General features: G+C 71.6%; 83 protein-coding genes and 1 tRNA gene (2 of these 84 cut by a window edge). 60 read left to right on the top strand and 24 right to left on the bottom strand.

From position 1 onward, the window contains the following. Positions 1–1,734, bottom strand: the 5' portion of a protein-coding gene (locus C3V41_RS07435; protein WP_106109745.1) for a tetratricopeptide repeat protein. The gene continues 1,206 nt to the left of window position 1, outside the view; only the first 1,734 of its 2,940 coding nucleotides appear in the window; its start codon is at positions 1,732–1,734; its stop codon lies off the left edge, out of view. Between the two features lie 406 nt (positions 1,735–2,140). On the opposite strand from C3V41_RS07435, the gene C3V41_RS07430 reads away from it, so the two are divergent. Beyond that, complete coding sequence (locus C3V41_RS07430) at positions 2,141–4,615, top strand: type IV secretory system conjugative DNA transfer family protein (protein ID WP_106109744.1); 2,475 nt, start codon at positions 2,141–2,143, stop codon at positions 4,613–4,615. 320 nt (positions 4,616–4,935) lie between these two features. Here the strand turns inward: C3V41_RS07430 and C3V41_RS07425 are convergent, their stop codons facing one another. The 3 genes from C3V41_RS07425 to C3V41_RS07415 all read right to left on the bottom strand — a co-directional run bounded on the left by C3V41_RS07425 (position 4,936) and on the right by C3V41_RS07415 (position 9,577). Next, on the bottom strand, positions 4,936–6,795 hold the full coding sequence (locus C3V41_RS07425) for an AAA family ATPase (RefSeq protein WP_129591515.1): 1,860 nt from the start codon (positions 6,793–6,795) through the stop codon (positions 4,936–4,938). A 33-nt stretch (positions 6,796–6,828) separates the two neighbouring features. Further along, positions 6,829–8,394 (bottom strand): hypothetical protein, encoded by a 1,566-nt coding sequence (locus C3V41_RS07420; protein WP_106109742.1) that lies wholly within the window; start codon positions 8,392–8,394, stop codon positions 6,829–6,831. Positions 8,395–8,734: 340 nt separating this feature from the next. Next, on the bottom strand, positions 8,735–9,577 hold the full coding sequence (locus tag C3V41_RS07415) for an NYN domain-containing protein (RefSeq protein WP_106109741.1): 843 nt from the start codon (positions 9,575–9,577) through the stop codon (positions 8,735–8,737). 287 nt (positions 9,578–9,864) lie between these two features. Between C3V41_RS07415 and C3V41_RS07410 the strand changes: the two genes are divergently transcribed. The 4 genes from C3V41_RS07410 to C3V41_RS07395 all read left to right on the top strand — a co-directional run bounded on the left by C3V41_RS07410 (position 9,865) and on the right by C3V41_RS07395 (position 15,818). Continuing rightward, entirely contained in the window at positions 9,865–10,674 is an 810-nt protein-coding gene (locus tag C3V41_RS07410) for a hypothetical protein (RefSeq protein ID WP_106109740.1), read from the top strand. Positions 10,675–10,703: 29 nt separating this feature from the next. Then, entirely contained in the window at positions 10,704–12,392 is a 1,689-nt protein-coding gene (locus tag C3V41_RS07405; RefSeq protein ID WP_106109739.1) for a ThiF family adenylyltransferase, read from the top strand. Then, positions 12,376–12,873, top strand: coding sequence for a hypothetical protein (locus tag C3V41_RS07400; RefSeq protein WP_106109738.1), 498 nt, complete (start codon positions 12,376–12,378; stop codon positions 12,871–12,873). Before C3V41_RS07405 ends, C3V41_RS07400 begins: the two co-directional genes overlap by 17 nt. 443 nt (positions 12,874–13,316) lie before the next feature. Then, entirely contained in the window at positions 13,317–15,818 is a 2,502-nt protein-coding gene (locus tag C3V41_RS07395) for a type IV secretory system conjugative DNA transfer family protein (protein ID WP_106109737.1), read from the top strand. 119 nt (positions 15,819–15,937) lie between these two features. Here C3V41_RS07395 and C3V41_RS07390 read toward each other — a convergent pair whose 3' ends face one another. The 4 genes from C3V41_RS07390 to C3V41_RS07375 all read right to left on the bottom strand — a co-directional run bounded on the left by C3V41_RS07390 (position 15,938) and on the right by C3V41_RS07375 (position 20,706). Next, positions 15,938–16,792, bottom strand: coding sequence for a lysoplasmalogenase family protein (locus C3V41_RS07390; protein WP_165271599.1), 855 nt, complete (start codon positions 16,790–16,792; stop codon positions 15,938–15,940). 995 nt (positions 16,793–17,787) lie between these two features. Next, positions 17,788–18,078, bottom strand: a complete 291-nt coding sequence (locus tag C3V41_RS07385; RefSeq protein ID WP_106109735.1) for a DUF4235 domain-containing protein — start codon at positions 18,076–18,078, stop codon at positions 17,788–17,790. Between the two features lie 272 nt (positions 18,079–18,350). After that, positions 18,351–19,409: a YdcF family protein gene (locus C3V41_RS07380; RefSeq protein WP_106109734.1), complete on the bottom strand. Its 1,059-nt coding sequence runs from the start codon at positions 19,407–19,409 to the stop codon at positions 18,351–18,353. Positions 19,410–19,647: 238 nt separating this feature from the next. After that, a complete protein-coding gene (locus tag C3V41_RS07375) occupies positions 19,648–20,706 on the bottom strand; it encodes a YdcF family protein (RefSeq protein ID WP_106109733.1) in 1,059 nt (352 codons plus the stop codon). Between the two features lie 440 nt (positions 20,707–21,146). Here C3V41_RS07375 and C3V41_RS07370 point away from each other — a divergent pair, with 440 nt between their 5' ends. Both C3V41_RS07370 and C3V41_RS07365 read left to right on the top strand, forming a co-directional pair. Then, complete coding sequence (locus C3V41_RS07370) at positions 21,147–21,659, top strand: PH domain-containing protein (protein WP_106109732.1); 513 nt, start codon at positions 21,147–21,149, stop codon at positions 21,657–21,659. 195 nt (positions 21,660–21,854) lie between these two features. Next, positions 21,855–22,571: a GNAT family N-acetyltransferase gene (locus C3V41_RS07365; protein ID WP_106109731.1), complete on the top strand. Its 717-nt coding sequence runs from the start codon at positions 21,855–21,857 to the stop codon at positions 22,569–22,571. Between the two features lie 218 nt (positions 22,572–22,789). On the opposite strand, the gene C3V41_RS07360 is transcribed toward C3V41_RS07365, so the two are convergent. Beyond that, complete coding sequence (locus tag C3V41_RS07360) at positions 22,790–23,134, bottom strand: hypothetical protein (RefSeq protein ID WP_106109730.1); 345 nt, start codon at positions 23,132–23,134, stop codon at positions 22,790–22,792. A gap of 380 nt (positions 23,135–23,514) precedes the next feature. Between C3V41_RS07360 and C3V41_RS07355 the strand changes: the two genes are divergently transcribed. Continuing rightward, positions 23,515–24,417 (top strand): peptidyl-tRNA hydrolase, encoded by a 903-nt coding sequence (locus tag C3V41_RS07355; RefSeq protein WP_106110732.1) that lies wholly within the window; start codon positions 23,515–23,517, stop codon positions 24,415–24,417. A 58-nt stretch (positions 24,418–24,475) separates the two neighbouring features. Here C3V41_RS07355 and C3V41_RS07350 read toward each other — a convergent pair whose 3' ends face one another. Beyond that, a complete protein-coding gene (locus C3V41_RS07350; RefSeq protein WP_254423733.1) occupies positions 24,476–24,991 on the bottom strand; it encodes a GtrA family protein in 516 nt (171 codons plus the stop codon). A 559-nt stretch (positions 24,992–25,550) separates the two neighbouring features. Here C3V41_RS07350 and C3V41_RS07345 point away from each other — a divergent pair. Beyond that, on the top strand, positions 25,551–27,083 hold the full coding sequence (locus C3V41_RS07345; protein ID WP_106109728.1) for a M18 family aminopeptidase: 1,533 nt from the start codon (positions 25,551–25,553) through the stop codon (positions 27,081–27,083). 363 nt (positions 27,084–27,446) lie between these two features. Here C3V41_RS07345 and C3V41_RS07340 read toward each other — a convergent pair whose 3' ends face one another. Beyond that, a complete protein-coding gene (locus C3V41_RS07340; protein WP_106109727.1) occupies positions 27,447–28,541 on the bottom strand; it encodes an oxidoreductase in 1,095 nt (364 codons plus the stop codon). A gap of 233 nt (positions 28,542–28,774) precedes the next feature. On the opposite strand from C3V41_RS07340, the gene C3V41_RS07335 reads away from it, so the two are divergent. Next, a complete protein-coding gene (locus tag C3V41_RS07335; RefSeq protein ID WP_106109726.1) occupies positions 28,775–29,779 on the top strand; it encodes a patatin-like phospholipase family protein in 1,005 nt (334 codons plus the stop codon). Positions 29,780–30,612: 833 nt separating this feature from the next. Here the strand turns inward: C3V41_RS07335 and C3V41_RS07325 are convergent. Continuing rightward, complete coding sequence (locus C3V41_RS07325) at positions 30,613–31,308, bottom strand: NUDIX domain-containing protein (RefSeq protein WP_254423516.1); 696 nt, start codon at positions 31,306–31,308, stop codon at positions 30,613–30,615. Positions 31,309–31,710: 402 nt separating this feature from the next. On the opposite strand from C3V41_RS07325, the gene C3V41_RS07320 reads away from it, so the two are divergent. The 20 genes from C3V41_RS07320 to C3V41_RS07230 all read left to right on the top strand — a co-directional run bounded on the left by C3V41_RS07320 (position 31,711) and on the right by C3V41_RS07230 (position 57,638). Continuing rightward, on the top strand, positions 31,711–32,271 hold the full coding sequence (locus tag C3V41_RS07320; protein WP_106109723.1) for a biotin transporter BioY: 561 nt from the start codon (positions 31,711–31,713) through the stop codon (positions 32,269–32,271). A 578-nt stretch (positions 32,272–32,849) separates the two neighbouring features. After that, complete coding sequence (locus tag C3V41_RS07315; protein WP_106109722.1) at positions 32,850–34,040, top strand: MsnO8 family LLM class oxidoreductase; 1,191 nt, start codon at positions 32,850–32,852, stop codon at positions 34,038–34,040. Between the two features lie 468 nt (positions 34,041–34,508). Then, the gene (locus C3V41_RS07310) at positions 34,509–36,113 is read left to right on the top strand and encodes a peptide ABC transporter substrate-binding protein (RefSeq protein ID WP_106109721.1); all 1,605 of its coding nucleotides are present in this window, start codon (positions 34,509–34,511) and stop codon (positions 36,111–36,113) included. Positions 36,114–36,182: 69 nt separating this feature from the next. Further along, positions 36,183–37,109 (top strand): ABC transporter permease, encoded by a 927-nt coding sequence (locus C3V41_RS07305; RefSeq protein WP_106109720.1) that lies wholly within the window; start codon positions 36,183–36,185, stop codon positions 37,107–37,109. Further along, on the top strand, positions 37,102–38,076 hold the full coding sequence (locus tag C3V41_RS07300; RefSeq protein ID WP_106109719.1) for an ABC transporter permease: 975 nt from the start codon (positions 37,102–37,104) through the stop codon (positions 38,074–38,076). Before C3V41_RS07305 ends, C3V41_RS07300 begins: the two co-directional genes overlap by 8 nt. After that, positions 38,073–39,794, top strand: a complete 1,722-nt coding sequence (locus C3V41_RS07295) for a dipeptide ABC transporter ATP-binding protein (protein ID WP_106109718.1) — start codon at positions 38,073–38,075, stop codon at positions 39,792–39,794. The genes C3V41_RS07300 and C3V41_RS07295 overlap by 4 nt, the downstream gene beginning before the upstream one ends. 329 nt (positions 39,795–40,123) lie before the next feature. Beyond that, the gene (locus C3V41_RS07290; protein ID WP_106109717.1) at positions 40,124–41,083 is read left to right on the top strand and encodes an ABC transporter permease; all 960 of its coding nucleotides are present in this window, start codon (positions 40,124–40,126) and stop codon (positions 41,081–41,083) included. A 3-nt stretch (positions 41,084–41,086) separates the two neighbouring features. Further along, positions 41,087–42,094 carry an ABC transporter permease gene (locus tag C3V41_RS07285; protein ID WP_106109716.1) on the top strand — a complete coding sequence of 336 codons (1,008 nt, stop codon included), beginning with the start codon at positions 41,087–41,089 and terminating at the stop codon, positions 42,092–42,094. Further along, a complete protein-coding gene (locus C3V41_RS07280) occupies positions 42,091–44,262 on the top strand; it encodes an ABC transporter ATP-binding protein (protein WP_106109715.1) in 2,172 nt (723 codons plus the stop codon). The genes C3V41_RS07285 and C3V41_RS07280 overlap by 4 nt, the downstream gene beginning before the upstream one ends. 221 nt (positions 44,263–44,483) lie before the next feature. Then, positions 44,484–44,618, top strand: a complete 135-nt coding sequence (locus C3V41_RS14200) for a hypothetical protein (RefSeq protein ID WP_299049618.1) — start codon at positions 44,484–44,486, stop codon at positions 44,616–44,618. Between the two features lie 215 nt (positions 44,619–44,833). Further along, a complete protein-coding gene (locus C3V41_RS07275; protein ID WP_106109714.1) occupies positions 44,834–46,507 on the top strand; it encodes an ABC transporter family substrate-binding protein in 1,674 nt (557 codons plus the stop codon). A 176-nt stretch (positions 46,508–46,683) separates the two neighbouring features. Then, positions 46,684–47,304, top strand: coding sequence for a hypothetical protein (locus C3V41_RS07270; protein ID WP_106109713.1), 621 nt, complete (start codon positions 46,684–46,686; stop codon positions 47,302–47,304). Positions 47,305–47,588: 284 nt separating this feature from the next. Further along, the gene (gene typA / locus C3V41_RS07265) at positions 47,589–49,511 is read left to right on the top strand and encodes a translational GTPase TypA (protein WP_106109712.1); all 1,923 of its coding nucleotides are present in this window, start codon (positions 47,589–47,591) and stop codon (positions 49,509–49,511) included. Positions 49,512–49,800: 289 nt separating this feature from the next. Further along, complete coding sequence (locus C3V41_RS07260; protein ID WP_129591514.1) at positions 49,801–52,245, top strand: VanW family protein; 2,445 nt, start codon at positions 49,801–49,803, stop codon at positions 52,243–52,245. Between the two features lie 410 nt (positions 52,246–52,655). Then, positions 52,656–53,006: a ferredoxin gene (fdxA, locus tag C3V41_RS07255; protein ID WP_106109710.1), complete on the top strand. Its 351-nt coding sequence runs from the start codon at positions 52,656–52,658 to the stop codon at positions 53,004–53,006. Between the two features lie 129 nt (positions 53,007–53,135). Then, positions 53,136–54,350, top strand: coding sequence for a succinyldiaminopimelate transaminase (dapC, locus tag C3V41_RS07250; protein WP_106110731.1), 1,215 nt, complete (start codon positions 53,136–53,138; stop codon positions 54,348–54,350). Positions 54,351–54,417: 67 nt separating this feature from the next. Further along, entirely contained in the window at positions 54,418–54,669 is a 252-nt protein-coding gene (locus C3V41_RS07245; RefSeq protein WP_106110730.1) for a type II toxin-antitoxin system Phd/YefM family antitoxin, read from the top strand. Further along, positions 54,670–54,924 (top strand): Txe/YoeB family addiction module toxin, encoded by a 255-nt coding sequence (locus C3V41_RS07240; protein ID WP_106109709.1) that lies wholly within the window; start codon positions 54,670–54,672, stop codon positions 54,922–54,924. 177 nt (positions 54,925–55,101) lie between these two features. Beyond that, positions 55,102–56,703, top strand: a complete 1,602-nt coding sequence (locus C3V41_RS07235) for a citrate synthase (RefSeq protein ID WP_254423515.1) — start codon at positions 55,102–55,104, stop codon at positions 56,701–56,703. 98 nt (positions 56,704–56,801) lie between these two features. Then, the gene (locus C3V41_RS07230; RefSeq protein WP_106109708.1) at positions 56,802–57,638 is read left to right on the top strand and encodes a class I SAM-dependent methyltransferase; all 837 of its coding nucleotides are present in this window, start codon (positions 56,802–56,804) and stop codon (positions 57,636–57,638) included. A gap of 35 nt (positions 57,639–57,673) precedes the next feature. Here the strand turns inward: C3V41_RS07230 and dapD are convergent, their stop codons facing one another. Continuing rightward, on the bottom strand, positions 57,674–58,657 hold the full coding sequence (dapD, locus tag C3V41_RS07225; RefSeq protein WP_106109707.1) for a 2,3,4,5-tetrahydropyridine-2,6-dicarboxylate N-succinyltransferase: 984 nt from the start codon (positions 58,655–58,657) through the stop codon (positions 57,674–57,676). Between the two features lie 104 nt (positions 58,658–58,761). Here dapD and C3V41_RS07220 point away from each other — a divergent pair, with 104 nt between their 5' ends. Beyond that, a complete protein-coding gene (locus C3V41_RS07220) occupies positions 58,762–59,574 on the top strand; it encodes a histidine phosphatase family protein (protein WP_106109706.1) in 813 nt (270 codons plus the stop codon). Further along, on the top strand, positions 59,571–60,362 hold the full coding sequence (locus tag C3V41_RS07215; RefSeq protein ID WP_254423514.1) for a hypothetical protein: 792 nt from the start codon (positions 59,571–59,573) through the stop codon (positions 60,360–60,362). The genes C3V41_RS07220 and C3V41_RS07215 overlap by 4 nt, the downstream gene beginning before the upstream one ends. A gap of 488 nt (positions 60,363–60,850) precedes the next feature. On the opposite strand, the gene C3V41_RS07210 is transcribed toward C3V41_RS07215, so the two are convergent. Then, positions 60,851–61,267, bottom strand: coding sequence for a PLD nuclease N-terminal domain-containing protein (locus tag C3V41_RS07210; protein ID WP_106109705.1), 417 nt, complete (start codon positions 61,265–61,267; stop codon positions 60,851–60,853). 364 nt (positions 61,268–61,631) lie between these two features. Here C3V41_RS07210 and C3V41_RS07205 point away from each other — a divergent pair, with 364 nt between their 5' ends. Beyond that, on the top strand, positions 61,632–62,960 hold the full coding sequence (locus C3V41_RS07205; protein WP_254423513.1) for an AMP-binding enzyme: 1,329 nt from the start codon (positions 61,632–61,634) through the stop codon (positions 62,958–62,960). A 702-nt stretch (positions 62,961–63,662) separates the two neighbouring features. Beyond that, the gene (locus tag C3V41_RS07200; protein WP_106109703.1) at positions 63,663–64,598 is read left to right on the top strand and encodes a 1,4-dihydroxy-2-naphthoate polyprenyltransferase; all 936 of its coding nucleotides are present in this window, start codon (positions 63,663–63,665) and stop codon (positions 64,596–64,598) included. Between the two features lie 536 nt (positions 64,599–65,134). Here C3V41_RS07200 and C3V41_RS07195 read toward each other — a convergent pair. Together C3V41_RS07195 and C3V41_RS07190 are read right to left on the bottom strand one after the other, a co-directional pair. Beyond that, entirely contained in the window at positions 65,135–65,710 is a 576-nt protein-coding gene (locus tag C3V41_RS07195; protein WP_106109702.1) for a YagU family protein, read from the bottom strand. A 319-nt stretch (positions 65,711–66,029) separates the two neighbouring features. Continuing rightward, positions 66,030–67,154, bottom strand: coding sequence for a 1,4-dihydroxy-2-naphthoyl-CoA synthase (locus C3V41_RS07190; RefSeq protein WP_106109701.1), 1,125 nt, complete (start codon positions 67,152–67,154; stop codon positions 66,030–66,032). A 177-nt stretch (positions 67,155–67,331) separates the two neighbouring features. On the opposite strand from C3V41_RS07190, the gene C3V41_RS07185 reads away from it, so the two are divergent. The 5 genes from C3V41_RS07185 to C3V41_RS07165 all read left to right on the top strand — a co-directional run bounded on the left by C3V41_RS07185 (position 67,332) and on the right by C3V41_RS07165 (position 76,721). Then, positions 67,332–68,642, top strand: a complete 1,311-nt coding sequence (locus C3V41_RS07185; RefSeq protein WP_106109700.1) for an arginine deiminase — start codon at positions 67,332–67,334, stop codon at positions 68,640–68,642. 1,528 nt (positions 68,643–70,170) lie between these two features. Next, the gene (argF, locus tag C3V41_RS07180; RefSeq protein WP_106109699.1) at positions 70,171–71,199 is read left to right on the top strand and encodes an ornithine carbamoyltransferase; all 1,029 of its coding nucleotides are present in this window, start codon (positions 70,171–70,173) and stop codon (positions 71,197–71,199) included. A 175-nt stretch (positions 71,200–71,374) separates the two neighbouring features. Continuing rightward, the gene (locus C3V41_RS07175) at positions 71,375–72,613 is read left to right on the top strand and encodes an o-succinylbenzoate synthase (protein WP_368033230.1); all 1,239 of its coding nucleotides are present in this window, start codon (positions 71,375–71,377) and stop codon (positions 72,611–72,613) included. After that, entirely contained in the window at positions 72,610–75,024 is a 2,415-nt protein-coding gene (locus C3V41_RS07170) for a thiamine pyrophosphate-binding protein (RefSeq protein ID WP_254423512.1), read from the top strand. The genes C3V41_RS07175 and C3V41_RS07170 overlap by 4 nt, the downstream gene beginning before the upstream one ends. A gap of 68 nt (positions 75,025–75,092) precedes the next feature. After that, complete coding sequence (locus C3V41_RS07165) at positions 75,093–76,721, top strand: S1C family serine protease (RefSeq protein WP_106109698.1); 1,629 nt, start codon at positions 75,093–75,095, stop codon at positions 76,719–76,721. 201 nt (positions 76,722–76,922) lie between these two features. Here C3V41_RS07165 and C3V41_RS07160 read toward each other — a convergent pair whose 3' ends face one another. Further along, a complete protein-coding gene (locus C3V41_RS07160; RefSeq protein ID WP_106109697.1) occupies positions 76,923–78,401 on the bottom strand; it encodes an isochorismate synthase in 1,479 nt (492 codons plus the stop codon). Between the two features lie 12 nt (positions 78,402–78,413). Next, positions 78,414–79,109 carry a demethylmenaquinone methyltransferase gene (locus C3V41_RS07155; RefSeq protein ID WP_106109696.1) on the bottom strand — a complete coding sequence of 232 codons (696 nt, stop codon included), beginning with the start codon at positions 79,107–79,109 and terminating at the stop codon, positions 78,414–78,416. 356 nt (positions 79,110–79,465) lie between these two features. Between C3V41_RS07155 and C3V41_RS07150 the strand changes: the two genes are divergently transcribed. After that, entirely contained in the window at positions 79,466–80,719 is a 1,254-nt protein-coding gene (locus C3V41_RS07150; RefSeq protein WP_106109695.1) for a phosphotransferase, read from the top strand. Positions 80,720–81,036: 317 nt separating this feature from the next. Here C3V41_RS07150 and C3V41_RS07145 read toward each other — a convergent pair whose 3' ends face one another. After that, on the bottom strand, positions 81,037–82,251 hold the full coding sequence (locus tag C3V41_RS07145; RefSeq protein WP_106109694.1) for a pyridoxal phosphate-dependent aminotransferase: 1,215 nt from the start codon (positions 82,249–82,251) through the stop codon (positions 81,037–81,039). Between the two features lie 319 nt (positions 82,252–82,570). Here C3V41_RS07145 and C3V41_RS07140 point away from each other — a divergent pair. The 5 genes from C3V41_RS07140 (at position 82,571) to rplA (ending at position 85,241) form a co-directional block, all read left to right on the top strand. After that, positions 82,571–82,643, top strand: a tRNA-Trp gene (locus C3V41_RS07140). 96 nt (positions 82,644–82,739) lie between these two features. Continuing rightward, the gene (gene secE, locus C3V41_RS07135; protein ID WP_106109693.1) at positions 82,740–82,967 is read left to right on the top strand and encodes a preprotein translocase subunit SecE; all 228 of its coding nucleotides are present in this window, start codon (positions 82,740–82,742) and stop codon (positions 82,965–82,967) included. A 56-nt stretch (positions 82,968–83,023) separates the two neighbouring features. Continuing rightward, positions 83,024–83,782, top strand: a complete 759-nt coding sequence (nusG, locus tag C3V41_RS07130; protein WP_399503428.1) for a transcription termination/antitermination protein NusG — start codon at positions 83,024–83,026, stop codon at positions 83,780–83,782. Between the two features lie 220 nt (positions 83,783–84,002). Then, complete coding sequence (gene rplK / locus C3V41_RS07125) at positions 84,003–84,434, top strand: 50S ribosomal protein L11 (RefSeq protein WP_106109692.1); 432 nt, start codon at positions 84,003–84,005, stop codon at positions 84,432–84,434. A 117-nt stretch (positions 84,435–84,551) separates the two neighbouring features. After that, positions 84,552–85,241 (top strand): 50S ribosomal protein L1, encoded by a 690-nt coding sequence (gene rplA, locus C3V41_RS07120; RefSeq protein ID WP_106109691.1) that lies wholly within the window; start codon positions 84,552–84,554, stop codon positions 85,239–85,241. A gap of 229 nt (positions 85,242–85,470) precedes the next feature. Here rplA and C3V41_RS07115 read toward each other — a convergent pair whose 3' ends face one another. Next, on the bottom strand, positions 85,471–86,229 hold the full coding sequence (locus C3V41_RS07115) for a prepilin peptidase (protein WP_106109690.1): 759 nt from the start codon (positions 86,227–86,229) through the stop codon (positions 85,471–85,473). Positions 86,230–86,490: 261 nt separating this feature from the next. On the opposite strand from C3V41_RS07115, the gene rplJ reads away from it, so the two are divergent. The 8 genes from rplJ to C3V41_RS07075 all read left to right on the top strand — a co-directional run bounded on the left by rplJ (position 86,491) and on the right by C3V41_RS07075 (position 102,411). Beyond that, a complete protein-coding gene (gene rplJ, locus C3V41_RS07110) occupies positions 86,491–87,012 on the top strand; it encodes a 50S ribosomal protein L10 (protein ID WP_106109689.1) in 522 nt (173 codons plus the stop codon). A gap of 63 nt (positions 87,013–87,075) precedes the next feature. After that, entirely contained in the window at positions 87,076–87,459 is a 384-nt protein-coding gene (rplL, locus tag C3V41_RS07105; protein WP_106109688.1) for a 50S ribosomal protein L7/L12, read from the top strand. 615 nt (positions 87,460–88,074) lie between these two features. Then, positions 88,075–91,596 carry a DNA-directed RNA polymerase subunit beta gene (gene rpoB / locus C3V41_RS07100; RefSeq protein ID WP_106109687.1) on the top strand — a complete coding sequence of 1,174 codons (3,522 nt, stop codon included), beginning with the start codon at positions 88,075–88,077 and terminating at the stop codon, positions 91,594–91,596. 96 nt (positions 91,597–91,692) lie between these two features. Next, complete coding sequence (rpoC, locus tag C3V41_RS07095; RefSeq protein WP_106109686.1) at positions 91,693–95,712, top strand: DNA-directed RNA polymerase subunit beta'; 4,020 nt, start codon at positions 91,693–91,695, stop codon at positions 95,710–95,712. Between the two features lie 420 nt (positions 95,713–96,132). Next, a complete protein-coding gene (locus C3V41_RS14195) occupies positions 96,133–99,561 on the top strand; it encodes an FtsK/SpoIIIE domain-containing protein (RefSeq protein WP_106109685.1) in 3,429 nt (1,142 codons plus the stop codon). Next, positions 99,558–100,115: a hypothetical protein gene (locus C3V41_RS13410; RefSeq protein WP_217350919.1), complete on the top strand. Its 558-nt coding sequence runs from the start codon at positions 99,558–99,560 to the stop codon at positions 100,113–100,115. Before C3V41_RS14195 ends, C3V41_RS13410 begins: the two co-directional genes overlap by 4 nt. A gap of 25 nt (positions 100,116–100,140) precedes the next feature. Beyond that, a complete protein-coding gene (locus C3V41_RS07080) occupies positions 100,141–100,620 on the top strand; it encodes a hypothetical protein (protein ID WP_217350918.1) in 480 nt (159 codons plus the stop codon). A 42-nt stretch (positions 100,621–100,662) separates the two neighbouring features. Then, on the top strand, positions 100,663–102,411 hold the full coding sequence (locus C3V41_RS07075; protein ID WP_106109684.1) for a hypothetical protein: 1,749 nt from the start codon (positions 100,663–100,665) through the stop codon (positions 102,409–102,411). Between the two features lie 16 nt (positions 102,412–102,427). Here C3V41_RS07075 and C3V41_RS12835 read toward each other — a convergent pair whose 3' ends face one another. Continuing rightward, positions 102,428–102,907 carry a hypothetical protein gene (locus tag C3V41_RS12835; protein WP_129591512.1) on the bottom strand — a complete coding sequence of 160 codons (480 nt, stop codon included), beginning with the start codon at positions 102,905–102,907 and terminating at the stop codon, positions 102,428–102,430. Positions 102,908–103,772: 865 nt separating this feature from the next. On the opposite strand from C3V41_RS12835, the gene C3V41_RS07060 reads away from it, so the two are divergent. From C3V41_RS07060 to C3V41_RS07045, 4 genes are all read left to right on the top strand, one after another. Beyond that, the gene (locus tag C3V41_RS07060; protein ID WP_106109681.1) at positions 103,773–103,967 is read left to right on the top strand and encodes a hypothetical protein; all 195 of its coding nucleotides are present in this window, start codon (positions 103,773–103,775) and stop codon (positions 103,965–103,967) included. Further along, positions 103,964–104,563, top strand: a complete 600-nt coding sequence (locus C3V41_RS07055) for a hypothetical protein (RefSeq protein WP_106109680.1) — start codon at positions 103,964–103,966, stop codon at positions 104,561–104,563. The genes C3V41_RS07060 and C3V41_RS07055 overlap by 4 nt, the downstream gene beginning before the upstream one ends. A gap of 12 nt (positions 104,564–104,575) precedes the next feature. Next, complete coding sequence (locus C3V41_RS07050) at positions 104,576–106,132, top strand: AAA family ATPase (protein ID WP_106109679.1); 1,557 nt, start codon at positions 104,576–104,578, stop codon at positions 106,130–106,132. Between the two features lie 546 nt (positions 106,133–106,678). After that, a complete protein-coding gene (locus tag C3V41_RS07045; protein WP_165271598.1) occupies positions 106,679–107,590 on the top strand; it encodes an LppP/LprE family lipoprotein in 912 nt (303 codons plus the stop codon). A gap of 149 nt (positions 107,591–107,739) precedes the next feature. Here C3V41_RS07045 and C3V41_RS07040 read toward each other — a convergent pair whose 3' ends face one another. The 3 genes from C3V41_RS07040 to C3V41_RS07030 are packed head-to-tail and all read right to left on the bottom strand — an operon-like array spanning position 107,740 to position 109,240. After that, positions 107,740–108,642, bottom strand: a complete 903-nt coding sequence (locus tag C3V41_RS07040; protein ID WP_106109677.1) for a hypothetical protein — start codon at positions 108,640–108,642, stop codon at positions 107,740–107,742. Between the two features lie 3 nt (positions 108,643–108,645). Then, positions 108,646–108,972: a hypothetical protein gene (locus tag C3V41_RS13110; RefSeq protein ID WP_106109676.1), complete on the bottom strand. Its 327-nt coding sequence runs from the start codon at positions 108,970–108,972 to the stop codon at positions 108,646–108,648. 7 nt (positions 108,973–108,979) lie between these two features. Further along, positions 108,980–109,240, bottom strand: coding sequence for a hypothetical protein (locus C3V41_RS07030; RefSeq protein ID WP_106109675.1), 261 nt, complete (start codon positions 109,238–109,240; stop codon positions 108,980–108,982). A gap of 437 nt (positions 109,241–109,677) precedes the next feature. Between C3V41_RS07030 and C3V41_RS07025 the strand changes: the two genes are divergently transcribed. The 3 genes in view from C3V41_RS07025 to C3V41_RS14190 are tightly spaced (each overlapping or abutting the next) and all read left to right on the top strand, a layout consistent with a single transcriptional unit that may run on beyond the window. After that, the gene (locus C3V41_RS07025) at positions 109,678–110,364 is read left to right on the top strand and encodes a response regulator transcription factor (protein ID WP_106109674.1); all 687 of its coding nucleotides are present in this window, start codon (positions 109,678–109,680) and stop codon (positions 110,362–110,364) included. Beyond that, a complete protein-coding gene (locus tag C3V41_RS13105; protein ID WP_165271597.1) occupies positions 110,361–112,862 on the top strand; it encodes an ATP-binding protein in 2,502 nt (833 codons plus the stop codon). The genes C3V41_RS07025 and C3V41_RS13105 overlap by 4 nt, the downstream gene beginning before the upstream one ends. Further along, positions 112,859–115,343, top strand: partial view of an ATP-binding protein gene (locus C3V41_RS14190; RefSeq protein ID WP_165271596.1) — the 5' portion only. 464 nt of this gene lie beyond the right edge of the window; 2,485 of the gene's 2,949 nt are visible here — the first part of the coding sequence; it begins with the start codon at positions 112,859–112,861; the stop codon falls past the right edge of the window. Before C3V41_RS13105 ends, C3V41_RS14190 begins: the two co-directional genes overlap by 4 nt.

The following is a 115,343-nucleotide window of genomic DNA, read 5'->3' as shown; positions in this document are numbered from 1 at the left end:
CAGGGCGTCCCGGTAGGAGGTGAGGGCCTCCTCGTACCTGCCCACCTCGTCCAGGGTGATGCCGGTGTTGACCAGGCAGTCGGCCTGGTCCTTCTGGGCGCCGTCAACCTGCTGGTAGAGGCCCAGGGCGTCCTGGTAGGCGGTGAGGGCCTCCTCGTACCGGTCCGTCTTGCGCAGGGCGGTGCCGATGCTGTTCAGGCAGTTGGCCTGCTGGCGCTGGGTGCCTGGCAGGGCGCGGTAGGTGTCCAGGGCGTCCCGGTAGGAGGTGAGGGCCTCCTCGTACCGACCCGTCTCGTGCAGGGCGTTACCGGTGTTGAACAGGCAGTTGGCCTGCTGGCGCTGGGTGCCTGGCAGGGCGCGGTAGGTGTCCAGGGCGTCCCGGTGGGCGGCCAGGGCCTCCTCGTACCGCTCTACCTCGCGCAGGGCGTTACCGGTGTTGAACAGGCAGTCGGCCTGCTGGCGCTGGGTGCCTGGCAGGGCGCGGTAGGTGTCCAGGGCGTCCCGGTAGACGGTCAGGGCCTCCTCGTACCTGCCCACCTCGTCCAGGGTGATGCCGGTGTTGAGCAGGCAGTCGGCCTGGTCCTTCTGGGCGCCGTCAACCTGCTGGTAGAGGCCCAGGGCGTCCCGGTAGAAGGAGAGGGCCTCCTCGTACCGCTCTACCTCGCGCAGGGCGTTACCGGTGTTGAACAGGCAGTTGGCCTGCTGGAGCTGGGTGCCTGGCAGGGCGCGGTAGGTGTCCAGGGCGTCCCGGTAGGAGGTGAGGGCCTCCTCGTACCGACCCATCTCGACCAGGGTGGCGCCGGTGTTGACCAGGCAGTCGGCCTGGTCCTTCTGGGCGCCGTCAACCTGCTGGTAGAGGCCCAGGGCGTCCCGGTAGAAGGAGAGGGCCTCCTCGTACCGCTCTACCTCGCGCAGGGCGTTACCGGTGTTGAACAGGCAGTTGGCCTGCTGGCGCTGGGTGCCTGGCAGGGCGCGGTAGGTGTCCAGGGCGTCCCGGTAGGAGGTGAGGGCCTCCTCGTACCGACCCGTCTCGTGCAGGGCGTTACCGGTGTTGAACAGGCAGTTGGCCTGCTGGCGCTCGGTGTCTGGCAGGGTGCGGTAGAGGTCCAGGGCGTCCCGGTGGGAGGTGAGGGCCTCCTCGTACCTGCCCACCCTGCGCAGGGTGTTGCCGGTGTTGTTCAGGCAGGTGGCCTGCTGGCGCTCGGTGTCTGGCAGGGTGCGATAGACGGCCAGGGCCTGCTGGAAGGCGGTCAGGGCCTCCTCGTACCTGCCCACCCTGCGTAAGGTGTTGCCGGTGTTAAACAGGCAGCTGGCTTGTTCCTTCTGGGTGCCCGGCAGGGTGTGGAAGAAGTCTGCGGCCTGCTGGTAGGTGGTCAGGGCTTCCTCGTACCTGCCCACCTCGTCTAGGGTGTTGCCGGTATTGAACAGGCAGGCGGCCTGCTGGAGCTCGGTGCCTGGCAGATCATTCCAGAGTTCCAAGGCCATCTCATAAATGGTTAAGGAATCCTGGTATCGTTTTGTGCTGCTCAAAATCGAGCCGATGAGAGCCAGGCAGGTGGCTTGCATATGCTTGGCGCCCTTAATCTGCCGATAGAGTTCCAACGCCTTCATAAAGGCTGCGATCGCCTCTGGCAGCTGCCTGGCTTTAAATAACTGCCATCCCATGTCAAAGGCCTCCTCGGCCTTCCTCAGGATCTCCTCCGGGGAGAGGTCCTCGTCGTCTGGGTCCGCCATGGCTGCCTCCTGTCCGTCGCGGGCAGACGTATTGCACCACACACCGGGGTGTTGACGGGTCTGACACCCCGGATCTGAGCCGTCGTGCCGCCCCCGTCAGTCCCCTTTGAGGGTCGGGCGCCGTAGGGCCCAGGACCCAGGCAAGGCTCAGCAGGCCCCGCCCAGGCCAGACCACTACAACCCCTCGCGGCGCACGACGGCCGCTCCCGCGCCGCCACATCCCCTGCACCTGGTGCGGAGCTCACCCGCCAGCTCCCCGCCGCGGTCCTCCAGGAGCTCGGCCCTGGGGCCTGCGCAGCCTCCTGATCTGCATCCTCTCCGAGCCTGGGGTCGCCCGCGAATAACAACCGCGCTCCTTGGGTAACGCGGCGCGCACCGCGCCCGCAGTCGCACAAGGAGAACCACCATGAGCGTCGTCAACAACCGACCCGAGACCCGCTGGCACGCCCCCTCAGCCCCTGAGCGTACCAGCCTCGTCCTCAGCCGGGCCCTGCGCAACACCGACCCCGGCCTGGCGGGCCGAATCCTCACCGACCGCCTCCTGGGCGTCGTCGCCAGCCAGGGGCCCGACGCCCGCGTCACCCTGACCCTAGGCACCGAACGAGACAGCGAGGTCCGGGTCAGCGTGGACGCCGTCGGGGTCACCCCCACCTTCCCCCAGGACCTCGCCTGGTGCTCCGAGGGCGTCCACGAGTGGGAGGAGGTCGTCCCGGGCGCGGGGCGGCCCGCCCCCAGGGTCCTGCGTGAGGTCGTCGCCGCCGTCACCCGGCAGTCGCCCCGCCTCACGCCGGAGCCCGTGGTGCCCGGCGCGCCGGACGACACCGGCGCGCGCACCCTCACCCGACTCCTGCCCGGCGCCGACCAGGACGCCTTCCGACGCCCCCTGGGCACCTGGCCCAATACCGTGATGACGAACTCGGCGCTTACCATGACCCGCGTCCTGCGCAGCGCCGGCGCGACCCTGCGCGTCCACCTCGCCCCGGCCGGCTCCGCCGAGACCTGGATGCTTCAGGAGACCGTCCTGGCCACCGAGGGGCGGGCGAGCACCGAGACCGTGATGGGCTACGTCGGCGTCCCCGTGCGCATGCGCCTCCTGCTGGGCACCGACCTCGATGAGGAGATCCCCGCGCGCGTCGTCGTCGCCCTCGAGGACTGGGCCAGCGACCTCGAGGTCGTCCCCCTGGGCGCCGACGAGGACGCTAAGGAGGTGTGGGCGGGCGCCAGCCGCACCCTGCAGGGCCGGGCCGTCCCGCGCGGCATGGCCCGCGGCCTGGTCCGCATCCCCGTGCCCGGCGAGCGCACCGGCGTCATCGGCATCCGCTGCGCCATGCCGACGACCCCTGAGGTCCCCCTTACCGACGCCGTCCCCACCGAGGGACTGCGCCTGGGCACCGCCCTTGACTCCACCGGCGGACGCACCGAGGTGCGCATCGGCCTGGAGCAGCTGTGCCAGCACGTCCACGTGCTCGGGGCCTCCGGCGCCGGCAAGTCCACCCTCCAGGCCGGCGTCGTCGCCTGGGCCGTCGAGCACGGTCTGGGGGTGACTGTCATCGACCCCCACGGCACCCTGGTGAGCCGCTGCGTGGACGAGCTGCCCGACGGGGCCGCCGCCCGCACCCACCTGGTGCGCACCGCCGACCTGGAGCGGCCCACCCCTCTCAACCCCTTCGCGGGGCGGGACTTCGAGACCATGGTCGGGGAGGTCATTGAGATCCTCTACGCCGTCTTCGATCCCAAGCACACCGGTATTATCGGCCCTCGCTTCGAGCGGATCTTCCACCAGGCCATGGGGGCCGCCAGTGCCCTGTTTGGGGACCGTGCCACCATCAGCCTGGTACCGGAGCTGCTGGCGGACAGGGAGCGCATCACCGACGTCGCCTGCGCGGTCCACCACATCAACCCGCGCCTGGCGCGCGAGCTCGAGAGCGAGCTGGCTGGCAACCACTCCAGCGAGTTCGCCGATATGCTCGCCTGGGTCAACTCCAAGTTCGACCGCGTCCTGCGCTCGTCCGCCATGAGGGCCGTCTTCGGCTCCGGCCGCGAGGCGATCGACGTCCAGGGCGTCATGGACCGCGGCGAGGTGCTTCTCATTGACCTGGCCGCGCCCCGCATCGGCCAGGACCAGGCCGCCTTCATCGGCATGATCTGGGTCATGGAGCACGCCCTGGCCATGGCCTCCCGCGCGCAGCGCCACCGTCCCCACCTCCTCGTTATCGACGAGGCGCAGCTCTTCCAGGTCGGGGGCCTGCCCGAGCTCCTGGCCGAGGGCCGCAAGTTCGGCATCGGCGTCCTGCTGGCCCACCAGCACATGGGCCAGCTGTCGGCGGAGCTCGCCAGCTCCCTGGAGGCCAACGCCTCCACCGTCATGGGGATGCGCTCCTCCATCCAGGACGCCCCGCGCGTCGCGGCGCGCATCGGCACCTGGAGCGGCGGCTCCCTCAGTCGCCTGCCCAATATGCACGCCGCCACCACCCTGGCCACCCCCGCCGGGCAGACGCAGGCCTTCACCCTCGTCGTGGACCACAACGAGCGCGCCGACGCCCTGCGCCGCGAGCGCCCCGGGGCGGTCGAGCGCAACCGCCAGATCACCCGGTCCCGCGTCCTGCGGCGGTGCCAGGAGCTGGGCAGCCTCAAGGCCCTGACCAGCGACGACGTCGAGGCCGCCATCCGTCAGTGCGAGGCCCTCGACCTCGCCCGCCTCACTGCTCTCCCCCACCTGGAGCCCTGCGAGCATGACGGTGGGGCTTCGCGGCCCCAGGACGGTCCCCAGGACGACGACTTCGGCTCCCTCCTGGAGGAGTGTCTCACCTCCCTGGGCATGGGGGAGCCGGTTTCCGGCTCGGCTGACGTCGACACCCTCCTGTCTGGCTCAGAGGACTGAGGCCGGGCCCCTCCTGGGCTTCTCGGCGAGGTGAGGCTGGCTCGGAGGTGTGGGGTTGGCTCGGTGGGCTGAGGCCTGCTGGGTGGCCCCGGCCCGACGTCGCGCCCTTCCTCTTGGGTGGACGCGCTGTACTGCGGATGGGCGTGCTGTCCTGGGGATGGACGCGCTTAAGGCCATATGAACGCCATCCTAAACGGCGTTCATATACCTGAAGGCGCGTTCATCTACGAAGGAAGGCGTTCATCCACGGGGAAAGGCGTTCACCGGCGTAGGGTGTGCCCGCAGCCGGAGGATACTCACCTATGTAGGGAGGCGTCTGTCTATAGAGGAGTGTGTTCGTCTGCGGTGGGTGTCTTGTCCTGGTTCAAGGCGTCTTTTGGTGTGGTTCTGGTGAGTGTGATGTGTCCGTGGTCGTCCACGTGGGTGCGGTAGGTTCCCGCGTCCTGGTCCAGCAGCGGGGCGGCCAGTGCCCGCTCCACCTCCCGGTGGAGGCGGCGGGCGCCGTCGGGACGGGCCAGGGCCTGGGTGAGCAGGATCTCGCGGGCCTGGTGGGTGACCTCCACCGTGTAGCCGCTGCGTGCGCACACCCGAGCGAGGGTGACCAGGACCTGGTCCAGGACCCGGCTCATGCGGTCCCGGTCCAGGGGCTCCATGAGGACGACGGCGTCGAGGCGGCCCAGGACCTCGGGGGCCAGTAGCTGCCTGACCTGCCTGCGGGCCACGGCGCGGGGGTCCTCGCCGGGTCCCAGGCCCGGGGCCTGGCGGGTCAGGGCCCGGGCCCCGGTGTTGGCGGTCAGGACGACGTCCAGGCCGCTGGCGTCCACGGTCCGGCCCGAGTAGTCGGTGACGGTCCCGTTGCCCAGGAGCTCCAGGAGCAGGTTGTCGCGTATGAGGGGGGAGGCCTTGTCGATCTCGTCCAGGAGGAGGACCGCGTGGGGGCTGGCGGCGATCCGGGAGGTCAGCCACCCCTCCCGCCTGTCCGAGCCGACGTAGCCGGGCGGGGCGCCCAGGAGGGTCGAGCCCAGGTGCTCGGAGGTCAGCATGGCCGTGTCCACCCGGATCAGGGCCTCGCCGGCCTCCTGGCGGGCGGCCGCCAGGTGGTCGGCCAGGGTGGTGGCCAGGAGCGTCTTGCCCGTCCCGGTCCCCCCGGTCAGCAGGACCGCGGAGCGGGGGCGCCGGTCGGTCAGGCGCAGCCCGCGGTGGCCCAGGGCGACCTGCCGGGCCAGGGCGTGGCAGGCCTCGTCCTGGCCCAGGACCCGGCTGCGCAGCGCCCGCTCCAGGGCGCGGACGTCCCACCGGCGGGCCTGCCGGTCCTCGTCCGGGCGGGCGGGGCCGGGGGGCAGGGCGTGGTCCTCCCCGCGCAGCGCCGCGTCGCAGGCCCACAGGTCCAGGAGGCGTCGGCCGTGCTCGGGCTGGGCGGGCTCGCCCGCCCCGGGTACCGCCCGGGCCGCGGCCGCGACCGTCCCCGGCGGGATCCGGACCCGGTGGAAGGCCTCGAGCCGTGGGGCCAGGCCGGCCAGCTCCCGACGCAGCTCGGCCGTGCCCGGGGCGGGCCGGGAGTCGATGACCGTGGCGCCGCCGGGGACCAGGGCGCGGCGCTCCAGGCCGTCGGCCTGGTCCCACTGGCTGCCCGGGACCACCCAGGCCAGGGACATGGACAGGCGGCGGGCGGTGTGCCGTGCCAGCAGGAACGCCTCGGCCCCCATGGGGTCGACGGGGTCGGTGGCCACCAGGACACGACGCCCCGGGACCACCACCCCACCAGCCACACCACCGGGTGCGCCGACAGGGACGCCGCCACCCGGCCGCGGCGCCTCGCACCCAGCCATCCCACCCCCGGCCCCGCCCCCGGGCGCGCCGACCGGCACGCCGTACAGCGCGGCCCTGACCGCCGCGCAGGCCCCGCCGTCCTCCTCGTCCACGCCGCCGCGCAGCGCGCAGAGCTCACGGGCCCCGCAGCAGGTCACGACCCCGGCAGGGCCCCCGGGCACGGGCAGACCGCGCAGCGCGGCGGTCAGGGCCTCCCCGGCCCGCCCGACGTCGTCGTCCTCAGTGACGAGGACCACGTGCTGGGGCTCGAGCGCGAGCAGGTGGCACAGGGCCCGGCGGGCCCAGGCCGGCACCGGGCGCGGGACCACCACGGCCCCACACCCGGCAGGAAAAGACAGTTGCGTGTGCATACCCCCCATGACGGACGCCAGGAGGAGCACGGCTCACACCCCGGCCGGCGCCTTCCTGCTCGCCCGGCCCTTGAGCGTGTCGTAGAGCCAGCGCTCGATCTCGGTGCGGAGCTCCGGCCTGACACCGCGCAGGAACCTGGCCTCGGCGTCGGGCCTGTGCATGTCGGTGCGCAGCAGGTCCTCCACAGACGCGTAGAGGCTACGGGGCAGGGCCTCGAGAAGGCCCTTGAGCGTGTCCGTACGGTGTCCCGGGCCGGGGGTGACCCCCAGGAAGTCCAGGATCTCCGTCAGGAGGCGGTACCTGAGGTCCGAGTAGAGCTCGCGCTCCCAGATCCGGGCGATGTCCCGGACCTCCTTGACGAGCTCGGCCTTGGCCCTGGCGCGCTGGAGCGTGTCAAGGTCGATGCGCTCACCGCCGAGCCCCAGCGGGCTCTGGCCGAGGTGGTCGGTGAAGTAGTCGGTGACGGCGTCCCACAGGACCTCGGTGCGCCCGCCGCCCACGGTGAGGTAGCGGGTCGTGAACAGGTCCCTGATACCGGTACCGAGCAGGTTCATGACCTCGGTCTCCATCCTCTCGGCGATATCGACCTGGTCCTCCAGCAGCTCCTCGAACGAGTCGGAGTCGGGGCCGTCCGACAGCGCGGCGTTGAGGGAGAGCGCCGTAGCGACCCGTGAGGCGTCGGCGGGCCTGGTGACATTGCGCTCCCACCACGTGCGGTCGCGCCCCTTGAGGCCGGACAGCTTCTTCTTGACGGTCCTCACCACGCCCAGGACGAGGACGCGGGCCTCCCGCGGGCCCGTGTGGTGGCGCTGGGTCTCCCGGTCAATGACGTAGTCCATGGGGATGTCGTCCTCGAGCGGCTTGTTGAAGCGGATGCCGAAGAGGATGTCCACGAGCACGGCCTCGTGCCGCTCGTCGAGGCCAATGCGCTTGCTGAGCTCTGCGACGGACTCCTTCGGGCGCGACAGCCCGCCGTCCTGGGAGGCCTTGGCGCGCATGTAGTCCTCGGCGACGTTCTTGACGCGGGCGCGGATCTGGGGCGCGATCAGGGGCCTGGGACCCAGCTTGCGGGCCTCGCGGGCCATGACGGCCAGCACACCCTTGAAGGGCTTCTCCTCCTGCGTGGTGCCGCGGACGATATCCAGGACCAACTGGGCGCAGCCCTCGCAGTTGGGGTCGGGGTCGATGACCGCCCTGAGCGTCACGTCCCGCCCGGCGCCCCCGGTGGCGGAGGCGGTCTCACCGGCGTCGTCCACGGCGTCGAGGTCGGGGTCGTACGTGGAGGCGCTGGTGGAGACGGGCGGCGTCACCGCCTTCACGACGAACGGGTTGCGGCCCCAGCAGGAGCCGCCGGGGTGGAGGGCGTCGCGCATCCGGCGGACGGTGCTGCAGCCCCAGGACAGGTGGAGGATCTTGGAGGTGACGATGTCGATCTCGTCGGTCGTCACGGTCAGCGGCTCCGTGCCCCGGTAGGAGGGCACCGGGTTGTCGGGGTCGCCCGCAATGAGCCACTGGCCGGTGAACGGGTCGGGGAGGATGCGCTGGGCGCTGTGGATCTCCTCGACGGTGTAAGGCCGCTTGGTGGTGTTGGTAGTCATAATGATGTTCTTTCTGTTGTGAATGTGTGGTGAGATGCGGTTGTTGCCTGGATGAGGACGACGAGGGCCCGGAGGAGCGGTGCTCCTCCGGGCCCTTGAGGCAGGTGGTGAGTGCGTCTTCTGGGCGAGCGCGGCTGTGGAGTCCTCTCGCCAGAGGCAGATGCATACGAGGACGGGCTCAGGTGGGGCGCGGGTAAGGCGCGCGTACCCTGGGCGGGGTACGGGTGCCGGACTCGGCCTTGCCGTGGTTGCGCGCGACGACCTGGTGCAGCCCGCCCGGGGCGCGCGCACGCCCCGGGCGGGGCGCGGGTGCCGGCGCCGCTTTCGCTGGTCCTGGGCCTCAGGCGGCCCGCCGCACGCGCTGGTTGCGGTGGCGGGCGGCGGCCGTACGACGTCGGGCCGCGGCAGGCAGGTGGTCGCGTCGGCAGTGATGACGGCGTGCCTTCCCGTGGCGCTCCCACCCGTCAGCCACCGGCTCACCCACCGGCTCCGGCTGGGGCGTGTGACCGCCGAGGTCCCCCGCCGACCGGCCGCGTGCAGGCGGCTGGGGGAGGGCCTCGGGCATGTCGCCGAGGTTGAGACGGGTGTGCAGGGAGCAGGCCCGCCACAGGTCCCGGGAGACGCCGCCGCGCCCGGTGACCTGCCAGACGGTCATGCCCAGCCTCGCGGCCTGGCGGGCCAGCGGCACGAAGGCGTGGTCGCCCGAGCCGATCACGAGGTTGTCGAAGCGCCGGGCCAGACGGTTGACGTCGATCTGGTCCAGGACCGCGTTCTCCCCGCCGTCGGGGCCCGAGCGCAGGGCGGGGTGCAGGCTCACGGCTGCCAGGACCGGCAGGTTCTGGGCGGCGAAGTGGTGGGACATGCCGCTGTAGACGACGTCCATGGCCCCGATCGGCATGACGTCGAGCAGGATGTTGAGGGTGCGGGCCAGGTCCTGCGGCGTGGTGGTGCCGCCCCCGCTGAGGTTCTCCAGGTCCAGGACGAAGACGGTGCGCCCCCGGCGTCGCACGCCCCGGCCGCTGACGGGGGCGGTGCGCTCGGCGGCGGTGCGGTTGTCACGACGGGTGCGTGAGACGCCCCCGGCCACGGGGACCTCGGGGGCGAGGGCGGGGACGAGGGTCAGCCTGGGGGCTGGGGTCGGGCAGGTCGGGCGGATCTGGAAGGCAACGGCGTCGGCGCTCATGACGGGTCCTCTCGGGTCGGCCCCGCGCAGGCCGGGCGCGCGGGGGTACACCCCTGAAGCGCGGTTGTTATTGCCGTCTCCGGGCCCACCCGGCGACGCCCTGGGCCTGCCCAAGGCCCGCCCAGCGACCGAGTCCCGCCGCCCGGCGGCTCCCGGAGCCCGCCCCGGGCCCGCTTGGTACCCCACATGTGACGTATAACTCATTTTGGGTGATCCACCGAGGCGACACCGTCCGTCACAGGCATTAAGCGCCGGGGCGGCGTCGTACGTAACCGAAGGAGCCCGTCATGGGAAACCTGACCACATCCGCCGACACCACTGTCATTGACTTCGTCCCCACGATCGGACCCGACGGGCGGGCGGTCTGGACGGCCCCTGAGGAGGCGGGGCCGGGCGACGTCGCCCTGGCTGACGGCGTCCTGCAGCCGCTCGCCCACGCCGACGACGCAGGTGGCCTCGTGGCCGCGCCCTGGGGCAGCACGCTCCCCACCGAGCGCATGGCGGGGGGCCGGGGCCCGGTGGACAAGGGGACCGGCGCGGCCAGCTGGGAGGAGGTCGCCAGGCTCATGCGTTCCCTTGAGAACGGTGACAGGAGCGGCGACGTCGTCATGGGACCCGGTGGCACGCTGACCGTGACGGGCCCTGGCGCCAGCTCCGCGGCCCCGTTCTCGGTCCTGCCCACCGAGCGCATGGCGGCCCCCGCACCCACCATCTCCATGGACGACGTCGCGCAGATCCGCCGTATCGACCCCTACAACGTCGAGGGGTGGACCCCGGTGCACACCCCCGTGCTCGACGGCTGGCGTTTCAGCCTCCAGGTGGCCCCGATGGGCTTCCGCTTCGTCTTCCTCGTCTTCCGCTCCCCGAACGACGGGGGGTTCTGGCGGATCTGGGTGCTGCGCCCCAACGCGGACGAACAGTTCGGCCACAAGCCCCACATGATCGAGACCTACGTCAACGGGGAGCGTGTTCCCGTCATCTGCGGCGCGGGCGGCCGGGCCCACCCCACCCTGACGGAGGCCCGGGCCAACGCCGGCAAGTGGGCGCTCTACACCCAGCGCCGTATGTGGGGCCAGGACGTCCTCCTGTCCGCCTGAGCAGGAACAACCAACCAGAAGGGAATGTCATGCCGCACGTCACCAGCCTCCTGGGACGCAGGTTCCGGGCACGCCGCACGGCGTCCCGCTCCACGACCAGGGATCCCGGCGAGGTCGTCCTCCGGTTCTCTCCCGACCTCGTGGAGCGCGTCCAGGAGCACATCGCGTCCTTTGAGCCCGAGCGAGGGGGCGCCCTCCTTGCCGACCACGGCGTCGTCCGTGAGCTCATTGAGGACCACGCTGGTCGGTACTCGCCCGTCAGCTGGGACATCTCCCCTGAGCTCACCGAGCTGGTGGGCAGGGCGGAGAGGGCGGGGCTGGGCGTCCTGGCCGGTACGGTCCACTCCCACCCCGACGGCCTCCCCGACCCCTCGGCGACGGACGTGTGCACCACCACCCACGCCCTCGAGCAGAACCCTCATCTCGACTCGCTGCTCATCTGCGTGGTCACGCGCGGGGTGCCCCGTGACACCGACCTGCCGATCGGCCAGCGGCACCGGATGAGCATCCACGTCCTGAGCCGGACGGCCGACGGGGCGCCCGTCCTGGAGCGCGGGCGCGGCGAGGTCCTCGTCGACGGCGCCGCTGACGACGGCCAGGGGCAGGGGGCGCGGCCCGGGCAGGACGACGGCTTCCTGCCTCCTGAGGGCGACGACGCGCTCTCCCGGGTCCGTGGCCTCGTCGGCTCCCTGCAGGACAGGGGCGTCGTCGTCGCCGGCTGCGGATCCGTCGGCAGCCGGGTCGCCGAGGACCTGGTGCGGTCGGGCGTGGGCCGGGTGGTCCTCATTGACCCCGACGAGGTCAGCGAGGCCAACATGGCCCGCAGCGTCTACACCCGTGCCGACATCGGCGTGCCGAAGGTCTGGGCGCTGGCGAGGCGCCTGCGTGACATCAGCCCGCATACGGCCGTCACCTGCCTCATGGGCCCGCTCCGGGAGCACAGCGGGACCGCCCTGGCCGCCGCACCGGATCTTCTCGTCCTGGCCACCGACGACATGGTCGAGCAGGGTGACCTCGCCGCCCGCGCCTATACGCGCGGCGTCCCCCAGGTCAGCTGCGCCCTGTACCGCAAGGCGGCGGCTGGTGAGGTGTGCGTCGTCATGCCGGTGCTGGGCACGCCCTGCTGGGGCTGCGCCGTCGGCGCCAACCAGCTGTCCGCCAGCGAGCGCCCGGCCACGAACTACGGCGTCGACACCCGTCTCGTGGCTGAGTCCGGGCTCGGTGCGTCGGTCAACCTGGTCGCCTCGGTCGCCTCCCAGGCCGCCCTCGCGGTCCTGGCCGGGCCGGGGAGCGTCCACGGGCGCGAGCTCGTGCACCTGCTCACCCAGGGCCGCACCTTCGGGATCGTGACGACCGTGCCTCACTGGCCCGTCCTGGACCGGGTGCTCCCGGGCGCACCGCACCAGTCGCACCCGCGGAGCCTGTGGCCGGTCGTCCGGCGGGGTGGGTCCTGCCCCGTCTGCGGGCCCGGGGCGCGCCGGTCCGTCCCTGAGGACGCGGACACCGTCTCCGGGCCCGGTGAAGACCTGGAGACGGCCGCCGTGATGGGTACCGCTACTGTGACGGGTACCGCCAGCGGGGCGGCGGGCGGCAGCGTCCTTGAGGCGATCGCGCACGAGCTGATCGAGGGGGCTGAGTGCCCTGACACGAGCTGGCGTGACCTGGAGCAGACGCCCGGGCCTGAGGCCGGGGGCCGGGCGGATGAGCTCGTTCACTGACGACGTCAGGCGGCGGCTGGGTGAGGACGCCGCCCCCTCCTACGGCGCCCTGGTCCAAGGCGGCCAGCACGCCCGGGAGAGTGCGGCCAGCACGTTCCGGATGGGGCGTGATGAGCGGATCCTTCTGTACGGGCTCATGGTCGTGTGCGTGGTCCTGGCTGTGGCCAACCCGCTGCTGGTCGACGGGTGCTCCGGCCAGGGCGGGCTGGTCGGGGCCGCGCGCACCCTGCTCACCTTCCCGTCCGCCTGGTCCCAGTCCGTGGTGATGGGGCTGAGCAGCGTCTGCATCGCCGGCATCGCCCTGACGGCCCGGGGCCTGTCCCGGGTGAGCGCGGACCAGCGGACGGCTCTGACGGCGGCACGCTGGGGCGGGATCGTGGCAGGCGCGCCGACGGCGCTGGTGCTGGCGGTCATGGCGGTGCTCGTAGCCCTCACGGTGACGTTCCTGGTGTGGGTGCTCATAGCTGTTCTCGACGAGTGAGGGGACACGCCCTGGGCAGGAGGCCAGCTCGGTGCAGGGTGCGGGGTGCGGGCGCAGTTGCTGCCCGTGCCCGGCACCGAGCTCGTCGCACCTGCCCGGGGCCGCACCCAGCTGCTCACCCGTGGACGTGGCGCTCCCGCGCTCGTCCTGCGCCTGCCCGGGGCCGCGCAGGACGCCCCGGGCACGGCGCTCGTGCGAGCTGGCAGCCCGGGGGCGGTCGGGCCAGCAGCCCGGACCTCCTCGGCCAGGGCATGTGTCCCAGGTGGCAGGAACTGGGCTGAGAACGGGGAGCTCATGGTGCGCCTGCCGCCCTGTGTCCCAGGTGGCAGGAACTGGGCTGGTGGCCTGCGGCGTGTCCTGGTCTCTGTCCTCCTAGGATGCACGGCGTGCGGCGGGGTGCCTCCTTCTCAGTCTTCTCAGTCGCACCTCCGGAAAGGCCTGGTATGACCACCGACTCCTGTCCTGCCCCCGACCCGGATCCTGACTCCGGGCCTGCCGCCTCAGGCCCCGGACCGGAGGTCCCGCCTCCCGCCCCCGGGGCGCCGTCTCCCGCCCCCGGGGCCCTCCCGTCCGGGCCGGTGGCCACGCAGGCCCTCGACCCGCGCCCGGCCCCGTCCGGGCCCCTGCCTGAACGCCTCTTCCGCCTGGACCACCTCCTGCGCCAGGCCGACGCCCCCGCCGCCGCGCAGCTCTTCACCAACCGCCTGCTCAACGTCCTGGCCAAGCAGCCCCTGGGCTCGCGCCTGACGCTGACCATGGAGGCCGAGCGCAATGGGCAGGTGAACGTCACCCTGGCTGCCTGGGGCGTGGGCGAGCCCTTTGGCGGGGATCTCGTGTGGTGCGGTGAGCACACCCACGTGTGGGAGGAGGTCGACCCGGTGGTGGACCGCCCCCGTCCTGCCGTCCTGCGTGAGGCTGTTCCCGCCGTCAGGGAGCAGCCGCTCTTCCTGAGCCTGACCCGGGCCGACCTCACCCCCGAGGGGCACGCCCTCGTCCTGACCGACACCTCGGAGGTGCCCGGGACCGGGGGCCTCCGCCCCCGCGCCCTGGGGACCTGGCCCAACCCCCTCGCCTGCTCCGGCATGGACCTGCTGCGCACCCTGCGCAGCACCGGGGGAGTGCTGCGCATCCACCTGGCCCCCGCGACCGCCGTCGAGCGCCTCATGCTCCAGGACCAGGTCCTGACCACGGAGGGGCGGGCCTCGGTGGAGGCCATGATGGGTTACATGGGGACCCCGGTACGCATGAGGATGCTCCTGGGAGTGGACGAGGGCGAGGACGTGCCCGCCCGCCTGGAGGTCGCCGTGGACGGCCTGGCCAGCGACATGCTCTACCGCCCCCTGGGTGACGAGGAGGAGCCCGACGCCGTGTGGGGCGGGGGCGAGGACGCCCTCCAGGGCCACGCGGTCCCCCAGGGCATGGCCCGCGGCCTGGTCAAGGTCCCTGCCGCCGGGATCCGCTCCGACGTCGTCGGGGTCCCCTGCCTCCTGCCCACCATCCCCGACGTCCCGGTGGCCCAGGAGCTCCCGGCCACGGGCCTGCGCCTGGGGACCGCCCCCGACGCCTCCGGCCGCCCGGTCACGGTGCGCCTGGGCGTCACCCAGGCCTGCCAGCACGTCCAGGTCCTGGGGGCCAGCGGGGCGGGCAAGTCCACGCTGGCGGCGGGGCTGATCGCCTCGGCCCTGGAGGCCCGGATCGGGGTGACGCTCATCGACCCCCACGGCACCCTGGTCAGCCGGGTGGCCACTGAGCTGACGCCCGGCAGCGCCCACCGGGTCCACGTGGTGCGTACCGCCGACCTGGAGCACCCCACCCCCCTGAACCCCTTTGCCGGGCGCGACTGTGAGGACATGGTGGGGGAGGTCCTGGAGATCCTGTACGCGATCTTCGACCCTAGGCACGAGGGGATTATCGGGCCGCGCTTTGAGCGGCTGTTCCGCCAGACCATGGCGGCGCTGCGGATCCTGCTGGAGGACCGCGCCACCCTGACCCTGGTGCCCCAGGTCCTGGCCAGCCGGCAGCGGCTCAAGGACGTGGCCGACGCCGTCGCCACCCGGGACGAGGAGCTCGCCCGGGAGCTGCGTAGTGAGCTGGTCGACAACAGGTCCTCGGACTTCTCCGACATCCTGGCCTGGGTCTCCTCCAAGTTCGACAGGCTGGTGCGCTCCTCGGCCATGCGGGCCGTGTTCGGCTCCGGGTACCGGGCCATTGACGTGGCCCAGGTGGTGGAGCGCGGTGAGGTCCTGCTCATTGACCTCGCCGCCCCTCGGATCGGCGCCGACCAGGCCGCCTTCACCGGCATGGTCTGGCTCATGGAGCACGCCCTGGCCATGGGAGCCCGCGGGTCCTGGGAGCGGCCCCACCTCGTCGTGGTCGACGAGGCCCACCTCTTCCAGGCCGGGGGGCTGTCCGAGCTCCTGGCGGAGGGGCGCAAGTTCGGCGTCGGCGTGGTCATCGCCCACCAGCACATGGGCCAGCTCAGTGCCTCCCTGGGCGGTGCCGTGGAGGCCAACGCCTCCACGGTGGTGGGGCTGCGCTCCTCCATCCGGGACGCACCCCGGGTGGAGGAGCGGATCGGCACGTGGAGCGGCGGGTCGCTCAGCCGCCTGCCGAACATGCGGGCGGCCACCACCCTGGCCACCCCTAAGGGGCAGACGCAGGCCTTCACCCTGACCATTGACCACAATGAACGCGCTGAGCGCCAGAGGATGCGGCACCCGGACTGGGCGGAGCGGGCGACGGCGGTCACCGAGGCCCGGCGACGTCTGACCAGCAGCTCCCAGGGCGGTCTCAGCCCGCTGGGGTCGGCGGACGTCGACCGGGCGGTGCGGCGGCTGTGCGGCGCCCTGGGCCAGGACGGTCCCGGGCCTGCGGCCTCCACCGGCCGGTCCTTCCTGGACGAGCTCCTCAAGTCGCACCAGACAGTCTCTGAGGAGGACGAGTGAGGACGAGGGGCCCTGTGAGTTCCACGTGAAACCGGGGCGGTCCGGGCGCCCTGGCACCCGGGGGCGGGCGGCGGGCCGGGTGGTTGCCGGCCTGCGGTCCGGGCGCCCTGGCCGGGGACTTACCGATGCTGTCCGCCTCGGCGGGCGTCGTGCTCGACGGCGGCCAGGAGGAGGGCCTGGGCCAGCAGGTAGGTGCTCATGACCAGCCACTCCCCCTTGGGCAGGCGCCGTCCTCCCAGGGCCTGGACGGCAATGAGGGAGTCGGAGAGCGTAAAGAGCGACCCGCCGGCCGCACCCAGGGGCCCGGTGCCCGTGGCGGCCAGGGCCTGGGTGGCCAGTGAGACCGCGTAGAGGGCCCCGACCGGGGCCAAGGCCCCCGAGCCCGGCAGGACCCGCCTGCCTACCGCGACGCCAGCGCCCACCACTCCCAACAGGGGCAGGGGCCAGGCGGGGGAGGTCGGCCGCAGCGCGTTACGGTCTCGGGCAGGGGTCATGGCCGCCGTCCAGCACCACTGAGCGGGCAGGAAGGAGACCACGAGGACCGGCAGGGCCGCCTGACGCGGCACCAGGGCCGGGAGCGTGTCACCCAGCCAGGACCAGGCCAGGGCGCCGTACACCGTGCCCGCCCGGGCTCCCCGCACCTGCCGGTCCGGCCACGTGGCCCAGGTCCCGCCCATGAGCGGCAGGGCCAGGGACTGGGTGAGCCGGACGACCACGTCACGCCGGTGCCTCACCGCAGTACCCTCGGTGGGCTCCCACCAGCAGGCCGCCAGGTGGATGCCCGCGTCCAGGGCTGCCAGGAGCGCCAGCACCCGGCTGGGGTGGGGGCGGGCTGGCCGGGACGGGGGAGCTGGCGGCTGGTTGGAGGCGGGCGCCGGGAAGTCGGAGGCGGCTGGCGGCGACTGACGGGAGGCGCCTGGTGGGAGGCTGGAGGCGGGCGCCGGGGGAGAGGGGCGCTGCCGGGACCGCAGCATTCGTGTGAGGGAGCCGCGGGCAGGGAGCAGCCTGGCCAGGGGCCTGAACCGTGACGAACTGGTAGTTTCGGGCGTTGTTCCAGTGCTTTCCACTAACTGGGATTGTTCTGGACCGCGTCTCGTGTGTGCGGGCCCCTCATTGGGCCGGGACATACGGGGGGTCGGGTCCTGCGACGTGCGAACCATGGTGTCCTCCTGAGCGGATTCTACCGGCTGGCCCGCGGCAGGACCGGGGGTTTGCGCAACCGACACCGTCCGGGGCCGGTCGTCTTCGTCTGGACCTGTGTTTTATGCGATGCCCTGGATGGTTTCCCGAGTACTTGCTGGCCTGTTCGGCGTGCGTGTCGCAATCTGAGGATCAGAACCGATCCCACCCCGCTCTCGCCTCTGTACACCCAATGTCCACGCAGGTCAGGGGCCCGGACCTCGGAACACCTGAGGGTGCCCTCCGCTCTGATCCTCAGATTGCGACAGAACCGGGCGCCAGTCCCACCGGGGTCGTGAATAGACCTCCGTCCTGGAGGCGGAGGCGCCTGTTTGTGCGGGTGCGGCGTCGGCCGGTGTCCTGGATTCTGCGAGCTGGTCGTCAGGCGCCGAATCCAGGTCCTGCCAGCGACCCGCATCGCCAGCTACTGACCCGCCTGCCCTGTGGACGTAGGCCACCGCGTGCGGGGCGGCTCTGGGGCGAGCCAGCCAGCGGGGGCAGGGCCTCGTAGGCCGCTGCGTACAGGGCGGGCGGGCCCTAATCCGGTATCGCGGCCCTGGTGGTCCCGTAGGCCGCTGCGTGCAGGGGCGGGTACGGAGACCTGGAGGCTGGTGCGCGTGCCGGACCGTAGGCCACCGCGTGCGTCGGGCGGGCAGCCGGGCGTTGTCCGGCCTGGGGTGGCGGGACCGTAGGCCGCTGCGTGCGTCGGCGGGCACTCGCTGGCAGGGGTGAGCGGGGAACCGCGGACGCAGGCCACCGCGTGCGTCGGGCGGGCGGCGCCGGCCTGCGCTCAGGCCTTAATGGCGGGACGCAGGGGGTTGTTGCCGGAGCGGCCGTAGACGCCTGCGGCCTTGCGCAGGGACAGCTCGCGCACCACGGCTGCCGTGGCACCGGAGACGATGGCGAACAGCACTACCTGTGCCAGGGGGGTGTCCAGGAGATCCTCCTGCTTGGGGGCGGGTGAGCCGGTGACGGCCCGCCAGGTGGTCGCCACGACCTTCTCGGCCACCATGCCCGCGGCCAGGGTGGTCAGGGCGGCGGTGACCCGCCAGGTGAAGCTGGGGGAGGAAGAACGGGACATGAAGGGCTCCTCTGGGGTAGGGCGGACTTGTACGTGGACGGGCTCGCCCGGGTCGGTAGCCGGACCTGGGCTGTGCCTGGGGCCGTGCCGGGCGCCGGGTGGTCCCAGGTTGGGCGCCACCTGGGACCGGGCTGGCCGGTGGCTGGTCCCAGGCCGGGCGCCTGCTGGTCCCGGGCCGGGCAGCGGATCGGGCGTCAGGCGGCGTCGCCTACGATCATGCCTCATGTTCACGCCGATGGCCGGGTGCCACACGCGCCCGGCGGTACGCGGCGTCAGCTCAGGGTCACCAGGATCACGGCGTAGGCGACGGCGCCCGCGACCGTCAGCGACACCCCCGCCCACCGCTCGACGACAAAGGCCAGGAGCTCGCGCGAGCAGTTCCCCACGAGCTGGTACCAGTAGCTGGGTGCCCCCGTCACCTGCCAGCGCAGCCCCAGCCGGCTGGCCAGCATCCCGGTGCGCGCCACGTGGAAGGCGCTGGTCATAATCAGGACCCGCGCCTCGGCCATCCCCCGCTCCTCCAGCAGGTCGCGGGTGAACAGGAGGTTCTGCGTGGTGCTGCGGGACCGGTCCTCGGCCACGACCTGGCCCGGCGGCACGCCCTGGACCAGGGCGTACGCCGACATGACGTCGGCCTCGGCCACCGGGCTGCCTACCGTCCCACCGGACAGGACCAGCAGGGGGGTGCCGGGGCGCTCGCGGTCGGCCCGCTCCCAGGCGCGCAGCCCGGCGTCCACGCGCGCCGCCAGCAGGCGGGTCATCTGGCCCCGGACCAGCCGGGCCCCCAGGACCAGGACCACCTCCGGGCCCAGGTCGTCCTCCCCCCACTGCCCGCTGTCCTGCAGGAGCCCCTGGGCGACCCATGTTATGAACGTCACGCTACCGGCCGCCGCCAGGGCGATTATCAAGGTCGCCACCGCGGGCAGGACGACGCCGTCGCCCTGCCACAGGAAGGTGGAGGCCACCAGGGTCGCGGTACCGACCCAGCCCAGGACGATGGCGGCCAGGTTGACCGGCCTGCGCCCGCCCTGCATCCCGACCACGCTGGTCACGCTCATGAGTGTGACAGGCAGTATCCACGACAGCAGCCACACGGTCCCCGGCTGAGGCAGGAAGAGGGTGGTGACGGGACCGGTAGGGAGTCCCAGCCACCGGGCCACCACCACCGCCGTGTCCAGGAGCACCACGAGGGAGGCTGTCGCCAGGACGCCGCAGCGTAGCCGACGTCGGTCCCTCCCCAGGGACCAGGTCAGGGCCCCGAGTATGGTGGCCAGGACGACGACGCGGAACAGGAGCACCCCGCTCGCTACTAGGTAGGTATTGTCAACCATGCCGTTTCGTCCCCCTCGCTCCCGTCTTTTCCTCAACTATGCGTGCGACAGCATACAAAGTGGGGCGATGTCCAGGGGCGCTGGCGCGCGGTACCGGCCCCGGGCGCCCTCAGCGTAGGGGTGTGTCTGCGCTGTTGGCTACCGGTCCCGCCCACCGCCCACGGTTCCGCCTGCCGGTCCCGCCTACGGCTCCGCCTGCCGGTTCCGCTCACGGCCTCGTCCCTGGTTCCGCCCGCCCTCAGCGCAGGGATATGTACCCGGCGACCACCAGGGCCGTGTAGGCCGCCGCCCCCGTCGCCGTCAGCCCGGCCCACACCAGCGCCGCCGTCCTGCGGTAGGTCAGGACCGCGACGTACTCGCGCAGCCAGGCGTTGACCGAGAAGTACCAGGCCGTGCGCGCCCAGGCCACCGCCCACGTGGTCCCCATGTCCGAGGCCAGGACGGCGGTGCGCACCGCGTGGAAGGAGCTCGTCACGAGCAGGACCCGCGCCTGCGGCATGCCCTGCCGTGCCAGCAGCTCACGGCTGAGGGCGATGTTCTCCTGGGTCGTGGCGGAGCGGCCCTCCACCAGGATGCGCTCACGTGCCACCCCCTGGGTCACGGCGTAGTCCGCCATCGCCTGCGCCTCGCTGACCGGCTCGTCCGGTCCCTGGCCCCCGCTCATCACCAGCAGCGGCACCCCCGGACGCAGGCGGTCCTCGTCGCGCCACGCCCGGATCCCGCGGCGCACCCGTGAGGCCAGCAGCGGCGGCACCTTGCCGTCAATGAGCCCGGAGCCGTGGACCACGACGGCGTCGGGGTGCGGTACCGCGCGCCGTCCTCCCCAGATCCGCTGCACCGCCGTCTGGGCCAGGAGGATGACCAGGAAGACCCCCAGGTAGAGGCACAGGCAGAACAGGAGCATGGCGGCCAGGAGCCCCCACGGGTTGGCTGTGGCTACGAGCGCGACCGCCACCACAGGCGCCGCGACGAGTCCCAGCCCGGCCAGGAGGCTGAGCACGTTCCCCAGGCGGATCCCCTCCCGGCGCAGGAGCACCACCCCGTTGAGCACGAGGAGGAAGGGCATGAGCCCCGTGAACACAATCAGGGCCGCACTCCCCAGTGTGACCGGGACGTCCAGCCCCGGTACCAGGTCGGCGAGGCGGGACACCAGGCGTATGCTCCACAGGGCCACCAGCAGGGCCAGGAAGCCGTTGCGCAGCTGACGGTTGTCCCGGTGCAGGCACACCCCTAGCAGGAAGCACCACAGTGCCAGGCCCCCGGTGTCTGTCAGGAGCCGTGTCACGTCCGTGCTCATGGCGACCTCCTCCGTATCCTCTCTGGCGCCTGCCTGTGCCGCCTGTCCCCCGGGGGTCGTGCTACGGACGCGGACGGCCCTCGACGGCCGAGAGCCCGGGCCCAGCCCAGGTGATCGTGCCGTAGACGCGGACGGCCCGTGTGGTCAGCGTGGCCAGCATGGTGTTGCTCACCTGGCCGGTCGGCCAGGAGGGCCGGGCAGGCAGGACCAGGGGCCCTTGGTGTCGCCTGCGCCTGGCCGGGGCCAGCCTAGCCTGCTGCCGGTGGGTGGGTCTCGGGTGCTGGGTGCGCCGCGCCTGCTGCCGGTGGGGGGTTGGCCTGGGGCTTAGGTGCTGGGTGCGGGTGCCGGGGTGCTGGGTGCGCCGCGCCCGTCGTCGGGGCGGTGGCGGGGCCGGGGACGAAATCTGTTGAAGACGGTTGAGGTCGTGGCACCATGTACCTATGGCCCTGTCAAAGAAGCTGCTCAGTCGCGACGAGGTCGTGGTACGGCACATGCACACCCATATGAAGATCCTCCTGTGGAGGATCGTCCTCGAGGCCGTGCTGGTCGTGCTCGGCGTCGTCGGCTCGGTACTGGCCCCCAGCTCCTGGAGGCCCTGGGGCCTGGTCGGCATCTGGGCCGTGGTGCTGGTCCTGAGCGTGCCGCTGCTCATCGTGCCGTGGCTGCAGTGGTACTCGCACACCTACACGGTGACCACCAAGCGTGTTATCACCCGCGCCGGCGTCTTCAAGCGCGTGGGACACGACCTGCCGCTGACCCGGATCTCTGACATCCAGCTGGACAAGGACTTTACCGACCGCTTCTTCAGCTGCGGCACGCTGGCGCTGCAGACCTCGGCCGACGACCCGCTCCTCCTGCACGACGTCCCCCAGGTGGAGATGGTGCAGGTGGAGATCTCCAACCTGCTCTTCAACGACGTCCAGGGAGCGATTGACGCCGACCCCCGCAGCTGACCAGGGCTCTGCAGTTGACCGGGGCTCTGCAGTTGACCGGGCCCGCGCCCCTGCTGCCCCGCGCTGCCCCGCCCCGTCTTTCGCGAGAACGGTACTTATTCGTCGTGAGAACGGTACTTGTTCGTCGTGAGAACGGGGGTGTGTGGCGGCGCACGGGCCAGCGGCGTGCCAGGCCTCGTGTGGGACCCTGGGGCGGTGAACGACTTCGCCCCCCTCGAGCCAGACCCCGCCGTCCGTTCCCTTCTCCTTGGCGAGGACGACCTGGTCATCCGTCCCGCCCTGCCCGGTGACCGGGCACGGGTGGCCCAGCTCCTGGCCCTGCGCGGGCACACCGCCGAGGAGGCCCTGGACCAGGCCGCCCGCACCATCGGGAACGTCCCGGTCCTGCTGCTCGCCCTGGCAGGGGAGACTCCGCAGGTCAGGGACGCGCACCCGGTCCTTGAGCCGCCGGGCCGCCGCCAGGAGCCCTCGCAGGTCAGGGGCGCGCAGCCGACGTCGCCTCCTCAGGACGAGGCCCCGGACGTCATGACGCCGGGGGATGTGGCCCTCCCGCCGCCCGGGGACGAGACGCTCGTCCCGGTGGCGCTCGCGGGCGCCTTCCAGCTCCCCGCCACCGCCCTGGAGGTCTGCGGGAAGGAGGAGACAGATGCCCCTGTGTGGGTGGTCTCGGGCCTCGTGGTGGATCCGGATGCCCGACGTCAGGGCGTGGGACGGCGGCTCCTGGCGGCGGTGCTGGGTACCGTGGAGGTCCTGGAGCCCGGTGCGCCGGTCTACTCCGTCGTCAGTGCCACCGACCATGCCTCGATTGCCCTCCATATGGTGCTGGGGTTCACGCAGGTCGCCCGGGGCCCGGAGCTGGCAGGGATCACCTTCGAGGGCGGTATGGGCGTCCTCCTGCGTTACCCCGCGTAGCCCAGGGCTGCTCCCGGGCTGGCCCCTGGCTACGCCCTTCCCGGTTCTGAGCGACGACGCGCTCGCGGGCAGCTGGCCCAGCTCACCGAGGTGCGTCCCTTTCCGCCCTCAGGGGGTCGGCGGGCGGACGTGCGCGCCCTGGGCGCCGCCCAGGCGTTCCTTCTCCTCAGGGGGTCAGCACCCTCTGGACCCTCTGGGGGCGGTGGCACTAACCCGTCTCAGGCCTGGGCCGAGGTGCCCAGGGCGGCGGCCTCCCGCTTACGCTTCTTCTGCTTGTGCCCGACCACCAGGCCGGTGACCTCGGTCGCGAGGCTCAGGGCGACGCAGCCCAGGCCTGCCAGGTGGAGGGGGACAGCCGAATTGTGCTCCCAGTGCCAGTAGGCCCGGAAGTCCGCCTCGTTCAGAGGACACTCCTGGCCGTCCTTCTCAATGGAGAACCCCGAGGTGGGGCCCTTCTCCACGCAGGTGACCTGGGGCGGGTCGCCTATGTGCCTGACCATTATGAGGCCGACTCCGGCCAGGAGGAGAACAAGGGCAATGAGGTGCAGGTACTTGGGTTTCATGGTAGCCCTTCAGGGATTGAGGCGGTGTTTTGAGTGCGAGCATTCTCGTTGAGGATATAACAATATTGAGGCGGACGCCAGTCTTGAGCTGAGTGTCTTCTCATCGCGCGTAGGGTCCCACCATGACCTCCTCCGAGCCCGCCACCTCCGTTCAGGTCCGCTCCGTCCCTGCTCCGGACGCCCTTGCCGCGGACACGCCTGCGCCAGACGCCCCCGCCGTGGGTCAGCGCCCGGACCTCGCACCAGCGGCTGCCACCGGGTCACCCGCACCCGCCCCTCCGGCTCCTGCGGCCCCCGCACCCGGCTCCCAGCCGACCGACCCGGACCCGGCGCCGGGCGTTGTGGACCCCGCCACCGTCGACCCGACGGTCCCCTGGGGCATGCAGATCGCGGTGCGCTACGACAAGGTCCACCCACCGCGCCGGGTTGACGTGGCCGAGGCCGTCGGGCGCGCCGTCGTCGCCCTCCTGGCCTCCCCGCAGGCCGCCCCCGGTGGCTCGTGGCATGCCGCCGTGAGCCACTGGCGCGACCGGCGCATCCGCAAGCTCGTGCGACGTGCCCGCGGCAGGCGCTGGGAGGAGGTGCAGCGTCTGGCGGGTGTCACCGTGGTCCAGGACGGTCCGCACGGCTGGGGGCAGGCGGCCGCCCGTGCGATCGTCCCCGGCCCGGTCCGCCCGCTGCCGCCCGAGATCGCCAAAACGCAGGTGGAGGGCACGCACTTCCCTCACGGCCAGGAGCTCCCGCCTGCCCCGGCCGCCGTGAGGGCCGTCGTCGAGCAGGCGCTCGCGCAGGAGCGGGCCGACGTCGTCGGACGCCTTCACGGCCCGGGGACGCAGCCCCCGGGTGCTCCAGGAGTCCGCCCCCGTGGCGACGCCCGTGGCTCGTCATACTCGCCGCCTACGATGCCCCCACCAGACCGCCCCCGTGGCGTCGCCCGCGGTGACGCCGACTCGCAGGAGGACATTGTTTCCCGCTACATCACTCTGGGGGCGGAGTCGGCGAGCACGGACGCGCTCGTCACCGTCGAGGTCACGCCTCTGCACGAGATGACCTCCGGAAAGCTGTGCGCCCAGGTCGCCCACGCCGCCCAACTGGCCTGGCAGAGCCCCGACCTGCCGGACCGTCTGCGCCGGGCCTGGGCTCGCGACGGCTACCGTCTGCGCGTGACCTTCCCCGACCGGGCCTCCTGGGAGGCGGCCTCGGGCAGGCGCCCCGTGTCGGTGGTGGACGCGGGCTTTACCGAGCTTGACGGCCCGACGGAGACCACGCGCGCCCTGTGGTGAGCCCGGCGGTGCGGAGGTGGACTCGGACTAGGCCCGGGCCCGGACCGGTCCGCTGGTCTCAGCAGGTGGCGGGCTGGGACGCGGGCTCCGACGCGCCCTTGAAGACCCACAGGCGCATGAGGACGTAGAGGTAGATCCCCTCGCAGCAGGCCGAGACGACCCGGGCGAGCTCGGCGTTGACTCCCGCCAGGTGCAGGACGCTGGACAGGCCCAGGATAAAGATGACGTACTGGCTGACCAGCCCGACCGCGTAGCGTGAGCCCTGGAGCGCCAGGTGCCCCGAGACCTGGAAGTTCAGCCAGCGGTTGAGCAGGAGGGAGTAGACCCCCGCTACCGCGTAGCCCATGGTCACCGACACCTGGTACACCCAGTGGAGGTGGTTGTAGAAGACCGACAGGCAGACGATGTCGAGCACGAAGGCGCTGCCGTTAATGAGGACGTAGCCGACGAAGGTCAGGGGCACCCGGGGGCGCAGCGGCGCGGGGACGAGGCGGTGGAGGACGGTCATGAGTCCCAGGAAGGCTTCCGGGGCCCGGCTGCGGCTGCGCGAGGCGTCGGGGGTGTTATCAGGCATCAGGATCTTCGTAGGTGGGGAGGCGGGCTTGACCAGGCAGATCATGGTCTGGCTCATCTGATCTCCTCTCTGAGGCAGGTGCCGTGGCTCCCGTACGTGGCCGGGCTGTGTCTGAACACAGAGTCTTATAGATTGAGGTCCGAACGACAACCTTCCCGGGGAGGAGATCGATCTAGTCCTCAGGGAGGAGGGCAGGGCCCTGGGTGCGGCGGGGAGCGGAGCGCCCCTGTCCTGGTCATTGAGTCCTGGTCATTGAGTCCTGGTCATTGAGTCCTGGGTGCGGCGGGGTTCTGGGGCCTGTGGGGTCCTGGGTCTGGTGGGGAGCGGAGGCCTCCCAGGATCAGGTGAGCGCACCTGTCTTATGCGGGACGTACCTTAGTTGCCGGAGACGTACCTTGTCTGACAGGGACGTACCTTAGTCGCTGGAGACGTACCTTAGAAGTCGTCTAAGGTACGTCCCCGACGACTAAGGTACGTCCTCAATAACTAAGGTACGTCCCGCACGGCTAAGGTACGTTCCTGACGGTAGGCGCAACTGGTCGTGTGGAAGACTGCACCCATGTCTGAGACCACCCTCGCCCCCGCCCTGACGGTGCCAGCCCTGACCAGCCCGGACACCTACACCGACTCCCTGGCGGCCTTCGTGACCGCCTCCCCCTCCTCCTACCACGCCGCCGCCGAGGTCGCCGCCCGCCTGGAGGCCGTCGGCCTGACCGCCGTCAGCGAGACCAGGCCCTGGGGGCCGGGGCTGCCCCGTCGCGGCTACGTCGTGCGCGACGGCGCCGTCGCCGCCTGGATCCTGCCGGAGGCCCCCACCCAGGCCGCTGCCGCCCAGGGCACCTCCGCCACTCCGGCTGGCACACCGCCTACCCAGGGCGTCCCTGCTGGCAGCGCGCCCGCCGACGGTACTGTACCCGCCGGTGCTGCGCCCACCAGCAGCGCGCCTACACAGGCCCCGGGTGCCAGCGCCACCGACGTCGCCTTCCGCATTGTCGGCGCCCACACCGACTCCCCGGCCCTCAAGCTCAAGCCGCGGGCGGCGCTCAACCGCGCCGGCTGGCAGCTGGTCAACGCCGAGGTCTACGGCGGCCCCCTGGAGAACTCCTTCCTGGACCGTGAGCTCGGCCTGGCCGGGCGCCTGACCACGCGCGACGGTGCTACCCACCTGGTGCGTACCGGCCCCCTCGCCCGCGTGGCCCAGGTTGCCCCGCACCTGGACCACTCCGTCCACGACGCCCTGCGCCTGGACCGGCAGGCCCACCTGCTGCCCCTGTGGTCCCTGGCCCAGGACGAGGGTGCCGAGCTCGGCCCTGACGCGGTCGAGCGGTACCTGTGCGAGGTCGCCGGGATCGACTTCGCCGACCTGGCCGGGCACGACGTCCTGACCTACCCCACCGAGGCCCCCGCGCGCTTCGGTCGCCGGGGCGAGTTCCTGGCCTCGGCTCGCCTGGACAACCTCTCCTCCGTGCACGCCGCCCTGGTTGCCCTGGAGGCCCTGGCCGGTGTGCCAGCCGGTGGCGGGACCGCCCGCCCGGGTGCCGTCCTGCCTGTCAGCCCGCGCGACGCCGTCGTCCTGGTGGCGTTCGACCACGAGGAGGTGGGCAGCGAGACCCGCTCCGGCGCGGCCGGCCCCTTCCTGGCCACCCTCCTGGAGCGCCTGGGCGCGGCCATGGGGTACACGGGGGACGCCTATGCCGCGCTCCTGGCCCGCTCCAGCTGCGTCTCGGCCGACGCCGGGCACTCCGTCCACCCCAACTACGCCGGGCTCCACGACCCAGCCGTCCGCCCCCTGGTCAACCACGGCCCGCTGCTGAAGATCAACGCGCGCCAGCGCTACGCCACCGACGCGCCCGGCCAGGCCCTCTGGGCGCGCGCCTGCGCCGCCGCGCAGGTCCCCAGCCAGGACTTCGTCTCCAACAACGCCGTGCCGTGCGGCACCACGATCGGCCCGCTCACGGCCACCCGTCTGGGGGTCACCACGGTGGACGTCGGCGTCCCCCTGCTGTCCATGCACTCCCAGCGGGAGATGTGCGGGATCTGGGACGGGATGTGGATGTCGCGCGCCCTGGCCGCCTACTGGCTCGGTGCCTGAGGCCGTACAAGGTGCGCCAGCGCCTGCCTAGGAAGACGGCGTGCGCTGGCCGGGAGGGCGCTGGTCTCCTGGCGTTGAGGCGCGCGTGCCGGGGCCGGACGACAGGTGCGGGGCGCTGGGGCGCGCCTGCGCCCAGATCCCGTGCCGGTAGGAGATTGGCGCGCCTCCGCGACCTCGACGGCGCCCAGGTGAGCTAGACCCTGCGCCAGCAGGGAGCCAGCTGGGTGACTAGGCGCCGCACGTGCCCTGCCTGCCAGACCCCATGCCAGTAGGGGAGTGGCCGCTGGCCAGGACCTAGGTTCGGGGCGCGCCTGCGCCCAGATCCCGTGCCGGTCCGGCCAGCGCTGGCGGCCTGCTGATCGCCTACGACGCCCAGACCCCGCGCCAGTAGGGGACCGGCACCCCCTGGGCCTGCCAGCCCTCCGTCCCGAGGTCGCGGGCCCAGCGCAGGGGCAGGCTCGGGTCCAGGAGCGCGGGGCGCCCCACTGCCACGGCGTCGGCCTGCCCAGTGACCAGGATCTGCTCGGCCTGGGTGGCGCTCCTAATGACCCCGACCGTCACCACCGGCGTCGCGGTGGCGGCGACGGCGTCGCGCACCCGGGCGGCGAAGGGGACCTGGTAGCCCGGGGCCACCGGGACCTTTGCGGGCACGTTGCCGCCCGTGGAGACGTGGAGGACGTCGGCACCGGCCTCCACCAGCAGCGGCGCCAGCTCGGCGGTCTGCTCCCCGGTGAGCCCGCCCGCGGTCCAGTCGGTGGCGGACAGGCGGATACCCAGCACGGCGTCCCCGACCGCCTCGCGCACGGCCTCCACCACCTCCAGGACCAGGCGCCGGCGCCCGGCCGTGGTCCCACCGTAGGCGTCCGTACGGTGGTTGGACAGGGGTGAGAGGAACTCGTGGAGAAGGTAGCCGTGGGCGCCGTGGAGCTCGACCAGGTCGTAACCGGCCGCCACGGCCCGGCCGGCAGCCTGGGCGAAGGTCTCCACCAGGGCCCGCACCTCGGTGAGGTCGAGCTCGCGCGGGGTGGCGTGGCCGGGGTAGGCCAGGGCGCTGGGCGCCACCAGGTCCCAGCCAGCCAGAGTACCCTGACGGGCCCCGACGGCGTCCGGGCGCCACGGGGGAGTACCGGCCTTGCGGCCCCCGTGCCCCAGCTGGACCCCGGCCAGGGAGCCGCTGGCGTGGATCGCCTCGACCAGGCGGGAATGCCCCGCGACCTGCGCGTCCTCCCACAGGCCCAGGTCCCGCGGGGAGAGCCGTCCCCGCGGGCTCACCGCCGTCGCCTCCACAACCACCGTCCCGAAGCCGCCAGCGGCGCGGGCACCGTAGTGGACGACGTGCCAGGGCGTGACCACGCCGTCCTCGGCGGCGCTGTAGGTGCACATGGGCGGCAGCCACAGGCGGTTACGCGCGATGCGCTCGCGCAGGGGAAGGGACTCAAGAAGACGTGGGGTGACCATGTCCGGCACGCTACGCCGCAGGGCGCGGTGAGGGTAGGGGAGGACGAGGGCCTTTCACCGCCAGTGAGCGCCAGGGCCCGACCGGCAGGCTGGGCCGGTCGGCGGGCGGGCCGGGCTAGTCGGCATGGCGGGGTGGCCCGCGGGCTAGTCGGCGGCGGCGAGCCGGGCGCAAGTTTCCCGTACAGTGAAGCGCACTCCCCGTCATGCAGGGGTAGCGCGTTAGGGTGCGTGGCATGACCAGTGACGCAGTCCCCGACGTCGAGCCCATCCTGCCTCCTCCGCCTCCCGCCGACGCGGCCGTAACGGCCCTGCCCGCCACCGGCCCCTTCCCCTACGGGCACCCTGGTCACGTCCCGGCGCCGGTGACACGGCGTTTTGACGACGTCGCCCTCGTCTTCGAGGGAGGCGGCATGCGCGCCACCTACACCGCGGCCCTGGTGCGGCTCCTGCTGGAGGAGGGTCTGGACTTCGGGTGGGTCGGCGGTATCAGTGCTGGTGGCACCCACACCGTCAACTTCGTCGCCCGGGACAGGTGGCGTGCCCGTGAGGCCTTCCTGTCCATGCCGCTGGACCCGCAGGCAGGCGGCTGGGGGAGCTTTGTGCAGGGGCGGGGCTACTTCAACTCCGACCACCTCTACAAGGAGACCACCGACCCCGGTCAGCCCTTCCCCCTCAATATCGAGGTCTTTGCCGCCTCGCCCGCCCAGGTCCGCATTGGGGCCTTCTGCGGTGACACCGGCCAGGAGGTCTACTGGGGCAAGTCGGATCTGGACACCCTGGAGAAGCTGCTGCCGCGCGCCCAGGCCTCGGCGTCCATGCCGCTGCTCATGCCCCCGGTGACCATTGACGGTGCCCGGTACTACGACGGCGCCCTGGGGCCCACCGGGGGGTTCGCCACTGACGCGGCGCAGGCTGATGGTTTTGAGCGCATGCTCGTGGTCACCACGAGGCCGCCCGGGTACCACAAGGAGGAGGTGCGTTCACTCCTGTACCGTCAGGCGTTCCGTCGTCAGCCCCTGGTGGCCGACGCGATTATCGCCCGCCCCGCCCGCTACAACGCCACCATGCAGGAGCTGGAGGACCGCGTCCGCTCAGGCAGCGTCTACCTCTTCCAGCCTGACCGCATGGGGATTGAGAACGGTGAGCTGCGCTATGACCGGCTCGTGTCCGCCTATGAGGCCGGGATGGTCCAGGCGCGTCGTGAGCTGCCCCGGATCCTGGGGTTCCTGGAGGGGTGAGGCAGGTCTGGCCGTGCGGCGCCGTCCGCTGCGCGTGTCCGCCCCTCTTCCGCGAGAACGGTACTTATTCTTCGCGAGAACGGTACTTATTTGCCGTGAGAACGGTACTTGTTTGCCGTGAGAACGGGGATGTCTGACGTCCACGAGGACTCCCGGCACAAAGCGTGCGGATTATGCGATTGTGTGACTAATTTTTCGTCCGTCTGCTGCCCTGGATCCTGCTCGTGTCGCAATCTTGAGGATCAGAGACGGTGGCATCCTCCCCGACGCCAGCAACCAAGCTCCTGACCTGCGCAGACATTAAGCAGACAAAGCTGCGGTCGGGGTGGCTCCGTCTCTGATCCTCAGATTGCGACAAAACCAGGCGTTCGACTGGCCAGATCCCTAGATAACTCTTCCTGCGGGCCCTGCGGGGCGGGCTGGCGGCGGGGCATGGTGCCCAGGGACGGGTCCCACGATGGCGCCCGGCCCCGGGGTGCCTGGGGAGTGGGCTGCGTGACCGTTCGTGTGGGCCAGGCGTTCCCGCCCGGCCTCAGGGTGCCGGAGCGACCTTGTGAATTACGAGCTGGGCCGACCACCCAGTCCCGGGGCGCTCGCGGAGCCGATGAGACGGCCATCACCCACTCTGACGGGCACGTCACCCAGTCCCGGGGCGCTCGCGGAGCCGATGGGGCCGACGAAGCCAGCGGCTACCACGAGGAGGACCAGAAGGGGCGCCCACAGGACGGGTGGGGGCTAGAGCTGCGTGGCGCGGCGGACGCTGGCGCGCAGTGGGGCGGGGCGTGGGTCAGGCCCGCCGGAAGCGCCGACCCGGCCCAGGACGCTGCGGACGCTCAGTGCCGGGCCACCCCGTAGTGGGCGACGTCCTGGCCCGGGGTGAAGCCGAAGGTGGTGATTGCCGGGACCGCCTCCCCGCCGTCGAGCGCCCTGGCCAGCCAGGTCAGGACCGCGCGCTCGTGCGCCGGGACGAGGGCGGGCAGGTCGGTGAGGGAGAACCAGCCGAGCCCGGCGTCCTTCTCGTGCTCCTGGACGGTGGGGGTCCCCTGCCAGGTGCGGGCGGTGAAGAAGAAGTCGACCCGCTGCTCGACGGCGGCGCCGCCGACGTCGTTGGAGCGGTGCATAGCCGTCAGCGTAGACAGGTCCTCCGGGGTCAGGACGACGCCGACCTCCTCGCGGGCCTCCCGGCAGGCGGCCTGGAGCACGGACTCACCGCTCTCGACGTGCCCGGCCGCCCCTGTGGCCCAGTAGCCGTCCATGTACCCCGTGTTCCGGCGCAGCTGGAGGAGGACCTCGGTGCCCGCGGCCGAGGAGCCGGGGGAGCGGGGCGCGGCGGTACCGGGCGGGACCGTACCGGCAGAGGGCGCCGGGACCGTGCCAGCGGTGGGCGCCGGGACGCCGGGCCTGGGTCGGGAGGTGCCTGCGAGCGCGATGGCAGCTGTAGCAGGTGCCGGGTCGCTGGCCCTGCCAGGTGCCTGGCGCAGCAGGAGGACGTAGGCGGCGGGGACCAGGGAGAAGGAGTGCACGCTCACGAGGCCGACTCTAGCCCGCGCCCCTGCACATCCGCCTCGGCGGTTACCCTCTGCAGTCCGGGGCGCCTGGCCCCGCCCGGTACGGGGGAGCCCCGCACCAGCTGGGTCTCGACCGGGTCCCGAGGGCCAGCCTCGCCCGGTACGGGGGAGCCAGCCGGTGAGGGTCTGACGGTAGTCCAGGCTGTGGCCAGGCCCGCCCGCCATGGGAGCCAGGACCCGGTCCGGGACGTCCTGGTGTCCGGGCCGTATGCGGCACAGGCGTCCGCCCTGAGGCCGCGCCTCATAGTCTCCTGGTTCTCGTGAAAGAACCCTATAGGTTAGAGGAAAGGCACAAAATAACGCCCTTATCACGGGGGAGAACCGGAGTTCCGGTAACGCACGCTGTCTGTCTATGGTGAGTGCATGACGACACATCCCCTCAACGAGGTCGCTGCGGCCGCTCCTTCTCGCGCCGCCCTGCGCGTCCGAGCTCTGGGGCGCGACGCCGTCCTGGTGGCAGCCGGAACCGCTGCGATCGCCCTCCTGGGCCAGCTCGCGGTCCCCCTGCCCTTTACGCCTGTCCCGGTCACCCTGGGAACCCTCGCGGTCCTCGGCGTCGGCGGCCTTCTGGGCTCCCGGCGCGGAGCGGCCTCCGCCCTGCTCCTGGCGGGACTGGCCGCCGCTGGCGCCCCGGTGCTCCACGGCTGGACCAGCGGGGTGACCGCCACCTTCGGCTACGTCCTGGGCTACGTCCTGGTCGCCGTCGTGGCGGGGACCGCTACCGCCCCGGGCCGCCGCCTGCCCGTCCGCCTGGGGCTCATGCTCCTGGCCTCCGTGGCCGTCTACGTGCCCGGCGTCCTGTGGCTCGCCTACGCCAAGGGCCTGACCCTGGGCGCGGCCTTCACCCTGGGTGCCGTCCCCTTCCTGGTGGGCGACATCTGCAAGTCCCTGGCCGCCACGATCCTGCCCTCCCGTCATGCCTAGGCCCCCGCGCGGTCGCGCCCGCCTCAGCTCCAGGAGGTCAGGACCGCCCGGACGCACCGACCCCACCGGTCCTCCGACGTCCCGTCGGCCTGTGGCCCGCACCCGCTGAGGCTCCGGGGCACCCACGGTGCCGGTCCCAAGACCCCGCCCCATCCCGGTCCCCGCTCCCCGACGCTGCCGTGTCATCTACCCGGGTGACGCGGCAGCACTCCTGTGAGGGCTCGTCCGAACAAGGTGGGTTCGAGTCCTGCCGCCCCTGAGGGTGTGCGCACACACCAGGCTTGTCCGCACAAGGTGGGTTCGAGCCGTCCCTCCGCGCTGCCAGGGCTCTCCGCGCCGGGACGGCCGGGACTCGCGACGGTGGCCGGCGGCTGCTCCTCGTCCGGGCCGTCCCACGGAGCGGCCAGGAGACGGGCCTGACGAGGTCGGGGGCGCTCGTCCGGGCCCTCCGCGCAAAGGTGGTTTCGGCAGCAAGCCCCTGGTGGTGTAGGACAGTCCGGGCCGTCCGCGTAAGGGCGGTTGGAACTGTTACGTCGGTACTGGCACCGGTGATCCTGCGGGAGCCGTAGGCTGCGACCATGAGCGTCGCCCTGTCCGTCATGGACCTCGTCCCTGTCCCCGCCGGTCGCAGCCGCGCCCAGGCCCTGGGTGACATGGTCGCCCTGGCACGCACCGCCGACGCCGCGGGGTACACGCGCTACTGGCTCGGCGAGCACCACGGCTCCACCACCTACCTGGCCAGTGCCACGACCATCCTCATGGGGCAGGTCCTGGCCGCCACCGAGCGGATCGGCGTCGCCAGCGGCGGCATTATGCTCCCTAACCACGCCCCCCTGGTCGTCGCCGAGCAGGTGGGGACCCTGGCCCTGCTCTACCCGGGCCGCGTTGCCCTGGGCCTGGGGCGCGCCCCCGGCACCGACGCCGTCACCGCCCGCGCCCTGCGGCGGCGGTCCGCCGACCCCCGTCGTTTCGCCGACGAGGTCCGTGAGATCCTGGGCTACCTCGGCCCCGGGCCCGACGCCGACGCCGCCGTCCCCGGCTCCCTCCGACCCGCGCGACCTGCCCCGTCAGCCGGTGGGGAGCAGAAGGGCTCACAAACCAATCCACAGGTAGACAGACGGACCCATTTACGGGCTAATGCGCCGTCCAACCAGCAAATCGACCCACAGGCAGACAAGCAGGACAAACCGCAGACCTCCTCTCTGCCCCCGGCCTGTCCGGAGCCGACCGTGGTACGCGCCCTCCCCGGGGAGGGCACCAGCCCCCAGACCTGGATCCTGGGATCCTCGGTGACCGGGGCGCGGGTGGCCGGTGAGATGCGGCTGCCCTTTGCCGTCGCCTCGCACTTCGCCCCCTCCCAGGCCGAGGCCGCCATGACCACCTACCGCTCGGTCCTGGCCGACGCCCCCCAGCCGGTCCGGCCCCGGGTCGCCGCGGCCGTCAATGTCGTCCTGGCCCCCACGTGCCAGGAGGCGCAGCGTCTTTTCACGACCGCCATGACCGCCGCGGCGCGGGTCGTCGGTGGGCGTCCCGGACCCCTGGACCCGCCGACGTCGGACCTGGAGGCGTGGCGCGCCCTGGTGCCGGGGCGGGAGCGCGCGGTGGAGTCCTCCATGGCGTTGTCCTTCGTGGGCGCTCCCCAGGAGGTGGTTCCCCGGCTGCGGGCCCTGGTGCGTCGCTGGGACCTGGACGAGCTCCTCGTGGTGACCACCGTGCACGACCCGCTGCTACGACGTCGCTCCTACGAGCTGCTGGCCGCCGCCTGGTAAGACCTGGGCTCACCGCCTGGGGCCCAGGGCGCCTGGTAAGGCCCAGGACGCTGCCGTCTAAAACCCAGTCTATCATCTAAAGCACAACCTACTATCTAAAACCCAGACCCATTACCTAAAAATAAATTTACCACTTAAAACCCAGCCCGCTACCTGGAACACAGTCCACCACCACGCCCAGGAAGCCTCCCTCCACACCTGTCACCGGGACCTTAGGGTTCGGACCGCTCTCTTCACAGCAGCTAATGAAAGTATTCTGACCTGCGTAAACGCTGTGCGTCGCCGGGCTGGCGGGGAACCGTGTGACCACAGGGTAAGACGGTGCGCGCGTCCGGCGGCTCCATGGGGTACAGTGCCAGACGTCCATTCGCATGAGTGTATGTGTATGCGTTGGTGTGCCACTGACCACCTCCTGCGATGGGCGCCCCGTCCTCCGGGCGTCAACGCCCCTTCCCGTGGGAGTTCCTCATGAACAGACTCATCCTGTCCCGTCGGGCCTTCGGAGCCGGCGTCATCTCGACGGCCGCCCTCGCAGCGCTCGCCGCCTGCTCCTCCGACACCACCTCCAAGGGAGGTGACGGCATTGTCACCGCCTACGACACCGAGCCCCAGAACCCCCTGATCCCCACCAACACCAACGAGGTCGGGGGCGGGCGCATTATCGACCTGATCTTCGCCGGCCTGTACTCCTACGACGTCCACGGGGCCCTGGTCAACGAGGTCGCCAAGGACGTCACCACCCAGGACAGCCAGACCTTCACCGTCACCCTCAACGAGGGCTGGACCTTCTCCGACGGCACCCCGGTGACCTCCGACTCCTTCATCAAGGCCTGGAACTACGGCGCCCTGAAGTCCCACGCCCACCTGTCCAGCGCCTTCTTCGAGCCCATCGAGGGCTTCTCCTACGACACCGACTCCGAGCTCACCGGCCTGAAGAAGGTCTCCGACACAGAGTTCACCATCACCCTCAAGGCGCCCCAGTCCGACTTCCTGCTCAGCCTGGGCTACTCCGCCTTCTACCCGCTGCCGGAGTCCGCCTACGCGGACATGGAGGCCTTCGGCCAGAAGCCGGTGGGCAACGGCCCCTACTCCCTGTCCTCCTGGACCCACAACGAACGCTGTGAGCTGGTTCCCAACGAGAAGTACTCCGGCCCGCGCAAGGCCGCCAACAAGGGCGTCAGCTTCGTGTTCTACACCACCTACGAGTCCGGTTACGCGGACCTCCAGTCCGACTCCCTCGACGTCATTGACGCCATCCCGGACTCGGCCCTGGCCACCTTTAAGGACGACCTGGGGGACCGGGCCATTAACCAGCCCGGCGCCGTCATCCAGTGCTTCACCATCGACGTGGGCTCGGAGCACTTCAAGATGGACGAGGAGGGGCGCCTGCGCCGCAAGGCCCTGTCCCTGGCGATCGACCGCAAGAAGATCTGCGACACCCTCTACTACTCCACGCGCACCCCCGCCTCCGACTTCACCTCCCCGGTCATTAGCGGCTGGAGCGACAAGGTGCCGGGCAACGAGGTCCTCACCTTCGACGCGACCGCAGCCAAGGAGGCCTGGGCCCAGGCCGAGGCCATCAGCCCCTTCACCGGCTCCTTCAGCATCGCCTACAACGCCGACGGCCCGCACAAGACCTGGGTCGACGCCGTGTGCAACTCCATCAAGACGGTTCTGGGTATCGAGGCCGCCGGCAACCCCTACCCCACCTTCAAGGAGCTTCGCGCCGACGTCACCGCCCACACCCTCACCTCGGGCTTCCGCGCCGGGTGGCAGGGCGACTACCCGTCCATGGGCAACTTCCTCAATATGGTCTACCGCACCGGTGCCGGCTCCAACGACGCCCAGTACTCCAACCCCGAGTTCGACGCCCTCCTGGACCAGGCGGCCCAGACCGCCGACCAGACCCAGGCCACCACCCTGTACCAGAAGGCCCAGACGCTCCTGTTCGCGGACCTGCCGGCCATCCCGCTGTGGTACCAGAACGGCTTCGGCGGGCACTCCACCAAGGTCAGCAACGTGGAGTTCGGCTGGAACTCCGCCCCGCTGTACCACGCCGTCACCAAGGACTGACGCCTACGGGGGCGGTGGCACACGGGCCACCGCCCCCGGTCCGCGTCACCACCACCAGAAGGAACCCTCATGCTCCGCTATATCGGGCGCAGACTCCTCCAGGTCATTCCCGTCTTCCTCGGCGCGACCTTCCTGATCTACGCCATGGTCTTCGCCATGCCCGGGGACCCCGTGGCGGCCCTGGCCGGGGAACGCAACCTGTCACCGGCCGTCATCGCCCAGCTTCGCGCCCAGTACCACCTCGACCAGCCCTTCCTCACCCAGTACCTGCTCTACCTCAAGGGCATCCTGGTGGGCGACTTCGGCACCACCTTCTCCCACCAGCCCGTCACCCAGGTCATGGCCCAGGCCTTCCCGGTGACCATCAAGCTCTCCCTCATGGCCCTGGTCATCGAGGGCGTCCTGGGCGTCGTGGTGGGGACCCTGGCGGGCCTGCGCCGTGGCGGGTTCTTTGACGCCACCGTGCTGGTGGTCTCCCTGACCGTGATCGCCGTGCCGACCTTCGTCACCGGCTTCGTCATGCAGTTCCTCGTCGGCATCAAGGCGGGGTGGCTGCCGGTGACGGCGGGCTCCAGCCCCGGCGTCACGGACCTGCTCATGCCCGCGATCGTGCTCTCGGCCGTGTCCTTCGCCTACGTGCTGCGCCTGACGCGCACGGAGGTCAGTGAGAACCTGGGGGCCGACCACGTGCGCACCGCCCGCGCCAAGGGCCTGGGGCGCACCCGCGTGGCCACCCACCACGTCCTGCGCAACTCCCTCATCCCGGTGGTCACCTTCCTGGGGGCCGACCTGGGGGCCCTCATGGGCGGGGCCATTGTCACCGAGGGCATCTTCAACATCCACGGCGTGGGTGGCACCCTCTACAAGGCGATCACCCAGGGGCAGGGATCCACGGTGGTCTCCTTCACCACCGTCCTCATCCTCGTCTTTATCGTCTCCAACCTGCTCGTAGACCTGCTCTACGCCGCCCTCGACCCGAGGATCCGCTATGCCTGAGACCCCCACCACCCGCCCTGCCGGGCGGGAACCGCTGCCCGGCCAGGAACGCTTCGTCTCCGACACCGACGAGACCGGCCTGGGCGCCGTGGACGCCGTGGCCGACGAGTCCGCCCCCTCCTCCATGTGGGGCGAGGCCTGGAAGGTCCTACGCCGTCGGCCCCTGTTCTGGGTCGCCGCCCTGCTCATTACCGGGGCCGTGGTCCTGGCGCTCGTCCCCGGCCTGCTGGCCCGTACGGACCCGACATCCTGCATCCTGGACGACTCCCTGGCCCCACCCCGCTCCGGGCACCCCTTCGGCTTCGACCTGCAGGGCTGCGACATCTTCGCCCGCACCGTCCACGGGGCGCGCGCCTCGGTGAGCGTGGGCATCCTCACCACCTTCCTGGTGGTGGTCCTGGGCTCCCTCGTGGGCACGATCGCCGGGTACTTCGGGGGCTGGTTCGACTCGCTCCTGTCACGCATGACCGACATCTTCTTCGCCATCCCCTTTATGCTGGCGGCCATCGTGGTGATGAGCATGTTCAAGACCCACCGCTCCATCTTCACCGTGGTGCTGGTCCTGGGGATATTCGGCTGGCCCCAGATCGCACGCATTGCCCGGGGCGCCGTCATGGGGATCAAGAACGACGAGTTCGTCACCGCCTCCATCGCCCTGGGGGCCGGTCGCTGGGCGACCCTGGCGCGCCACATCGTCCCCAACGCCGCCGCCCCGATCATTGTCACCGCCACCGTCTCCCTGGGCTCCTACATCGTGGCCGAGGCCACCATGTCCTTCCTGGGAATCGGCCTGCCCGCCAGCGTCGTCTCCTGGGGTGCTGACATCTCGGCGGCCAAGGACTCAATGCGCACCGCCCCCCACATCCTGTTCTACCCGGCCGGGGCCCTGGCGCTGACGGTCCTGGGCTTCATTATGATGGGCGACGCCGTACGCGACGCCCTGGACCCCAAGACGAGGAAGCAATGAGCACCACGCCTGACTCCCGCGCCGCCCGGCCCGCCCCCGATACGGCCCCCCTGCTCCAGATCCGCGACCTGGACGTCGCCTTCCGCTCCTCCACCGGCATGGTCCCCGCGGTCAGGGGCGCCAACCTGACCATCTACCCCGGCCAGTCGGTGGCCGTGGTGGGGGAGTCCGGCAGCGGCAAGTCCACCATGGCCCACGCCGTCATCGGACTGCTGCCCGGCACCGGGCGGGTCACCGGCGGGCAGATCCTCTTCGAGGGCCGGGACGTCGCCCACCTGCGGGACAAGGAGATGACCGCGCTGCGCGGGTCCCGTATCGGCCTGGTCCCCCAGGACCCCATGAGCAACCTCAACCCCGTGTGGTCCATCGGCTACCAGGTCAAGGAGGCGCTGCGGGCCAACAACGTGGTGCCCGGCAAGGAGGTGGACCAGAAGGTCCTGGACCTGCTCACGCAGGCCGGACTGCCCGACGCCGCCCACCGCGCCAGGCAGTACCCCCACGAGTTCTCCGGCGGCATGCGCCAGCGGGCCCTCATTGCCATCGGCATGGCGGCCCACCCCAGCCTCCTCATTGCCGACGAGCCCACCTCCGCCCTGGACGTCACCGTCCAGCGGGTCATCCTGGACCACCTCCAGTCCCTGACCCGCGAGCAGGGCACCGCCATGCTCTTTATCACCCACGACCTGGGCCTGGCCGCCGAGAGGGCCGAGCACCTGGTGGTCATGCACCGCGGGCGGGTGGTGGAGTCCGGGCCCAGCCTGGAGATCCTCCAGGAGCCCCGCCACCCCTACACCAGGCGCCTGGTGCAGGCCGCGCCCTCGCTGGCCTCCCAGCGTATTGAGGCCGCCCACGCCCGGGGCATCAAGGTCACCGAGGACGAGCTCCTGGGGGCCGGGCTGGGGGCCACAGCCACCGACGCCGTCATCCGCGTGGAGAACCTGACCAAGGTCTTCAGCGTGCGCGGCGCCAAGGGGAAGGCCAAGGAGCTCAAGGCCGTGGACGACGTCTCCTTCACCCTGCGCGAGGGCACCACCCTGGCCCTGGTGGGGGAGTCCGGCAGCGGGAAGTCCACGGTGGCCAACATTGTCCTCAACCTCATTGACCCCACCTCGGGCAAGGTCTACCACCACGGCACCGACCTGTCCACGCTGGGAAAGGCCGATCTCTTCGCGCTGCGCCGTCGCCTCCAGCCGGTGTTCCAGAACCCCTACGGCTCCCTGGACCCCATGCGCTCGGTGTTCAGCTCGGTCGAGGAGCCCCTGCGGGTGCACCAGGTGGGCTCGCGCAAGGAGCGTGAGGCCCGGGTGGCCGAGCTGCTGGACATGGTGGCCCTGCCCCGCTCGGCCATGCGCCGCTACCCCGGGGAGCTCTCCGGGGGCCAGCGCCAGCGCGTGGCCGTGGCCCGAGCCCTGGCCCTGCGCCCCGAGGTGGTGGTCCTGGACGAGGCCGTCTCCGCCCTGGACGTGCTGGTGCAGTCCCAGATCCTCACGCTGCTGTCCAACCTGCAGTCCGGGCTGGGGCTGAGCTACCTGTTCATTACCCACGACCTGGCGGTGGTACGGCTGCTGGCCGACGACGTCGTGGTCATGGAGAAGGGGAAGGTCGTGGAGTCCGGGCCCAGCGACGAGCTGTTCGCCAACCCGCGCCAGGAGTACACCCAGCGGCTCATTGCCGCCGTGCCCGGTGCCGGTATCGACCTCTACCGCGACGCCGCCTAGGGCCCGCGCAGGGCCGGTCAGCCGCAGCTGCCAGCCGGGCCTGCCCGTGCGGGTGCCGGGGCCCTCCGCAGGATAATGACGCCGTGTTTTCGGTCACGTACGGGGTGCCGTATGCGGGTCGCTGCGGGGCTGTGCCCACCGTTCGCGACCCCGCTGTGACATGACCGGCCGCTCATGTTACGGCCTGGTGCCCGTCTCCGGGTATTCTCACCTCAGTCCTGTACCTGGTCTGCCCTGTGTGGGGCTGGTCGGGACGGAGGTGTCCGCACCCGCCCGGTCGCCTCGTTGCCGACGGCGACGTCAGGCGGGAGAACCGGAAGAGAAGACCTATGCTCCCCTACCTAGCCAGGCGGATCGCGAACTACGCGATACTGCTGTTCATAGCGACCTCTATGGCCTACATCATGGCCTCGTACTCCATGGATCCGTCCAACCTGTGGAACATCCAGGACCCCAAGCTCAACTGGGCTGCCATCCACGACAACCTCGTGAGCTACAACATCGCCCACGACATGCCGGTCTGGGACCGCTACGTCACCTGGCTCCAGAACGTCTTCCTGCACTGGGACTGGGGGTACTCCCCCAAGGGCGAGGTCATTAACGACGTCATCGCCGTACGGGCCTTCGTGTCGCTGCGCCTGGTGGTCCTGGGGGCCACCATCGGCCTGCTGGGCGGCGTCGCCCTGGGGGCCTGGACCGCCACCAAACAGTACACCGTCACGGACCGGGTGGTCTCCCTGGTCTCGATGCTCATTATCTCCACCCCCGCCATGGTCATCGCGATCCTCCTGCAGGTCATCGCGGTGCGCGTCAACAACGGTACCGGCTACCACATCTTCGAGTTCTCCGGCGAGGGCTCGGGGTTCGCCGGGCGCGCCCAGCACCTGCTGCTGCCCACCATCTCCATGTCCCTGGGGATGCTCGCGAGCTACTCGCGCTACCAGCGCAACCTCATGCTGGACACCCTGGGGGCGGACTACGTGCGTACCGCCCGGGCCAAGGGGCTGGTCAAGCGCCGGGCGGTGACCCGGCACGCCCTGCGCACCGCCCTGATCCCCATGGCCACCTACTTCGCCTTCGCCCTGGCCGGCCTGTTCACCGGGGCCACCATTACCGAGCGTGTCTACGGCTGGCACGGTATCGGGGAGTACTCCGTCAACGCCATCTCCCAGTACGACATCAACGGGACCGCCGCCGTGGTGGCCTTCTCCGGGCTGTGCACCCTCACCGGGGCGCTGCTGTCGGACGTCTTCGTGGCGGTGGTCGACCCCCGAGTGAGAGTGAGCTGACCCATGGCGAGCAAGACCCCTGACCGCAGTGTCCTGTCGCGCTCGGGTGCCAACGCCGTCGCCTCGGCCAGCGCCGAGCAGCTCGGCAACGCCCCCGCCGAGACCCGTGACACCTCCGAGCCGCTGACCTCCAACCCCAAGGAGTCCAAGCGCCTGGGCCGTGCCCAGATCATCCTGCGACGCTTCCTGCGCAACCGCTCCGCCGTGGCCGGCGCCGTCGGCCTGGTCCTGGTCCTGTGCTTCGCGGTCTTCGGCGCCAGTATCAGCCCCTGGGGGTACCGCGACGTCTCCAGCGAGTTCCTCCAGCCCCCCAGCGCCGCCCACTGGCTCGGCACCACCCAGGGCGGGCGCGACGTGTTCGCCATGACCGTGGAGGGCACCCGCAAGTCCATGCTCATCGGCATCTGCGTGGCCCTCCTCCAGACCTCCATCGCGGCGGTGGTGGGCAGCTCGGCGGCGTACTTCGGCGGCCGGTGGGAGAAGGTGGCCCTGTGGTTCACCGACCTGCTCCTGGTGGTTCCCTCCTTCCTCATTATCGCCATCCTGTCCCAGAAGGCGGGTGCCTCCAAGGGGTCGATCACCCTGTTCATCGTCCTGCTGGCGGGGTTCGGCTGGATGCTGACCGCCCGCGTGGTGCGCTCCCTGACCCTGAGCGTGAAGAACCTCGACTACGTCCAGGCGGCCCGTTTCATGAACGTGCCCAGCGCCGTCGTGATCGGGCGGCACATTATCCCCAACATCGCCTCCCTGCTCATTGTGGACGCCACCCTCAACGTGGCCTACGCGGTCCTGAGCGAGACGACCCTGTCCTACTTCGGCTTCGGGGTGCAGACGCCGAACACGTCCCTGGGTACGCTCATTGCCGAGGGGCAGCGTGCCGCCACCACCTCGCCCTGGATCTTCCTGGCGCCCGCCACGGTGCTGGTCACCATGCTGCTGTGCGTCAACTTCATGGGTGACGGCCTGCGTGACGCCATCGACCCCTCGTCCAAGTCTGGAGGCAAGGCATGAGCCGCCGTACCAAGAACCCCAAGGCCCCGGCCTTCGCCAGCGACGCGCTGCCCGACCCCGCCTCCGACGCCCCGCTGCTGGAGGTCACCGACCTGCGGGTGAGCTTCCCCTCCGAGGACGGGCGGGTGGACGCCGTGCGCGGTGTCAACCTGTCCGTGGCCCGTGGCGAGGTCCTGGCCCTGGTGGGGGAGTCCGGGTCGGGTAAGTCCGTGACCTCCACGGCGGTCATGGGGCTGCTTGACGAGTCGGCCGACGTCAGCGGCTCCATCACCCTGCACGGCACCGAGATCCTGGGGCGCTCCGACGCCTACATGTCGCGGATCCGGGGCGTCCAGCTCTCCATGGTCTTCCAGGACCCCCTGTCCGCCCTCACCCCCGTCTACACGGTGGGTCAGCAGATTGTCGAGGCCCTGAAGATCCACGACGAGAAGATGAGCGGTGACAAGGCCTGGGAGCGTGCTGTCGAGCTGCTGGACCTGGTGGGCATCCCCAACCCGACCGTGCGGGCCAAGGCCTACCCCCACGAGTTCAGCGGCGGCATGCGCCAGCGTGCCGTCATCGCCATCGCCATCGCCAACAACCCGGACCTCATTATCGCCGACGAGCCCACCACCGCCCTGGACGTGACCATCCAGGCCCAGATCCTCGACGTGCTGCGCACCGCCCAGAAGGAGACCGGTGCCGGGGTCATTATGATCACCCACGACCTGGGCGTGGTGGCGGGCATGGCAGACCGGGTGGCGGTCATGTACGCCGGACGCATTGTGGAGACCGGCACCGTGGACGAGATCTTCTACCACCCGACCATGCCCTACACCGTCGGCCTGCTGGGGGCCCTGCCGCGCCTGGACGCACGCAAGGACTCCGCCCTAGCCACCCTGGAGGGCAACCCGCCCTCCCTGCTGGCCTTGCCGCCGGGCTGCCCCTTTGCCCCCCGCTGCCCCATGGCCGAGGACGCCTGCCGCGCCTCCGAGCCGGACCTGACCGTGGTGTCCGGCGATAAGGACCAGGCCCCCGACCCCGGGGCCCAGGTCACCCGCCGGCACACCGCCGCCTGCCGCCGCACCCAGGAGATCAGCTCCGGGCAGGTGGACCACACCCGGATCTTCCCGGTACCCGCGCTCAAGACCCCGGACGCCCTCAGCGTCCCCCACGCCGAGCGCCAGGAGGTCCTGCGCGCCACGGACCTGGTCAAGGAGTTCCCGCTCATGAAGGGTGCCGTCTTCAAGCGCCGCGTGGGCACGGTCCACGCGGTCGACGGCATCTCCTTCGACATCCGCGAGGGGGAGACCCTGGCCCTGGTAGGGGAGTCCGGCTGCGGCAAGACCACCACCCTCATGGAGGTGCTCTCCCTGAGCGCCCCCCAGTCGGGCACCATTGTGGTCCTGGGCCGGGACTCCCGGGAGATCACCCGCAGCGAGCGCAGGAAGGTCCGCCAGGACCTGCAGATCGTGTTCCAGGACCCCATGGCCTCCCTGGACCCGCGTCTGCCGATCTACGACATTATCGCCGAGCCGCTGCGGCACAACGGCTGGAAGAAGGCGGACATCGCCCCGCGTGTGGAGGAGCTCATGGCGCTGGTGGGCCTGGAGCCCAGCCACGCCAACCGCTACCCGCGCAACTTCTCCGGCGGCCAGCGCCAGCGAATTGGCATCGCCCGGGCCCTGGCCCTGGAGCCCAAGCTCCTGGTCCTAGACGAGCCGGTCTCCGCCCTGGACGTGTCCATCCAGGCCGGCGTCATTAACCTCCTGGACGAGCTGCGCGCCACCATGCGGCTGAGCTACCTGTTCGTGGCCCACGACCTGTCCGTGGTGCGGCACATCGCCGACCGGGTGGCCGTCATGTACCTGGGCAAGATCGTCGAGGTGGGTGACGTGGACACCATCTTCGAGGCCCCGGCCCACCCCTACACCCAGGCCCTGCTCTCGGCTATCCCCATCCCGGACCCGGCCAAAGAGCGTACCCGCAGCCGTATTATCCTCAAGGGCGACCTGCCCAGCCCGGCCAACCCGCCCTCGGGCTGCCGCTTCCACACCCGCTGCCAGCTCTTCCTCACCCTCAACGAGGAGCAGCGGAGCCGCTGCCTGGGGGCCATGCCCGAGCACACCTCCATGGGCGACGACCACCAGGTAGCCTGCTACTACCCCCAGCAGACCGCCGTGTTCTGAGCTCGACGTCGTCCTGGCCCGGACACCGCGGTCCCGCCTGTCAGGACGACGCCGGCGTCCAGGAGGGTCCGGGCAGGACCTATCCTGGAGGCTGGCAGGCCTGGACCAGCTGCCCCTACCTCTACCCCAGTGATCATGAGATCGACTCGCTCGTCACGCAGGCCAATACCGCCCAGACCAATGAGGAGCGGCTCAAGCTCACCACCCAGATCGACGTCCTGGTGTGGGAGAACGTCTTCAACATCCCGATCTACAACCGGGTCCAGCTCACCGCGGTGCCCAAGAAGCTGGCCAACTTCGGCGCGGTGGGCCTGGGCTCCTTCCGGCCGGAGGACGTCGGCTACCTCTCCGAGTGAGCCGGTGGGCCGAGCTGCGGCAGGACGACCGCGCCGGGCTGTAGGCGATGTGGTAGCGCGCCTCATGCGCTACCACATCGCCGCCCTCTGTGTGACCCCGGTCTACTAGCTGGACGGCCTGTGTCCAGCATGTGAAATATTTCCCGCATGTAACGTATAAATATGTATTATGGGTTGTGTCCCTCTTTACAGAATCCCGGAAAGTCGGAGACCCCATGATGATTAACCGCCGTCTCTTCCTCGGTGGAGCTGCCTCCACCGCCGCCCTCCTCGCCCTGGCCGCCTGCGCCAAGGAGACCTCTACGGCGGGGGACGCCGTCCCCACCGCCGCCGCCGCCATGCAGAAGGTGGAGCACGACCAGGTCAAGCAGGGTGGTGAGCTCCGGTTCGGCATGACCTCCAAGATCACCAACTGGAACGCCTCCCACGTGGACGGCAACGGTGTCGACCTGCGTATGCTCATGCACTTCGTCAGCCCGTTCTTCTTTGAGTACGCCGATGACGGGACCCCCACCCCCAACCCCGACTTCATTGTCTCGGCGAAGGCCAGCGAGGTGGACGGCAAGACCGTCGTGGACGTGGTGCTCAATGAGAAGGCCGTGTGGGGCTCGGGCCGCCAGATCAGCGCGGACGACTTCGCAGCCTCCTACGCCGCCGCCAAGGACACCAACTACCGCTTCGCCTCCACGGACGGCATTAAGCTGGTGGAGAAGGTCGAGAAGGAGACCGACGCCAAGTTCAAGGTCGTCTTCGAGAGCACCTATCCCGACTGGAGCAACGTCGTTTCCGGCTGCCAGCCGGCCGAGCTGATGAAGGACGCGGCGACCTTTAACACCGCCATGGTCTCCACCTTCAACAACGACTACTTCTCCGGCCCGTTCAAGGTCGACTCCTGGGACGACGCCGCCCAGATCGCGACCCTGGTCCCCAACGAGAGGTGGTGGGGTGCGGCCCCCAAGCTGGACAAGGTGACCTTCCGGGTCCTGGACTCCTCCGGGGAGGCCACCGCCTTCGCCAACAAGGAGATCGACGTCATTGACTACATTATCTCCTCCGACGTCTACAAGCAGGCCCTGACCCGCTCCGACGCCGTTATCCGAGGCAACTTCGGCCTCCAGTGGCGCTGCTTCACCATTAACGCGGCCAACGGGATCCTGGCCGACGTCAAGGTCCGCCAGGCCCTCATGCGCGCCACCAACCGCGAGGCCATTGCCAAGTCGGACCTGGCCGGGCTCCCGGTGGACGTCTCCAAGGTCCTGCTGGGCAATCGCTTCTTCATGCCCAGCCAGGCGGGCTACCAGGACAACTCCGGCCCCTGGTCCTACGACCCCGAGGCCGCCAAGAAGCTCCTGGACGAGGCGGGCTGGACGGTAGGTGCCAACGGGACCCGCGAGAAGGCCGGCCAGCCCCTCAAGATCAACTTCACCATCCCGCAGAACACGTCCACCACTGAGAACGAGCAGGGTCTCCTCCAGTCCCAGCTGGCCGAGGTCGGCATCACCCTGGAGCCGGTCACGGTGGACACCAATAAGTTCTTCAGCGAGTACCTCGTCCCGGGGAACTACGAGATCTCGGCCATGACCTGGCAGGGGACCCCGTACCCCATGAACAACGTCGGCCAGATCTACGGCAAGGGCTCGGAGTCCAACTACTCCGACGCCGACATCCCGGAGGTGGACGCGCTCATCGCCCAGATCGACGTCGAGATGGACCAGACCAAGCGCATTGAGCTGACCAACAAGGTGGACGCGCTCATCTGGGAGAACGTCTACAACTACCCCCTGTACGAGCGCATGCAGCTCACCGCCGTCCCCAAGGGCCTGGTGAACTTCGGTGCCATGGGGCTGGCGAGCTTCCGGGCGCAGGACATCGGCTACGTCGACCAGTGAGGCCGGCCTCCCGGCTCCCCCTGCCCGTGCCGTGCGGGTAGGCGACGCAGCTGACTCGGGCGCCCTTGGCCTCCCGTCCCAGGCGGGAGGCCAAGGGCGCCCGTCAATCGCGGGGCGGCCCAGGCGCCCGTGGCCGCCTCCGCCCGCACCAGCGGGACCGGTGGCAGGATGAGGGCGTGCCCACCGTCATCGTCCGCTCCCTGCTGGCCCGCACCGGCGCCGTCCTGGCCGCCCTGGTTATCCTGGCCCTGCTGGCCCTCCTGCTCGTCTCCGACGGCCCAGACGCCATTGCACCCCCACTGGCCACCGGCTACGGTTTCCTCCTGGCCATCTGGACCCTGTGGTGGGCCCCCGAGGTGCGCCTGACCCCCGAGGAGCTCGTGGTCCGCAACGCCTGGACCACCACCTTCGTGCCCTGGTCCAGGATCTCCCACATCGGGGGCCGCTGGGGCCTGGAGGTGATCCTGGACGACTCCACCCGTGTCAAGGTCGCCGCCGCCCCCCGCCGCGGCGGCATCGCCGCCGGGGTGCGCTACCACATGGACCACGCCGCGCGCGCGGAGGCGGCCCGCCGCCCGGACCTGCTGGGGAGCCGGGTGGTCCGTGAGGAGCTCCTGGACGGTGAGGGCGTACACGCGGTGAGCCTGGACGCCTCGGGCGCCGCCGACCTCATTGAGGTCTACCAGGAGCGGGTCGGTCAGGTCGGCGAGGGGCAGAGGCGGGTGCAGGTCAACCAGCCCCTGGTCTGGGCCTGCGGGCTCCTCCTGGTCCTGGTGGCGGCAGCGCTCCTGACCTGAGCGACGTTGTGCGGTGCAGGGCCCGTGCCGAGGAGGGGCGCTAACCGCAAGGTGTTCGTGATCCTCGCGCTGGCAGGGCCCGCGCCGAGGGGGAGCGCTAACCCGCGCCGGTCGCACAGCGCACGCCCGGTGGTGACAGCCTGCACAGGCCTGATGTCGCCTCCGGCATAGCAGGTCGGGACGGGCGCCCACTACCCTGGAGACGTTGTGCGCCGTCGCCCGCTGTGCCGCCGTCCGGCGCCGCAGGAGCGAGGGCGCCCCATCAGATGGAGGAAGAACCTCGTATGACCGTGCGCCAGGACCTGCGCAACGTTGCCATCGTCGCCCACGTCGACCACGGCAAGACCACCCTCGTTGACGCCATGCTCTGGGAGGCCGGGGCCTTCGGGGCCCGGGCCACCGCGGAGTCCACCGGCGAGCGGGTCATGGACTCCGGGGAGCTGGAGCGCGAGAAGGGCATTACCATCCTCGCCAAGAACACCGCCGTGCACTACCAGGGTCCGGCCGCGGTGGAGGCCGGGTGCCCCGAGGGCATTACCATTAACGTCATTGACACCCCCGGTCACGCCGACTTCGGCGGGGAGGTCGAGCGCGGGCTGTCCATGGTCGACGGCGTCGTCCTGCTGGTGGACGCCTCCGAGGGGCCCCTGCCCCAGACCCGCTTCGTGCTGCGCAAGGCCCTGGCGGCCAACCTCCCGGTCATCCTGGTGGTCAACAAGGTGGACCGCCCCGACTCCCGCCTGGCCGAGGTGGTCTCCGAGACCACCGACCTCCTCCTGGCCCTGGCCGGTGACCTGGTCGACGAGCACCCCGACCTCGACCTGGACGCCGTCCTGGACGTGCCCGTCATCTACGCCTCCGCCAAGGCCCGCCGCGCCGACACCACCGCCCCCGCCGACGGCCAGCTGCCCGCCAGCCCGGACCTGGAGCCCCTCTTCCGCACCATTATCGAGCGCATCCCCGGCCCCAGCTACGACGAGGACGCCCCCCTCCAGGCCCACGTCACCAACCTGGACGCCTCCCCCTTCCTGGGCCGCCTGGCCCTGCTGCGCATCCACAACGGCACCCTGCGCAAGGGCCAGTCCGTGGGCTGGGCCCGCCACGACGGCAGCATCGTCAGCGCGCGCGTCTCCGAGCTGCTGGTGACCGAGGGCCTGGAGCGCAAGCCCGCCGAGGCCGCCCACGCCGGGGACATCGTGGCCGTGGCCGGTATCGAGGACATCACCATCGGCGAGTCCCTGGTGGACCCGGACGACCCCCGGCCCCTGCCGCTCATCCGGGTCGACGACCCCGCCATCTCCATGACCATCGGCATTAACACCTCCCCCATGGCCGGGCGGACCAAGGGCGCCAAGGTCACCGCCCGCCAGGTCAAGGACCGCCTGGACCGCGAGCTGGTGGGCAACGTCTCCCTGCGTGTGCTGCCCACCTCCCGCCCCGACGCCTGGGAGGTGCAGGGGCGCGGCGAGCTGGCCCTGGCGATCCTGGTGGAGCAGATGCGGCGGGAGGGCTTTGAGCTCACCGTCGGCAGGCCCCAGGTGGTCACCCGCACCATTGACGGCGTCCGCCACGAGCCGGTGGAACGCATGACCATTGACGTCCCCGAGGAGTACCTGGGCGCCGTCACCCAGCTCATGGCCGCCCGCAAGGGGCGTATGGAGACCATGACCAACCACGGCACCGGGTGGATCCGCATGGAGTTCCTGGTGCCGGCCCGCGGCCTGATCGGCCTGCGCACCCAGTTCCTCACCGAGACCCGGGGCACCGGCATCGCCTCCTCCATCGCCGAGGGCTACGAGCCCTGGGCGGGACCGATCGTCTCACGGACCACCGGCTCCCTGGTCTCGGACCGCGCGGGCTCGGTGACCGCCTACGCCCTCATCCGCCTGGCCGACCGCGGCACCTTCTTCGTGGAGCCCACCCAGGAGACCTACGAGGGGCAGGTGGTGGGGGAGAACCCCCGTGACGAGGACATGGACGTCAACGTGGTCCGTGAGAAGCAGCAGACCAATATGCGCTCCTCCACCGCCGACGCCTTCGAGGCCCTGACCCCGCCGCGCCACCTCACCCTGGAGGAGGCCCTGGAGTTCGCCGCCGACGACGAGTGCGTGGAGGTGACCCCGGAGGCGATCCGTATCCGCAAGGTCATCCTGGGCGCCCAGGAGCGTTTCCGTGACAATGCCAGGCGCCGCCGCGCCGGGGCCTGACGGGCGCCCCCGGCCCCGTCCGGCCCGCCCCCGGCCCTGAGCCGGACACCCAGAGTTCTTGATCCCTGACCGAGAATCGGAGCCAACAGTGACCGTCCCCGTCCCCGACCCCAATGCGACCCCGTCCGACGCCGACGACGCTGCCGTGGTACAGCCGGACCCCCACCCGGCCCCCCGTCATACCGGTGGCACGGCACCTGGTGGCGCGGGCGCGCCTGGTACCGCGAGCGCGCCTGATGGCACCGTCAGCGGTGCGGGTGCCGACGCCGTTGTGCACGCCGCTGGCACCGTGAGTCCCGCTTCAGGCGGTGCCGATGCCAAGGCCGTTGCCCCTGCTAAGGCCAGCCCCACCGAGGCCCCTGCCTCCGCTGAGGGTTCCTCTGAGGCCGCCGACCCCGTCGCGGACACGGCGACCCCTGCGGCCGGTACTGCCGACACCGCTCTCGCCGAGGACACTGACGCCACCAGTGATACCGGCTCTAAGAGGGCCGTCGCCAAGGCCACCGGTCCCACCAGGTCCGCTGGCTCCGCCAGGTCCGTTGGTCCTATTGGGGGTGCTCATACTGAGGCTGGTGCCAAGGCTGCTGCCCCCGCTGAGGGCCCCGCCAAGGCTGCTGCCCCCGCTGAGGACCCCGACCCTGCTAAAGCCAGCCCCGTCGAGACCACTGACTCCACTGACGCCGACCCCGCCGAGGATGCTGCTCCGGCCAAGGCCAGTCCCGCCAAGGCCATTGCCTCCGCTGAGGTTGCTGACTCCGCTAAGAACACTGCCCCCGCTAAGGCCAGTACTGCCAAGGCCCCCGCCCCTGCCAGGGCCGCTGCCCCCGCTAAGGCCAGCAGTGCCGAGGCTGCCGACCCGGCTGACACCGACCCCGCCGAGGACACGGCGACCCCTGCAGCTGGTACTGCCGACACCGCTCCCACCGAGGACACCACCAGTGCCACCGAGGACGACGACACCGCCACCGCTACCGACTCGGCGTCGGCCTCCAGCTCCCAGCCCGCTCAGGGCCGACGGCGCTGGTCCCGGCGTCGTAGGACGGCGCTCGCGGTGGTGACCGGCCTGGGTGTCCTTGCCCTGCTGTGGCTGGGGGCCGCCTGGTGGAACACGGCCAACCTGGCCCCGGGCTCCAGCATCTCGGGCGTGGCCGTGGGCGGTATGAGCCTCTCCGAGGCACGCCAGGCCGTCGCCACCCAGACGCAGGACGTGCTGGACGACCCGGTGACGGTGACGGTGAACGGCTCCTCCGCCCAGATCACGCCCTCCAAGGCGGGAGTGAGCGTGGACGCCGAGGCCAGCGTGGAGCGTCTGACCCGCTTCACCCTCAACCCCGCCACGATCTTCAACCGGTTCACCGGGGCCAGGGTCGACGCCGTCGTCAACGTGGACCCCGTGGCCCTGACCGGGGCGCTCGGCTCCCACCTGGACGAGCTCGCCACCGGCACCTCCAACGCCTCCGTCATCCTCAACGGCACCACGCCGGTCCTGATCCCCGCCTCCGCGGGCAACGGGGTGGACATTGCCGCCTCCGTACGACGCCTGACCGCCAACTGGCCCCTGGGTAAGACCACCATTGAGCTCGACGCGGGCCAGGCCCGCCCCACGATCACCGACGCGGCCGCGCAGGCCTTTATCAACGACACCCTCAACCCCCTGCTGTCCGCGCCGCTGACCATTACGGCCGCCGGTACCGACGCCGCCAGTATCTCCGCCGGTGACGTGACCCTCAGCCCCGAGCAGGTCGCCGGCCTGGTCACCATCTCCTCCTCGGGCACCGCCCTGAGCGCCGCCCTGGACGCCGACATGCTCTACGACACCGTCGTGTCCACCATGGGCGCGGACGTGGAGGTCGCCCCCCAGTCCGCCACCTGGACCATTGACGGCAGCGACGAGGGTGCCCCCACCGCCACGCCGCAGTACGTGGCACCCGCCAACGGGCGCGTCATCGACCGTCAGGCCCTGGCCGACGGCGCCCTCAAGGCCGGGACATCCAGCGCCACCGGGCGCACCGTCACCCTGCCCCTGGTGTCCAAGGAGCCCGCCCTGACCACCGCGGCGGCGGACTGGAACATTACCGAGTTCATTAGCGACTACTCCACGCCCTTCTACTCCGAGCCCGGCCGGGACCAGAACCTCAGGCGCGGTGCCGAGCTCCTCAACGGGAAGATCGTCATGCCGGGACAGGTCTTCTCCACCGAGGAGGCGCTCGGGGAGGTCGACGAGGAGCACGGCTTCGCCGCGGCCGGCGTTATCAGCGACGGCAAGCACGTTGACGCCATTGGCGGGGGCCTGTCCCAGATCGGCACCACCATGTTCAACGCCGCGTTCGAGGCCGGCATGGACGACGTCGAGCACCACCCGCACACCTACTGGTTCAGCCGCTACCCGGCGGGGCGTGAGGCCACCATCTGGACCGGGGAGAAGGACGTCAAGTTCGGCAACTCCACCCCCTACCCGGTGCTGATCCAGGCCTGGGTCTCCGGCGAGGAGGTCCACGTGCGCCTGTGGTCCACCCGGTACTACGAGGTCTCCATTACCTCCGGGGAGAAGACCGACTACCGGCCGGTCAGGACGGTGACCGCCAGCGGCCCCGGCTGCGAGGCCTACTCCGGGGGCAACGCCGGGTTCGACATCACCGTGACCCGCTCGCGCAAGGCCCCGGACAAGACCGTCCCCGACGACGTCCTGACCACCAAGTACGAGGCCGACAACCGCATTGTGTGCAGCAAGTAGGCCCGTTGGGCGCGGACGGGGAACGGCCCTGGGTCGGTGCTGGCCGGGCGTACCCGGGGTCGGAGGCGGGCTGACCTGCTGGGTCCGGTGCTAGCTGGCCGGGCCGGGGGGCCGGAGTGGGCCTGGGGCCGGGCGTACCCGGGGTTGGTACTGGTTGTGCCTGGCCGGGTTCGCTCCTCGGGCCCGGAGGCTGGCCGTACCTGGCCGGGTCCGCCCTCCGGGCCCGCGGGCACAGCCTGCGGGTATCCGCGACCTGGACATGACGTAAAGGCCGGGCGCCCTGGGTCGGGAACTGGCGGAGTCGCGCCGTCGGCAACCTCACTTGGGTGAGCGGGCTCGGCGGCGGGATACTAGCCTGAGCTCCCCTGGCCGCTTCCCGCGGCACCCAGCGACCCAAGGAAAGAAGCGTCATGGCCTACGTCATCGCCCAGCCCTGCGTGGACGTGAAGGACCGCGCCTGCGTGGACGAGTGCCCTGTGGACTGCATCTACGAGGGCGAGCGGACTCTCTATATCAACGCTGACGAGTGCGTGGACTGCGGTGCCTGCGAACCGGTCTGCCCCACCGAGGCCATCTTCTACGAGGACGACGTCCCCGACGAGTGGGCCGACTACACCCGGGCCAATATCGACTTCTTCGCCCTCAAGGGCCTGGGCAGCCCCGGCGGCGCCCAGGCCACAGGCCCCCAGCCCTACGACGACCCCATGGTCGCCGCACTGCCCCCCCAGAACGACGACTGGAAGGCCGAGAACGGCTACTGACTCCCCGCGCGCTCGTCCCCCAGGCGCGGGCAGGACATCCGCACCGTCCTCTCTGCCGTCGTGGGGGAGAATCGGCCTGTGACCACCAAGCCCGCCAGTCAGCCCCCTGCTGGCCAGCCCCTCACCGGCCTGGCCAGCGCCACCATCCTGCCCCGCCCACCGGCCCTGCCCGACTTCCCCTGGGACTCCCTGCGCCCCTACCGGGCCCGCGCCGCCCAGCACCCCGACGGCGTCGTGGACCTGGCCGTCGGCACCCCCGTGGACGACACCCCCGCCGTCGCCCGCCAGGCCCTGGCCGACTCCTCCAACGCCCCCGGCTACCCCACCACGGTAGGCACCCCCGCCCTGCGTGCGGCCGTCATTGAGTGGATGGCCCGGCGTCGGGGCGTGCCCGCTCTCATGGACGCCGAGGTCATCCCCACCATTGGCTCCAAGGAGTCCGTCGCCCTCCTGCCCCTCCAGCTCGGCGTGGGCCCGGGCGACCTCGTCCTCCACCCGCGCGCCGCCTACCCCACCTACGACGTCGGCGCCCGCCTGGTCGGCGCCCACCCGGTCCCCGTGGACACCGACGCCGACCCCGCCACCTGGGTCCTGCCCACGGGCCCCGACGGCACCCCACGCGACCCGGTCCTCGTCTGGCTCAACAGCCCCGGCAACCCCGACGGGCACGTCCTCTCCGTGGCCCAGATGGCCCGCGTGGTGGCCTGGGCACGCCGGCGCGGCGCCGTCGTCGTCTCCGACGAGTGCTACGCCGAGCTGCCCTGGGCCGAGCCCTGGGTGAGCCAGGGCGTCCCCAGCCTGCTCGACCCGCGCGTGGGCGGTACCAGGCCTGACGGCGCCCCCGACCGCTCCGGCCTCATTGTCCTGTACTCCCTGTCCAAGCAGTCCAACCTCGCTGGCTACCGGGCCGCCTTCCTCGCGGGCGACGCCGCCCTGGTCGCCGCCGTCACCGAGGTGCGCAAGCACGCCGGCCTCATGGTCCCCGCCCCCGTCCAGGCGGTGATCACGGCCGTCCTGGGCGACGAGGCGCACGTGGCCGCCCAGCGGGAGACCTACCGCCGACGCCGCGCCCTCCTGGTGGAGGCCGTCGCCGACGTCGGGCTGGTGGCCGACCCGCTCTCGGTGGCGGGACTCTACCTGTGGCTGCGCGGGCCCGCGGGCATGAGCGCCTTCGACCTGGTGGGGGCCTTTGCCGAGCTGGGCATTGTGGTGGCCCCCGGCGACTTCTACGGTACGGCCGGCGCCGGGCACGTGCGGGTCTCCCTGACCGACACCGACGAGCGGGTGGAGGCGGCTGCCGCCCGCCTGCGCGGCCCGGGAGCCGCCGCCCTGTTCCGCCCCTGAGCCGGTCTCCGCCCACCCATCTGGTACCGTTACCTGGTACCGTTGTTCAGGTAGGGAGGTGGTGACCGTGTCTATTAGCGTCAGCCAGGCACGCAGGACATTGTTCCCGCTCATTGAGCAGGTCACCAGTGACCGTGTGCCCGTGGAGATCGTCTCACGGAAGGGCAGCGTCGTCCTCATGCCCGCTGACGAGTACGCGGCCTGGCAGGAGACCGCCTACCTGTTCCGCTCCCCGGCCAACGCCCGCAGGCTGCTTGACGCCTATGACCGGGCGCGCGCGGGCCGGACCGAGGAGCACGACCTCGACCGGGAGGACTGAGTGAGGCTTGTCTGGGACCCCGGCGCCTGGGAGGACTACAAGCACTGGCAGAGAGCCGACCGGCGGGTCCTTAAGCGTGTCAACACCCTGATCGACGCCTGCCTGCGTGACCCCCGCGCCGGCATAGGCAAGCCTGAGCGGCTTATGTACGGAGCCCCCGGCGCCTGGTCGCGGCGTATCACTGACGAGCACCGTCTCGTCTACCTGGTCGACGGCGACGACCTCGTTATCCTCCAGGCGCGCTACCACTACTGACCGCACCGTGCCCGGCTCGAGTGGGTGGAGGCGGCTGCCACCCGCCTGCGCGGCCCGGGAGCGCCCGGTGCCAGGCGCCGCGGATACCACACCCTGTCACCACCAGCGCCTACAGTGGTGGGTGAGGACCGTAGTCCCGGTGGCCCGCCTGGCTGCCACGACCACAGAGGAGGCGTCATGACCGAGTCCCCCACCCCGAGTGCCCACCCCGGCACCGCTCCCGCCGCGAGCGCCACCCGCGCGACCGACGCCGGCCCTGCCGCCCCCGCCTCCTGCGCCGGCCCGGGTCCTGCCGCCCGCCCTGGAGGGCCCGTCGACCCCGGTGGCGGCCTCAACCCTGGTGGCGGGCGCCCTGGCAGCGGGCCCCGTCCCGGTGGCAGCCCCCGCCCTGGCAGCGTGCCCGTGGACCTGTCAGACTCCGACGCCCCCGGTCTGCTGAGCGTGGACCAGGTGCAGGTGGAGCTGCCCCGGGCCTTTGCCACCGAGGGCGCCGACGGCCTGAGGGTCGGCAGCCTCCTGGGCGCCACGGGCCTGGTCACCCTGGACCCCGGCTACACCAACACCGCCTCCTGCGCCTCGGAGATCACCTACATTGACGGTGCCGCCGGGATCCTGCGCTACCGCGGCTACCCGATCGCCGAGCTCGCCAAGAACTCCAGCTTCCTGGAGGTCGCCTACCTCCTGATCAACGGGGACCTGCCGGACAGGAGCACCTTTGAGCGCTTCCAGGAGCGTATCGCCCGCCACCGGCTCCTGCACGAGGACTTCCGCAGCTTCTTCACCTCCTTCCCCTCCTCGGGTCACCCCATGGCGATCCTCCAGTCCGGGATATCCGGCCTGGCCACCTACTACGAGGACACCCTCAACCCGCACGACCCCTACGAGCGCGAACTGGCCACCGTCCTGCTCATTGCCAAGATGCCGACGATGATCAGCTACATCGCGCGCCGCGCCATCGGCCTGCCGCTGCTCTACCCCGATCCGCGGAACAGCTACGTGGAGGACTTCCTGCGCCTGACCTTCGGCATGCCCTACCAGGCCTACGACATTGACCCCGTGGTCATTGGCGCCCTGGACATGCTGCTCATCCTCCACGCCGACCACGAGCAGAACTGCTCCACCTCCACGGTGCGCCTGGTGGGGTCGGCCGACGCCAATATGTACGCCTCCGTGGCGGCGGGGGTGGGGGCGCTGTCCGGCCCGCTGCACGGCGGGGCCAACGAGGCGGTCCTGCGTATGCTGGACACCATCCAGACCCAGGGGCTGAGCACGGGCGAGTTCGTCCGCAAGGTGAAGAACAAGGAGGACGGGGTCCGGCTCATGGGGTTCGGGCACCGGGTCTACAAGAGCTACGACCCGCGCGCCGCCCTGGTCAAGGAGGCGGCCCACTCGGTCCTCAGCCGCCTGGGCAGCTCCGAGGGGGACCGCAAGCTGGAGATCGCCATGGAGCTGGAGGAGGTGGCCCTGAGCGACGAGTACTTTGTCTCCCGCAACCTCTACCCCAACGTGGACTTCTACACCGGCCTGATCTACCAGGCCATGGGGTTCCCCACCAAGATGTTCACGCCGTTGTTCGCCCTGGGGCGCCTGCCGGGCTGGATCGCCCAGTACCGGGAGATGATGGTGGACCCCGCCAAGCGCATTGGCCGGCCCCGGCAGGTCTACACCGGGCCGGTCGAGCGCCACTACGTGGCCATGCGACGCCGTGGGGCGCCGGTGCGCGAGTACCCGGGGGTGCGCACGGGCGTCTCCAGCCTGGACCGCGTCACCCGGGTCTGAGCCTGACGGCCGGGGTGTCTGTGCCGTGCTGACCGTGCCGGGACCTGGGGCCTGGGACCGTCTGTTTTATTCCGGTACCACCAGGTTAAACTGGGCGCATGGCTGAACCGCACGACCGTCCCAAGGCTGCCGCTCCCTCTGACCCCTCTGACGTCCCCCTTCCCTACGCCGACCGCCCCGTGGCCACCGCCCCGGGCCACTGGGTGCTGGCCCGCGCCGGCAAGCGTGTCCTGCGCCCGGGCGGCGCGGCCCTGTCCGCCGCCATGCTCGCCCGTGCCCGCCTGGCGGGGGCCGACGTCGTCGAGATGGCCCCCGGCCTGGGGCGCACCGCCGCCGAGATCATGAAGGCCGGGCCCGCGTCTTACACGGCCATTGACCGGGACCCGCAGGCTGCCGCCCGGGTGGCCGCCGTGGTCGGGGACCGCGGCACCGTCCGGCAGGGCGAGGCCGCCGCCACCGGCCTGCCGGACGCCTGCGCCGACGTCGTGGTCGGGGAGGCCATGCTGACCATGCAGGGGGACAAGGGCAAGGCCGCTATCGTGGCCGAGGCCGTCCGGGTGCTGCGGCCCGGCGGCCGCTACGCCATCCACGAGCTCGGCGTCGTCCCCGACGACATTGACCAGGACCACTACACCGAGCTGCGCAAGGACCTGGCCCGCGCCATCCACGTCAACGCCCGGCCCATGACCGCCGCCGCCTGGAAGCAGCTCATGGAGGACGCGGGCCTGAAGGTGGAGTGGGTGGGCACCGCCCCCATGGCCCTGCTCAAGGTGGGGCGCAACCTGCGTGACGAGGGCCTGCGCGGGGCCCTGCGCATGGTGCGCAATATCCTGCGGGACAAGGAGCTGCGTGCCCGTATCCTCCAGATGCGTGCCGTGTTCACCCGCTACAAGAAGGACATGGTGGGCATTGCCCTGGTGGCCCGCAAGCCCTGAGGGCGACGGGCCCGGCGCCCGGGCCGGGGGCGTCCCTACTGGTTGGTGTGGAGCTCGGAGTTGAGCGCAATACCCTTGCCGCCGCGGGAGAGGGCCTCCACGGCGCCGGACTGGGAGTTGCGGCGGAACAGCACGTTGGAGGCCCCCGCCAGCTGGCGGGCGGAGACCACGCGAGGCTCCTTGAACAGGCCGTGGCTGCCGGGCACCACACCCCCCTGGGGCATGAGTGAGACCTTGGTCCCGGCCGTCAGGTAGAGTCCCGCCTCCACCACGCAGTCGTCCCCCAGCGGGATGCCCAGGCCGGAGTTGGCCCCCAGCAGGCAGCGCTCGCCCAGGGCCACGCGCTGGCGTCCGCCGCCCGAGAGCATGCCCATGGTCGAGGCGCCGCCGCCGATGTCCGAGCCGTCGCCAATGACCACGCCCTGGGAGATGCGTCCCTCCACCATGGAGCGCCCCAGGGTCCCGGCGTTGTAGTTGACGAAGCCAGCCTGCATGACGGTGGTGCCCTCCGACAGGTAGGCGCCCAGGCGCACGTTCGCCGCGTCGCCGATGCGCACCCCCGAGGGCAGCACGTAGTCGGTCATGCGGGGGAACTTGTCCACCGAGCTGACCTGGACGGGGGAGCCCAGGGCGGCGCGCAGGCGGGTGCGGGTGGTCTCGAAGTCCTCCGCGGCGCAGGGACCCACCGAGGTCCACACCACATTGGGCAGGCGGGAGAAGATGCCGTCCAGGTTGACCGTGTTGGGCAGGGCCAGGCGGTGGGACAGGACGTGCAGACGCAGGTAGGCGCCCGCCACGGTCTGGGGGGCGTCGTCCAGGTCCGCCCAGGTGCGCACCACGGTGGTGTGCACGCCGCGGGCCGCGTCCTTACGCTCCATGGTCGTCAGGGTGGCCAGGAGGTCGGCGTGACCGTCCTCGGGCTCGTCGCCCAGGACGGGGCGGGGGTACCACACGTCCAGGGTGGTGCCGTCGTCGGTCACGGTGGCGAGGCCGAGGCCCCATGCGCTGCGAGTCGTCATGGCCCCACGATACGGCTCCCGGGCCGACGGCGCCGTGGTGGGTTCTGCCGTCGGCTCACCGTGGGCGGGCCCCGGCGGGGGCGGGGCGTGACAGAATCAGGGCTATGGTGCGTACGACGATCCACGTGATGAGGCACGGCGAGGTCTACAACCCCGAGGGGATCCTCTACGGCCGCCGCCCCGGCTACCACCTCTCCGCCCTCGGGGCGGCCATGGCCCAGCGGGTGGCTCACGTCCTGTCCGCCACCGGGCACGACGTCGTGGCCGTCATCACCTCCCCGCTGGAGCGCGCCCGGGAGTCCGGGGCGCCGACGGCCGAGGCCTTCGGCCTGACCCCGACCACCGACGTCCGGCTCACTGAGGCGGGTAACCACTTTGAGGGGGTGCCGGTCAACCGCGACCGTCGGGTGCTGACCCACCCCCAGCACTGGCGCTACTACGTCAACCCCCTGCGGCCCTCCTGGGGGGAGCCCTACGTCGACCTGGTGGCCCGCATGGCCGCCGCCGTGCGCGACGCCGTCCCGCTGGCGCAGGGCCACGAGGCGCTGCTGGTCAGCCACCAGCTGCCCATCTGGTCGCTGCGCCTGTGGCTGGAGGGCCGTCTCCTGGCCCACGACCCCCGACGCCGCCAGTGCTCCCTGGCCTCCCTGACCTCCCTGACCTTTGAGGACCGTACCCTGACCGGACTGGCCTACTGGGAGCCCGCCGGGGACCTCCTGCGCCAGGCCGAGGACATGGTCCCGGGCACGTCGGCCGCCAGCGAGAAGATGGGCGACGCCGGGGCGGCCACGCCAGCAGCGCACGACGCCGCGCCAGCAGCGCCCGCCGGGCCCGAGACCGGGGCGGCCACACCGGCAGCGCACGACGCCGCGCCAGCAGCGCCCGCCGGGCCCGGGTCCACGGAGGCCCGGGCGTGACCCAGCCGCCGACGTCGGGCCCCCCGCAGCCGGGGCCCCCGACGTCGGACGACCTGGTACCCGCGGACGGGCAGCGCCTGGTGCACGACCCCCGGCCCCGCCCCGCCCCCCGGCGGCCCTGGACCGGCCAGGACTTTGTCTGGTGGAACACCGCCGGGGTCCTGACCTCGCTGGCGCACCGGCGTCGGCCCAACCCGGTCTCACCGGTCGTGGACCCGGTGCGACGCCACCTCGGGCCCGACGAGGTTATGCTGGCCTCCGCCGACGCTGAGCTCCTGCTGTTCCGGCGCGGGGACGCCACCTACAACCCCTCGCGCGGCTTCTTCCTGGCGGGCGGCCCGGTGGGGATCGCCCTGACGGCCGCGTTCTTCGGCGGGCAGGCCTACGTCAACTCGCGCCGGAGGAAGGCCGCGCAGGCCGACGCCGTGGTCCGGTGGCGGCACCTGGCGAGCGCACGTGTGACCGTCTCCACCCACGGCATCTACATTGGTACGGGTGAGGGGGTCATGCCGGTCTCCTACGCCGACATGCAGGAGATTCAGCTCACCGGGGTGGGGGAGGTGGTGATCGCGGCCACTAACGCCAGGGGGTCGGCCCGCTGGAAGCTGCGTACCCAGTGGGCCGAGCTCATCCTCGTGCTCTGGGCCGCCCAGTACATGCCCGAGCACCCCCAGCTGGCCGGGGCCACCTGGCTGCCGGGGGACTGGATGCTCCACGCGGCCGCCCACGGCTACGACGTGGACGTGGCCAGCTGGCCCGCCTGGACCCAGCCGCGTCTGCGGGCGTAAGGCGGCCGCCCGGGGGAGTTGCACATTCTTTCCGTGGCCCCGGATTCAGGAACCGCGAAATCATGCGGATCCGCGCGGTAGCGTGAGGTCTGGGAACAAGATGAATGTGCAACGACGACGGCGTTGCACATTCATCTTGTCACCGGGCCCCGCACGGGTGGAGAAAACGTTGAAATGGCGCCATTGGCCCGGCGGCGCTCCCGGGATGAATGTGCAACACCGGCCGGGGGCGGGGGCTGGTCGGTGAGGTAGCCCGGGGAGTCGGCGTCAATGGGACCCGCCCCGGGCTGGGGCTGGCGCAGGAGCGGCAGTCCGCCAAGCTGCGCTGACCCGACCCCGGGGTGAGAGCTGGCGCACCTCAGGAGTCCCGAGGCTGCCGACCTGGTCGCCCCGACCCCCGGGGCGGGGGCCAGCGAAGGAGCAGGGGCCAGCGAAGGAGCAGCAGCCCGCCATAGCCGTGCTGACCCGCCCTTGGGGCAGACCGGTCTTCAGGCGGTGGGGTCGGGCTCGCTGTCTCCGGTGCCCGGCGTGTCCTTGCGGTCGTCTGGGTCCGTGCCTCCGCCCTCCTGGGCCCGCCGACGCCTGCGGATGTCCCGCTCCAGGCCCCGCAGGAACTCGGGGTCGTCGTCGGGGGCCATTGGGCGCCGTCGGGCGGGGCGGTGGAAGGTGGTGCCCTCGGGGGCCGACCAGATGGTGGGCTCCACGACCCCGCCCTTGTCCTCGGCGGCCTTGACCCGGGAGGTAATGATCCAGGCGATCGGGCCGACCATTGGGGTCGTGACAATGAGGAGAATCCACAGGAACTTCGGCATACGTGCAGGCAGGGACTCCTCGGGGCTGCGGGCGCAGTCCAGGAGGGAGTAGATCGTCAGGGCGATGACGAGGACGAGGAGGAGCGCGCGCATGGCAGGAGCGTAGCCGAGTGGCTACCTGTATGGGCACAATGACCTTGTGATCCCTCGGCTGCTGCGTGTCCACGGTGTCCTCGTCCCGGTTGACGCCAGGCAGGCGCTACCGGCACCCGCCCCCGCGGCGGGCGCAGTGGGACGGGGTGCAGCGGGACCAGGTGTGGCGGATGCGGTGGGACTGGGTGCAACGGAAGCAGCAGGAACGGGTGCGGCGGGCACGGCGGGACCGGCGGGCACGGCGGGACCGGCGGGACCGGGTGCAACGGATGTGGCAGGAGCAGGTGCGGCGAGTACAGCGGGGCCGGGTGCGGGCGCAATGGGATTGGCGGCGAGCGCGGTAGAACCGGATGCAGTGAACGCGGTGGGACTGGATGTGGCGGACGCCGAGCTCCGCGCCGACCTGGGGCGGCTGCTGGGGACCCGGCCCGGCATTGACATCGTCCTGCGCACCTCCGGCTCCACCACCGGCACCGGGCGGCTGGTGGGCACGAGCGTGCAGGCCCTGGTCGCCTCCGCCCGTGCTACCCACGCCAGGCTCGGTGGGCCGGGACGGTGGGTGCTGGCCCTGCCCGCCCACCACGTGGCCGGGCTGCAGGTGCTCGTGCGCTCCCTCGTGGCCGGGGTGCCACCTGTGGTGGTGGATCTGGAAGGTGGCTTTGACCCTCGGGCCCTGGGCCGGGCCGTAGCCGCTGCCGCGTCTGCTGGTCCTGTGACCGTCGGTGCGTCCCTAGGCGACCCTGCCGCGTCCGGGCTGGCCACCGGCTCCGCGCAGGGGGCGGTCCGCGGCAACCAGGCCAAGAGGCCGGTCCCTGCCGACCCCACGCGGGGGGTGGTGCCTGTCGGGCGCGCCGCACTGGCGCGCCAGCCTGCCGGCCCCGAGCAGGAGGTGGTGGATCCGGCCCTGGTCAGGCTCGTCCGCCAGGCCGCCGGCCCCGGAACGCCCACGCCACCTGCCCGCGTCTACGTCTCCCTGGTTCCCACCCAGCTTCATCGTGTCCTTCAGGACCCCCAGGCCACCGCCGACCTGGCCCGGGCGACGGCGGTCCTGGTCGGTGGGGCCTCGGCGTCGGCGGACCTCCTGGGCCGGGCCAGGTCGGCGGGTATTGCCGTGGTCACCACCTACGGCATGACCGAGACCGGGGGCGGGTGCGTCTACGACGGTGTCGCCCTGGACGGGGTGCGGGTGCGCGTGGAGGGGCCCGAGGGGCGGATCGTCATCTCCGGGCCGGTGGTGGCTCAGGGCTACGTAGGTGACGCCGGGGGCGGCTGCGAGTTCCGGCAGGGCCCTTGGGGGCGGGAGGTGTGGACTTGCGACCGGGGGCGTGTCGAGGCCGACGGGCGCCTGACGGTCCTGGGGCGCCTGGACGACATGATCGTCACCGGCGGCCTCAAGGTGGACCCCCACCTGGTTGAGTCCGTCCTGACCAGCATCGACGGCGTCCGCCAGGCCTGCGTCGTGGGGGTGGAGGACCAGGAGTGGGGCAGCGTGGTCGCCGCCGCCGTGGTGCCCGCCCCCGGGTCCAGGCCCGACGCCCAGGAGGTGCGTCGGGCGGCACGTGCCCTGCTCGACGGCGCCCACACGCCCAAGCGTGTGCGTGTGCTGCCCGCGTTGCCCCTGCGGGGGCCGGGCAAGGTGGACCGCCGTGCGGTCGCGCAGCTCCTGGCCGGTGACGTCTCCGGGGCGCCCTAATCCCTGGGCTGGCCCCACTATCCCGGGGCCTGGCCCGCTAGTCAGCAGCGTGCGGCCCCGGACGCCCGGCCAGCCCCACTACCCCGGGCCTGGCGGTCCTGCGGACCAGGGCGTGTGCGTGGGCGGCTGGTCCCACTGCCCCGGGGCCTGACGTGAGTGATCGTGCTGCCGGGGCCGGAACTGCCGGCCGGCCCCCATCGCCGACTGCTGGGACGCGACGGTCCCAGGTGCGGCCCCGGACGCCCGGCCAGCCCCACTACCCCGGGCCTGACCGCAGATGCCTCAGTCTTCTCACCCGGCACCCATACGCGGCGAGCTCTTTGCGCGCCGTGCGGTGCTTGATTCTGTCGCAATCTGAGGATCAGAACCGACCCCACCCCGCCCAGCACTTTGTACACCCAATGTCCACGCAGGTCAGGAGCCCGGGCCCTGGTGTAGCCGAGGGTGGCCCTCCTTCTGATCCTCAGATTGCGACAAACCGGCCCCAGGACCCTCGGGATCCCCGGCTGGTGGTCGTGGGGGGGTGAGAGGATACGGCTCGTGAACGAGCAGCCAGCCCCCGATCCCAGCCCGAGCCCCCGGCCGGGAGCGGGCCAGCAGCCAGGAGCCCCGGACGGAGCCGGAACGCACGTCCCGGGCCGTCAGCCAGGGGCAGGCCAGCAGCCGAGCCGTCCCGGGCCGCGGGCGACCAGCTGGGTCGAGGTGGTGCGGCTGCGGACCCTGCCGGCCGCCGTCGCCCCGGTTGTCCTGGGCACCGGCGCCGCCGTCGCCCTGGGACGGTGGTCCTGGGTGCGTGCGCTCCTGGCCGCCGGGGTGGCCCTCGCGCTCCAGATCGGCTGCAACCTGGCCAACGACTACTCCGACGGCGTGCGTGGCACCGACGATAACCGCACCGGTCCGCCCCGCCTGACCGTCTCCGGGCAGGTCGCTCCCGGCACCGTCAAGCTGGCCGCGTTCGGCTGCTTCGGGGTGGCCGGGCTCCTGGGACTGGGGCTGCTGGCAGTCAGTGGGCAGTGGTGGATGCTGGCGCTCGGCGCCGCGGCGATCGCCGCCGCCTGGTTCTACACCGGCGGCCCCCGCCCCTACGGCTACGCGGGCCTGGGCGAGGTGTTCGTGTTCGTGTTCTTTGGGCTCGTGGCCACCGCCGGGACCACCTACGTCCAGGCCGGGCGCGTGCCCGCCTGGGTGTGGCCGGCGGCGTGCGGCATCGGGCTCATTGCCTGCTCCCTGCTCATGGTCAACAACCTGCGCGACATCGCCACCGACCCCGCCCACGGCAAGCGCACCCTGGCCGTGCGCCTGGGGCCTGGGCGCGCCAGGACCGCCTACCTGCTCATGCTGGGCCTGCCGGTCGTCCTGGGCGGGGTGTCCCTGGTGCTGGCCCGCTACGACCTGACCGACGGCGCCCAGACCACCGGGGGCTGGACCGGGCCCAGCCTCCTGGTGCTGCTGCTGTGCTGCTCGGCGATGGTGGAGCATGCGGCCCGCCCGGTCCTGGCCGGGGCCACGGGGCGCGCGCTCATCCCGGCCCTGCGTAACGCCGGGCTCTACGAGCTGGTCTACAGCCTGCTCCTGGCGGTGGGGCTGGTCCTGGTGGACCCGGCCCTGGGGGCGGACCTGTGGGCCCCCTGGTGGTGAATCCGTGACGGGCCCAGGGCCCCGCGTACGGGCGGGCCCGTGGCGGTCAGGACGAACATGAGGGTGCTGCACCCAGGGCCCCGCGTACGGGCGGGCCCGTGAGCAGGCTGCTACAGCTCGCTCACCGGCGGCAGCCAGGGTCGGACCCGTGAGCCCCTGACGGGCGCGCCAGCAGCTGGCTGGCAGGGTTCCGCGTACGGGCGGACCCATGCGCCCCTGAGGCCAGCAGGCGTTGAGGACTGAGGGTGTGGGCCCGGCGCCCGGGCCCGCAGGATAACCCCCGGACGACTCCCGGCGCTGAGGGTGTGGGCCCTGGTGGTGGGGCCAGCAGTGCCCTGGGACGTGGCCGTAAACGCCCGCACGTGTGGGCCCCTGCACGTCTTGCAGGCCGCGTGGCAGGTCGGTCACGTGAATACCTGCACGTGTGGGCCCCTGGTGGTGGGGTTGGCAGCAGCCTGGGCCGTGAAGCCGGGGTGGGCGGCCGGTGGGGCCAGCGCCGGCCCCACCGCGGGCGTGCTACTCCACTGGGGACGGGCCTACCGGGTGGCCGCGTCCAGCGGGACCTCGGCGTCGGGCTCGTGGGTAATGCGGTTGCGCAGGTCGCGTCGCACTATCTCAATGGACCACATCCACACAATGTGACCAAGGAGCTCGGAGAAGTGCTCCGACCAGGTCTGGGCGCCCTCCACCCACGGGAAGGGGCTCGGCGCCCACCCCAGCAGCGGCATGACGACGACGTGCGCGCCCACGTAGACCAGGACGCCGAAGACGGCCCCCTGCCACAGCTTGATCCCCGGGTAGTACTCAGCCACCACGCAGTACAGCAGGCCGAAGGCGATCGCAAAGCTGAAGTGCACAATAAAGGACATGATCGGCAGCGGGTTATTGCTGAAGGTCACCGTGCTGTGCGAGGCGTCGTGGGACATTCCGAACCACTCCAGCATGGACTGGGGCGGATTGGTGTCCGAGCGCAGGCCCGGGGTGCGCGGCGGGAAGGGGACCTCCCAGCCGAACTTCACTATGGCGGAGAAGACTCCGCCAATGAGGCCGACCAGCAGGGCCGTGCCGGTACGCCGACGGGACTTGTCGGTGCGGGCGAGCAGGTTGTTCATGAGTGCCCTCTTCTAAGGACGGGGAGGGGTGCGTGTACGCGCCATTGCATGTGAATGATCTCACGCAACATTTGGGCCTGCGAGACGAGTTGGCGTGCGGCGGGGTGCGGGTGGTGCGGCGTGCGGCAGGACGCGGGGGCTCGGGGAGAGCGCCGGGGAATTGGAGTACAGGTGGGTTGCGGGCGCTCCGGGGATAGGCGACCGCATGGTGCACCGGGGCCGGGTGGCCTGGCGGCTGGTGGGTCGTGGGTGCCCCGGGGATAGACCGTGCGGCCCCGCGGGAGCCGTCAGCGCCTTTGGGTAGCCCGCTCAGAGCAGCTCAGAAGTAGTAGGGGAAGGGGGACCAGTCCGGCTCGCGGCGCTGGAGGAAGGCGTCCCGACCTTCGAGCGCCTCGTCGGTCATGTAGGCCAGGCGCGTGGCCTCCCCGGCGAAGACCTGCTGGCCGGCCAGGCCGTCGTCGGCCAGGTTGAAGGCCAGTTTGAGCATGCGGATGGCCTGGGGCGACTTGGAGGTCACGGTGGCCGCCCACTCCAGGGCCCGCTCCTCCAGCTCGGCGTGGGGGACCGCCTCGTTGACCACGCCCCAGCGCGCAGCGGTCTCGGCGTCGTAGGTGCGGGCCAGGAAGAAGATCTCCCGGGCCCGCTTGTCGCCGACCTGCCGGGCCAGCAGCGCCGAGCCGTAGCCGGCGTCAAAGCTGCCCACACTGGCGTCGGTCTGCTTGAAGCGGGCGTGCTCCAGGCTGGCCAGGGACAGGTCGCACACCACATTGAGGCTGTGCCCGCCGCCCGCCGCCCAGCCGGGGACGGCCGCGATGACCACCTTGGGCATGGTGCGGATGAGGCGCTGGACCTCCAGGACGTGCAGGCGACCCGCCCGGGCTGTGTCAATGTGCGCCTGTGCCGCGGCCACGTCGGCGTCGTGGGAGTAGGCGGGGGTCCCGGTGCTGGGAGTGGTGGTGTCGGGGGTGACGGCAGTGCCGCTGTCGGGGGCGACGCCGCCTGGGGCGGTGTCCTCGGTCCCGGTGCCAGCGCTGGGGCTGGCGGCGTCCTCACGCTCGTAGCGGTAGCCGTCGCGGCCCCGCACGCGCTGGTCACCGCCGGATGAGAAGGCCCAGCCGCCGTCACGCGGGGAGGGGCCGTTACCGGTCAGGATGACCGCGCCGACGTCGCCGCTCATGCGCGCGTGGTCCAGGACGTGGTAGAGCTCGTCCACGGTGCGGGGGCGGAAGGCGTTGCGCACCTCGGGGCGGTTAAAGGCCACCCGCACCACCGGCAGGTCGCGGACCCAGGTGCCAGAGGCGTCGCGCACGCAGCCACGGTGGTAGGTGACGTCGGTCAGGCCGCCAGGACCGTGGGGGAAGCCCTCGACCTCCCGCCAGCGGGTGGGGTCGAAGAGCTCCGAGACGCGCGTGGGAACAGGCCGCTCCCCAGGTCGTGTGGGCATGGCGTCAGGGTATCGCGCAGAGCTCCTGGGCGGCCCCCGGAGGCTGGCTGGGCGCGACCCGGGTGTCCTGCCCTGCCACGAGAGCTCCCGGGCGGCCCCCGGAGGCCAGTCCCGGCTCCTGGGCCCTGGTTCCTGGGCCACCCGACGCCCCAGGCCCGGGCCCGTTACCCTGACGTCATGACCACGACACCGGACGCACCGCAGGACCGCCCCTTTATCCCCGTCTCCGACGGCGGGGGGCGCGTGGACTCCGAGACAGGGCGCCTCCGGGAGGTCATTGTCCACCGCCCGGGCGGGGAGATCGCCCGCCTGACCCCCATTAACGCCGACTCCCTGCTCTTTGACGACGCCCTCAACGTCTCCCGCGCCCAGGCCGAGCACGACGCCCTCACCGCGATCCTGCGTGCCGAGGGCGTCATCGTCCACGACTTCCGCGACCTGCTCACCGAGACCCTGGCCGTCCCCGAGGCCCGCCAGCTGGTCCTGGAGGAGACCGTGGGGCCCGAGACCGTGGGGGTGTCCACCTCCGAGGTCCTCATTGACTTCTTCGGCTCCCTGCCCGACGCCGAGCTCGCCGAGGTCCTCCTGGCGGGCATCACCCGCACCGAGCTGCGTGAGCGCCTCAGCGCCGCCGACGCCGCCACCCTGTTCAGCACCACCTACCTGTCCACCCTGGAGGGGCAGTTCGTGGTCACCCCCCTGCCCAACCACCTGTTCACCCGCGACACCTCCGCCTGGCTCTACGGCGGGGTCTCCGTCAACACCATGGCCCTGGCCCCCCGGCGGCGTGAGGCCGTCAACTACGAGGCCGTCTACCGCTTCCACCCGGCCTTCGCCGGCCGCGCCGCCCTGTGGAGCGAGGAGCACGGGGCCTCCCCGGCCACCATCGAGGGCGGCGACTTCCTGGTCCTGGGCAACCGGACCCTGGTCATGGGCCTGACCCACCGCTCCAGCGCCGCCGGGGTGGAGCGCCTGGCCACGCGCCTGTTCTCCGCCGACGCCGCCGACCGGGTCATTGGCGTCCACATGCCCGACCGCGCCTTCTACACCGAGCTCGACGCCGTCATGCACTTGGACACCCTCATGACCATGGTCTCCCCGGACACCTGCCTGCGCTTCTCCGGCTTCAACGACGTCACCACCGTGGAGATCGAGCCCGGTACCAACGGCCAGGCCCTGCGCGTGACCGTCCACGACGGCTCCGAGATGGACGTCGTCCTGGCCCGCGCCGCCGGCACGGACTCCTTCCGCGTCATTAGCCCGGACATGTCCAACGAGGCCGAGGCCCTGCGTGAGCTCTCCCGCGACTCCTGCAACGTGGTCGCCCTCGCCCCGGGGCGCGTCATTGGCTACGCCCACAACCAGGCCGCCAACGACACCCTGCGCCGCGCCGGGGTGGAGGTCATTGAGACCCCCGGGGTGGAGCTGGTGCGCGGCCGGGGCGGCGGGCACTGCATGACCTGCCCCGTCACGCGCGACGCCGTGTGAGCAGCGGGCGTCCGCCCTGCCTCCCGCGTGCCACCTCCTGCGCTCTCGCCTGGCCTACCCCGTGGCTACACCGGGGTTAACTCCGTGCGTTACCCTTGCTGCTGGCAGCTAGGGATGAGACAGTTCCCCGAGCACCGATTCGTAGAGCCCCGCACCTAGTGCGGGGTTTCTTCGTCCTTCAAATGAAGGGATGTCTACGGTGCTGCGTCTATGCTTGAGGACGGGGCCTGTGCCGGGGGATCTGGTGAGGGAGGGGGTGCGCGTGCGGGTGCTCGCAGGGTTGAGGCAGATCGAATCTGTGACATTGGTCACCATCAGTGTGGTGTGGGACACCCCGTCTGACTGCCACTTTTCCGCATGGTCTCGTCCAAAGCCGGCGCCGGATCCGCTCCCGGGGCCGTCGGTGGCGAGTGGCGTCATACCAACGAAAGGTGGTAAAAATGGACCCGTTCCAGCCACCTCCGGAAGGGCCTCCACAGGCCGGTGGCGATCCAGCCCCTGGAAACGTTGCAACCACGCGGCTCCCAGGAGCAGGGTCAGGGAGCACCCCGCACCGCTAGGTGCATTAAGACTCGGCCTTGCTCCGGCACCAGTTCTCGTTCCCGGAGTCAGGGAGCACCCCGCACCGCTAGGTGCATTAAGACCGGGGTCGGCGGCGCTCGCCGCCGGCGTCAGCGCCGAGGGTCAGGGAGCACCCCGCACCGCTAGGTGCATTAAGACCCAGCCATCAGGCCTATGACTTCGCGCAACTTCACCTGTCAGGGAGCACCCCGCACCGCTAGGTGCATTAAGACACCAAATAACACTAGACATTTTTCCTCCTGTAGTAATGTCTAGGGAGCACCCTGCACCGCGGGGCTCCCTAACTTTTTTCTACGCGAATCCGAATAGGTTTATACGGCGCCCTGCGTAGTCTGCCGACTGTCTGCCGACCCGGTTCGTGTGCGTGTCGCAATCTGAGGATCAGAACGAGGGACACCCTTGACCGCGTCAGGGTCCGGGCTCCTGACCTGCGTGGACATTGGGTGTACAAAGGTGAGAACGGGGTGGGGTCAGCTCTGATCCTCAGATTGCGACAGAACCGTCCGCCCACCACCGCCGCGGCCGTGATAACCGCCGCGTATAGCCTCCTCCCGGGGCGATACAGGCCGCCCGCTGCGACCAGGGCCATCCGCGCGCCAGCCGAAGCAGCTCCCCGGGCGCCGACTCGTAGGCCCCCGCAGGCGGAGGGGGACTCTTCCGCAATTGCCGGACTTAACGCGAAATGCCAGGACGTAGGCCCCCGCAGGGCCTCTTCGTCCTGAGGCGGTGGCGTCACACGTGGGGGAGAGCGGCGTCGGCCTACCATCGTGCCGGGTGCTCCCCGCCGCCCCTCAGTCGTCGGCCCCGCGCCCGCCCACCGTCCCCTGGACCCCCAGGGGCCGACGGGCCAGCCATCCGGGCCTGGCGCATCGCCTCCCACCGTCCCCTGGACTCCCAGGGGCAGACGGGTAGCGCCCCACCGTCCACCCGCCACGAAAGGACCCGCATGACCGTGATCCCCGCCCCCGATCCCACGACCCTCGCCGGCCTCAAGGGCCGCCACCTCCTGCGTGAGCTCGACTTCACCCCCGAGCAGTGGATGGCCCTGGTCCAGCTCGCCGCCCAGCTCAAGGCGGACAAGAAGGCGGGGCGGGAGGTCCAGCACCTGCGGGGCAGGAACATCGCCCTCATCTTTGAGAAGACCTCCACGCGCACCCGCTGCTCCTTCGAGGTCGGTGCCGCGGACCAGGGCGCCCACACCACCTACCTCGACCCCTCGGGCTCCCAGATGGGCCACAAGGAGTCCGTGGCCGACACCGCCCGGGTCCTGGGCCGCATGTTCGACGGCATCGAGTACCGCGGCGACTCCCAGGCCAAGGTCACCACCCTCGCCGAGCTGTCCGGCGTGCCGGTGTGGAACGGCCTGACCGACGACTGGCACCCCACCCAGATGCTCTGCGACACCCTGACCATGCTGGAGCACGCGGGCAGGCCGGCCAGTGAGATCTCCTACGCCTACGTCGGCGACGCCCGCTTCAATATGGGCCGCTCCCTGCTGGTCAACGGCGCCCTCATGGGTGCCGACACGCGCATTGTGGCCCCCCGGGCCCTGTGGCCCGACGAGGAGTGCGTCCAGGCCGCCCAGGCGCTGGCCACCAGGACCGGCGCCCGCCTCACCCTCACCGAGTCCGTGGCCGACGGCGTGACCGGGGTGGACTTCGTCCACACCGACATCTGGGTCTCCATGGGCGAGCCCAAGGAGGTGTGGGACTCCCGCATCGCCATGCTGCGCGACTACCAGGTCAACGCCTCCCTCATGGGGGTCGCAGGGCCGCAGGCCAGGTTCATGCACTGCCTGCCCGCCTACCACGACCGCAACACCACCATCGGTGAGGAGATCTACCAGGCCACCGGCATGGACGGCGTGGAGGTCACTGACGAGGTCTTCGAGTCCCCGGCCTCCATCGTCTTCGACCAGGCCGAGAACCGCATGCACACCATTAAGGCTGTGATGGTTGCCACTCTAGGCGACTGAGGTCCGGCGCCCGGGCGGACCCCGGGCCCGGGAGACGCCCAGGAGACAGGCGTTTTCCGGGTGCTGCCCTCCTGCCCACCGTCTCCGTCCCCCCGCCGTGACCGTTCCGATTTCGATTCGTGACACGTCGGGTGGCGTTCACCCCCAGGACGGTATATGTGGTTATGCTAGAGCCGTGACTGGTTCCCGCTCCCCCAGGACCCATGGCCCCCACGACTTCACCTTCCAGGGCCTGCAAGACCCCTCTGTCGGCAGGCTGGACCTGGAGGCCCTGCGCGCCCAGGACCCCACTGACCTCCTGAAGGACATAGACCAGGCCCTGGTCTACGACATCCCCCTGAACACCACCTTCCGCGCCCTCAAGCGCCGCGACGGCGTCCTGTTCCACGGCCCGGCGGGCTGGGGCGAGTTCGCGCCCTTCTGGGACTACGACGCCAAGGCCGCCGCCCCCTGGCTGGCCGCCGCCCTGGAGGCGGCCACCGGCCTCGGCCCGGACGGCACCCCCGTCACCCTGCCGCCGCGACAGCGTGAGAGCATTGACGTCAACGTCACCATTCCCGAGGTCGGCCCCGACGACGCCCGCAGGCTCATCCTCACCTCCCGGGCCAACGTCGCCAAGGTCAAGATCGGACGCAACTACTTCCTCCGGCACGTGCCCGGGCTGCGGCCGGACCCGCCGCGAGACCGTCAGGAGTTCATCGGGCGCGGGCCCAACATCCACGAGCTGGGCCGGGACATCCTGCGCCTGGAGGCCGTCCGCGACGCCCTGGGCCCCAGGGGACGCATCCGCGTCGACCTCAACGGCGACTGGAACCCGACCACGGTGCAGCGCCTCCTGCCGGTCATTGAGCGTGCGGCCGGCGGGGTGGAGTACGTCGAGCAGCCCTGCGCCACGACCGAGGACCTCGCGACCCTGCGGCAGGAGATCGTGACCCCCATCGCCGCCGACGAGTCCATCCGCCTGAGCAACGACCCCCTGGCCGTCTCCCGCCTGGAGGCCGCCGACATCGCCATCCTCAAGGTGGCGCCCCTGGGCGGGGTCCGGCGGACCCTGGAGCTCGCTTCCCGCCTGGAGCTGCCCGTCGTCGTCTCCTCCGCCCTGGACACGAGCGTGGGCCTGTTCCAGGGCCTGCAGCTCGCCACCGTCCTGCCCGAGCTCGACTACGCCTGCGGGCTGGGCACCACCGTCCTCCTCAAGCGCGACGTCGCCGACCCCAGCATCATCCCCTACAAGGGGGTGCTGCGTGTCAGCGACCTCCACGTCTCCGAGGAGCGTCTGGCCGCCTCCGCAGCCAAGACGAACCTGTGCTCGCGCTGGGCCATACGCATGGTGCACATTATCAGGGCGCTCGCCGAGCGTCGTGCCCGGGAGGCGGCCGACCCCAGTAAGGCGGTAGCGGGAATCCCCCTGTGAGCACCGGTGGCGCCGACAGCGCGTCCACCGACGGCGCGGGCGCCAGAGGCGCTGACGCGGGGGCCGCGGGCCCGGGGCGCTCGGCCAGGCTGCCCGCTGGCGCCTCATGCCCCTGTCCGCCCTCCCTCCAGGCCTCCCGCCACATTGTGGCGGCCCTGGTGGCCTGCGGGGTCCGCCAGGCCGTCCTGTCCCCCGGCTCCCGCTGCGCACCGCTGGCCTACGCCCTGGAGGAGGCCGAGGCCGCTGGCGAGGTGTCCCTGCGCGTCACCCTGGACGAGCGCAGCGCCGGGTTCATCGCCCTGGGCGCCTCCCGCGCCCACCTCCTGGCCGGGGTGCGCCGCCCCGTCGCGGTGGTGACCACCTCGGGCACGGCCGTGGCCAACCTCCACCCCGCCGTCGCAGAGGCCGACGCCGCCGGGGTGCCCCTGCTGGTCCTCTCCGCCGACCGCCCCCACGAGCTGGTAGGCACCGGCGCCAACCAGACCACTGAGCAGACGTGCCTGTTCGGGCGGGCTCCGCGGCTGGTCGTCGACCTGCCGGCCGACGTGACGGCGGAGGTGGGCAGGGCGGCCGGGCCGGCTCTCGCCGGGCAGGTGCGTCGCGCCGTCCTGGCGGCCGCCGGGGCCCTGAGCAACGACCCCGGTCCCGCCCAGGTCAATGTCCGCCTCCGCCCCCCGCTGGCGCCTGGCCATCAGCTGGCGCCCGACCCCACACTGGCGCCTGGCCACCAGCAGGGACCCGGGACGAGGACCCTGGACCGTCCTCCGCTGGTGCCCGGCCCGGATCCCGGGCTGACGGGCTCTGGGCCGGGACCAGGTGCGCCCGAGGCGGCCTCAGCCCTGGCCGCGTCCCCAGCTCCTGTTCCGCCCTCGGCCCCGGCCGCGTTCCCTGTCCCGGCCCCGGGCGCGCTCCCGGCCACAGGGCCCGGTTGGGAGGTTGACCTGGTCTGGCAGGCCGCGCCCGCTGGGTACCCCACGCCCCAGGACCTGGGTCACCACCGCCACGGGCGAGGCGGCCGCGACCAGGAGGCTCTCACGCCCCAGGACCTGGGGCTCGTCGTGGCCGGGGACCTCCCGGACCCGCGGCTCGGGGCGCTCGCGGTCGAGCTCGCCGACCTCCTGGGCTGGCCCCTGCTGGCTGAGCCCACCTCCCTGGCCCGCCAGGGAGGCAACGCGCTGCCCCGCTACGCCGAGCTCCTTGCCCGTGGTGACGGAGCCGACCTGGCCAGCCGGGTGCGTCGCGTCGTGGTGGTGGGCCACCCCGGTCTCAGTCGACCGGTCACGGCCCTGCTGGGACGTGAGGACCTGGAGGTCACCGTCCTGGCCGACCGTGCCCAGGTCATTGACGTGGCCGGGACGGCGGGGCGGATCATAGCCGTCCGCCCCGGCTACCGGACGTGCGAGACGCTCCAGGGCGGGGGCCCGGGCGCTCTTGCGCAGACCGGGGCCAGCCCGGTCGCCGTGGCCTCCGCACTGGTCGGCGGCGGCGCTCCCGCGCAGACCGGGGCCGGCCCGGGGCAGGGGGAGCGTGGTGCCTCCGCGCCCCCGCAGGCCGACGCCGGACCCTCGCCGTCAGCTGCCGCGGTCGTCCGCCTCATGGGCGCCGCCCCCGCCCCCGCCACCTGGCTGACCGCCTGGCGTCAGGCCGCGGCGGGCCTCGCGGCGGCCTCACCCTCTCCGGACGCCCACGCCCCGCTGGGTGCGGACGCCGCCGACGGGTGCAGGCCCGACGCCAGCTGCCGTCCTGGGCCGCTGGGCGTAGACGCCACAGTCGTCAACGGTGGTCCGGCACCACGCCGCGCCAACGCCCCGCTGGACGCCGACGCCGCGGCGCTGGCGGTGTGGCGGTCCTGCACCGGCCCGGGCGCGCCGCTGCTCGTCTTGGGCTCCTCCACCACGATCCGCCGCCTGGACCGCCTCGCACCCGTCGGCGTCCCCGCGCCCACCGCCGTCGCCAACCGTGGCCTGGCGGGGATCGACGGCACCGTCGCCACCGCCGTCGGCCTGGCCCTGGGCGCCCGCCGCCCCGTCCGGCTCCTGCTGGGCGACCTCGCCGGCCTGCACGACGTCATGAGCCTGGGGCGAGGGCGCCACGAGCAGGTCCCTGACCTCCAGGTCATTGTCTGTGACGACGCCGGAGGGGCCATCTTCGCGGGCCTGGAGTACGCCCGCGTGCCGGGGGCCGGACGCTTCTCACGCCTGTTCACCACACCACAGACCGGTGACCTCGGCGGGCTCGCCCAGGCCCTGGGCGCCCGGGTCCACCGCCCCGCCGACCTTGCTGACCTGCGCCGTCTCCTCACTCAGCCGGTGGTCGGGACCAGCCTGGTTCACCTGCGGCTGACCCCGCCGTCGCCGGTACCTGCGGACGGACTCCAGGCCACGAATCCTCCACAGGAAACATCCAGCTAGGTCTCGGGAAAGACCGAGAGCAGCAGTGTTACCTCCTCCCTAGGCACGGTTCGTACAGGAGGACATGAATGAGCAACACGGACGAGACCACACCACGCTGGGACCAGGGCACGCCCGGGAGGGCGCTACCCGGCTCCGACCCCCAGGTCCCCGGGTCCGCCGCCCCGCCCTTTGGGGCGCCGCCCGGCGCCGTCGGGCCCGTTCCCGCCCAGGAGGGCGCCCCCGGTCCGGGCGTCACGCCCGCTGGCTCCGGGACAGGCCTGCCCCAGCAGCCCGCTGTGCAGGCGTCGTCCGCTGGCCCGGCCCCCGCGGGCAACCTGCCCTCCTCGCACCGCCCGGTCGGGGAGCCCTGGGAGCAGGCGAGCACCTCGCACCGCCCGCCGTCCTCCCCCTACACCTCCGTCCCCTCCGCTCCCGCGGGCTACTCCTTCGAGCGCGGTCAGGACCGCGGCCTCAACGAGCCCGCCGCCGTGGGGCAGGATGGGCAACCGCCCTACGCCCCCACCCTGACCGCGGCCCCGGGCGCCGTGGTGTCCCACAAGCGGGCACGCCGCGGTCCGGGCTGGGTGGGCACCGTCGTCGTGGCGCTGGTGGCCGCGCTCCTCGCCTCCGGGGGGACCGTGGTCGGGCTGCGCTACCTTCAGAAGGACAACCCCGCCCCGGCTGCCGCCGTCTCCGGTGCCGCCGGCGGCGTGACCCAGACGGTCGCCCCCGCCGCCGACGGCAGCCCGGACTGGAAGGCGGTCAGCTCTGCCGTCTCCGGTTCTGTGGTATCTATCACGGTTGAGACCGCCTCGGGGAGGACCGCCTACGGCTCAGGGGTCATCTACGACTCCTCCGGCCACGTCATCACCAACGACCACGTGGTCTCCGGTGCCAGGAAGATCCAGGTCACCCTGGCGGACGGGCGCATCTACTCGGCCTCCCTGACCGGGACGGACAAGGCCACCGACCTGGCCGTCGTCCAGATCGAGCAGGCCCCCAAGGACCTCACCGTGGCCCGGATGGGGGACTCCTCCAAGCTCGCCACCGGGCAGGGTGTCATGGCGATCGGCAACCCGCTGGGCCTGTCCTCGACCGTGACCACGGGTATTGTCTCCGCCCTGGACCGTCCGGTGGTGACCCGCCAGGAGAACAACGAGGAGGGCGACGGCTCCCAGCAGCCCGGCCTCGGCCAGGACCAAGGAAGCTCACCGGTGTACACCAACGCCATCCAGATCGACGCCGCCATTAACCCGGGCAACTCCGGGGGACCGTTGTTCGACTCCAGCGGCCAGGTCGTCGGTATCACCAGCTCGATCGCCTCCACCGGCGCGGAGAAGAGCGGCAGTATCGGCATCGGCTTCGCCATCCCGGGCAACCTCGTCACCAAGGTCGTGGACCAGCTCATTGCCAACGGAAGCGCCACCCACGCCTACCTGGGGGTCGGCATCAAGGACGGGAATGCGCAGGCCGACGGCGTCACCCGGGCGGGGGCCCTGGTCGGCACCGTGGAGCCGGGCTCCCCGGCGGCGAACGCCGGGGTGGCCAAGGACGACGTCATTACGGCCATTGACGGCAAGCCCACGAACCAGAGCGCGGCACTGACCGGGTTCGTGCGCCAGTACTCCGCGGGAGACACCGTCAAACTGACCCTGGTGCGCGACAGGAAGGTCCAGGAGGTCTCCGTGACCCTGGCCGAACGCAAGGACACCTAGCCGCCCGGCCTGGGCCGTCCGGCCCGAGGCAGCTCGGGTCGGGGTAGCCCCGCCTGGGCCGTCCGGCCCGGGGCCGCCCCGCCGCCTTATAACCCCCTGCCCGCCGTCGCTGGCGGTGGGCAGGGGGTCCGCGCACCAGCCGGGTACCGCACGGCGACGGCGGGCGAGGGACAGGGAGCTGGCTAGCAGCTCACCGGCTCATTAGCTCGCCGACTCCAGGGCGTCCATGACGGTACGCATCTTGGCGCGGGTCTCAGCCAGCTCGTCGTCGGGGTCGGAGTCCGGCATAATCCCGCTACCGCCGTAGACCGTCACAGGACCCACGCCGGTCACCCCTATGGAGTGCACGGGGATGGGCGGTATCTGCGCTCCGCGAATGGCAATGCACCACTGGCCCTCACCGTGCCAGTCCACCCAGCCCACCGGTCCCGCGTAGAACTTCCGGCTCAGGCCCTCAAGCTCCTCGATAATACGTCCTGCCGCCTGCCGTGGTGTGCCGCAGACCGCGGCCGTGGGGTGGAGGGCGTCAACCAGGGCCAGGGCCCCGGTGTCCCCGGCTACGTGCGCGGTCACGTCCGTAGCCAGGTGGAGGACACGGGGCAGCACCAGGACGAAGGGGTCGCTGGCCTGTACCCCGCGGCACAGGGGCTCCAGGGCCTGGACGGCCGAGGCGCGGGCCAGGTCGTGCTCCCGCACGTTCTTGTCCGAGGAGCGCAGCCACGCGGAGAGCCGGGCCACCTCCTCGGCGGCCTGGCGCGGGTCGGTGGCGGGATCGACGTGACGTCGGGCGGTCCCGGCCAGCACCCGGCTGAAGACCCTCCCGTCCTCCAGGTCCAGCAGCATCTCCGGGCTCGCCCCCACCATGGCCTGGATACCGTAGGTCCAGGCGGTCGGGTTGCGCTGGGCCAGGGCGTGAATGACCTCACCCACGTGGGGGCGCGGCCGGACATCCACCAGGGCGGCGCGCGCCATGACGACCTTCTGGGCCTCACCGGCGCGCATCCGCTCCTGGGCGGCGGCCACGCGGCGGACCCACTCGTCCTCGGGGAGCACACCACGCCAGTCCTGCTCGGAGGCAGGCAGGACGCTCAGGGTGCGAGGGGCCCGGAAGCTGGCGGGCCGCGCGACGAAGCGGCGGATGTCTGCCAGGACATCCACCGGGTCCGGGTGCTTGCGGGGCTTCTCCCTCACCGTGGTCACCCAGGCGCCCTGGGCGTCCAGGCCCACGATGACACGGGGGATCTCCAGGATCGAGTACGTGTAGCTGGTGGGGGAGAAGGTGATGGCGCCTATGGCGACCGGCCCGGTCCCGGGACGGCGCAGCGGGTCCTGCCAGGAGGAGTCCTTGATCACGTGCCGCCAGGCGTTGCGCAGCTTCTGGACACGGTCCGGACCGCCTGTGGTGCGGATGACGATGTAGCGTCCCGCCCCTACGAAGCCGTAGCCGCCGCGGACCCAGGAGGAGACGTCTTCGTGCCCGGCGATCAGGGCGGTCAGGCTGGGGGAGCCGTCGGGGCCCGTGGGCAGCAGCGAGGGCGATACCTCGGTGGTACGCCAGTCCAGGGGCAGGTGTACCTCGAAGGGGTTGGACGGGGAGAACCAGTAGGCCTTAAAGTTCGAGTGCGGCCTGTAGCACCAGCCGTAGTAGACGACATGGGGCTGCTGAGGTGTGTCATTCATGCTGGTGCCTTCTCACAGTGGCCTGGTGGCGCGGTGGAGGGCCACGATCCCGCCCGAGAGGTTCTTGTAGCCCACGCCCCGCCACCCGGCCCGTTGGATGAGGTGGGCCAGGGCCACCTGGTCGGGCCAGGCCAGGATGGACTCGGCCAGGTAGTCGTAGGCCTCCGTGCTGGAGGAGACCGCCCGGGCCAGCGCGGGCAGGGCCGTACCCAGGTAGAAGCGGTAGGCGCGGGCCAGGACCCGCCGGACGGGGGTGGAGAACTCCGCGACCACCAGGCGTCCGCCGGGCCGGGTCACGCGCAGCATCTCGGCCAGGGCGGCACCGGTGTCCCGGATGTTGCGCAGGCCGTAGGAGATGGTGACGACGTCGAAGGAGGCGTCGGCAAAGGGCAGGGCCGTGGCGTCCCCGGCCACGAAGCCGATCCGGGGGTGGCGGCGTCTGCCCTCGGTAACCATGCCGGGGGAGAAGTCGCAGGCCACCACCTGGGCGCCGGCGTCGGCGTAGTCCACGCAGGAGGCGCCGGTGCCGGCTGCCAGGTCCAGGACCCGGGTACCGCTGGTCGCGGCGACGGCGGCGCGGGTCACCGAGCGCCACATGCGGATCTGCCACAGGCTCATGACGTCGTTGGTGAGGTCGTAGCGGCGCGCGACGGCGTCGAACATGCCTGCGACCTCGTGAGGGTCCTTGGCAAGGCTGGCTCGGCTCATAGGGTCATTCTCTCATCTGGGCGTCCTGACCACCGGCTCCCAGGCCCCGGTCAGGCCCCGCGTAGCCAATGGTCTCCGCGGGTCCGGGCGCCCTTGAGGGCTCTGCCCACCGGCGCTCTGGGCCTACCCAGCCAGCTCTCCGAGCCTGCACCGGCTCCCTGGGCCCGCCCGGCGGCTGAGGCGGGAGCGTGCCAGCGGGGCGTACCTGAGCCCACCAGCAGGCTCAGGGCGCCTACAGGACGTCCGGCGCGTGCTCCTTGAGGGAGTGGGTGCCCGGTTTTCTTCCGTCGGCGGATTATGCGGACATTGGGGTCGTGGTCAGGTTACATACCCGCAGGTAGGGCAGACTGGGCCCCATGAGCGCGCGAGGTGATGTCAGGGCGGCGGAGGCGGCACAGGTCGCCCTTCTCACCGGGACGGGTGCGGCGGGCGTCCTCGGAGCGGCCCTCGCCCACGAGGGGGCGCGCCTGGAGCAGTGCACCGTCCACTCCGTCCACCACCGTCCCGGCGCCGGGGTCTCGGTCGGGTACACGGCGGTGGTCCTCGAGGCCGACGGGCGCCGCCTGACCGAGTACCTGTGCGCCACCACCGCCCGCCTGTCGCGCACCAACGTCCCCGGCCTCATCCCCGTCCTGGCCTCCGACGGCGTCGGCCCCACGATCCACGTCTGGCGCCACCCGGCCGACCCCGAGCTGCCGGCCCTCGTGGTCGCCTGCACCCCCTCCCTCCTGTCGGCCCGGATCGGCGCCAAGGTCAAGGCCACCATGGTGGCCTACCGGCCCACCCGCCGGGCGGTCGTGAGGGTCACCTGGCCCGACGGCTCGACCGCCTTCGCCAAGGTGCTGCGCCCCCCGCAGGCCGCGGCCCTGGCCCAGCGCCACCGCATGCTCACCCTGTCCGGGGTGCCCGCCCCCCAGGTCCTGCGCGAGGACGTCGACGGGCTGGTCATGCTCTCGACCGGGCAGGGGACCTCCCTGTCCGGCCTGCTGGCCCAGGGCATGGAACCGACGCAGGCCACCCGTGTCTTCAACGCCCTGGCCGCCACCCTGGACGCCCTGCCCGCCGACGCCCTGCCCCTGCCCCGCCACCCGGCCTGGTCCGAGCGGGCCCGCCACTACGCGCACGCCGCCGCCACGGTGCTGCCCGAGCACGCCAGCCGGGCCCGGGCGGTGGCCCTGGGGGTGGAGGAGCTGCTGGCGGGCAGCGACCCGGGGCCGGTGGTGCCTACCCACGGCGACTTCTACGAGGCCAACGTCCTCATGGACGGGGAGGACGTGTCCTGCGTCCTGGACGTGGACTCCCTGGGGCCGGGCTACCGCGTGGACGACTACGCCTGCCTCCTGGGGCACGTGAGCGTGCTGGACCACCTGGCGCCCGCCTCCTACCCCCGGCTGCGCCCGGCCCTGGAGACCTGGACGGCGCTGGCCAGCGAGCAGACGGACCCGGTGGCGCTGCGGGCGCGCTGCGCCGGGGTGGTGCTCTCCCTGGTGGCCGGCGCCCGTCGGGAGGACGGCAGCCCCTGGCGGGCCGACGCCGAGGGCCGCCTGGCGCGGGCGGAGACCTGGCTGGCCCAGGCCCGTGAGCTCCAGGCCCGCCGCGGCGCCCACTAGCGCCCCTCACGCCCCCTCACAGCCCCCTCTCCGTGAGAACGGTACTTATTGCTCGCGAGAACGGTACTTGTTTGTCGTGAGAACGGTACTTGTTTGTGATGGGTGGTGCTTCCAGGGTGTCTGATCCTGGAGATGGGTGTGGTTGCCCTGGCCGTACGGCAGTCGCCGGAGGAGACGAGGCAGTGCCGTCTCGCGCCTGTGTGATTGCCGTGGCCGTGCGGCAGCCGCCCGGAGCTCCCGGGGAAAGCGGGCCATCAGCCAGGAGACCCGGCACGCCGCGCAGCCTCCCGGGCCGCCCGAGCCTCCCGGGGGAGGCGTTAGGCGACCTCCGCCAGCAGGGACTGGAGCCGGCCCACGCCCTCGACCAGGTCCTTGTCACCCAGCGCGTAGGACAGACGCAGGAAGCCCGAGGGGCCGAAGGCCTCGCCAGGCACGAGGGCGACCTCGGCGTGCTCCAGGATGAGTCCGGCCAGGGTGGCGGAGGAGTCAATGACGGTACCGCGCAGGCTGCGCCCCACCAGCGCCTCCATGCTGGGGTAGGCGTAGAAGGCGCCGTGCGGCACGGGCACGGTCAGCCCCTCAATGGCCGAGAGCATCTCCACCATGGTCCTACGACGTCGGTCAAAGGCCTGGCGCATCCTCTCCACGGCGGTCAGGTCCCCGCTGACGGCCGCCAGCGCCGCCCGCTGGGAGACGTTGGCGACGTTGGAGGTCAGGTGGGACTGGAAGTTGGTGGCCGCCTTAATGACGTCGGAGGGGCCGATCATCCAGCCCACGCGCCAGCCGGTCATGGCGTAGGTCTTGGCCACCCCGTTGAGCACCACGGCCTGGTCGGCCAGCTCGGGGACCAGGGCCACGACGTGCGCCGTCTGGGCGCCGTCGTAGAGCAGGTGCTCGTAGATCTCGTCGGTGACGACCCACACGCCGTGCTCCAGGGCCCACTCGCCCAGGGCGGTCAGCTCCTTAGGTGTGTAGACCGAGCCGGTCGGGTTTGACGGGGAGCACAGGAGCAGGATCTTGGTGGCGGGCGTGCGGGCGGCCTCCAGCTGGTCCACGCTCACCTTGTAGTCCTGGTCGGCCCCGGCGAAGACCTCCACGGTCACCCCGCCGGCCAGGGCGATGGCCTCGGGGTAGGTGGTCCAGTAGGGGGCGGGCAGCAGGACCTCGTCACCGGGGTCGATCAGGGCGGCGAAGGCCTGGAAGACGGCCTGCTTGCCGCCGTTGGTGACCAGGACGTCGTCGGGGGAGACCTCGTAGCCGGAGTCGCGCAGCGTCTTGGCCGCAATGGCCTCGCGCAGGACCGGCAGCCCCTTGGCGGGGGAGTACTTGTGGTTGACCGGGTCCTTGGCGGCCGCGACGGCGGCGGCGACAATGTAGTCGGGGGTGGGGAAGTCCGGTTCCCCGGCACCGAATCCGATGACGGGGCGACCAGCGGCCTTGAGGGCCTTGGCCTTGGCGTCCACGGCGAGGGTGGCGGAGGGGGCGATGGCGGCTAGGCGGGCTGAGACCCGGCGCTTGGGTGCGTTACTCACGGACGGTATTGTCGCTGTTTTGGGCGCTGCCTGCGAGGCAAGCGCGGTGGGGGCAGGACGACGCCGCTCGGCCCGGGCCCCAGCCCAGGCCTGCGCCGGGCCCTGCGCCCGCGCTGGCCCCGTCCCCGACGCCCGCAACCCGCGCCGAGCGCCTGCGGCCCAGGCCCGTCCCAACCTGGCCCGCCCCAACCTGGCCCGCACCAGCCCAAGCCCGCCCCAAGCCGGCCCGCACCCCCGCCCCCGGGGCTCAAGGTGTCGCAGCCCACATGCCATGATTTCGCGATCTGACGCCTCCTGTGGCAGGATGGGGCACCGCTGAAGGGCAGTGGCGCAATTGGTAGCGCACCGGTCTCCAAAACCGGCGGTTGTGGGTTCGAGTCCCGCCTGCCCTGCTGAGAACGGCGGATCTGGCCGGGAGATCCCGTCGGCTCCGTTCTTCTCGCCCGCCAGAGGGCGCGACCAGGAACCGACGAGCAAGGACCCCAGGCATGAGCGAGACCGTCACCGCCCCCGCGGGAAAGAAGCGCAACGTCTTCGCCCGTATCGCCCGCTTCTTCCGTGAGGTCGTCGACGAGCTGCGCAAGGTCGTCTGGCCCACCTGGAACGAGCTGACGACCTACTTCGTCGTGGTCATCGTCTTTATCGCAGCCATCATGGTCTTCACCGGCGCGCTCGACATGATCTTCGACCGTATCGTTATGTGGGGCCTGGCCTGAGCGGGGCCGTGCCGTCCACCCGTCCCACCCGCCGTCGAGCCGAAAGCAGGTACACCGTGTCCGAGGAGAACGTCGAGGGCGTCGAGCCCGAGGGGAGCGCCACCGAGGCCCCGGCGGCCGGGACCGGGCAGGGCCGCCAGGCCGCCGAGGACGCGCCCGCCCTGGTGGACCCCGTCGAGGAGTTCCGTCAGGAGATGTCCCGCCTGCCCGGGCAGTGGTACGTGCTGCACACCTACTCCGGCTACGAGCGCCGGGTGGCCACGGACATTAAGACCCGTGCGGAGAACTTCGAGGTCGAGGACTACGTCTTCGACGCCGTCGTCCCCATGGAGACGGTCATCGAGATCAAGAACGGCAACAAGAAGAAGGAGGTGTCCCGGGTCCGCATCCCCGGCTACGTGTTCGTCCGCATGGACCTGGACGACCCGGAGACCTCCGACAAGGTGTGGCGCACCATTAAGGACACCCCCGCGGTCACCGGTTTCGTGGGCGACCGCTACAACCCGGTCCCGCTGACCTTCGAGGAGGCCGTGGCCCAGCTCGGCCCGACCCCCGAGGAGGTCGAGGCCAGGCAGGCCGCCGCGGCCGCCTCCGCCCCCGAGGCCGGCCTGAGCCAGATCTCGGTCGACGGCCAGGTCTACTCGGTGGGCTTCGAGGTCGGGGAGTCCGTCATCGTCACCGAGGGCCCCTTCGAGTCCCTGCCGGCCACCATCTCCGAGATCCACCCCGAGACCCAGAAGCTCCAGGTGCTCATCTCCCTGTTCGGCCGCGACACCCCCGCCGAGCTCAGCTTCACCCAGGTCGCCAAAATCTGAGGGCTGGCCCGGCCCCCGCCACGGCGCCGGTGCGGGCGGTACCGCGGGTACGTCACCGGCGCCGGTGGCGGCCAGGGCCCCAGATCGAGTGTGAGAACGCGCACGAGACCAGGGGTCCCGGTAGGAACGACGCCGTCCCAGGGGCTAGGCTTGCTCCTCGCGTGCGTCAGTGCGCGTCGTACGGCAGGCGTGCGACATCCGGACAGAAGAGGAACCCCACATGGCTCCCAAGAAGAAGGTCGTCGGGCTGATCAAGCTCCAGATCCAGGCCGGCCAGGCCAACCCCGCCCCGCCGATCGGCCCTGCCCTCGGTGCCAAGCAGGTCAACATTATGGAGTTCTGCAAGGCCTACAACGCGGCCACCGAGTCCCAGCGTGGCAGCGTCATCCCCGTGGAGATCACCGTCTACGAGGACCGCTCCTTCACCTTCATCACCAAGACCCCGCCGGCCGCCGAGCTCATCAAGAAGGCCGCGGGTGTCGCCAAGGGCTCCGCCACCCCGCACTCGACCAAGGTCGCCAGCCTCACGGCCGACCAGGTGCGCGAGATCGCCCAGACCAAGATGCCTGACCTCAACGCCAACGACCTTGAGGCCGCTACCAAGATCATTGCCGGGACCGCCCGCTCCATGGGCGTTACCGTCGAGGCCTGAGCCCGGCTACCGGCGGGTCCCCCGCGTCGCCCCGCCGGAGACGCCCCGAGAACCAGATGAGACAAAACGTGGAAGGGCCTCGCGCGGCCTGTTCACCACGACTGCAAGGAGAAGCAGATGACCAAGCGCTCTAAGGCCTACCGAGCCGCCGCTGAGAAGATCCAGTCCGGGATCCTCTACACCCCGGCCGAGGCCGCCAGGCTCGCCAAGGCCACGTCCACCACGAAGTTCGACTCCACCGTGGACGTCGTCCTGCGCCTGGGCGTGGACCCCCGTAAGGCCGACCAGATGGTCCGTGGCACCGTGTCCCTGCCGCACGGTACCGGTAAGACCGCCCGCGTCGTGGTCTTCGCCGCCGGTGAGCGGGCCGAGCAGGCCCTCGCCGCGGGCGCCGACGAGGTCGGCAGCGACGACCTCATTGCCAGGGTCGCAGCCGGCTGGACCGACTTCGACGCCGCCGTGGCCACCCCGGACCTCATGGGCAAGGTCGGCCGCCTGGGCCGCGTGCTCGGTCCCCGTGGCCTCATGCCCAACCCCAAGACCGGTACCGTGACCATGGACGTGGCCAAGGCCGTCACCGACATCAAGGGCGGACGCATTGAGTTCCGCGTCGACCGGGCCGCCAACCTGAACTTCGTGATCGGCAAGGTCTCCTTCACCGAGGCCCAGCTCGTGGAGAACCTCCAGGCCGCCCTGGAGGAGATCCTGCGTCTCAAGCCCTCGACATCCAAGGGTCGTTACATCCTCAAGGCCACTATGACCACTACTATGGGTCCTGGCATCCCCATGGACGTCACCAGGTCCTGAGCCCGGGCCTGCCCCGGGGCCGGCAGCCCAGCGCTCGTCTCGCCCCGGGCCCACAGACGTGGGCGGACCAGTCCACACACACCCCCTTTTTCCGCTCCTCGTGAGCCGACTGGTCCGTCCACACCGGCGGCGCCCCCACCTGCATGGGTGGGGGCGCCGTCATACGCCCGGCCTTGGGGCCGACGCCGGTGCGCGGATGCGTGGGGTACAGGGCATGGGGTGCGGGGCCTCATCCCAGCCCGGTCCCGGCCCACACCAGCCAGGCCCCCAGGAACAGGGGCGGGCCCAGCGGGACCGCGGTCCTGAGGGTGGCGCGTCGCGTCGCCACGAGGACCAGGGAGGCCAGGCCCCCCAGGACCATGCCCAGCGCCAGGCCCACGAAGGGCGCCTGCCAGGAGCTCAGGCACAGCCACGCCGAGAGCAGCGTGCTGAGCTTGACGTCGCCCATGCCCAGCCCCGTGCCCAGGGACGACAGGAGCCACATGAGCAGGCCGATGACCACCGCCGGCCATATGATCACCCCGCTCGCCCACAGCATCTGGCCCGGAGGCCTGTCCCAGAAGGAGCTGTGCGTCACGGCCTCGTGGCGGTCCAGCCGCGCCTTGGCCTCCAGGAAGTTCGTCAGGGTCAGCACCATGAAGATAAGGAGCCCGGCGCACGCACTCCCCCACGCGGCGGCCGCGCCCAGCAGGAGGTTGGGCAGGCGGTGGCAGGCCAGGTCCGTCAGGCAGGCGGGCACCAGGAAGACGACCAGCCCCAGGGGGAGGGTGACCAGGACGGCGGTGTCCCTGTGGTACGTGCCCACCACCAGGGTGGCGGTGCCCAGCAGGAGGGTGACGGGCATGGCCACCCCGACCTCCAGCGGCCAGGAGCGCTGGAGGACGCCGTGGGGCAGAGCGCCCGTGTAGCGCTGCGCGTAGCGCACCGCCCACCACGCCACCACCGTCCAGAGGGTGGCCAGGAGGGGGGAGAGGAGCATCCAGACCATGTGAGGAGTCTACCAATGCTGTGAGTGACGGCACTAGGGTGATCGGCTCTCGCGCCTTGCCGGGAACAGGGCGGTCCGCGTAGCCTGACAGGCGCCAAAGACCGCAGGTCTCCCACCCCGGTGGGACCAAGTCCGCTCAGGCGGGGCCCGCGCAGGTGAGACCAAGACCCCCTCCGGGATCCCCGGAGGCAGAGCCCTGTGCCACCGGCGCGGGGCTCTCTGCGTGGGTGGCCCCTGCGGCAGACCACGGAAGGAGGGCCTATGGCACGGCCTGAGAAGGAAGCAGCGATCGCTGCCCTGGCGGACAAGTTCCGCGGGTCCGGCGCCGTCCTGCTGACTGAGTACCGGGGACTGAGCGTGGCCCAGCTCAAGGCGCTGCGTCGTTCCCTCGGTGAGAACGCCGAGTACACCGTGGTGAAGAACACGCTTGCCGCGATCGCCGCCCGCCGCGTCGGGTTCGAGGCCTTCGCCCAGGATCTCAAGGGCCCCAGCGCCCTGGCCTTCGTCTCCGGTGAGCCGGTCGAGGCCGCCAAGGCCCTGCGTGACTTCGCCAAGGACAACAAGCAGCTCGTCATTAAGGGCGGCCTGATGGACGGCGACCTGCTGTCCGCCGAGGCCGTCGACCAGCTTGCCTCTCTGGAGTCCCGCGAGGTGCTGCTCGCCAAGGCTGCGGGTGCCATGAAGGCGTCCCTGTCCAAGGCCGCGTACCTCTTCGCCGCACCGGCCACCAAGGCCGTGCGTACCGTCGACGCCCTGCGCGAGAAGCAGGAGACCGCGGCCTGAAGCCGCCCGCGTCACCCACCACTGCCTGCACGCGCAGGAACAAACTAGGAAGGAACGCCCACTATGGCGAAGCTGACCACCGAAGAGCTCATTGAGCAGTTCAAGGAGCTCACCCTCATTGAGCTCGCCGAGTTCGTCAAGGCCTTTGAGGAGACCTTCGACGTGACCGCCGCCGCCCCGGTCGCCGCCGTGGCCGCCGCCGCCCCCGGCGCCGCCGCCGAGCCCGAGGAGGAGAAGACCGAGTTCGACGTCGTCCTCGAGAAGGCCGGCGACAAGAAGATCGGCGTCATCAAGGAGGTGCGCACCCTGACCTCCCTGGGCCTGAAGGAGGCCAAGGACCTCGTCGACAGCGCCCCCAAGGCCGTCCTGGAGGGCGTCAACAAGGAGACCGCCGAGAAGGCCAAGGCCCAGCTCGAGGGCGCCGGCGCCACCGTCACCCTCAAGTGAGACCCCTACGGCGTCACCACGGCGCCGCCCGGCGGTGCCACGCCCCAGCACCTGGTTGCCGGGGCTGACGCCGGGCACGCCGGGCACAAGGAGCCCCGCCCACCGTTATGGTGGGCGGGGTTCCCCGTGCGTGCCGGGGCTGGTGTCTGGCTCGCCGCCGGAATCCTCGGCCTCGCCGGAGGGCTCCCCGTGCGTACCGGGGTCGGTGCTGGCCGACGCCCAGCCCGCCACCACCGACGCCGGGCTCCCCGTGCGTGCAAGGTCGGTGGGTGGCTGCGGCGCGGGCGGCCAGGCGGGCCCACGGGGTCAGGGGCCGTACCGCCTGGCGGACCAACGGCACGGTCCCCACGTGCCCAGGCGGGGCGACGTCGGGCCAGGCGGGGTAGTATGAGCGAATGTGGTCAGAATCGCAAGCATGAGACGTACCCGGGCGTGGCTGGGTACACCTGACCCGTGTACGCTAGCGCTTTGCGTGCATTGTGCGTACTGGCGTGGGCTCACACCGCCCGGCGGAGGTCCGCGACCTCTGTGGGGCACGCCACGAGCGGTGGCTGAGCGTCGGTGCCCACCATTGTACGCGCAGTGTTCCTCGATTCTAGAGGGAAGGACCCCCTTTTGGCTGCCTCGAGCACCTCTGCACCTACCGCCGCCGACATCGCCGCACGTACCGCCTCGCGTCGCGTCAACTTCGCCAAGATCGCCGAGCCCATGCAGGCCCCCAACCTGCTGGGGCTCCAGACGGACAGCTTCGACTGGCTCGTAGGGAACTCGGCGTGGCGCGCCCGCGTGGACGCCGCCAACGCCGTGCGTCCCGGCTCCCTGCCCGAGACCTCGGGGCTGGAGGAGATCTTCTCCGAGATCTCCCCGATCGAGGACTTCGGGGAGACCATGGCGCTCTCCTTCCACGACCACCGCTTCGAGGAGCCGAAGTACACGGCCGAGGAGTGCCAGGAGAAGGATCTCACCTACTCCGCTCCCCTGTACGTCGTCGCGGATTTTGAGAACTTTGTCACGGGTGAGATCAAGTCCCAGACCGTCTTCATGGGTGACTTCCCGCTCATGACGGACAAGGGTACCTTCATTGTCAACGGCTCCGAGCGCGTCGTCGTCTCCCAGCTGGTGCGCAGCCCCGGCGTGTACTTTGAGCGGACCACCGAGAAGGCCACGGACAAGTACGTCCACAACGTCAAGTTCATCCCCTCGCGCGGCGCCTGGCTGGAGTTCGAGGTGGACAAGTCCGACCGCGTGGCCGTGCGCATCGACCGCAAGCGCAAGCAGGACGTCACCGTGTTCCTGCTGGCCCTGGGCCTGGACGAGGCCGAGATCCGCAAGGAGTTCGACGGCTACCCGGTGCTCACCGCCGCCCTGGACGAGGACCGCAAGATCACCACCCAGGACGAGGCCCTCCTGGACATCTACAAGAAGATCCGCCCCGGCGAGCCGCCCAGCGTGGAGGCCGGCCGCACCCTGCTGGAGAACTTCTACTTCAACCCCAAGCGCTACGACCTGGCCAAGGTCGGCCGCTACAAGATCAACAAGAAGCTGGGCCTGACCGCCGACCTGACCGAGTCGGTCCTGCGCATTGACGACATCACCACCGCCCTGCGCTACCTGCTGGCCCTCCACAGCGGCGTCAAGAGCATCGAGGGCGTGCGCAACGGCGAGGTCACCCAGATCCCCGTCGAGTACGACGACATCGACCACCTGGGCAACCGCCGTATCCGCGCCGTCGGAGAGCTCATCCAGGCCCAGGTGCGTACCGGCATGAGCCGCATGGAGCGCCAGGTGCGCGAGCGCATGACCACCCAGGACGTGGAGGCCATCACGCCCAACACCCTGATCAATATCCGCCCCGTGACGGCGGCCATCAAGGAGTTCTTCGGGACCAGCCAGCTGAGCCAGTTCATGGACCAGAACAACCCCCTGGCGGGCCTGACCCACAAGCGCCGTCTGAGCGCCCTGGGCCCCGGGGGCCTGTCGCGTGAGCGCGCCTCCATGGACGTGCGTGACGTCCACACCTCCCACTACGGGCGAATGTGCCCCATCGAGTCCCCCGAGGGCCCCAATATCGGCCTCATCGGCTCCCTGGCCACCTACGGGCGCATTAACCCCTTCGGCTTTATCGAGACCCCCTACCGGGTGGTCAGGGACGGGCGCGTCACCGACGAGACCCACTACCTGACGGCCGACGACGAGGACCGCCACGTCATCGCCCAGGCCAATGTCGCCCTGACCGCCGACGGGCACTTCGCCGAGAGCCACGTCCTGTGCCGGGTCACCGGCGGCGAGCCGGCCCTGGTCCCCGCCAGCCAGGTGGACCTCATGGACGTCTCCCCGCGCCAGATGGTCTCGGTGGGCACCTCCCTCATCCCCTTCCTGGAGCACGACGACGCCAACCGCGCCCTCATGGGCGCCAATATGCAGCGCCAGGCCGTGCCCCTCATCCGCCCCGACGCCCCCCTGGTGGGTACCGGCATGGAGCGGCGCACCGCCGTGGACGCCGGGGACGTGCTGGTGGCCACCAAGCCCGGCGTCGTCACCGAGGTCTGCGCCGACTTCGTGCGCGTGGCGAACGACGACGGCACCACCAAGGTCTACAAGGTCGCCAAGTTCCGCCGCTCCAACCAGGGCAACTGCTACAACCAGCGGGTCGTGGCCACCGAGGGCGAGCGGGTGGAGACCGGGTCCGTCCTGGCCGACGGCCCCGCCACCGCCGAGGGCGACCTGGCCCTGGGCCAGAACATGCTCGTGGCCTTTATGACCTGGGAGGGCCTGAACTACGAGGACGCCATTATCGTCTCCCAGCGCGTGGTCAGCGAGGACATGCTCACCTCGATCCACATTGAGGAGCACGAGGTGGACGCCCGCGACACCAAGCTGGGCGCCGAGGAGATCACCCGCGACATCCCCAACGTCAGCGAGGAGACCCTGGCCAACCTCGACGAGCGCGGCATTATCCGCATTGGCGCCGAGGTCCGCAGCGGCGACATCCTGGTGGGCAAGGTCACCCCCAAGGGGGAGACCGAGCTGACGAGCGAGGAGCGCCTGCTGCGCGCCATCTTCGGGGAGAAGGCCCGGGAGGTGCGTGACACCTCCCTGCGCGTGCCCCACGGCGAGTACGGCATCGTCATCGGCGTCCACGAGTTCGACGCCGCCTCCGACGACGCCGAGCTGCCCGCGGGCGTCAACCGCCTGGTGCGCGTCCACATCGCCCAGCGCCGCAAGATCACCGTGGGCGACAAGCTCTCCGGGCGCCACGGCAACAAGGGCGTCATCTCCAAGATCCTGCCCGTGGAGGACATGCCCTTCCTGGCCGACGGCACCCCGGTGGACGTCATCCTCAACCCCCTGGGCGTGCCCAGCCGCATGAACGTGGGCCAGATCCTCGAGCTCCACCTGGGCTGGGTGGCCTCCCGCGGCTGGGACGCCACCGCGGCCCGCGAGGCCGGTGAGGAGTGGGCCACCCGCCTGCCCGAGGCCGGGGTGTCCGCCGAGCCCCGCACCCCCGTGGCCACCCCCGTCTTCGACGGCGTGCGCGACGACGAGCTCATGGGCCTGCTGGACTCCACCCTGCCCAGCCCCGACGGGGTCCAGCTGGTGGCCCCCAACGGCAAGGCCCGCCTGTTCGACGGCCGCTCCGGGGAGCCCTTCCCCTACCCGGTCTCGGTGGGCTACATGTACATCCTCAAGCTGCACCACCTGGTGGACGACAAGATCCACGCCCGCTCCACGGGCCCCTACTCCATGATCACCCAGCAGCCCCTGGGTGGTAAGGCCCAGTTCGGCGGCCAGCGTTTCGGCGAGATGGAGGTGTGGGCCATGGAGGCCTACGGCGCCGCCCACGCCCTCCAGGAGATCCTCACCGTCAAGTCCGACGACGTCAACGGCCGGGTCAAGGTCTACGAGGCCATTGTCAAGGGCGAGGACATCCCCGAGCCCGGCATCCCGGAGTCCTTCAAGGTGCTCATGAAGGAGATGCAGTCCCTGTGCCTGAACGTCGAGGCCCTGGACGCCGAGGGCAGCGTCATCGGCCTGGACGACACCGACGACGACTCGCGCCGCGCCGCCGAGGAGCTCGGCTTCGACCTGGGCCGACGTCCGGGCGGGGCCACCGCCTCCACGATCGACGAGATCTGAGCGGGTCCTGCCCGCACCGGCGCCGGCGTCGCCCTGGAAGCACGACGCCACCGCGCCCCCACAACCTCATGAGCTGACACATCGGAAGTAGGAACTGTGCTCGACGCCAACGTCTTCGATCGCATCCAGCTCGGCCTGGCCACCGCGGAGGACATCAGGTCCTGGTCGCACGGCGAGGTCAAGAAGCCCGAGACCATTAACTACCGCACCCTCAAGCCGGAGAAGGACGGGCTCTTCTGCGAGAAGATCTTCGGTCCCACCCGGGACTGGGAGTGCGCCTGCGGGAAGTACAAGCGGGTGCGCTACAAGGGCATTGTCTGCGAGCGGTGCGGCGTGGAGGTCACCCGCTCCAAGGTGCGTCGTGAGCGCATGGCCCACATTAAGCTGGCCGCCCCGGTGACCCACATCTGGTACTTCAAGGGCGTGCCCTCGCGCCTGGGCTACCTGCTCAACCTGGCGCCCAAGGACCTGGAGAAGGTCATCTACTTCGCCGCCTACATGGTCACCGAGGTGGACGAGGAGGGCCGTCACGACGACCTGCCGAGCCTGCGCGCCGAGCTGGAGGTCAAGAAGAAGCACGTCCAGGAGGCCGGTGAGGCCGACGTCGAGGCCCGCCAGCGCCGCCTGGAGGAGGACCTGGCCGCCTCCGAGGCCGAGGGGGCCGACACCGCCCACCGCGACAAGCTCCGCAAGACCGCCGAGCGTGAGATCGGGGCCCTGCGTCGTAAGAATGCCCGGGTCCTGGAGCACATGGACCGGGTGTGGGACCGCTTCGTGAGCCTCAAGGTCGGTGACCTGGAGGGCGACGAGGTGCTCTACCGGGACATGAAGGCCGACTACGGCATCTACTTCGAGGGCGCCATGGGGGCCGAGGCCATCCAGGCCCGCCTGCGCGCCTTCGACCTGGACAAGGAGGCCGAGTCCCTGGCCGAGATCGTGGCGAGCGGCACCGGCCAGCGCAAGACCCGGGCCATTAAGCGCCTGAAGGTTATTAACGCCTTCCGCCTGACCGGCACCGCCCCGGAGTCCATGGTCCTGGACTCCATCCCGGTCATCCCCCCGGACCTGCGTCCCATGGTCCAGCTCGACGGCGGCCGCTTCGCCACGTCCGACCTCAACGACCTCTACCGTCGTGTCATTAACCGCAACAATCGTCTCAAGCGCCTCATGGAGCTGGAGGCCCCGACGATTATTGTCAACAATGAGAAGCGCATGCTCCAGGACGCCGTGGACGCCCTGTTCGACAACGGCCGGCGCGGCCGGCCCGTGACCGGGGTGGGCAACCGCCCCCTGAAGTCCCTGTCCGACATGCTCAAGGGCAAGCAGGGCCGCTTCCGCCAGAACCTCCTGGGCAAGCGGGTGGACTACTCGGGCCGAAGCGTCATCGTGGTGGGCCCCCAGCTGGCTTTGCACCAGTGCGGCCTGCCCAGCCAGATGGCCCTGGAGCTGTTCAAGCCCTTTGTCATGAAGCGGCTGGTGGAGCTCAAGGAGGCCCAGAACGTCAAGGCCGCCAAGCGCATGGTGGAGCGGGCCAACCCCAAGGTCTGGGACGTCCTGGCCGAGGTCATCCGCGAGCACCCGGTGCTGCTCAACCGCGCCCCCACCCTGCACCGCCTGGGCATCCAGGCCTTTGAGCCCCAGCTCATCGAGGGCAAGGCCATCCAGCTCCACCCCCTGGTGTGCGGCGCCTTCAACGCCGACTTCGACGGCGACCAGATGGCCGTGCACCTGCCCCTGGGCGCCGAGGCGCAGGCCGAGGCCCGCATCCTCATGCTGTCGAGCAACAACATCCTCAAGCCCTCCGACGGGCGGCCCGTGACCATGCCCAGCCAGGACATGATCATCGGCACCTACTACCTCACCCAGACGCCGGACCCCGACCTGGAGGTGGACAGGGACTCCCACGGCCAGGAGGTGGTGCCCGCCTTCTCCTCCTTCGCCGAGGCCGTCATGGCCCACGACTTCGGCCGCCTCGACGTCAACGCCACCTGCGACATCCGCTTCGAGGAGGGCATTACCGCCCCCGACGGCTGGGTGCCCCCCGCCAGCTGGCACGAGGGCGACCCGATCACCCTGCGCACCTCGCTGGGACGGGCCATCTTCAACACAGCGCTGCCCGAGACCTTCCCCTACGTCAACTACGTGGTGGACAAGAAGGCCCTGGGCAATATCGTCAACACGCTGGCGGAGTCCTACTCCCGCGTGGAGGTGGCGGCCTCCCTGGACGCCCTCAAGGCCAACGGCTTCTACTGGTCCACCTGGTCGGGTATCACCGTGGCCTTCGCCGACGTCGTCTCCCCGGCCTCCAAGCCCGAGATCCTCGCCCGCTACGAGGCCCAGGCGGCCAAGATCGAGGAGCAGTTCGTCGACGGCTTCCTGACCAAGAAGGACCGCCACACCGCGCTGATCAACATCTGGACCGATGCTACCGCCGAGGTCGCCCAGGCCATGCGGGACAACTTCCCGGCCCGTAACACCGTCTACCAGATGGTGGTCTCCGGGGCCCGCGGCAACTGGGACCAGATCCGCCAGCTGGCGGGCATGCGCGGCCTGGTGGCCGACCCCAAGCAGCGCCTCATTGAGCGCCCGATCAAGTCCAACTACCGCGAGGGCCTGAGCGTCCTGGAGTACTTCATCGCCACCCACGGGGCCCGCAAGGGCCTGGCGGACACGGCGCTGCGCACCGCCGACTCCGGGTACCTGACCCGCCGCCTGGTGGACGTCTCCCAGGACGTCATTGTGCGCGAGGAGGACTGCGGCACCCGCAAGGGCCTGACCAAGCGCATCTTCTCCTGGCGGAAGATGCACGAGCCCTCCGAGGAGGAGGCGGCCCGGGGCGTCGAGGCCTACCCGGTCCCGGCCGATCCGCAGGACGAGGGCGCCTTCAAGCACCCCAGCGAGATCCTGGGCACCACGGTGTTCGGCACCACGCTGGCCCGCAACGCCGTGGACGCCGCGGGCAACGTGGTCATCCCCGCCGGCACCGACCTGGGCGACGAGGAGATCCGGGCCGCCATCGACGCCGGTATCGAGGAGATCGCCGTGCGCTCGGTGCTGACCTGCGACTCCACCGTGGGCACCTGCGCCGCCTGCTACGGCCGCTCCCTGGCCACCGGCAAGCGGGTGGACATCGGCGAGGCCGTGGGCATTATCGCCGCCCAGTCCATTGGCGAGCCGGGCACGCAGCTGACCATGCGCACCTTCCACACCGGTGGTGCGGCCGGCGCCGCCGACATCACCCAGGGTCTGCCCCGCGTCCAGGAGCTCTTCGAGGCCCGCACCCCCAAGGGCGAGGCTGCCGTGGCCGAGGTCGCCGGCACCCTGGCCATTGAGGACGACGACGAGGGCAAGCGCCTGGTCATTAAGCGTGAGGACGGCGAGGAGGACGTGGTCATCCCCGTCTCGCGCCGCCAGCGCCTGCTGGTGATCGGCGGCGTCCACGTCGAGCCCGGGCAGGCCCTCACCGAGGGGCCGGTGGACCCCAAGAAGATCCTGCGCCTGCGGTCCGTGGGCGACACCCAGCGCCACCTCGTCAACGAGGTCCAGGAGGTCTACCGCTCCCAGGGCGTGGACATCCACTCCAAGCACATTGAGGTCATTGTGCGCCAGATGATGCGCCGCGTGACCGTGTTGGACCCCGGTGACACCGACCTCCTCCAGGGCGACCTGGTGGACGTCATGACCTACCGGGCCGAGAACCGCCGGGTCATGGCCGAGGGCGGCAAGACGGCGTCGGGGCGCACCGAGCTCATGGGGATCACCAAGGCCTCCCTGGCCACGGACTCCTGGCTGAGCGCGGCCTCCTTCCAGGAGACCACGCGGGTGCTCACCGAGGCCGCTATGAACGGCAAGTCCGACCCGCTGCTGGGCCTGAAGGAGAACGTCATCCTGGGCAAGCTCATCCCCGCCGGGACGGGCCTGGCCCGCTACTCCGACATCGAGGTGGAGCCCACCGAGGAGGTCAAGACGGCGCTCCTCACCCGCGTGGTGACCTCCCAGGAGATGTTCACCGGCGATGGGGTGCCCCTGGACGACGTGCCCTACGAGGGGGAGTTCCGGACGGAGTTCCCCAACGAGTTCCACGCCGACTTCTCCGAGGAGGACCACCGGGTCTGAGCCGGGCGGCCCGGTACGCCGGCCTGAGGCCGTGGTGGGGGCGGCAGACGATCCCGTCTGCCGCCCCCACCCGTGTACCTACCCGGTGGGGCCGTGGAGGCGTACCCGCGGCCGCCCCGGCCCCACGCTGGTGGGGGACCCTGGTGAGGCCGTGGAGGCAGCGGGCGGGGCGGTGGGCTGCCGACCGGCCCCGGCGGGGTGTTGGCCTGAGGACGAGTTCCTCGACGGGCCCATGCGCCAGGGACCAAGGTCCGAAAGCGCGCAGGATACAGGAACTTGTACCGCCGCGACACCCCGCATCCCATCGCCCTGCTCACAGCGGTGTAACCTGCCTCAGAAGCCCCCGCCCTGGACCGCCCCGCCAGGCCCTGCCGCCTGCGGGCTCCCTCGGCCGCCAACCCCTCATCCCCAAGGTCCTTTATGAGCCCGAGATCCTCCCAACGCCGTGTCATTGTCACCGGGACGCCGGTCTCCCACGCGCCCCTGCCCCAGGGGGCTCCCACCCCGCCCCCCGGTGCCCCGCGCACGGCACCTCCGGGCCCCGTGCAGCCCCCGGCGCAGGCGGCGCCCGCGCTCAGCGCCACCCGCCTGGCCCAGATGCGCCAGGACGCCCAGGCGCGCACCCAGGACGTCCTGCGCCGTGCCCAGGTCGTGCACGACGCCGCCGCCGACCTGCGCGCCCGGGACCTGGAGGGCCTGGACGCCCAGGCCACCGCCCTCCAGCAGCGTATTGAGGGCGAGCGGCGAGCGCGCCGCGCCCAGGCCGACCAGGCGGCGCAGGCCGAGTGGCAGGCCGCGAGCACCGCCCTGCGCTCCCTGGTCACCGAGCTGGCCCCCGGTGTGGCGGGCAGCCCCCTGGACGCCAGCACGCAGGCCGACGCCAGCACGCAGGCCGACCCGGCCCGGTTCCTGCGGGTGGGTACGGCCCGGCTCCCCGGCCAGGGCTCCCCGGCCGGCACGTCTGGCACGGCTGGCCCGGCCGTCTCGCCCAGCCCGGCTGGTCCGGCCCGCTCGCCCGGCCCGGCCCGAGACGGGGCCGTGGGTGAGGCGACCGCGGAGTCGGTGGCGGCCCTGGCCCCGTTCCTGTGCCGCAGCCACTGGCACCTCTCCGGCTCCACCCGCCAGGCCCAGGAGCTGGTGCTCTCCGCCCTGACCCGCGTCATCGGGCAGGTCCCCCTCAAGCACCTGCGTGTCCTCGTCTTCGACCCCCGCGTCACCGGCGTCGTCGGGCCCCTCAGCCCGCTGCGGGCCGCCTCCGGGACGTCCTTCCCGCCCCCCGTGGCCGATCCCGGGGCCCTGGTCGCCGCCCTGCGACAGGCCCTGGAGGCCACCACGCAGAACGCCGAGCGCATTGCCGTGGCCGGTGCCAGGGACCTGCTGGACCTGTGGCGCCGGGAGGGCGAGGCCAGTGGCGTCCTGACCGTCGTGGTGCTCCTGGACCACCCCTACTGCGTGGACGACCAGCTGAGCCGGGTCCTGAAGCAGGTGGCCGCCATGAGCCCGGCATCGGGCCTGCACCTGGTGGTCCAGTCCGACCCCGCCTACGGCCCCCCGCAGGTGCCGCCGGGCCCCTGGCTGGCCCTGTGCGCCCAGGACGGCTGCTGGCAGGTCCCCGGCCTGCCGGGTAGCGTCCGCGTCGCCCACGACGGCGCCCCCGCCCTGGACGCCGTCGAGCACGTCATCCGCCAGGCCGTGCAGCGCAGCCGCAGCGTCACCGGACCCAGGATCCCCCTGGTGGAGCTCATTGGCGACGACATGGAGCGTCCCTGGACGGGCTCCTCGCGCGACAGCCTGGAGGCGGTGGTCGGGCGGGTCGGGCGCGAGCCGCTGGTGCTCTCCCTGCGCACCGAGAACCCACCGCACCCCAACCTCCTCATTGGCGGCGCCGTGGGGCAGGGGAAGTCCAACCTCCTGCTGGACATTGTCTACTCCCTCGCGGTGAGGTACCCGCCCGAGGAGCTCACCATGCTCCTGCTGGACTACAAGCGCGGCCTGGAGTTCGCGCGCTTCGCCCCGGACGAGGACGGGCAGAACTGGCTGCCCCACGTCTCGGTGCTCTCTCTGGAGTCCGACCAGGAGTTCGGCGTCGCGGTCCTGGACTACGTGCGCCAGGAGCTTGAGCGGCGCTCAGAGCTGTTCAAGGACGCCGGGGCCAGCTCCATCGTCGCCTACCGCCGGACCACCGGTGAGGTCATGCCCCGCATGCTGGTCATCATCGACGAGTTCCACGTCATGTTCGAGGGCGACGACGACCTGGTCGACCAGGCGGTGGCGATCACCGAGACCATTGCCAAGCAGGGGCGCGCCTACGGCATCCACCTGCTCCTGGCCTCCCAGACGGTCTCGGGGATATCGGGCCTGCGCGCCAAGGGCGACTCCATCTTCGCCCAGTTCCCCCTGCGTATGTCCCTGAAGAACACGGCCCAGGAGTCCGAGGCCATCCTGTCCCAGCACAACCGCGCCGCCGCCGAGCTGACCTACCGCGGTGAGGTGGTCCTCAACCGCAACTTCGGCCACGACCCGGCGGGATCCAACGTGCGGGGCACCGCCGCCTGGGCCCAGAGCGAGGTCATGGCCGTCCTCCAGCAGGGCCTGTGGTCCCGCGGGCACGCCGCGCCTCCCCTGGTGTTCCTGGGCGCCGAGGAGGCGCGCTGGCCGACGGCGCACCTGGAGCGCCTCCGGGGGACCGGCACGCCGAGCGCGCCCAGGCTGTGGCTGGGGCGCCCCGTGGCGGTCAGTGACGCCCCGAGCGTCCTGGAGCTGGACACCGACGTCGACCAGGGTGTGGTGCTGGTCGGCTCGGGGGAGGAGCTGGCCGGGGCCGTCATGGGCTCGGCGGTCCTGACGGCGCTGGCCACCACGCCGCAGGAGGCATCCCTGCTGGTCCTGACCGGGCTCGACCAGCTCCCCGGGCGCCTGGAGGCCGCCGTGGACGCCTGGCGGCAGGCCGGACGCGGCGTGCGCGTGGTGGGGCGCACCGATGTCGCCCGGGTGCTGGTGGAGGAGGTCGCCCCGCTCCTGGCCGACGGCGTGCCCCACCCGATGCTCGTGGTGGGCGTGGGCCTCCAGCGGGTGGTCGGTATGAGCCGCCCCTACCAGGCGCCCGCCACCGCGCCGGCGGACTCGGTGGGGACCGCGGTGGGAACCGTGGCGCCCGCGGACTCGGCGGCGGGGGCCTCGCTGGCGGACTCGGCGGTGGGGGCCTCAGGCGCCGCGCCGGGGCCGGGGACCGCAGCACTGGGGCCGGGGACTACGGCACCGGGGAGCGGGGACCTGGCGGCGCCGTCGCCCGCGGTGGACCCCCTGGGGCCGGCGGACACCACGGAGCCGGACTGGGACGCCCTGGCGGCCGGGATCGACCTGGGCGCCGGCGGCTGGGAGGGCACGGGGGCGGGCGCCCTCGGGCTGGCGCCGGAGCCGGTGACACCGGCCTCGGTGCTCCAGCGGGTGTTCACCGACGGCGGCCTCCAGCAGGTGTTCGCCCTCGGGTGGTGGACGACCCTGCGCGCCATGGGACGTGACCTGGGCCAGTACCAGCGTCCCGGGGTCCGCGCCACGGTCCTGCTGCGTCTGGGCCTGGCCGACCTGCGCGAGCTCACCGGCCCGCACACCAGGCCCCTGGGCCGCGGGCCGCGGGTCGGGCTGCTGGACCACGCCAGTGACGCCGAGATGCAGGTCCTGGTGCCCCTGGCGGCACCGGACGCCTCGGTGGTGGCGGAGCTCGTCGGACAGGGCGCCCGAGGACCGGGCCCGGGTGCCGGCCAGGACGCCGGGGGACCGGACCAGGGTGCCGGGCAGCCCTCCCCGGTCGGTACCCAGCGCCCCGGCGGGCAGGAGGACGTGGCATGAGCGGCTACCAGGACTACCTCGACGCGCTGGAGGTGCTGGGCAGCGCGGCCGAGCGTGCCGCCCGGGCACGGGATCAGGCCGGTGACTACGGGCGTGACGACCTGCGCCACGCTGCCATGGACCGCCGGGAGCACGAGCAGGAGTGGGACCGGATCCTCACGGAGACCACCCACCTGTCCCGCTCGGCCCAGACCCTGGCGCGCTCCCACGGCCTGCCGGTGGCCGAGGCCGCCGAGGCGCCTGGTGTCCCGGCTGACCCGCCCAGGGACCTGGCCGGGTGCGGGCGTGCCGTGCGCGGCCTGCGGGCGGACCTGAACGCGGCCCAGGAGCTCTGGCGCGGGGTCGATACCGCCCAGGTCCCTGCGGCTCCGGCACCGCCCGCCCCTCCCACGGCCCCGCCCGCGCCGCTCTCACCGGCGCCGGCCCCGCCTGAGCCGGTCCCGCCCGCACCGCGCGCCGAGCCCGCCCCGGCACCGGCCTCCCTGACCCTAAAACTTGTCCTTGCCGTCGTCCTGGTCATTGCCGTGGTGTGCGGGATAATCGCGTTCGCGTGACACCACCTGCTACGAGAGAGTCACCGTGAGCCCCCAGAAACGTCGTCTGATCCAGGTCGGTCCCCAGCCGGTCAGCCTCCAGCCGGTCAGCCTGGCCCCCGACACCGTCCCCGCCCAGACGCTCCAGCGCCCGCCCTCCGCCCTGGAGCGGCGTCGTCGCCGTGAGCCCCGCCCGGGCGAGCTCCTACAGGCCGTGCGGAACCTGGACCTGACGCAGGACGCCGCCTACCGCGCCGAGCTCACCGAGTGGATCGATAACGCCTACACCGAGCGGATGGGCGGGGTGCTCCTGGGCCTGTTCGCCCGGTGCCACCTGGGGCCGCCCTACGTCGACCACCGCCTGACCGTGGTCGGCCACATCCTGGAGCACTACCGTCCCACGGACATTGTCCCCCCGCCCTTTGACGCCGCTCGTACCCTGGCCCAGTCGCCGGTCTACGAGTACGTCGAGGTCTACTCCGACGGCGATATCATCCCCGTCCTCGCTGACGGCTCCGTCTCCTGATACTCCACACCCTCCCTGCCCCACCCACTGAAAGGACACCTCATGGCGGACGGATATATTGACCTAAGTCCCATTGTCAACGCTATTGAACATGTCGGCGACAATGTCTCGCTCATTGGCAACGACCTTGAAAGGGTCAGTGACAATATCCAGGTCATTGACGGCAAGCTGAGCAGCACCCAGGAGGAGCTGGCCGACCTGCGGCGCAGGTTCGAGGAGTACGTGGAGCAGGCCGAGCGCACCGCCAACGTCCAGCGGGCCGAGACCAAGGTCGGCACCCTCAAGGCCGACCTGGAGCGCGAGTTCGGCCACTACAAGGTGGTGCGCCGCTCCAGCGTCGGGCTGCTCCAGGCCTTTGACGTGGGCAACGTCTCGGAGTCCACGGCCAGCCAGGTCAGCGAGGAGCTCATGATCCAGACGCCCCGCTACTGGCTCGCCCCGGCCCTGGTGGCGCTGGCCGCCTGGTCGCGGGACGACGAGGAGGTCTGCAAGCGCTCCGTGACGGAGGCCTACGCCCGCAGCCAGGCCAAGACCGCGCTCTTCTTCGCCCTGGTCCTGCGCCGCCAGGGCCGGGAGGCCGAGTCGGCGCGGTGGCTGCGCCACTACCTGGCCGCCTGCGACCCGCAGGCGCTGACCCGTGAGTTCGCGGTCATCCTGGAGGCCGCCTCCCAGGGGCAGTTCGGCCCCCACGGCACGGCCCTGGTGCGCGCCCAGCTGAGTGACTGGACCACCCACCTGCGCACGGACGACAAGGTCGTGGCCGAGCAGGTGCGCAGGTGGCAGCAGGAGATCGGCCTGTGCCAGGGCGTCCTGGACCCCGCCGAGGCGAAGATGCTGCGCCGCCTGACCCCGCCGCCGAGCTTTGCCCGGGTCAAGGCCCAGGCCGAGGCGGTGACCGCGCTCAGTGCCTGCGCGAGGAAGTACGAGGCCATTAAGGACTCCGAGTTCACCTCCGGCGGGGTCATCTCCAGCCTCCTGGACGACCTGCTCATCCAGCTGGTCACGGAGTACGACGACGAGGAGCTGCCCCTGACCCGTGAGGTCGCCTACCAGGACGCCATTATCGACACCGGCGGCGACCTGGACCGGGCCCGGGTCAAGGCGGACCAGGAGATCTCCGTGCTCGACGAGCGGGTGGACGCGGTGACGCTCCAGACCAACGCGGCGATCGCCCCCGACTCCCTGGGGGTGTCGGTACGCACCCAGCAGGTGGCCATCGGCGCGGGCAAGGAGGACTTCCGTACGGCGGTCAGGGCCTACACCAAGAAGTACCGCATGGAGCACGTGTCCAACGTGCCGCTCAACCTCGCCCCGGACCACCACGCCACCGCGCAGAACATGGGGTTCCCCGGTTTCTCCACCTCGACGGAGGTCGATGAGAACGTCATGGCCACGCAGCTGCGCCAGGTGTGGGAGCAGACCTTCGCCGACTACATCCACCAGGTGTCGTTCAAGAACTCGCAGATGGTCCTGCCCATTGCCGTCGCCCTCGGCGTCTCCCTCCTGTTCCTTCTCGTGAACCGGGTCGCCGGGGTCCTCGTCATGCTCGTGGCCGGGGGCGTGGCGGCCTTCGTGATTATGCAGATGCAGAAGCAGGCGCGCGACCGGGTCAATAAGGCTGTCGCGGTCAAGGAGGCGGCCTACATGAAGTCCTTCACCATGCTCCAGGACGCGCGCGCGGAGTTCGAGGACCTGGAGATGCTCTACGAGGAGCGGGACGCGGACGAGGACGAGCTCCTGCGTGTGATTGACGTGTGGCCCGACGGGGACAACAGCAAGAAGGAGAACTGACCATGACCGACACGCCTCAGGGCACCACCCCTGCCGACGTACCCACCTCCTCCGCGGTCTCCCCCGCGGCGGCCTCCACGCCTGTCCCCTCCGCGCCCTCGGCGGACTCCGCGGGCTCGGTGCCCGTCCCCTCGGCGCCCCCTATCCCGGCCACGGCGGTGCCGGTGGCCCCGGGGTCCACGTCCTCGGCGGACTCCGCCACCGGGGACCTGGTGGACGCCGTGCCGACCTCGCTGCCGTCGTCGGGCACCGCGGCCTCGGCCTCCTCGCCTGCCGCGCCCCTGGTCACGGCGGCCTCCGTGCCCGCTGCACCCGCTGCACCCGCTGCGCCGGTGCCGACGCCGCCGGTGCCTGCTGCGGGCGTGCCGACGCCGCCGGTGCCTGCGCCCCCGACGCCCGCGTCTTCCGGGGCCCAGGCTCCGGTGGCGTCCGCCCCTGGTGCCTCCCCGGTGCCTGCGTCCTCGGCCGCCTCGGCCCCTACTGTCGTGCTGCCCACGGGTATGCCACCCGTGCCGCCGCCCCCTATGCCAGCTGGGCCGGTGCCAGCGCCCCCGGCGGCCTCGGTGCCTGCTGCTCCCGCTGCTCCTGCTGCGCCGGTGCCCGCGCCTCCGGTGCCTGCGCCTTCCGGGGTTCAGGCTCCGGTGGCGTCCGCCCCTGGTGCCTCCTCGGTGCCTGCGGCCTCGGGCTCCTCGGCCCCTACTGTTGTGCTGCCCACGGGTATGCCGCCCGTGCCGCCGCCTCCTGTGCCGGCTGGGCCGGTGCCCGCGCCGCCGGCGGCCTCGGTGCCCGCTGCTCCTGCTGCGCCGGTGCCCGTGCCGCCGGTGCCTGCGCCTCCGACGCCTGCGCCTGCGCCCGCTGGGCCGGTGCCCGCGCCGCCGGTGCCTGCCTCTGGTGCGTTCCCGGTCTCCGCGGCCTCGGCTCCCGCCGTCTCTGCCCCGTCGGCCCCGCCCGTCTCTGCCCCGTCGGCACCCACCGGGGCGGTGCCCGTGGTGCCAGCGGCCTCCGCGCCTGCGCCCGCTGGGCCGGTGCCCGCGCCGCCGGTGCCTGCCTCTGGTGCGTTCCCGGTCTCCGCGGCCTCGGCTCCCGCCGTCTCTGCCCCGTCGGCCCCGCCCGTCTCTGCCCCGTCGGCACCCACCGGGGCGGTGCCCGTGGTGCCAGCGGCCTCCGTGCCCGTGCCTCCGGTGCCTGCGCCTGGCACGCCCCCGACGCCGACAGTGCCCGCCGCCTCATCGGTCCCGGTACCTCCGGCTCCTTCCCCGGGTGCGCCCGCGGCCCCGGGTGCGCCCGCAGCGCCAGCCGTCCCCGGTGCCCCCGCGTCGCCCGCGGCGTCGACGACGCCCCTGGTGCGTCGCCCGCGGCGCGTGCCGCGCTTCCTGCCCCCCAAGCCCGCCAAGCCGGACACGGTCCTGGACCGTAAGGACCTGCTGGCCCGCACGCGCGACAGGACGGGAGGGCCGGTCCTGTCGTCCGGGACCAAGGTCGCCGGGAACCTGCCCTCGTGGTCCCCGCTGCCGCCCCACGAGATCCTTACCCGTCCGCGGGGGCGTGCGTCGTGAACGGACCCGCTACCGGCGCCAGCGCGTACAAGATCTGGGTGACGACCCTCAAGGCCTGGTCCCGGGACCCCTCCACCAGCCTGGACGCGCTCCCTGCCCTGAGTGCCGAGTCCTTCAGCGCCGCAACCTCCAGGCGGTTCAATGACCACCTCATGACCGCGGTCCGCACCATGATGTCGAGCTGGGTTGACAGCTTCCAGCGTGACCTGCAGGCAGCCGTGGGCAACAGTGACCTCCACGCCGCCCAGCTCGCCCTCGTGGGGGCCCGGCGTCGGCTCCTTCCCCGGCTCCGGCTGTGCCAGCACCCGGGGCTGCCCCCGAAGACCAGATCCGAGCTCATGACGCTCATGCGCGACGAGGTCACCAACCTTCAGAAGCAGGTCGAGAACATCGCCTCCGGAAATGACCAGCTCACGCGCGCGGTGAGGGAGAACTCGCTCATGCGCGTCTTTGACGACGGCTACGTCGACGGCTCGGCGATTATCAGGATGGCCGACGCCGCCAGCGCCCCGCCGGTCAGCCAGGAGCCACCGCAGTCGGCCCCCTCTGCCGGTGCCTCCCGCTGGTCCAGCCTGTTCAAGCGGCGATCCCACTAAGGAGTTTCAGATATGGACGGACGACAGACCGCCGAAGAGGTCCGCAGGTTCCTCAAGGCGCGTGTTCCTGTCATTGTCATGAGGACGGTGGAGCCCACGCGGGCGCTGGCCATTATTAACGAGATGGCCAATGACTTCAGGCAGATGCCCTTCTTCTCCTACACGCGCACGGAGGGGCTGCGGGAGGTCCTCTCGGACTCGGCCGTGACGGACGACTACTCCCTGGTGGCCGCCCTGGACCAGGCCCAGCAGACCTTCAGGTCCCGGGCGAATGTCAACTTCGTCTTCTCCGACCTGGAGGACCTGGAGAACGACTCACCGACGTCCCGGCACTTCTCCCAGCTGATCCACCTGGCCGAACGCAACTCGTGCGCAATCATCCTCATTGGCGACCGCCCGGTCTGGTCGGGGCTGAGCCGCCTGGGAATGACCACGACGCTGGACGTGCCCACCGTCGAGGAGCTCTACGAGGTGGTCAGCTCCACGATCGAGCCCTACCGCCTGAGCATCCCGATCGAGTGGCAGGACCTGGAGATCCACCGTGCCGCCGAGATCCTCAGCGGGGTGACGGAGGGGGAGGCCATTAACGTCATCTCCACCCTCCTGGCCAAGGAGGAGGTGCGTAACGAGGACCTGGCCGAGCTGAGCCAGTTCAAGGACCGTATCTTCGGGGCCCTGGCCGGTCTGGAGAGGGTGCGTCTTCAGGAGGACTACAAGGTCGGCGGCCTGGAGAACCTCAAGGAGTGGCTGACCGGCAAGCAGCGTCTCATGACCGGGGACCTGACCGGCTGGGGCGTGCGTCCCCCCAAGGGTGTGCTGCTCTGCGGCGTCCCCGGCTGCGGGAAGTCGCTGTCCGCCAAGGCGATCGCCCAGGAGTGGGAGCTGCCGCTCTACCGTCTGGACATGGCCGCGATTATGGGCATGTACGTGGGGGAGTCCGAGTCGCGCCTGCGCGAGGCCCTGGCCACGGCGGACCGGGCCGCTCCCTGCGTCCTGTGGATTGACGAGATCGAGAAGGGGCTCGCCTCAGGGTCGGGGGACAACTCGGTGACCCGTCGGCTCATTGGCCAGTTCCTGTTCTGGATGCAGGAGTCCACCTCCAAGGTCTTCCTCGTGGCGACGTCCAACGACGTCTCCACCCTCCCGCCGGAGCTGCTGCGCAAGGGACGGTTCGACGCCGTCTTCTTCGTGGACCTGCCCACCGAGGAGGAGCGTGAGGAGATCCTGCGCCTGTGCTTCCGCCGTTACACCCAGTGCGAGCTGACGCTGGACCTGCTGCGAGACCTGGTCATGCTCACCGACGGCTTCGCGGGCTCGGACATTGACGCCGTGGTCAACGAGGTCGCGGAGATCATGTACACCCGGCAGACCCGCGTCCTGCCCGACGACCTGACGATCACCCAGCACTTCCGCGCCGTCGTCCCCTTCTCCCGGTCCAACCCCGAGGAGGTGGCCGCGATCCGGCAGTGGGGGCACACCCGGGCCGTCCCCGCCGGACGGGTGGAGCGCACCGAGACGGGGGTGGGCTCCACCCCCAGCCGCCGCGTCTTTATGGGCGGGAGCGTGTAAGGACACCCGGGCGTCGTGCTCACGGCCTGACGCCCGCCGGTGAGGCGCCCTGGGCGCGGGACGGACGCTCGTCCCGCACCCAGGGCGCCTGCGACCGTGGGCCCGGTGCGGGTGAACGGGCACGGGTGAGCGGGCCGGCATTATACGCTCAGCACGTTCTGGTGTCAGGCGGGTATTGCGGGAAAGGGGGCGGGTTATTGCCCCCGGTTCCCCGTGTACCGGGCGGCGTCAATATGCTAGGGTCCGCCTCAAGAAAGATATAGCACGGGTTCCTCGGCAGGCTATGGTGCTCCTGCCGCGACCACGTGTCATTAAGGTCCAGGTTACGGGGTGAGGCTCATGCTCGCACGAGCTCAGGGTATTCGGCTGCTTCCGGGTGCGAGGTGCCGGCTGGGCGCGCTACTCGTGGCCGTTGTACTGGTGGTGTCCGGGTGTCGGCTTCCCGTCTCCGGCAGTGGGTCGGAGGCGGCCTCATCGGCTCCCTCGGCGTCAGCGACGTCGGGGGAGACCGAGGCGGCCGCCAGTGCCACGCCCGGGTGCTCCACCATGAGCGGTGAGCAGGTCCTCAAGGAGTGGGGGCCCAGCGTGCCCTCGGCGTGGGACGGCCTGACGGGCGACGACCCGCGCACCTGGGACCTGGAGGGCGCCGAGGTCAGCACCTGGGACCCCTGCGCCGCCCTGTCGTGGATCACCCTGAGCATCCACAGCCCGGCCCTGTCCTCCCCGCGCCACATTATGCTCTTCCACCGCGGCCAGTACCTGGGCACGGCCACCGCCCACCCCTACGCCTACGCCCCCCAGATCCGGCGCACCGCGGACGACGCCCTGGCCGTGACCTACACCTGGGCCCGGCCCGGGGAGACGCCGGCCACCGCCTCGGGCACGTCCCCGGTCACCCTGACCTGGGACGAGGCCACCGGGAGCGTGCGTCTGGAGGGGGAGCTGCCCGAGGCCACCGACCCCAGCGACACCGACCAGGCCCCCGCCCCCGTGCCCGGCGCCTTCCCCGGTGCCGGCGGCCCCAGGCCCGCCGGTGCCGTGCCCGTCACGACTATTGCCTACCCGGGCCAGAGCCTGGAGACGGCCATTCTCGTCACCCCCTCCGGCAATATTGGCTGCGACCTCAACTTCAGTGAGTACGGCGACGGGGGGTGCGGCATATACAGTTACCTTCAGGACAGGCCCTTTGGTGTTGACGAGATCGGCCATCCCCTGTGGTGGGTCGCCGGGCTCAGCTCCTCCGGGGTCCCCCATATGGCTATGCGCGGGGGCGCGTCAGTCTACCTGCTGGGCCAGGAGAACCCCCGGAACTATCTGGCGCCCATGGTGGTCGGGTACGGGCAGGTCGTCTACTACCGGACCCTCGTGTGCGCCTCCGCCGAGAACGGCCTGACCTGCTGGAACACGGCCACCGGCCACGGCGCCTTTATGAACCGCACCACCACCCTCTTCTTCTGAGGGACCGGCAGGAGGGAGCGCACGCAGCGGAACATTTTGCGCAGAAGGTAACCGATTGCGCAGAAAGTTACCTAGATTCGTTACCTTCTGCGCAAAACGTTACCCTGTGCATAAAATGTTCCCCTAGCCCCACCCACGGGGCCGCAGTCCTAACGCCTCCCCGGGCGGCGGAGCCTCACCGGCAGGTGGGTGATACCCAGGCTCCGCGCGGCCTCGGCCCTGTGGCGTCCGCCGCTTATGCCCACGCCACCGTCGGGCAGCTCCTCGCCGGCCATGCTCCTGTCGCCCAGGAACACGTCGTACGCGGCGGCGAGCCTGCGGTCCTCCGGGGCAGATCCCTCGTGGTCGAGGCGGGCGAAGTCGTCCCGGGTCATTCCGGCGTCGAGGCCCGGGAGTATGCGGCTGTGCCAGGTGCTGACCAGCCAGGAGTAGTCATCCGGGCCGCGGCCGTGGTTGCCGACGTCGACCGGGTCGTCAACGACCATGCTGTCAACGGCGACCATTGTCAGGCCACGTTCGGCCAGGACCGAGGCCGCCGTGCTCCGGGGCGGGCTCCCGTCTCCCGGCGGCCCCACGGGAGCGCCGGCACCCCCACTGAGTCCGGTGCCTCCGGTGGTTGTGGCTCCGCCGGAGCTGGTGGCCCCGCTGAGTCCAGTGCTCCCACTGAGTCCGGTACCTCCGGCGGCTGTGGCCTCGCCGGGGCTGATGCCGCCACTGAGTCCAGTGCCGCCGGTGGTTGTGGCCCCGCCGGAGCCGATGCCTCCGGAGCCGGCACCCCCGCCGGAACCGGTGGCCCCTACCAGGGACTGGGCGAACTGCTGGGCGTAGGGCGCGAAGGCGGCCAGCTCCTCCATGGCCCGCCCCAGGCTCGTAATGGCGGCGTGGGCACTGGCTGCCGCACGCCCCTCCTCCGGGCAGCCCGTGCCCCGGGGCAGCCGGGCCGACGCCGAGCGGAGCCTCTGGGCGCCTTCCGCCGCGGTGCGCTGCACCCGGCCCGCCTGCTGGCCCAGGCTCTGGACGCTCCTGGCCACCTGCTGGATCCGGGACGGCACCGGCTACCTCCTTCTGCGGGCCTCGGCCCGCTCCCGGGCGGCCGCCTCCTGGGCCATGACGCTCAGCCTCCCGCTGAGCGCCGTCGCCTGGGCGGCCGAGTCCTGTGCCTGCAGCTGCGCCGTGCGGGCGTGGGTGGCGAACATTGTCAGGTGGTGGTGGAGGTCGCGGTCGATACCCGTCGAGCTCCCCGCCAGGACGCTGTCGACGCCCTCGCTCAGGGTCGTGGCCAGCCTGGCCATCTCAGAGATCCAGCTGGCCGTCTGCCGAAGGCCCCGGGCCGCGGTTCCGGCCTCAGCAGCCTGCCGGGACAGGGCCTGGGAGTCCGCCATGCCCGCGTCACAGGCTTGCGGCGTACTGGTTCGCCGTCTGGCTCAGGCGCGCCAGGGCCTCGACCGCCGCGTGGACCTTGGTCTTGGCCTCCTGGATCGAGGCGGTCATGACCCGGTCCTTGCTCTGCGCGGACCCCCCGATCGTGGCCTGCACCTGGGCGCTCTGCTGGGCGAAGGCGGAGTCGAACTGGGCCAGCTCCTGGCCGGTGCGCCGGGCGGCCTGCCCCAGGCCGTTGATCTGCTGCTTGAGCTGCTGGAGCTGGGACACGCGATCCTCCTTAAGCGGGGACAGGGGACAGGGCACGGGGTGCTGCGCCCAGGGCCATTGTAGGCGGCCGACCGACGGGTCCGCCTATCTGCGGCGAGCCAGTTCCTGCCTGCTCATGGGGGCGACGCCGCGCTCCCGGCCCGCTACGGGGTGCCGGTCCCCGTTCCTGCCCGCTTGCGGGAGCGGCTGGGCAGGCGCTGGCGGGTGCGCCTCCTGTCCTGCTTACGGGGGCGGTCTGTGCCTGCCGCGCAGGGGCGCGGGGCGCACATGGTCGAGGAATTATTCGTTCAATTACATAATCTACTAGTAGATGGGCGAGTGCGGGTCGCGTCCTCAGACGTGGCACGGCGGACTACGGGCCTACCGGGCAGCAGGTACCTGTGAGTAGGCTGAGTCCGTTATTCTCTGTGTTACTCCCGGCTCCTGTAAGGTTCGTTATGTTAGATACCGTCTCGACCCGCCGTTCCCGCATCGCCCTCATTGACGACCACGCGGTCCTGGGTGTCGGGGTAGCCACCATGCTGGCCCCCGTCACGGACCTGCGCTTCCTGGGCACCTACCCGAACCTGCAGGCCATGGTGGTGGACCTGGGGCACGAGGGCGCGCCCGACGTGGTGCTCCTGGACCTGCTCCTGGACGACCGCTCCGACCCGGCCGCCAACGTCACCGCGCTCCAGGCCCTGAACTGCGCCGTCGTCGTCTACACCTCCGGGGACGACGTCTACCTCATGCGCCGGGCCTGCGAGGCCGGGGTCCTGGGCATTGTCCGCAAGTCCGAGGACCCCCAGGTCCTGATTGACACGATCCGTGCCGCGGCCCACGGGGAGCTGACCCCCTCCCTGGAGTGGGCCAGCATCCTGGACTCCGACACGGCCTTCGTCCTGGGGTCCCTGTCCGAGCTGGAGCGGCAGATCCTGGCGCTGTACGCCTCCGGGGCCCAGGCGGACTACGTCGCCCGCCGCGTGGGCCGCAGCGTGAACACCGTCAACAAGCGCATTAACGCCATCCGCCAGCGGTTCATGGACGTGGGCCTTCCCGCCGCCAGCAGGGTGGACCTCCTGCGCCGGGCCCAGGACGCCGGGCTGATCCCCACCATCCTGCCCATAGAGCAGCAGCAGCCATGACGGCTCGTCTCACGGGAGAGCTCACGGCAGCCGCCACCGTGGTGCTGACGGCGGCGATCAGCGCCGTGGGGGTGGTCTGCCCGGTCCTCTCCCTGGTCCGCTACCCGCAGGTGCTCGGCACCCAGACCTGGGCCACCCTGGCGGCCGTGGTACCGGTCCTCCTCTCGCCCCTGGTGCCCCTGGTCGTCCTGCTGGTGGGGGTCGGTACCACCAGGTACCGTCCAGGTGGCCTGACCAGCGGTATCGAGACCCTCGCCGGGTGGGCGCGCACCACCTCCTGGCTCTACGTCCTGACCTACCTGGCTGGCAGCCTCAGCCTCGTCGCCACCTTCGCGGTAGACCCCCGCACCCGCGCCGCGCTGGGCTCCGCACCGGTCCTGCCGGTTCTGCCTCTCCTGCCCGCCTCCTACCTGGCGGTGGTCGTGTGGCGCCACCCATGGCGCCTGGCCGCCGGGATCGGCGCCATGAGCGTCCTCCAGGTGGTCGTGCGCTCCGTGGTGGGAGGGGAGGGCCTGACCGAGGTGCTGCTGGCCACCAGCTACGACGTCGTCCTGGCCGGGACCTGCTCCTACCCGGTCACCTGCCTCCTGGCGCGCGCCCAGTGCGTGGACCAGGAGGACGCCTCGCGCTACGCCAGCCAGGCCCGCACCCTGGTGGCCGCCAGCCGCCTGGAGGGCCAGGAGAGGGCCCGGCGCCTCACCCACGACCACGTCCTGGCCGCCCTCCTGGCGGTCCTGCCCTCCCGCGGCCTGGACGCCGACCAGGTCCACCAGCAGGCGCACCACGCCCTGGACGCCCTGGACCCCTCGCCCGACACCGGCCCGCCACGGGACCTGGACCAGCTCACGGGTCTCCTGGCCGCCTGGTGCCGGGCCCACACCACCCCCGCCTGCACCTGGCAGGTCGACGCCGGTCCCACCCGGCGGTCGGCTGGAGCGGGGGATGTTGGAGCGGGGGAGGCCGGAGCGGGGGAGGCCGGAGCGGGTCCAGGGGCCCGGCCCCTGCCCCCGCAGGTCCTGGCCGCCCTGCGTGAGGCGGTCCTGGAGGCCCTGCGCAATGTGGAGTGCCACGCCCGGGGCCGGGACGCCGGACGCCGGGTCCGCGCGCTGCTCACCGTGCGCCAGGTCCGTGACGGCGTCCGCGTGGTGGTGCGTGACGACGGCGTCGGCTTTGACCCCGCCGACGCCCCGCAGGTGCACCTGGGGCTGCGGCTGTCGGTGCGTGAGCGCATGGACGCCCTGCCCGGGGGATGGGTCCAGGTGGACACCGCCCCCGGCAGGGGCACACGGGTCTTCCTGGGGTGGGCCCCGCCCCGCCCTGGGTACCTGCCCGCCGCGCCGGAGCCCCGTCGGTGCCCGCCCCACGACGGGCTCGCCGTGTCCTGGGGCGGCTGGGCGACCCGCCTCCTCACGGCGGCCGTGTCCCTCGGCGCCTGGGCGCACGCGGCCTACTGGGGGGCGCGGTCGGGGGGATGGGGCCTGCTGGCCGGGTGCTGCTCTGCCGCTGCTCTCACCGTGGCCAGCCTGTGCGTGACCGGTCCCCCGGCAGGCGGCCCGGGGCGCTGGCGGATACGGGCGGCGGCGGCCTGCGTGGCGCTGGCACCGGCCTTCTTCCTGGCGTCCTGGGTCCCGGCCCCCGTGATGGGGCAGGACGGCTGGCCGTACAGCTACGCGGTGGTCGTGATCAACCTCCTCATCCTGCGGGACCGCTCCCGCTGGGCGTGGCTGGCCCTGGCCGGCACGGCCGCCACGACCCTGGGCGTGGGGCTTGTCCGGCAGCTGCCCGCCGTGCCCCTGCTCGTGTCCCTGGCCTACCAGCTCTACGACACCACGGTGCTCTCCGGGGTCATCGCCCTGGTGCGCCGGGTGGAGGCCGCTGAGGGCGAGGCGCGCCACCTGGCCCGGCTGGCAGGACTGGAGCAGGAGGCCACCGTGGCCCGCCTGGAGGAGGAGCGGCGCCTGCTGGGACGGGTGCGTGACATATCCCACCCGGTGCTCCGGCGCCTGCGCGACGCCCTGGTACCCCTGGAGGACTCCCTGGGTGCGCAGGTGTCCCGGGTAGAGGCCGAGCTGCGCGACCTGGTGCGGGTGCCGCGCCTGACCGCCCTGCCGGACCTGGTGGAGGCCGTGCGCCGGGCCCGCGAGCGCGGGGTGCGGGTGACCCAGATCGACGACGCCGGGCGCGCCGCCCCCACCCCGGCGGCCGCACCCGGGGCCAGCGGGACGGTGTCCGGGGCCGGTGGGCCGGATCCCGGCGCTGGCGGGACGGTGTCCGGGGCTGGCGGGATGGCTCCCGGCGTCGTCGGGCCGGATCCCGGCGCCGTCGGGCCGCGGACCTGCCCGCCCGTCCCCGCGGGGCTCGTGCCCGCCGCCGTGCGGGTCCTGGATGCCGCCCAGAGCGGCGACGACGTCCTCATACGCCTGAGCCCGCCGCACGGCGCCTGCGCGGCCGTCATCCGCAGGCGGGGCCACGAGGAGCTGGTGGAGGTCCCGTGGTGAGGGCGCTCCTGACGCTCCTGGGAGGGGTCTGCCGGGGGCGTCGGGGGTCCCGGACGGACCAGGACCGAGGTGACGGCGGGGAGTTGGCCGGCGCCCTGAGGGCCCGGCGCGTCGTGGTGGCCGAGCAGTGGACGCCCGGCAGGACACCATCCTGGGAGCAGGGCGTGCGCACCACCCTCGTGCTGGCCGTCTGCGGCCTGGGACTGCTGGCCGAGGTGCTCGACGCGCGCTCCAACCGGGCCCAGGTGGCCCAGGCCCCGCCCTGGCTCGCGACGCTCCTGATCGCCTTCCTGGCCTCGCCGCTCCTGCCCGTGGCGCTCACGCTGTGGGGGGTGCGCTCTCGGTGGGACGCCGTACGACGCCGCCGCTACCAGACGGCCGCGACCTGGGGCATGTACGTGCTCACGCTGGTGGTCAACGGCGTCATCGTGGCCTACCACCACCTCAACCCGCACCTGGCGCTGACCCCGCAGATGGAGGGCGGTCACCTGGCCAGCACCGCGTACCTGGCCGGGCTGGTGGGGATGCTGTGCATCTGCCTGCCCCTGCCCCGGGCGTACTGGACGTTCGCGCCCCTGACGACGCTCATGCTCCTGGTGCGCTGGTACGCGGGCGGGGAGCCCCTGAGGGTCGTCGTCCTGGACACCACCTTCGGCACGCTCCTGTGCCTGGTCTACTTCCCCTTCCTGTCCCGGTTCCTGGAGCAGGGGGAGCGCCTGGACGCCGCGGTCCGGGCCACCCAGGCCACCCTGGAGGCCGGAGCCGCCTCGGCCTCACGTGTCCGGGCTGGCCGGGTGGTGGCCAGCATGGTCCACGACCGGGTCATTGCCGCCCTGGTCACCGCCAGCCGGGTCCGGGGCGCCTCCGACGAGGAGGTACGCCACCAGGCCCGTCAGGCCCTGGAGGTCATGCTTCCCACCGCCCAGGACGCGCCGGGCGCCGACCCCGGGCGGCACGACCTGGCTGACCTGGAGGCCGCGCTGCGCCAGGTCGTCCAGGACCAGGTGGGCGGGCGCTGCCGGACGGTGGTCCGCGCCGAGCTCCTCGACCCCCGTATGGCGCTGCCCGCCCCGGCCTGGGAGGCCCTGCTGCTGGCGGCCCAGGAGGCCGTGCGCAATGTGCGCCGCCACGCGGTGTCGGCTGCCGGGCCGGGGGGCGTACCCGGTGGCGGCAGGGAGGTGGGCGCCCCGGGAGGCGGGCCGCCCGGTGGGGGAGTCACCGGGGGCAGGGGGTCCAGTGAGGTCACCGAGATAGGCGGGCCGCCCGGTGGGGGAGTCACCCTGAGCGTGACCCTCAGGGGCCAGGTTGCGGGCGTGGTCATTGAGGTCGTCGACGACGGCCCCGGGTTCAGCCTGTCCCGGCTCAGCCCCGAGCGCATGGGGCTGCGCGGCTCGGTCCTGGCCCGCATGGAGTCTCTCGAGGGCGGCGGGGCCAGGGTCGAGTCCGAGCCCGGCCAGGGCACCCGCGTCATTCTGACCTGGGAGCCGAGCGGGGGCGGGGCGACGCCGCCTCCCAGACCGGGGCTCCTGACGCAGGCGCACCGCTACCTGCACAGCCCCAGGGGGCGGGGCGTCGGCCTCCTCCTGGTGGCCACCATGTGGCTGCACGGGCTCATGCAGCCCAGCACCCACGCCGTGGGGCTGGTCCTGGTGGCGCTGGTGGTCCAGAGCGCGGCGGTCGTGCTCCTGATACGCGGGCCCGCGGGTCCCTGGGGAGGTTGGGTCCACGTGCTCGCACCGTGCGCGGCGGCGCTCGCGGCCGTGATCGTGGGGTCGGGGCTGCCCCCGGGGGCCCTGGCCATCTCCTCGGCGGGGTGGGCGGTGCCCTTTACCGCGCTGGCCTGCGTGGCCCCGCTCATGCACAGGCGCGACGTCCTGGCGTTCCTGACGCTGGCGGCCTCGGGCGCGGGCCTGTGGGTGGGGGCGCACGCGGTCGGTGTGGACCACCTGGTGGTGCTCAGGTTCCTGCCCTACCCGCTGGTCCAGGCCCTCAACGTGTGGCTGGCGGGCGTCGCGCTGAGGTGGATGAGGCGCCGTCTGTCCCGTGAGCAGGCCAGGGCGCAGGCGGCCTGTGTCCGGCAGGCGGCCCAGGAGGAGGCGGTACGGGTCCAGGAGGACTTCCTCAGGGAGGTCAGGGGCCGCTCCCTGAAGGTGATCGGCCAGCTGGCGCTGCGGGGCGCGATCCCTGAGCTCGTGGAGCAGGCCGGGTGGGTCGAGGCCGACCTGCGTGACCTCATCCGGGCCCCGCGGCTGGCGGCCGACGCCGAGCTGACCACCCTGGTGCGTCAGGCGCGTCGGGCGGGGGTCGTGGTGGTGCAGCTCGACGACTCAGGGGTGCCGGTGGCGGTGGCCCCTGCGGACGGAGGCCGCCGGGGAGAGGAGGGGCCGCTCACCGCCGCCACCGGCCAGCTCGACACCACCCCCTCCGGCGCCCGGGGGGAGGGGCCGCGCCTCGCCGGGCGGCAGGATACGGCCCTCGGCT

This window comes from Actinomyces sp. oral taxon 897, from assembly GCF_002999235.1.
GTDB lineage: Bacteria > Actinomycetota > Actinomycetes > Actinomycetales > Actinomycetaceae > Actinomyces.
Note: the sequence above shows the minus strand (reverse complement) of the source record. Positions and strands in the feature narration are given on the sequence as shown.

Excerpts from the sequence above, each read along its gene's own strand:
- C3V41_RS07430 (WP_106109744.1), top strand. The coding sequence starts at position 2,141 with ATGAGCGTCGTCAACAACCGACCCGAGACCCGCTGGCACGCCCCCTCA.
- C3V41_RS07425 (WP_129591515.1), bottom strand. The coding sequence starts at position 6,795 with ATGCACACGCAACTGTCTTTTCCTGCCGGGTGTGGGGCCGTGGTGGTC.
- C3V41_RS07420 (WP_106109742.1), bottom strand. The coding sequence starts at position 8,394 with ATGACTACCAACACCACCAAGCGGCCTTACACCGTCGAGGAGATCCAC.
- C3V41_RS07415 (WP_106109741.1), bottom strand. The coding sequence starts at position 9,577 with ATGAGCGCCGACGCCGTTGCCTTCCAGATCCGCCCGACCTGCCCGACC.
- C3V41_RS07410 (WP_106109740.1), top strand. The coding sequence starts at position 9,865 with ATGGGAAACCTGACCACATCCGCCGACACCACTGTCATTGACTTCGTC.
- C3V41_RS07405 (WP_106109739.1), top strand. The coding sequence starts at position 10,704 with ATGCCGCACGTCACCAGCCTCCTGGGACGCAGGTTCCGGGCACGCCGC.
- C3V41_RS07400 (WP_106109738.1), top strand. The coding sequence starts at position 12,376 with ATGAGCTCGTTCACTGACGACGTCAGGCGGCGGCTGGGTGAGGACGCC.
- C3V41_RS07395 (WP_106109737.1), top strand. The coding sequence starts at position 13,317 with ATGACCACCGACTCCTGTCCTGCCCCCGACCCGGATCCTGACTCCGGG.
- C3V41_RS07390 (WP_165271599.1), bottom strand. The coding sequence starts at position 16,792 with ATGCTGCGGTCCCGGCAGCGCCCCTCTCCCCCGGCGCCCGCCTCCAGC.
- C3V41_RS07385 (WP_106109735.1), bottom strand. The coding sequence starts at position 18,078 with ATGTCCCGTTCTTCCTCCCCCAGCTTCACCTGGCGGGTCACCGCCGCC.
- C3V41_RS07380 (WP_106109734.1), bottom strand. The coding sequence starts at position 19,409 with ATGGTTGACAATACCTACCTAGTAGCGAGCGGGGTGCTCCTGTTCCGC.
- C3V41_RS07375 (WP_106109733.1), bottom strand. The coding sequence starts at position 20,706 with ATGAGCACGGACGTGACACGGCTCCTGACAGACACCGGGGGCCTGGCA.
- C3V41_RS07370 (WP_106109732.1), top strand. The coding sequence starts at position 21,147 with ATGGCCCTGTCAAAGAAGCTGCTCAGTCGCGACGAGGTCGTGGTACGG.
- C3V41_RS07360 (WP_106109730.1), bottom strand. The coding sequence starts at position 23,134 with ATGAAACCCAAGTACCTGCACCTCATTGCCCTTGTTCTCCTCCTGGCC.
- C3V41_RS07355 (WP_106110732.1), top strand. The coding sequence starts at position 23,515 with ATGCAGATCGCGGTGCGCTACGACAAGGTCCACCCACCGCGCCGGGTT.
- C3V41_RS07350 (WP_254423733.1), bottom strand. The coding sequence starts at position 24,991 with ATGCCTGATAACACCCCCGACGCCTCGCGCAGCCGCAGCCGGGCCCCG.
- C3V41_RS07345 (WP_106109728.1), top strand. The coding sequence starts at position 25,551 with ATGTCTGAGACCACCCTCGCCCCCGCCCTGACGGTGCCAGCCCTGACC.
- C3V41_RS07340 (WP_106109727.1), bottom strand. The coding sequence starts at position 28,541 with ATGGTCACCCCACGTCTTCTTGAGTCCCTTCCCCTGCGCGAGCGCATC.
- C3V41_RS07335 (WP_106109726.1), top strand. The coding sequence starts at position 28,775 with ATGACCAGTGACGCAGTCCCCGACGTCGAGCCCATCCTGCCTCCTCCG.
- C3V41_RS07320 (WP_106109723.1), top strand. The coding sequence starts at position 31,711 with ATGACGACACATCCCCTCAACGAGGTCGCTGCGGCCGCTCCTTCTCGC.
- C3V41_RS07315 (WP_106109722.1), top strand. The coding sequence starts at position 32,850 with ATGAGCGTCGCCCTGTCCGTCATGGACCTCGTCCCTGTCCCCGCCGGT.
- C3V41_RS07310 (WP_106109721.1), top strand. The coding sequence starts at position 34,509 with ATGAACAGACTCATCCTGTCCCGTCGGGCCTTCGGAGCCGGCGTCATC.
- C3V41_RS07305 (WP_106109720.1), top strand. The coding sequence starts at position 36,183 with ATGCTCCGCTATATCGGGCGCAGACTCCTCCAGGTCATTCCCGTCTTC.
- C3V41_RS07300 (WP_106109719.1), top strand. The coding sequence starts at position 37,102 with ATGCCTGAGACCCCCACCACCCGCCCTGCCGGGCGGGAACCGCTGCCC.
- C3V41_RS07295 (WP_106109718.1), top strand. The coding sequence starts at position 38,073 with ATGAGCACCACGCCTGACTCCCGCGCCGCCCGGCCCGCCCCCGATACG.
- C3V41_RS07290 (WP_106109717.1), top strand. The coding sequence starts at position 40,124 with ATGCTCCCCTACCTAGCCAGGCGGATCGCGAACTACGCGATACTGCTG.
- C3V41_RS07285 (WP_106109716.1), top strand. The coding sequence starts at position 41,087 with ATGGCGAGCAAGACCCCTGACCGCAGTGTCCTGTCGCGCTCGGGTGCC.
- C3V41_RS07280 (WP_106109715.1), top strand. The coding sequence starts at position 42,091 with ATGAGCCGCCGTACCAAGAACCCCAAGGCCCCGGCCTTCGCCAGCGAC.
- C3V41_RS07275 (WP_106109714.1), top strand. The coding sequence starts at position 44,834 with ATGATGATTAACCGCCGTCTCTTCCTCGGTGGAGCTGCCTCCACCGCC.
- typA (WP_106109712.1), top strand. The coding sequence starts at position 47,589 with ATGACCGTGCGCCAGGACCTGCGCAACGTTGCCATCGTCGCCCACGTC.
- fdxA (WP_106109710.1), top strand. The coding sequence starts at position 52,656 with ATGGCCTACGTCATCGCCCAGCCCTGCGTGGACGTGAAGGACCGCGCC.
- C3V41_RS07235 (WP_254423515.1), top strand. The coding sequence starts at position 55,102 with ATGACCGAGTCCCCCACCCCGAGTGCCCACCCCGGCACCGCTCCCGCC.
- C3V41_RS07230 (WP_106109708.1), top strand. The coding sequence starts at position 56,802 with ATGGCTGAACCGCACGACCGTCCCAAGGCTGCCGCTCCCTCTGACCCC.
- dapD (WP_106109707.1), bottom strand. The coding sequence starts at position 58,657 with ATGACGACTCGCAGCGCATGGGGCCTCGGCCTCGCCACCGTGACCGAC.
- C3V41_RS07220 (WP_106109706.1), top strand. The coding sequence starts at position 58,762 with ATGGTGCGTACGACGATCCACGTGATGAGGCACGGCGAGGTCTACAAC.
- C3V41_RS07210 (WP_106109705.1), bottom strand. The coding sequence starts at position 61,267 with ATGCGCGCGCTCCTCCTCGTCCTCGTCATCGCCCTGACGATCTACTCC.
- C3V41_RS07195 (WP_106109702.1), bottom strand. The coding sequence starts at position 65,710 with ATGAACAACCTGCTCGCCCGCACCGACAAGTCCCGTCGGCGTACCGGC.
- C3V41_RS07190 (WP_106109701.1), bottom strand. The coding sequence starts at position 67,154 with ATGCCCACACGACCTGGGGAGCGGCCTGTTCCCACGCGCGTCTCGGAG.
- C3V41_RS07185 (WP_106109700.1), top strand. The coding sequence starts at position 67,332 with ATGACCACGACACCGGACGCACCGCAGGACCGCCCCTTTATCCCCGTC.
- argF (WP_106109699.1), top strand. The coding sequence starts at position 70,171 with ATGACCGTGATCCCCGCCCCCGATCCCACGACCCTCGCCGGCCTCAAG.
- C3V41_RS07165 (WP_106109698.1), top strand. The coding sequence starts at position 75,093 with ATGAGCAACACGGACGAGACCACACCACGCTGGGACCAGGGCACGCCC.
- C3V41_RS07160 (WP_106109697.1), bottom strand. The coding sequence starts at position 78,401 with ATGAATGACACACCTCAGCAGCCCCATGTCGTCTACTACGGCTGGTGC.
- C3V41_RS07155 (WP_106109696.1), bottom strand. The coding sequence starts at position 79,109 with ATGAGCCGAGCCAGCCTTGCCAAGGACCCTCACGAGGTCGCAGGCATG.
- C3V41_RS07150 (WP_106109695.1), top strand. The coding sequence starts at position 79,466 with ATGAGCGCGCGAGGTGATGTCAGGGCGGCGGAGGCGGCACAGGTCGCC.
- secE (WP_106109693.1), top strand. The coding sequence starts at position 82,740 with ATGAGCGAGACCGTCACCGCCCCCGCGGGAAAGAAGCGCAACGTCTTC.
- rplK (WP_106109692.1), top strand. The coding sequence starts at position 84,003 with ATGGCTCCCAAGAAGAAGGTCGTCGGGCTGATCAAGCTCCAGATCCAG.
- rplA (WP_106109691.1), top strand. The coding sequence starts at position 84,552 with ATGACCAAGCGCTCTAAGGCCTACCGAGCCGCCGCTGAGAAGATCCAG.
- C3V41_RS07115 (WP_106109690.1), bottom strand. The coding sequence starts at position 86,229 with ATGGTCTGGATGCTCCTCTCCCCCCTCCTGGCCACCCTCTGGACGGTG.
- rplJ (WP_106109689.1), top strand. The coding sequence starts at position 86,491 with ATGGCACGGCCTGAGAAGGAAGCAGCGATCGCTGCCCTGGCGGACAAG.
- rplL (WP_106109688.1), top strand. The coding sequence starts at position 87,076 with ATGGCGAAGCTGACCACCGAAGAGCTCATTGAGCAGTTCAAGGAGCTC.
- C3V41_RS14195 (WP_106109685.1), top strand. The coding sequence starts at position 96,133 with ATGAGCCCGAGATCCTCCCAACGCCGTGTCATTGTCACCGGGACGCCG.
- C3V41_RS13410 (WP_217350919.1), top strand. The coding sequence starts at position 99,558 with ATGAGCGGCTACCAGGACTACCTCGACGCGCTGGAGGTGCTGGGCAGC.
- C3V41_RS07075 (WP_106109684.1), top strand. The coding sequence starts at position 100,663 with ATGGCGGACGGATATATTGACCTAAGTCCCATTGTCAACGCTATTGAA.
- C3V41_RS07050 (WP_106109679.1), top strand. The coding sequence starts at position 104,576 with ATGGACGGACGACAGACCGCCGAAGAGGTCCGCAGGTTCCTCAAGGCG.
- C3V41_RS07045 (WP_165271598.1), top strand. The coding sequence starts at position 106,679 with ATGAGCGGTGAGCAGGTCCTCAAGGAGTGGGGGCCCAGCGTGCCCTCG.
- C3V41_RS13110 (WP_106109676.1), bottom strand. The coding sequence starts at position 108,972 with ATGGCGGACTCCCAGGCCCTGTCCCGGCAGGCTGCTGAGGCCGGAACC.
- C3V41_RS07025 (WP_106109674.1), top strand. The coding sequence starts at position 109,678 with ATGTTAGATACCGTCTCGACCCGCCGTTCCCGCATCGCCCTCATTGAC.
- C3V41_RS13105 (WP_165271597.1), top strand. The coding sequence starts at position 110,361 with ATGACGGCTCGTCTCACGGGAGAGCTCACGGCAGCCGCCACCGTGGTG.